Source organism: Luteibacter jiangsuensis (assembly GCF_011742555.1).
Classification (GTDB): Bacteria; Pseudomonadota; Gammaproteobacteria; order Xanthomonadales; family Rhodanobacteraceae; genus Luteibacter; species Luteibacter jiangsuensis.
In genome coordinates, this window is sequence record NZ_JAAQQR010000008.1 from 1 (window position 1) to 115,343 (window position 115,343).

94 protein-coding genes (1 of these 94 running past the window's edge) are annotated in these 115,343 nt (G+C 66.3%); 41 read left to right on the top strand and 53 right to left on the bottom strand.

Features of this window, described 5'->3' with window-relative positions:
- Positions 1-244 precede the first annotated feature (244 nt).
- The gene (gene tyrS, locus HBF26_RS15540) at positions 245-1,450 is read right to left on the bottom strand and encodes a tyrosine--tRNA ligase (protein ID WP_167128485.1); all 1,206 of its coding nucleotides are present in this window, start codon (positions 1,448-1,450) and stop codon (positions 245-247) included.
- Positions 1,451-1,630: 180 nt separating this feature from the next.
- Here tyrS and HBF26_RS15545 point away from each other — a divergent pair, with 180 nt between their 5' ends.
- Both HBF26_RS15545 and HBF26_RS15550 read left to right on the top strand, forming a co-directional pair.
- Positions 1,631-3,085 (top strand): OapA family protein, encoded by a 1,455-nt coding sequence (locus tag HBF26_RS15545; protein WP_167128488.1) that lies wholly within the window; start codon positions 1,631-1,633, stop codon positions 3,083-3,085.
- 4 nt (positions 3,086-3,089) lie between these two features.
- Positions 3,090-4,214 carry an anhydro-N-acetylmuramic acid kinase gene (locus HBF26_RS15550; protein WP_167128491.1) on the top strand — a complete coding sequence of 375 codons (1,125 nt, stop codon included), beginning with the start codon at positions 3,090-3,092 and terminating at the stop codon, positions 4,212-4,214.
- A gap of 98 nt (positions 4,215-4,312) precedes the next feature.
- On the opposite strand, the gene HBF26_RS15555 is transcribed toward HBF26_RS15550, so the two are convergent.
- The 3 genes from HBF26_RS15555 to HBF26_RS15565 form a co-directional block, all read right to left on the bottom strand.
- Positions 4,313-4,642, bottom strand: coding sequence for a ribbon-helix-helix protein, CopG family (locus HBF26_RS15555; protein ID WP_193569933.1), 330 nt, complete (start codon positions 4,640-4,642; stop codon positions 4,313-4,315).
- A 76-nt stretch (positions 4,643-4,718) separates the two neighbouring features.
- A complete protein-coding gene (locus HBF26_RS15560) occupies positions 4,719-6,014 on the bottom strand; it encodes an AmpG family muropeptide MFS transporter (RefSeq protein ID WP_167128494.1) in 1,296 nt (431 codons plus the stop codon).
- A gap of 3 nt (positions 6,015-6,017) precedes the next feature.
- A complete protein-coding gene (locus tag HBF26_RS15565) occupies positions 6,018-6,788 on the bottom strand; it encodes an exodeoxyribonuclease III (protein ID WP_167128497.1) in 771 nt (256 codons plus the stop codon).
- A gap of 80 nt (positions 6,789-6,868) precedes the next feature.
- Here HBF26_RS15565 and HBF26_RS15570 point away from each other — a divergent pair, with 80 nt between their 5' ends.
- The 3 genes from HBF26_RS15570 (at position 6,869) to HBF26_RS15580 (ending at position 8,775) form a co-directional block, all read left to right on the top strand.
- Positions 6,869-7,369: a GNAT family N-acetyltransferase gene (locus tag HBF26_RS15570; RefSeq protein ID WP_167128500.1), complete on the top strand. Its 501-nt coding sequence runs from the start codon at positions 6,869-6,871 to the stop codon at positions 7,367-7,369.
- 10 nt (positions 7,370-7,379) lie between these two features.
- Positions 7,380-8,027 carry an orotate phosphoribosyltransferase gene (gene pyrE, locus HBF26_RS15575; RefSeq protein ID WP_167030053.1) on the top strand — a complete coding sequence of 216 codons (648 nt, stop codon included), beginning with the start codon at positions 7,380-7,382 and terminating at the stop codon, positions 8,025-8,027.
- Between the two features lie 100 nt (positions 8,028-8,127).
- Positions 8,128-8,775: a DUF4124 domain-containing protein gene (locus HBF26_RS15580; RefSeq protein ID WP_167128503.1), complete on the top strand. Its 648-nt coding sequence runs from the start codon at positions 8,128-8,130 to the stop codon at positions 8,773-8,775.
- Positions 8,776-8,814: 39 nt separating this feature from the next.
- Here HBF26_RS15580 and HBF26_RS15585 read toward each other — a convergent pair whose 3' ends face one another.
- Genes HBF26_RS15585 through coaBC form a run of 3 tightly spaced genes read right to left on the bottom strand, consistent with a single transcriptional unit; the run spans position 8,815 to position 12,834 of the window.
- Positions 8,815-11,148, bottom strand: a complete 2,334-nt coding sequence (locus HBF26_RS15585; protein WP_167128506.1) for a phosphomannomutase/phosphoglucomutase — start codon at positions 11,146-11,148, stop codon at positions 8,815-8,817.
- 22 nt (positions 11,149-11,170) lie between these two features.
- A complete protein-coding gene (gene dut / locus HBF26_RS15590; protein ID WP_167030047.1) occupies positions 11,171-11,626 on the bottom strand; it encodes a dUTP diphosphatase in 456 nt (151 codons plus the stop codon).
- Positions 11,623-12,834 carry a bifunctional phosphopantothenoylcysteine decarboxylase/phosphopantothenate--cysteine ligase CoaBC gene (gene coaBC, locus HBF26_RS15595; protein ID WP_167128508.1) on the bottom strand — a complete coding sequence of 404 codons (1,212 nt, stop codon included), beginning with the start codon at positions 12,832-12,834 and terminating at the stop codon, positions 11,623-11,625. Before coaBC ends, dut begins: the two co-directional genes overlap by 4 nt.
- A 158-nt stretch (positions 12,835-12,992) precedes the next feature.
- On the opposite strand from coaBC, the gene radC reads away from it, so the two are divergent.
- The 3 genes from radC to HBF26_RS15610 all read left to right on the top strand — a co-directional run bounded on the left by radC (position 12,993) and on the right by HBF26_RS15610 (position 16,602).
- On the top strand, positions 12,993-13,751 hold the full coding sequence (radC, locus tag HBF26_RS15600; RefSeq protein ID WP_167128511.1) for a RadC family protein: 759 nt from the start codon (positions 12,993-12,995) through the stop codon (positions 13,749-13,751).
- Positions 13,752-14,181: 430 nt separating this feature from the next.
- A complete protein-coding gene (argS, locus tag HBF26_RS15605; protein WP_167128512.1) occupies positions 14,182-15,870 on the top strand; it encodes an arginine--tRNA ligase in 1,689 nt (562 codons plus the stop codon).
- Positions 15,871-16,602 carry an SPOR domain-containing protein gene (locus HBF26_RS15610; RefSeq protein WP_167128515.1) on the top strand — a complete coding sequence of 244 codons (732 nt, stop codon included), beginning with the start codon at positions 15,871-15,873 and terminating at the stop codon, positions 16,600-16,602.
- A 93-nt stretch (positions 16,603-16,695) separates the two neighbouring features.
- On the opposite strand, the gene HBF26_RS15615 is transcribed toward HBF26_RS15610, so the two are convergent.
- Both HBF26_RS15615 and speA read right to left on the bottom strand, forming a co-directional pair.
- Positions 16,696-17,556: an NAD(P)-dependent oxidoreductase gene (locus tag HBF26_RS15615; protein ID WP_167128518.1), complete on the bottom strand. Its 861-nt coding sequence runs from the start codon at positions 17,554-17,556 to the stop codon at positions 16,696-16,698.
- Between the two features lie 56 nt (positions 17,557-17,612).
- Entirely contained in the window at positions 17,613-19,502 is a 1,890-nt protein-coding gene (speA, locus tag HBF26_RS15620) for an arginine decarboxylase (protein ID WP_167128521.1), read from the bottom strand.
- A 318-nt stretch (positions 19,503-19,820) separates the two neighbouring features.
- On the opposite strand from speA, the gene speE reads away from it, so the two are divergent.
- Positions 19,821-20,678 carry a polyamine aminopropyltransferase gene (gene speE / locus HBF26_RS15625; RefSeq protein WP_167030033.1) on the top strand — a complete coding sequence of 286 codons (858 nt, stop codon included), beginning with the start codon at positions 19,821-19,823 and terminating at the stop codon, positions 20,676-20,678.
- A gap of 94 nt (positions 20,679-20,772) precedes the next feature.
- Here speE and HBF26_RS15630 read toward each other — a convergent pair whose 3' ends face one another.
- Positions 20,773-21,807: a hypothetical protein gene (locus HBF26_RS15630; protein WP_167128524.1), complete on the bottom strand. Its 1,035-nt coding sequence runs from the start codon at positions 21,805-21,807 to the stop codon at positions 20,773-20,775.
- A gap of 166 nt (positions 21,808-21,973) precedes the next feature.
- Here HBF26_RS15630 and HBF26_RS15635 point away from each other — a divergent pair, with 166 nt between their 5' ends.
- The 5 genes from HBF26_RS15635 (at position 21,974) to HBF26_RS15655 (ending at position 25,989) form a co-directional block, all read left to right on the top strand.
- Positions 21,974-22,171 (top strand): antitermination protein NusB, encoded by a 198-nt coding sequence (locus HBF26_RS15635; protein WP_193569940.1) that lies wholly within the window; start codon positions 21,974-21,976, stop codon positions 22,169-22,171.
- A gap of 67 nt (positions 22,172-22,238) precedes the next feature.
- Entirely contained in the window at positions 22,239-22,871 is a 633-nt protein-coding gene (locus HBF26_RS15640) for a nucleotide-binding protein (RefSeq protein ID WP_167128527.1), read from the top strand.
- Between the two features lie 63 nt (positions 22,872-22,934).
- Complete coding sequence (locus HBF26_RS15645; RefSeq protein ID WP_167128529.1) at positions 22,935-23,405, top strand: SixA phosphatase family protein; 471 nt, start codon at positions 22,935-22,937, stop codon at positions 23,403-23,405.
- 10 nt (positions 23,406-23,415) lie between these two features.
- Complete coding sequence (locus tag HBF26_RS15650; RefSeq protein WP_167128532.1) at positions 23,416-23,970, top strand: YceI family protein; 555 nt, start codon at positions 23,416-23,418, stop codon at positions 23,968-23,970.
- A gap of 60 nt (positions 23,971-24,030) precedes the next feature.
- Positions 24,031-25,989 carry a phospholipase D family protein gene (locus HBF26_RS15655; RefSeq protein ID WP_167128535.1) on the top strand — a complete coding sequence of 653 codons (1,959 nt, stop codon included), beginning with the start codon at positions 24,031-24,033 and terminating at the stop codon, positions 25,987-25,989.
- 15 nt (positions 25,990-26,004) lie between these two features.
- On the opposite strand, the gene HBF26_RS15660 is transcribed toward HBF26_RS15655, so the two are convergent.
- Both HBF26_RS15660 and HBF26_RS15665 read right to left on the bottom strand, forming a co-directional pair.
- The gene (locus tag HBF26_RS15660; protein WP_167128538.1) at positions 26,005-26,616 is read right to left on the bottom strand and encodes an energy transducer TonB; all 612 of its coding nucleotides are present in this window, start codon (positions 26,614-26,616) and stop codon (positions 26,005-26,007) included.
- A complete protein-coding gene (locus HBF26_RS15665) occupies positions 26,616-27,902 on the bottom strand; it encodes an acetyl-CoA C-acetyltransferase (RefSeq protein WP_167128540.1) in 1,287 nt (428 codons plus the stop codon). The genes HBF26_RS15660 and HBF26_RS15665 overlap by 1 nt, the downstream gene beginning before the upstream one ends.
- A gap of 184 nt (positions 27,903-28,086) precedes the next feature.
- On the opposite strand from HBF26_RS15665, the gene HBF26_RS15670 reads away from it, so the two are divergent.
- Together HBF26_RS15670 and HBF26_RS19795 are read left to right on the top strand one after the other, a co-directional pair.
- Positions 28,087-29,214 (top strand): hypothetical protein, encoded by a 1,128-nt coding sequence (locus tag HBF26_RS15670; RefSeq protein WP_167128543.1) that lies wholly within the window; start codon positions 28,087-28,089, stop codon positions 29,212-29,214.
- 79 nt (positions 29,215-29,293) lie between these two features.
- Positions 29,294-31,789, top strand: coding sequence for a GGDEF and EAL domain-containing protein (locus HBF26_RS19795; protein WP_167128545.1), 2,496 nt, complete (start codon positions 29,294-29,296; stop codon positions 31,787-31,789).
- 130 nt (positions 31,790-31,919) lie between these two features.
- On the opposite strand, the gene HBF26_RS15680 is transcribed toward HBF26_RS19795, so the two are convergent.
- From HBF26_RS15680 to HBF26_RS15700, 5 genes are all read right to left on the bottom strand, one after another.
- Complete coding sequence (locus tag HBF26_RS15680; RefSeq protein ID WP_167128548.1) at positions 31,920-32,372, bottom strand: GNAT family N-acetyltransferase; 453 nt, start codon at positions 32,370-32,372, stop codon at positions 31,920-31,922.
- Positions 32,373-32,375: 3 nt separating this feature from the next.
- A complete protein-coding gene (ntrC, locus tag HBF26_RS15685) occupies positions 32,376-33,761 on the bottom strand; it encodes a nitrogen regulation protein NR(I) (protein ID WP_167128551.1) in 1,386 nt (461 codons plus the stop codon).
- The gene (locus HBF26_RS15690) at positions 33,758-34,765 is read right to left on the bottom strand and encodes a two-component system sensor histidine kinase NtrB (RefSeq protein ID WP_167128553.1); all 1,008 of its coding nucleotides are present in this window, start codon (positions 34,763-34,765) and stop codon (positions 33,758-33,760) included. Before HBF26_RS15690 ends, ntrC begins: the two co-directional genes overlap by 4 nt.
- A gap of 197 nt (positions 34,766-34,962) precedes the next feature.
- Entirely contained in the window at positions 34,963-35,628 is a 666-nt protein-coding gene (locus HBF26_RS15695) for a hypothetical protein (RefSeq protein ID WP_167128556.1), read from the bottom strand.
- Positions 35,629-35,726: 98 nt separating this feature from the next.
- A complete protein-coding gene (locus tag HBF26_RS15700; RefSeq protein ID WP_167128559.1) occupies positions 35,727-36,386 on the bottom strand; it encodes a hypothetical protein in 660 nt (219 codons plus the stop codon).
- A gap of 249 nt (positions 36,387-36,635) precedes the next feature.
- Between HBF26_RS15700 and HBF26_RS15705 the strand changes: the two genes are divergently transcribed.
- Positions 36,636-38,183 (top strand): WD40/YVTN/BNR-like repeat-containing protein, encoded by a 1,548-nt coding sequence (locus HBF26_RS15705; protein ID WP_167128562.1) that lies wholly within the window; start codon positions 36,636-36,638, stop codon positions 38,181-38,183.
- Positions 38,184-38,302: 119 nt separating this feature from the next.
- Here the strand turns inward: HBF26_RS15705 and HBF26_RS15710 are convergent, their stop codons facing one another.
- The 10 genes from HBF26_RS15710 to HBF26_RS15755 all read right to left on the bottom strand — a co-directional run bounded on the left by HBF26_RS15710 (position 38,303) and on the right by HBF26_RS15755 (position 48,762).
- The gene (locus tag HBF26_RS15710) at positions 38,303-39,883 is read right to left on the bottom strand and encodes a M56 family metallopeptidase (protein ID WP_167128565.1); all 1,581 of its coding nucleotides are present in this window, start codon (positions 39,881-39,883) and stop codon (positions 38,303-38,305) included.
- Entirely contained in the window at positions 39,883-40,257 is a 375-nt protein-coding gene (locus HBF26_RS15715) for a BlaI/MecI/CopY family transcriptional regulator (protein ID WP_167128568.1), read from the bottom strand. Before HBF26_RS15715 ends, HBF26_RS15710 begins: the two co-directional genes overlap by 1 nt.
- 154 nt (positions 40,258-40,411) lie before the next feature.
- Positions 40,412-41,185 carry a 3-keto-disaccharide hydrolase gene (locus HBF26_RS15720; RefSeq protein WP_167128570.1) on the bottom strand — a complete coding sequence of 258 codons (774 nt, stop codon included), beginning with the start codon at positions 41,183-41,185 and terminating at the stop codon, positions 40,412-40,414.
- Positions 41,186-41,205: 20 nt separating this feature from the next.
- The gene (locus HBF26_RS15725) at positions 41,206-42,117 is read right to left on the bottom strand and encodes a hydroxypyruvate isomerase family protein (protein ID WP_167128573.1); all 912 of its coding nucleotides are present in this window, start codon (positions 42,115-42,117) and stop codon (positions 41,206-41,208) included.
- The gene (locus tag HBF26_RS15730; protein ID WP_167128576.1) at positions 42,114-43,169 is read right to left on the bottom strand and encodes a sugar phosphate isomerase/epimerase family protein; all 1,056 of its coding nucleotides are present in this window, start codon (positions 43,167-43,169) and stop codon (positions 42,114-42,116) included. The genes HBF26_RS15725 and HBF26_RS15730 overlap by 4 nt, the downstream gene beginning before the upstream one ends.
- Before the next feature lies 1 nt (position 43,170).
- Positions 43,171-43,761: a gluconate 2-dehydrogenase subunit 3 family protein gene (locus HBF26_RS15735; RefSeq protein ID WP_167128579.1), complete on the bottom strand. Its 591-nt coding sequence runs from the start codon at positions 43,759-43,761 to the stop codon at positions 43,171-43,173.
- Positions 43,762-43,773: 12 nt separating this feature from the next.
- The gene (locus tag HBF26_RS15740) at positions 43,774-45,465 is read right to left on the bottom strand and encodes a GMC oxidoreductase (RefSeq protein WP_167128582.1); all 1,692 of its coding nucleotides are present in this window, start codon (positions 45,463-45,465) and stop codon (positions 43,774-43,776) included.
- A 10-nt stretch (positions 45,466-45,475) separates the two neighbouring features.
- The gene (locus tag HBF26_RS15745) at positions 45,476-46,351 is read right to left on the bottom strand and encodes a sugar phosphate isomerase/epimerase family protein (RefSeq protein ID WP_167128584.1); all 876 of its coding nucleotides are present in this window, start codon (positions 46,349-46,351) and stop codon (positions 45,476-45,478) included.
- Positions 46,352-46,369: 18 nt separating this feature from the next.
- Entirely contained in the window at positions 46,370-47,575 is a 1,206-nt protein-coding gene (locus HBF26_RS15750; protein WP_167128587.1) for an MFS transporter, read from the bottom strand.
- Entirely contained in the window at positions 47,572-48,762 is a 1,191-nt protein-coding gene (locus tag HBF26_RS15755) for a Gfo/Idh/MocA family protein (protein ID WP_167128589.1), read from the bottom strand. The genes HBF26_RS15750 and HBF26_RS15755 overlap by 4 nt, the downstream gene beginning before the upstream one ends.
- Positions 48,763-49,148: 386 nt before the next feature.
- Here HBF26_RS15755 and HBF26_RS15760 point away from each other — a divergent pair, with 386 nt between their 5' ends.
- Positions 49,149-50,156 (top strand): substrate-binding domain-containing protein, encoded by a 1,008-nt coding sequence (locus HBF26_RS15760; protein WP_167128592.1) that lies wholly within the window; start codon positions 49,149-49,151, stop codon positions 50,154-50,156.
- Here the strand turns inward: HBF26_RS15760 and HBF26_RS15765 are convergent.
- Entirely contained in the window at positions 50,153-51,733 is a 1,581-nt protein-coding gene (locus HBF26_RS15765; protein ID WP_167128595.1) for a Gfo/Idh/MocA family protein, read from the bottom strand. The two genes, HBF26_RS15760 and HBF26_RS15765, sit on opposite strands and share 4 nt — an antisense overlap.
- 98 nt (positions 51,734-51,831) lie before the next feature.
- Positions 51,832-52,941, bottom strand: a complete 1,110-nt coding sequence (locus tag HBF26_RS15770; RefSeq protein WP_167128598.1) for a glycosyltransferase family 9 protein — start codon at positions 52,939-52,941, stop codon at positions 51,832-51,834.
- A gap of 194 nt (positions 52,942-53,135) precedes the next feature.
- On the opposite strand from HBF26_RS15770, the gene HBF26_RS15775 reads away from it, so the two are divergent.
- Entirely contained in the window at positions 53,136-55,304 is a 2,169-nt protein-coding gene (locus HBF26_RS15775; RefSeq protein WP_205287655.1) for an alpha-N-acetylglucosaminidase, read from the top strand.
- A 3-nt stretch (positions 55,305-55,307) separates the two neighbouring features.
- Here HBF26_RS15775 and HBF26_RS15780 read toward each other — a convergent pair whose 3' ends face one another.
- Both HBF26_RS15780 and HBF26_RS15785 read right to left on the bottom strand, forming a co-directional pair.
- Positions 55,308-56,546: a cation:proton antiporter gene (locus tag HBF26_RS15780; protein WP_167128601.1), complete on the bottom strand. Its 1,239-nt coding sequence runs from the start codon at positions 56,544-56,546 to the stop codon at positions 55,308-55,310.
- On the bottom strand, positions 56,539-57,846 hold the full coding sequence (locus tag HBF26_RS15785; protein ID WP_205287656.1) for a DUF2254 domain-containing protein: 1,308 nt from the start codon (positions 57,844-57,846) through the stop codon (positions 56,539-56,541). Before HBF26_RS15785 ends, HBF26_RS15780 begins: the two co-directional genes overlap by 8 nt.
- A gap of 186 nt (positions 57,847-58,032) precedes the next feature.
- Here HBF26_RS15785 and HBF26_RS19910 point away from each other — a divergent pair, with 186 nt between their 5' ends.
- The 3 genes from HBF26_RS19910 (at position 58,033) to HBF26_RS15800 (ending at position 60,772) form a co-directional block, all read left to right on the top strand.
- The gene (locus tag HBF26_RS19910) at positions 58,033-59,142 is read left to right on the top strand and encodes a mechanosensitive ion channel domain-containing protein (RefSeq protein WP_205287657.1); all 1,110 of its coding nucleotides are present in this window, start codon (positions 58,033-58,035) and stop codon (positions 59,140-59,142) included.
- A gap of 119 nt (positions 59,143-59,261) precedes the next feature.
- The gene (locus tag HBF26_RS15795) at positions 59,262-59,843 is read left to right on the top strand and encodes a DUF4396 domain-containing protein (RefSeq protein ID WP_205287658.1); all 582 of its coding nucleotides are present in this window, start codon (positions 59,262-59,264) and stop codon (positions 59,841-59,843) included.
- Positions 59,844-60,037: 194 nt separating this feature from the next.
- Positions 60,038-60,772, top strand: a complete 735-nt coding sequence (locus HBF26_RS15800; RefSeq protein WP_167128610.1) for an alpha/beta fold hydrolase — start codon at positions 60,038-60,040, stop codon at positions 60,770-60,772.
- Positions 60,773-60,779: 7 nt separating this feature from the next.
- Here the strand turns inward: HBF26_RS15800 and HBF26_RS15805 are convergent, their stop codons facing one another.
- On the bottom strand, positions 60,780-61,280 hold the full coding sequence (locus tag HBF26_RS15805) for an OsmC family protein (RefSeq protein WP_167128613.1): 501 nt from the start codon (positions 61,278-61,280) through the stop codon (positions 60,780-60,782).
- Positions 61,281-61,465: 185 nt separating this feature from the next.
- On the opposite strand from HBF26_RS15805, the gene HBF26_RS15810 reads away from it, so the two are divergent.
- The 3 genes from HBF26_RS15810 to HBF26_RS15820 are packed head-to-tail and all read left to right on the top strand — an operon-like array spanning position 61,466 to position 64,057.
- Positions 61,466-62,356, top strand: coding sequence for an ATP-binding protein (locus HBF26_RS15810; RefSeq protein ID WP_167128616.1), 891 nt, complete (start codon positions 61,466-61,468; stop codon positions 62,354-62,356).
- Positions 62,357-62,406: 50 nt separating this feature from the next.
- Positions 62,407-63,276 carry a hypothetical protein gene (locus HBF26_RS15815; protein WP_167128619.1) on the top strand — a complete coding sequence of 290 codons (870 nt, stop codon included), beginning with the start codon at positions 62,407-62,409 and terminating at the stop codon, positions 63,274-63,276.
- Positions 63,277-63,292: 16 nt separating this feature from the next.
- Entirely contained in the window at positions 63,293-64,057 is a 765-nt protein-coding gene (locus tag HBF26_RS15820) for an SDR family oxidoreductase (protein WP_167128622.1), read from the top strand.
- Positions 64,058-64,065: 8 nt separating this feature from the next.
- Here the strand turns inward: HBF26_RS15820 and HBF26_RS15825 are convergent, their stop codons facing one another.
- The 4 genes from HBF26_RS15825 to HBF26_RS15840 all read right to left on the bottom strand — a co-directional run bounded on the left by HBF26_RS15825 (position 64,066) and on the right by HBF26_RS15840 (position 70,589).
- Positions 64,066-65,763, bottom strand: a complete 1,698-nt coding sequence (locus HBF26_RS15825) for a hypothetical protein (protein WP_167128625.1) — start codon at positions 65,761-65,763, stop codon at positions 64,066-64,068.
- Between the two features lie 127 nt (positions 65,764-65,890).
- A complete protein-coding gene (locus tag HBF26_RS15830; protein WP_338039690.1) occupies positions 65,891-68,119 on the bottom strand; it encodes a TIR domain-containing protein in 2,229 nt (742 codons plus the stop codon).
- A gap of 127 nt (positions 68,120-68,246) precedes the next feature.
- Positions 68,247-69,284 carry a L,D-transpeptidase gene (locus tag HBF26_RS15835; RefSeq protein ID WP_167128628.1) on the bottom strand — a complete coding sequence of 346 codons (1,038 nt, stop codon included), beginning with the start codon at positions 69,282-69,284 and terminating at the stop codon, positions 68,247-68,249.
- Between the two features lie 87 nt (positions 69,285-69,371).
- A complete protein-coding gene (locus HBF26_RS15840; RefSeq protein WP_240151382.1) occupies positions 69,372-70,589 on the bottom strand; it encodes an FAD-dependent oxidoreductase in 1,218 nt (405 codons plus the stop codon).
- A 95-nt stretch (positions 70,590-70,684) separates the two neighbouring features.
- Here HBF26_RS15840 and HBF26_RS15845 point away from each other — a divergent pair, with 95 nt between their 5' ends.
- Together HBF26_RS15845 and HBF26_RS15850 are read left to right on the top strand one after the other, a co-directional pair.
- On the top strand, positions 70,685-71,344 hold the full coding sequence (locus tag HBF26_RS15845) for a glutathione S-transferase family protein (protein ID WP_167128634.1): 660 nt from the start codon (positions 70,685-70,687) through the stop codon (positions 71,342-71,344).
- Positions 71,345-71,360: 16 nt separating this feature from the next.
- Complete coding sequence (locus tag HBF26_RS15850; RefSeq protein WP_167128637.1) at positions 71,361-72,071, top strand: DUF899 family protein; 711 nt, start codon at positions 71,361-71,363, stop codon at positions 72,069-72,071.
- 14 nt (positions 72,072-72,085) lie between these two features.
- Here the strand turns inward: HBF26_RS15850 and HBF26_RS15855 are convergent, their stop codons facing one another.
- From HBF26_RS15855 to HBF26_RS15865, 3 genes are all read right to left on the bottom strand, one after another.
- Entirely contained in the window at positions 72,086-73,651 is a 1,566-nt protein-coding gene (locus tag HBF26_RS15855) for a methyl-accepting chemotaxis protein (protein WP_167128639.1), read from the bottom strand.
- A gap of 115 nt (positions 73,652-73,766) precedes the next feature.
- The gene (locus tag HBF26_RS15860; protein WP_167128642.1) at positions 73,767-74,033 is read right to left on the bottom strand and encodes a DksA/TraR family C4-type zinc finger protein; all 267 of its coding nucleotides are present in this window, start codon (positions 74,031-74,033) and stop codon (positions 73,767-73,769) included.
- Between the two features lie 76 nt (positions 74,034-74,109).
- Positions 74,110-75,570, bottom strand: coding sequence for an alpha-L-fucosidase (locus HBF26_RS15865; RefSeq protein ID WP_205287659.1), 1,461 nt, complete (start codon positions 75,568-75,570; stop codon positions 74,110-74,112).
- Positions 75,571-75,719: 149 nt separating this feature from the next.
- Between HBF26_RS15865 and HBF26_RS15870 the strand changes: the two genes are divergently transcribed.
- The gene (locus tag HBF26_RS15870; RefSeq protein WP_167128645.1) at positions 75,720-77,273 is read left to right on the top strand and encodes an MFS transporter; all 1,554 of its coding nucleotides are present in this window, start codon (positions 75,720-75,722) and stop codon (positions 77,271-77,273) included.
- Between the two features lie 3 nt (positions 77,274-77,276).
- Here HBF26_RS15870 and HBF26_RS15875 read toward each other — a convergent pair whose 3' ends face one another.
- The 4 genes from HBF26_RS15875 to HBF26_RS15890 form a co-directional block, all read right to left on the bottom strand.
- On the bottom strand, positions 77,277-78,059 hold the full coding sequence (locus tag HBF26_RS15875; protein ID WP_193569935.1) for a copper resistance protein B: 783 nt from the start codon (positions 78,057-78,059) through the stop codon (positions 77,277-77,279).
- A gap of 62 nt (positions 78,060-78,121) precedes the next feature.
- The gene (locus HBF26_RS15880) at positions 78,122-79,810 is read right to left on the bottom strand and encodes a copper resistance system multicopper oxidase (protein WP_167128648.1); all 1,689 of its coding nucleotides are present in this window, start codon (positions 79,808-79,810) and stop codon (positions 78,122-78,124) included.
- Positions 79,811-79,919: 109 nt separating this feature from the next.
- Positions 79,920-81,884 (bottom strand): S8 family serine peptidase, encoded by a 1,965-nt coding sequence (locus HBF26_RS15885; protein WP_167128651.1) that lies wholly within the window; start codon positions 81,882-81,884, stop codon positions 79,920-79,922.
- Between the two features lie 142 nt (positions 81,885-82,026).
- Positions 82,027-82,992: a fimbrial protein gene (locus HBF26_RS15890; RefSeq protein ID WP_167128654.1), complete on the bottom strand. Its 966-nt coding sequence runs from the start codon at positions 82,990-82,992 to the stop codon at positions 82,027-82,029.
- A 136-nt stretch (positions 82,993-83,128) separates the two neighbouring features.
- Between HBF26_RS15890 and ligD the strand changes: the two genes are divergently transcribed.
- From ligD to HBF26_RS15910, 4 genes are all read left to right on the top strand, one after another.
- Complete coding sequence (gene ligD, locus HBF26_RS15895) at positions 83,129-85,696, top strand: DNA ligase D (RefSeq protein ID WP_167128657.1); 2,568 nt, start codon at positions 83,129-83,131, stop codon at positions 85,694-85,696.
- A 71-nt stretch (positions 85,697-85,767) separates the two neighbouring features.
- Positions 85,768-86,697 (top strand): 1-acylglycerol-3-phosphate O-acyltransferase, YihG family, encoded by a 930-nt coding sequence (yihG, locus tag HBF26_RS15900; protein ID WP_167128660.1) that lies wholly within the window; start codon positions 85,768-85,770, stop codon positions 86,695-86,697.
- Positions 86,698-87,164: 467 nt separating this feature from the next.
- A complete protein-coding gene (locus HBF26_RS15905) occupies positions 87,165-90,623 on the top strand; it encodes an ESPR-type extended signal peptide-containing protein (RefSeq protein WP_167128663.1) in 3,459 nt (1,152 codons plus the stop codon).
- Between the two features lie 38 nt (positions 90,624-90,661).
- A complete protein-coding gene (locus tag HBF26_RS15910; protein WP_167128666.1) occupies positions 90,662-91,480 on the top strand; it encodes an OmpA family protein in 819 nt (272 codons plus the stop codon).
- Between the two features lie 134 nt (positions 91,481-91,614).
- Here HBF26_RS15910 and bla read toward each other — a convergent pair whose 3' ends face one another.
- The 4 genes from bla to HBF26_RS15930 form a co-directional block, all read right to left on the bottom strand.
- Positions 91,615-92,406 (bottom strand): subclass B3 metallo-beta-lactamase, encoded by a 792-nt coding sequence (gene bla, locus HBF26_RS15915; protein ID WP_167128669.1) that lies wholly within the window; start codon positions 92,404-92,406, stop codon positions 91,615-91,617.
- Positions 92,407-92,475: 69 nt separating this feature from the next.
- Positions 92,476-93,567: a PepSY-associated TM helix domain-containing protein gene (locus tag HBF26_RS15920; protein WP_167128672.1), complete on the bottom strand. Its 1,092-nt coding sequence runs from the start codon at positions 93,565-93,567 to the stop codon at positions 92,476-92,478.
- Between the two features lies 1 nt (position 93,568).
- On the bottom strand, positions 93,569-95,782 hold the full coding sequence (locus HBF26_RS15925) for a TonB-dependent receptor family protein (RefSeq protein ID WP_167128675.1): 2,214 nt from the start codon (positions 95,780-95,782) through the stop codon (positions 93,569-93,571).
- Positions 95,783-95,875: 93 nt separating this feature from the next.
- On the bottom strand, positions 95,876-96,523 hold the full coding sequence (locus tag HBF26_RS15930) for an HD domain-containing protein (RefSeq protein WP_167128677.1): 648 nt from the start codon (positions 96,521-96,523) through the stop codon (positions 95,876-95,878).
- A 100-nt stretch (positions 96,524-96,623) separates the two neighbouring features.
- Here HBF26_RS15930 and HBF26_RS15935 point away from each other — a divergent pair, with 100 nt between their 5' ends.
- Both HBF26_RS15935 and HBF26_RS15940 read left to right on the top strand, forming a co-directional pair.
- The gene (locus tag HBF26_RS15935; RefSeq protein WP_167128679.1) at positions 96,624-97,598 is read left to right on the top strand and encodes a GlxA family transcriptional regulator; all 975 of its coding nucleotides are present in this window, start codon (positions 96,624-96,626) and stop codon (positions 97,596-97,598) included.
- A 68-nt stretch (positions 97,599-97,666) separates the two neighbouring features.
- The gene (locus HBF26_RS15940) at positions 97,667-98,164 is read left to right on the top strand and encodes a DUF1269 domain-containing protein (RefSeq protein ID WP_167128682.1); all 498 of its coding nucleotides are present in this window, start codon (positions 97,667-97,669) and stop codon (positions 98,162-98,164) included.
- A 74-nt stretch (positions 98,165-98,238) separates the two neighbouring features.
- Here the strand turns inward: HBF26_RS15940 and HBF26_RS15945 are convergent, their stop codons facing one another.
- A complete protein-coding gene (locus HBF26_RS15945; RefSeq protein ID WP_167128685.1) occupies positions 98,239-98,859 on the bottom strand; it encodes a response regulator in 621 nt (206 codons plus the stop codon).
- Between the two features lie 98 nt (positions 98,860-98,957).
- Between HBF26_RS15945 and HBF26_RS15950 the strand changes: the two genes are divergently transcribed.
- Together HBF26_RS15950 and HBF26_RS15955 are read left to right on the top strand one after the other, a co-directional pair.
- Entirely contained in the window at positions 98,958-99,785 is an 828-nt protein-coding gene (locus HBF26_RS15950; protein ID WP_167128688.1) for a DUF72 domain-containing protein, read from the top strand.
- 28 nt (positions 99,786-99,813) lie between these two features.
- Positions 99,814-100,461 carry a DUF6348 family protein gene (locus HBF26_RS15955; protein ID WP_167128690.1) on the top strand — a complete coding sequence of 216 codons (648 nt, stop codon included), beginning with the start codon at positions 99,814-99,816 and terminating at the stop codon, positions 100,459-100,461.
- A gap of 103 nt (positions 100,462-100,564) precedes the next feature.
- Here HBF26_RS15955 and HBF26_RS15960 read toward each other — a convergent pair whose 3' ends face one another.
- Together HBF26_RS15960 and HBF26_RS15965 are read right to left on the bottom strand one after the other, a co-directional pair.
- Positions 100,565-100,978, bottom strand: a complete 414-nt coding sequence (locus HBF26_RS15960; RefSeq protein WP_167128693.1) for a putative toxin-antitoxin system toxin component, PIN family — start codon at positions 100,976-100,978, stop codon at positions 100,565-100,567.
- Positions 100,979-100,982: 4 nt separating this feature from the next.
- A complete protein-coding gene (locus HBF26_RS15965) occupies positions 100,983-101,978 on the bottom strand; it encodes an LLM class flavin-dependent oxidoreductase (protein WP_167128696.1) in 996 nt (331 codons plus the stop codon).
- Positions 101,979-102,144: 166 nt separating this feature from the next.
- On the opposite strand from HBF26_RS15965, the gene HBF26_RS15970 reads away from it, so the two are divergent.
- Positions 102,145-102,846 (top strand): pirin family protein, encoded by a 702-nt coding sequence (locus HBF26_RS15970; protein WP_167029852.1) that lies wholly within the window; start codon positions 102,145-102,147, stop codon positions 102,844-102,846.
- Positions 102,847-102,881: 35 nt separating this feature from the next.
- Positions 102,882-104,315, top strand: coding sequence for a nicotinate phosphoribosyltransferase (locus tag HBF26_RS15975; RefSeq protein WP_167128699.1), 1,434 nt, complete (start codon positions 102,882-102,884; stop codon positions 104,313-104,315).
- A 127-nt stretch (positions 104,316-104,442) separates the two neighbouring features.
- Here the strand turns inward: HBF26_RS15975 and HBF26_RS15980 are convergent, their stop codons facing one another.
- The gene (locus tag HBF26_RS15980) at positions 104,443-106,386 is read right to left on the bottom strand and encodes an LTA synthase family protein (protein ID WP_167128701.1); all 1,944 of its coding nucleotides are present in this window, start codon (positions 106,384-106,386) and stop codon (positions 104,443-104,445) included.
- A 202-nt stretch (positions 106,387-106,588) separates the two neighbouring features.
- Between HBF26_RS15980 and mprF the strand changes: the two genes are divergently transcribed.
- Complete coding sequence (gene mprF, locus HBF26_RS15985; protein WP_338039691.1) at positions 106,589-109,198, top strand: bifunctional lysylphosphatidylglycerol flippase/synthetase MprF; 2,610 nt, start codon at positions 106,589-106,591, stop codon at positions 109,196-109,198.
- Positions 109,199-109,206: 8 nt separating this feature from the next.
- Positions 109,207-110,001 (top strand): AcvB/VirJ family lysyl-phosphatidylglycerol hydrolase, encoded by a 795-nt coding sequence (locus tag HBF26_RS15990; protein ID WP_338039692.1) that lies wholly within the window; start codon positions 109,207-109,209, stop codon positions 109,999-110,001.
- 655 nt (positions 110,002-110,656) lie between these two features.
- On the opposite strand, the gene HBF26_RS15995 is transcribed toward HBF26_RS15990, so the two are convergent.
- Together HBF26_RS15995 and HBF26_RS16000 are read right to left on the bottom strand one after the other, a co-directional pair.
- Entirely contained in the window at positions 110,657-111,430 is a 774-nt protein-coding gene (locus HBF26_RS15995; protein WP_167128708.1) for a transporter, read from the bottom strand.
- 389 nt (positions 111,431-111,819) lie between these two features.
- Positions 111,820-114,030 carry a glycoside hydrolase family 3 C-terminal domain-containing protein gene (locus HBF26_RS16000; RefSeq protein WP_425483007.1) on the bottom strand — a complete coding sequence of 737 codons (2,211 nt, stop codon included), beginning with the start codon at positions 114,028-114,030 and terminating at the stop codon, positions 111,820-111,822.
- Positions 114,031-114,173: 143 nt separating this feature from the next.
- Here HBF26_RS16000 and HBF26_RS16005 point away from each other — a divergent pair, with 143 nt between their 5' ends.
- Positions 114,174-115,343 carry the start of a DEAD/DEAH box helicase gene (locus HBF26_RS16005; RefSeq protein WP_167128851.1) on the top strand. 3,114 nt of this gene lie beyond the right edge of the window, so the window shows 1,170 of its 4,284 coding nt (coding positions 1-1,170); its start codon is at positions 114,174-114,176; its stop codon lies off the right edge, out of view.

A 115,343-nucleotide genomic window follows, 5' to 3' on the forward strand; every position in this document is an offset into this window, starting at 1 on the left:
ATCAATCACTTGCGACCTCTTCCGAGATCACCCTCTGAACATTTCGTCCCGAGGTGAGCCGCCCATTCTATATCGTTTTTCCTGTCCGTCAACACCCTCGTGATGCTTTTTTTCGAGGTGGCTGACGATGCCGATATAGCTGCCGTAGCGTTCGTCTTTCGACGTGGGCCGCTGCGGGGAGGCGAATAATACGGATTCCTAAGAATGCCGCAAGACCTTTTGTGAACTTTTTTTGAAACCCGCGTTAAATCAGGCGGATGCGCGCGAAATTTCGCTTGCCCACCTGGAGCACGCCTTCGAATCCGGCGGTGAACACCCGCGAAGCGTCTTCCACCACGTCGCCGTCGATACGCACCGCGCGCTCCTTGAGCTTTCGATTCGCCTCGGAATTGCTGGGTGTGACGCCCGCAGCGGTCAGAAGCGCCGCCAGGCGAAAGCCTTCCGCGGGCGCCGGGATGTCGGTCAACGGAAGGAGCGACGTGTCCCCTTCCCCGCGCACCACCGCGTGCCAGCCGGCGATGGCCTGCTCGGCCGCCGCGGCGTCGTGGAAGCGAGTGGCGAGTTCGCGGGCCAGGCGCAGCTTCGCATCGCGGGGGTTGAGCGCACCCGACGCGATGTCGGCTTTCATGCGGGCCAGCTCGTCCAGCGACACCTCGAAGCTCAGCAGCTCGAACCAGCGCCACATGAGGTCGTCGCCGATCTTCATCGTCTTCGTCACGATGTCGATGGCCGGTTCGTTGATGCCGATGTAGTTGCCCAGCGACTTGGACATCTTGTTGACGCCGTCCAGGCCCTCGAGCAGCGGCATGGTCAGCACGATCTGCGGCGGCTGGCCGTGGTGCTCCTGCAGGGCCCGGCCCATCAGCAGGTTGAATTTCTGGTCGGTGCCGCCGAGTTCCACGTCGCACTTGAGCGCCACGGAGTCGTACCCCTGCACCAGCGGGTAGAGGAATTCATGGATGGCGATGGGCTGCTCGGCCTTGTACCGCTTGGCGAAATCGTCGCGCTCGAGCATGCGGGCCACCGTGTGCTGCGCGGCCAGGCGGATCATGTCGGCGGCACCCATCTTGCCGAACCACTCGGAATTGAAGCGCAGTTCCGTCTTTTCCCGGTCGAGCACCTTGTAGACCTGCTCGGCGTAGGTTTCCGCGTTCGCCAGCACATCCTCGCGGGTGAGCGGCTTGCGGGTGACGTTCTTGCCCGTGGGGTCGCCGATCATCCCGGTGAAGTCGCCGATCAGGAAGATGACCTGGTGGCCCAGGTCCTGGAACTGCCGCATCTTGTTGAGCAACACGGTGTGGCCCAGGTGGAGATCCGGCGCCGTGGGATCGAAGCCCGCCTTGATGCGCAGCGGCCGGCCGAGCTTGAGGCGCCCCTCGAGGTCTTCCTTCTTGATGATCTCGTCCGCCCCGCGGGCGATCGACGCGAGGGCGTGCTCCAGCTCGTTCATGTTCTCTCTCTATGGATAGGATCTTCCGACCTTCACGAATGTATGTGAAAAGGCCGTGGAGTTAATTGTGCGTTAACCGCAAGAACAGATGCAAAGCCTTGATGGGAAAGGCGTTGACGTCGTTTGCACAGGGCCGTTATGGTACGCGACAACACGGGGCGAGCGGGTACAAGAAAGACGATGAGTGTTCAGAACAGAGGCGCGCACAGCGCCCGCAAGCAGGCCATCCGGCGCAAGGCGCAGCGCCGTCATTCGCACTTCTACGACACCCGCGCCCACTGGTCCTTCAGTCGCAACGCCTCGGCCGAACCCCTGAGCTGGAGCCGTGAACGCTGGATCCTTGCCGGCACCGCCTTCCTCCTCGTCATTCTTTCCGCGCTCGTCATCCCCGCATGGGCCGGCGCCATGAAGAAGGAATCCGTGATCGCCGCCACCCCGACGATCCACGCCGTGGTTCCGCTCGCCGTTCCGAAGATCGACCCCAGCAGCGTGAAGCCCATCGTTCCCGTCGAGGAATGGCAGTCGGTGCAGGTGCAGCCCGGCCAGACGCTCGCCGACATCTTCCTCGCGCAAGGCCTCTCGATGACCGACCTCCAGCGCGTCATCGACGGCGCCGGCGGCAGCAAGGCTTTCCATCGCATCAATCCCGGTCAGGAATTCCAGTTCCTCATCGGCGGCGACCACACTCTCAAGGGCGTACGCTTCGACCAGGACGAAGCCAGCATCGCCACGCTGCGTCTCGACGGCGCCTCCCCGCAGCTCACGGTGCAGAAGCGCGACGTGCAGCGGCGCGAACACATCGCCCATGGCGAGATCGACAGCTCGCTGTTCGGCGCGGCATCGAAAGCCGGCATGAGCAACGCCATGGTGTTGAAGCTCGCCGACGTCTTCAAGTACGACATCGACTTCGTGCAGGACCTCCGTGTCGGCGACAGCTTCACCGTCGTCTATGACGACGTCTACAGCGACGGCGCGTTCCTGCGCGAGGGCGACATCGTTGCCGCCGAGTTCGTGAACCAGGGCAAGCGCTATACCGCGTACCGATTCAAGAACAGCGACGGCAAGGTCGGCTACTTCAGCGAAGAAGGCCGCCCGCTCGCCGGTTCGTTCCTGCGTATTCCGGTCGACTTCACGCGCATCTCCTCGCAGTTCAGCGCCGGCCGCATGCACCCGATCCTCGGCAAGATGCGCGCGCACAAGGGCGTGGACTATGCCGCACCGTCCGGCACGCCGATCCACGCGGCCGGCGACGGTGTCGTCAAGTTCCGCGGCTGGATGAACGGCTATGGCAACTTCGTGGTCATCCAGCACAATGCCACCATCAGCACCGCTTACGGCCACATGTCGCGCTTCGCCAATCTTCGCGTCGGCCAGCGCGTCAGCCAGGGTAGCACCATCGGTTATGTCGGCATGACGGGTCTCGCCACCGGCCCGCACCTGCATTACGAATTCCGCGTCAACAACGTGCAGCGCGATCCACAGACGGTCACCCTGCCCAAGCCGGAACCGCTGCCCGCCGCGCAGCTCGCGAAGTTCAAGAAGGAAGTGGTGGGTCCGCAGCTTGCCCGCCTGAAACAGGTGGACAGCAACGTCAAGCTCGCCCGGGTCGACACCGGCAAGACCGGCAACGACTGACCCCGTGGCGGCCAGCAAGGACGGCCTCTACCTCGGCCTCATCTCGGGAACCAGCGCGGACGGCATCGACGCCGCGCTGGTTCGTTTCGCGAACGGCCAGCCGGCCCTCGTCGCCGGCATCACTCATCCCTGGGACGAAGCATTGCGACGCCGGATACTGGCCGTCGCGCAGGACGAGGTTCGTCTCGACCTGGACGAATACGGTCGATTGGACGTGGCCGTCGCCAACGCTTTCGCCGACGCCGCCCAGGCCGTGCTCGCAACGGCGGGGGTCGCCGCGCGCGACGTCACCGCCATCGGTTCGCATGGGCAGACGATCCGCCATCGTCCCGTTGGCGATCTTCCCTTCACCTTGCAGATCGGCGATCCCTCGGTGATCGCCGAGCGCACCGGTATCGACACCGTCGCCGACTTCCGCCGTGCCGACGTCGCCGCGGGTGGTCAGGGCGCACCGCTGGTGCCGGCGTTCCACGCCACGGTACTGCGTCCCGAGCGTGGCGCGCGCGTGGTGCTCAACCTCGGCGGGATCGCCAACGTCACGAGGCTTTCGGCCGACGGCCACGTCACCGGATTCGACACCGGCCCGGCCAACGGTTTGATGGATGCATGGTGTCTGCGTCATCGCGGCGAAGCATTCGATCGCGACGGGCGCTTCGCCGCCTCGGGCCACGTCGACGACGAACTGCTCGCCCAGCTCCTGGACGATCCCTACTTCGCGCTGCCGCCCCCGAAAAGCACGGGGCGGGAACACTTCCATCTGGCGTGGCTCGACATGCACCCACGCGTGGCCGATCTTTCGCCGGAAGACGTGCAGTCCACGCTGCTGGTCCTCAGCGCGCATTCGGTGGCCGACGCGATCGCGCTCCATGCGGCCGACGCCATCGATGTCGTGGCTTGCGGCGGTGGCGTGCACAACACCGCGTTGATGCAGGCGATCGCCAGCCGTCTGGAAGGACGCCCGCTGCATGTCAGTTCGGCGTTCGGTATCGATCCCGACGGCATGGAGGCCATGGCCTTTGCATGGCTGGCCTACCGCCGGCTGCGTGGCGAGCCGGGAAACCTGCCCGCGGTCACCGGCGCCAACGGATTGCGGCTGCTCGGTGCGATGTACGCCGCGCCGTCATCTTGATCGGCGCTTCCTGTGGGAGCCGCTTCAGCGGCGATGAGTGCTGGCGGCAAGATTGCCCGCTGCCACGGGATCGCCGCTGAAGCGGCTCCCACAGGGGATCAGAAGGTTTCGGAAGTTTTTGCGGGACGCAGCGACGCGTCGGCGAGCGTCGAAGGCGACGCCTGGGCCAGTGCGGACAAGGCTTCCTGGAAGGCCGCCTGCTCCTCGGCGTCCCACGCACCCGTAAGGTGCGCGATGTCGCCGGGTTCGAGCAAAAGCTCGTTGAACACGTCGCCAGGACTCAGTCCGAGCCCATAGCGCAACGCGTGCAGGATCACCTCATTGATCGACCAGCGGCGTTCGCGCGCGAGCGACTTGATACGCTCGGCCATCTGCTCGTCGATGTGTCTCACCACGATATCCGGCACGTGCGTGACCTCCTCGCGCATGCCCCCTGTGGCGGCGATCTTACACAGTTTTGGCCCATTGCGAAGATCGTCCGTCCGGCCTACCCCACCGCGCCGCTCATTCCGTGAGGGAATCGACAGGCCGGGGCATGCGCCGCCAGAGCACGGCCAGCACCACCAGGGTGGGCACGATGGACACCGTGCTCAGCACGAACAGCGACGGGTACCCGGCTTCCTTCACGAGGAAGCCGGAGAAACCACCAAGCAACTTGCCGGGCAGGTTGGCCAGCGCACTCAACAAGGCGTACTGCGTGGCGGTGAAGCTGCGGTTGACCAGGCCCGACATGAAGGCCACCAGCACCGGCCCGGCGAACCCCTGGGCGAAGTTGTCGCCGGAGAGCGTGGCGACGAAGGCCCAGGTCTGCCCGGGGTTCATCGCCATGATCAGGTAGAGCATGTTCGACAACGCCACGCCGATGGCGGACACCGCCAAGAGCCGGCGCATCTCGAAACGGGTGACGGCCCAGCCGCCCAGCAATGCGCCGACGATGCCGACGATCACGCCATAGACCTTCGACACCTCGGCGATCTGCGTCTTGCTGAAACCCGTGTCGAGGTAGAAGGGATACGCCATCACCCCGAGCATCTGGTCGGGCAGCCGGAACAGGGCCACGAACAGGAGCAGGCCGAGCGAAAGCGCCAGCCCGTAGCGAGAGAGGAAATCCTGGAAAGGCCGAACGAAGCCTTCCTGCACCGCCTGCCGCCATGGCAGGCGCTCGCGAACCCTGTGCTCGGGTTCGCGCGCCACCAGCACGGTAACGATGGGGATGGCCAGAAGCGCGCAGATGGTGACGTAGCCGCCCTGCCAACCGAACACGTCGGCAACGATGAGGATGCCCGCGCCACCGGCGATGAGCCCGAAGCGATAGCCGAGGGTGTAAGTGGCAGCGAGCGCACCCTGCGCTTCCTGCGGCGCGATCTCGACGCGATAGGCGTCCACGACGATGTCGATCGTGGCGCCCGCCAGGGCGGCCACGAAGGTCACCGCCATGAACCGGGGAAGCGAGGCTTCCGGCGGCATCGCCGCCATGCCCAGCAGGCCGGCACCGAGCAGCAGCAGCGCGAACATGAGCCACCCCCGGCGCAGGCCCAGGCGGCCGAACAACGGCAGCCGGAACTTGTCGACGAGGGGCGCCCAGACGAACTTGAAGTTGTAGGCGAAGGTGACGTAGCTGGCGATGCCGATCGCCCCATAGTCGACGCCCGCTTCCTTCAGCCATGCGGAAAGCGTGTTGCCCACCAGCAGGAACGGCAGGCCGGAGGCCAGGCCGAAGAACAGCATGATCACCGCGCCCGGCTGCGCGAAGGCGGCGTATACGCCGCGCAAGCCCTTGTAACGAACGGCTTCGCTCATCGATCAGTCGGCGTAGTCGACGGTGAACGGCGCATGGTCGGAAAAGCGTTCGTCGCGATAGATGGAACAATCGCGAAGGCGATCACGCAGGCCCGGCGTGACGATCTGATAGTCGATGCGCCATCCCACGTTGTTCGCACGCGCCTGGCCGCGGTTCGACCACCAGGTGTACTCGACGGCATCGGGCTTGATGGCGCGGAAGCTGTCCACCCAGCCGATCTCCTTGAACAGCAGGTCCAGCCACGCCCGTTCCTCGGGCAGGCAGCCTGAATTCTTCTGGTTCGAGGTCCAGTTCTTGATGTCGTTCTTCGTGTGCACGATGTTCCAGTCGCCACACAACACGTAGTCGCGTCCGCTCGCGGCCCATTCGCGCAGGATCGGCGTCAACCACTCCATGATGCGGAACTTGTACTGCTGCCGTTCGTCGCCCGACGAGCCCGATGGGATATAGAACGAGACGACACTGAGGTTGCCGTAACGCGCTTCGATGTAGCGACCCTCGCAGTCGAAGTCCTCGCGACCCAGCGACACGCGCACTTCGTCCGGTTCGCGCTTGGAATAGATCGCCACGCCGCTGTAGCCTTTCTTGCTGCGGGCATCGTGATAGAAGCAATGATGGCCGTCGGGGCGAAACATGGGATCGACGAGTTGCGACTCCTGGGACTTCGTCTCCTGCAGGCAGACGATGTCGGCGTCCTGCTTGCGCAGCCATTCGAACACGCCCTTGTTGGCGGCCGAGCGGATGCCGTTGGCGTTCAGGGAAATGATGCGCATGGGGCCTTCGATGGCGTTCGACGATCCGCGCATCATAACCCGCTCGCGCCGGATGGCCGCGCTCCGACACAATAGCCCTCGTGAATCCGATCATCGAAGTCCAACCGGTCGACGACACGCTGCGCCCCGCGGTGCTGGCGTTGGCCGTGCATCCCGAGCAATTGCCCTTCGTCGGCCGCGTGGCGGATTCGCTGGCCGACGTGGCCGTCTGCCGCGACAGCGAGGCGCTGGCCCTTCTGCACGACGCCGAGGTCTTCGGTTATGTGCGCATCGACCGGCACGCCTCGGCCCTCGGCGACCACCCACTGGCCGAGGGGGCGGTGGCGCTGCGCAGTTTCCTGATCGACGCGTCGAAGCAGGGCCGCGGGCTGGGCCTGGCGGCGCTGGAAGCCATTCGCCGATACGTGGCGGAGCGACACCCGGACCGGGAACGGATCCTGTTGACCGTGAACGTCCGCAACGCGAACGCGGTGCGGGCCTATCGCCGTGCCGGCTATCGCGAGAGCGACGGGTTGTACCATGGCGGCAGCGCGGGTCCGCAGCATGTGCTCTGGCGCCCGCTTTCCCCTACGCCTTTCTGAAGAGACCGCCGTGCACGACTACCAGCGCGAATTCATCGAACTCACCCTAGCCCGCGACGTTCTCCGCTTCGGCGAATTCACCCTGAAATCGGGGCGGAGCAGTCCCTATTTCTTCAACATGGGACGCATCGACTCCGGCGCGGCACTCGCGCGGCTGGGACGTTCCTATGCTGCGGCGGCCGTGCGTTCGGGCGTGCCGTTCGACATGCTGTTCGGCCCCGCCTACAAGGGCATCGCCCTGGCCGCGGCCACGGCCATCGCGCTGGCCGACGTCGAAGGCCGTGACGTTCCCTGGGCCTACAACCGCAAGGAAGCCAAGGACCACGGCGAGGGCGGCACCCTGGTCGGCGCCCCGCTGCGCGGCCGGGTGCTGATCGTCGACGACGTGATGACCGCCGGCACCGCCGTGCGGGAGTCCCTGGAACTCATTCGCGCCCAGGGCGCCGAACCGGCCGGCGTGCTGATCGCGCTCGATCGGCAGGAGCGCGGCCAAGGCGAGCTTTCGGCGGCCCAGGAAGTGTCGGCGCAGTTCGGCATTCCGGTCATCGCCATCGCCAGCCTGGCCGACGTGCTGTCCTACGCAGGCGAGCGGCCCGAGCTCGCCGCGGAACACGGACGCCTGCTCGCCTACCGCGAGCAATACGGCGTGAAGGCCTGACGAAAACGGCGACTGCGTCACGTGCCCGGCGGTGCTTGCCGGCCGGGCACAATACATGCACGCACGCTGGCTATACTCCGCAACACAGGAGGGGGAAAGCATGCGAGCAGCGCGGTACATCCTGGTGGGGGCGGCCCTGTGCATCGGCACGGCGGCGTTCGCCGACCAGAAGAACAACAACGCCTACCGTTACCGCTGGAAGGATGCTTCAGGCCAGTCGTATTTCAGCGACAGCCTCACCGCGGAAGCGCTGAAGGCCGGCTACGACGTGGTCAATGCCCAGGGCATGGTGGTGCGTCATGTCGACAGGCAGCTGACCACCGAGGAACGCGCGGCCGCGAAGAAGATCGCCGACCAGAAGGCGGCCGAGGAGCAGGCCCGGCAACAGCAGGCGCGCGAGGATGCGCAGATGCTCAATGCCTACCCGACCGAAGCCGCGTTCGCGGCCGCCAAGAACGCCGAACTGGACAACTTCGAGCAGGCGGCAAGGACAACGCGGCTGAACCTCCAGGGGCAGGAGAAAGCCCTGGCCGACCTGCTCAGTCGCGCGGGCGACCTGGAGCGGGCCAAGCAGCCCGTCCCGCCCTTCCTCACCGAGCGCATCGCCGAACAGCGTGCCACGGTGTCCGCCCTGCGTGACACGCTGGCGCGACAGCAGGCGGCGAAGGAAACCGCCCGGCTCAACACCGACGCGCAACTGCGGCACTATCGTGCGCTGAAGGCAGCCTCCGCGAACTCCGGGCGTTAAGCGGCAGGCACCCCTGGAGAACCGCCATCGCGGCGCTGCCTAGAACGGCAGCGCCAGGTTCCTGTCCACCGCGAGCAGGCGTTGCCGGAACGCCTGCTTGATGCGCTCCAGCGAACGGCTGCTGTCCGCATCGAAGCGGAAGATCAGCGCCGGCGACGTATTGGATGCCCTGACCAGCCCCCAGCCGTCGCTCCAGTCGGCCCGAATGCCGTCGATGGTGGCGATGCGTGCGTCGTCGAACGACGCGGAGGCACGGAAGGCCTCCATGAACCGGAAGTGCGCCCCTTCGGCCATGGGCATCCGCAGTTCGGGCGTGGACACGCTCTTCGGCAGGCCGTCGAAGATCTCGCCGACGCTGCGCTCCTCCGGATCGCCGGCGACAATCTCCAGCAACCGGGCCGCGGCATAGATGCCGTCGTCGAAGCCGTACCAGCGATTGTTGTCGGCAAAGAAGAAATGCCCGCTCATCTCACCCGCCAGCGCCGCGCCCGTTTCGCGCATCTTCGCCTTGATCAGGGAGTGACCGGTCCGCCACATCAGCGGCACGCCGGCGGCCTCCTGGATCACCGGTCGAAGGTGGCCCGTGCATTTGACGTCGTAGATGACGGTGGCACCGGGATTGCGCGCAAGCACGTCCTGCGCGAAGAGCATCAACAGACGGTCCGGGTAGACGATCTCCCCGGCCTGCGTCACCACGCCCAGCCGGTCGCCGTCGCCGTCGAAGGCCACACCGAGGTCGGCGCCGATGGTGTTCACGGCCGCGATCAGGTCGGCCAGGTTGTGCGGGTCGGAAGGGTCGGGGTGGTGATTGGGAAAGCGGCCGTCCACGTCGCAGTAAAGGGGAATGACCTCGCAGCCGATCTCCTCCAGCACGCGCGGCGCCACCGCACCGGCCACGCCATTGCCGGCATCCACCACCACCTTGAGCCGGCGCTCCGCCGCCACGTCGCCGCCAATGCGCGACACGTAGGCGTCCAGCACCGGTTGTTCCCGCCAGGTGCCGCCACCATCGGTGGGCAAGCGTCCTTCCGCGATGCGACGGTGCAGGTCGGCAATGGCGTCTTCCGCCAGGGTCTCGCCGCCGATGACGATCTTGAAGCCGTTGTACTCGGGCGGATTGTGGCTACCCGTGACCGACACGCCACAGCCGGTGCCGAAATGGTAGGCCGCGAAGTACACCAGCGGCGTCGGCACCATGCCGAGGTCGATCACGTCGATGCCTGCCTCGCGCAGGCCGTCCGACAACGCGCCGGCGAGTTCCGCGCCGGAAAGCCTTCCGTCGCGGCCCACCACAATCTCGCGGAGGTCGGCCTCGCGCATGCGCGCGCCGATGGCCTGGCCGATGCGATGGGCAACCCCGGCGGTGAGCGCCGAGCCCGCCACGCCGCGGATGTCGTAAGCGCGGAAGATCGAGGGATCGACCGCTTCCGTGTCGCGCGCGGGAACGGCGCGCGCGGGCGGCGGCGGTGTGCTGGATGGCGCGGGCGGGAGGCGCGGCTTGCGTACCACGTCGGCCACGAGGATATCTTCCTCCGGCTCGGCCTCCGGCAGCGCGACGGGCCGGCGGCGCCGCGACCACAGCAGGAAGGCGCCGCCACCCAGGCCGACGAGGGTCAGCAGGATGGCCAGCGCTTCCGAATGCGGAATGACGATGAATGCGCGCGGCATCGCGGCGAAGACATAAAGGGCGGTACCGGCCACCTGCTGCCCTTCCGGCTCGAGTTCGGCCGAACGCGCGCCGCGGAAAAGCAGTGCCAGGCTGTCGCTGCCGGCGCCCTGGCGCAGTTCGAGGCGCCCGCCGCCGGGCGAAGCGGCCTCGAAACGCCGGGCCACGTCGTCGAAGGGAAACTCCAGCCAGATCCAGGCCCGCACGGTACCGTTGCCGCTCACCGGCTCGACGATCGTCAGGCGCCGCTCGCCATGGTCCACGGACGTGGAAGCGGGCGGCACCCCGTCGCTGCCGAGCACGGCCATGAGCTGGGCGGCCTTCGCGTAACCGAACTCGCGATAGTTGGCGCGAACCACTTCGTCGAGGCCGCCGCTGTATACCTCCACCGCACGGGCGGCAGGCAACGCGGCGCGCAGCTGCGCCGCGGCCGCGGCATGGTCGTCGATCGTCGCGGCGAGGCCGCCGTCCGCCACCGCGCGGTGCACCTGCTGGCGCTTGGCCGCCACCAGATCGCTCAGTTCCCTCACGACCTGTCGTTGCGCCGTGCGCGTACGTTCGGCCGCATCGCCTTCGTCGGCGATCAGCCAGGCCTGCCACGCGCAGAAGGCACCCGCGACGATCAGCAGCGTGGCTCCCGCCAGGGGAATCAACCGCCGCAGATCCGTCCCGGACAACCCCCTTGCCCCTCCCTCTTTCCGAGCCATGGTGCCCCTTGTGTCCCTGAGATCAGCCTACACCCGTGGAACCGAATCCCCCTTCGCCCCGCTGCGAAGGCGTGAACCCGTCGACCACGCGCAGACGCGCCCGGCCCACCGGTACCAGCAATAGTTGCGCAATCCGGTCGCCCGGCGCGATGGTCACGTTCGCGTTTCCGCGATTCCAGCAGGAAATCATCAGCGGCCCCTGGTAGTCGGCATCGATCACGCCCACCAGATTGCCCATCACGAGCCCCTGTTTATGGCCCAGTCCGGAGCGCGGCACGATCAGCGCGCACCAGGCCGGGTCGCCGATATGGATGGCCATCCCGCTCGGAACCAGCAGGCTCTCGCCGGGCGCCAGCGTGACCGGCGCCTCGACGGCGGCGCGCAGGTCCATGCCGGCGCTTCCCTCCGTGGCCGGTTCCGGCAGGGGAATGCTGTCGCCCAGACGCGGGTCGAGGATCTTCAGTTCGATGTCGATCAAGGGTGGGTTCCGGAGCCGGAGAGGAAGCGTTCGGCGATGCGCGCGACGAGCTGGCGGGCCAGGTCCGTCTTCGGCATCTCGGGCAGCGACTCGTCGCCACCCGGCCAGTAGAGGTGCAACGCGTTGTCCGCCACTTCGAACCCCTTGCCGCCACCGACCTCGTTCGCGGCGATCATGTCGATGCCCTTCCTGCGCAGCTTCTCGCCCGCGTAGCTGGCGAGCTCGCGCGTTTCCGCGGCGAAGCCCACCAGGAACGGGCGCCCGTCCGCTGCGGCCAGCGAGGCGATGATGTCGGGGTTCTCGGTGAGTTCGAGGTGAAGGGGAGCCCCCGATGCCTTCTTCAACTTGTGCTCGGAGGTTTCGCTGGGGCGGTAGTCGCCGACCGCCGCGGCGCCGATGTAGATGTCCGCACCGCGAGCCGCGGACAGCACGGCCTCGTGCATCTGCCGTGCGCTGCGCACATCCACGCGGCGCACGCCCGGTGGCGTCGGCAGCGCCACGGGGCCCGCGACCAGCGTCACGTCGGCGCCGGCGTCGCGCGCCGCGCCCGCCACGGCGAAACCCATGCGACCGGAGCTGCGATTGCCGATAAAGCGCACCGGATCGATGTCCTCGTAGGTGGGCCCGGCACTCACGACCACGCGGCGGCCGCGCAGCGGCTGGTCGCCGAACGAGGCGACCATGATGTCTCGCAGTTCGTGCGGTTCGAGCATCCGGCCCGAGCCGATGTCGCCGCAGGCCTGATCGCCGTCCGCGGGGCCGAGCACGCCGATGCCGCGGACACGCAGCGTGCCCACGTTGGCCTGCACCGCAAGGCTCGCCCACATTTGCTGGTTCATGGCCGGAGCGACGTACACCGGCGCCGCGGTGGCAAGAACCACCGTCGAAAGGAGGTCGTCGGCAAAGCCGTGGGCCAGACGTGCGATGGTGTCGGCGCTTGCCGGCGCGATGAGAACTCGCTCAGCCCAGCGGGCGAGTTCGATGTGTCCCATGGCGGCCTCGCCCTGCTCGTCCCAGAGGCTCACGCGGACCGGTTGTCCGGAGAGGGCCTGGAAGGTCGTGGGCGTGACGAAGTGGGTCGCGCCTTCGGTCATCACCACGCGCACCTCGGCCTCGAGGTCGCGCAGGCGGCGGACGAGCTCGCAGATCTTGTAAGCGGCGATACCTCCGGTAACGCCAATGAGGATGCGACGCTGGCGAAGACTCATGACGAAATCCGCGCTCTTCGGGAGGGCCGCTAGCTTAACGGATTCCGCCCGGCGACTCGGGGCGGTTTTTCAGAATCGTTCTATCGCCAGACGCCCTGCGCCAACCCTAACTTGTCTCTCGCGCCGTGCGATGCGCGGCACCTACATGAGGCATCACGATGAAACCCGGGCCCGACGACACGTCCGCCGTTCGCGAAGCACCGATCGCACCCCCGACGTACCGGTCACAGCCCATCCGCAGCTGGGCCACCCACGAGCGCCCGCGCGAACGCCTTTACGCGCATGGGGCGTCCGCGCTTTCCGACGCCGAATTGCTCGCGGTGCTCCTGGGCAGCGGCAGCGCCGGTAGCGACGCCGTCACCACGGCCCGCTCCATCCTCTCCCGCGCGGGGGGCCTGGGCCGCCTGCTGTCCGAAGCCGGCGAACTGCCACCCATCAGTGGCTTCGGCCCGGTGAAGCGGGCCCGCCTCATGGTCGCGCTGGAACTGGCACGCCGCGCACTCAGCGAGGGCCTGGTCGACCTGCCGCGCATCGACAACCCGCGCGACAGCGCCCAATACCTCAGGGCCCGCCTCGTGCACCTGCGCCACGAGGTCTTCGCCTGCCTCTTCCTCGACACCCGCCACCGCGTGCTGGCCTACGAGGAACTCTTCCGCGGCACGATCGACGGCGCCAGCGTCTATCCCCGCGAAGTGGTTCGCGCGTGCCTCCGCCATCACGCCAGCGCGGTCATCCTCGCGCACAACCACCCGTCGGGCGTGGCCGAGCCCAGCGCGGCCGACCTCGACATCACGCGCACCCTCATCGACGCGCTGGCACTCATGGACATCCGGGTGCTCGACCACCTGATCGTCGGTCACGGCGAGCCGGTATCCCTGGCCGAACGCGGCCTCATGCAGCGGAACGTCCCGCTCTGAAAAAAAAAGACGGCGCGAGTGCCGCTCGCGCCGTCTTGGGTCACCTTCGAGGGAGGGGGCAGGCGACCCGCCGTGCCGTTGGCCGGGGAGACACCGGGCACGGGGCGAATCATGACAAGCAGCCATGACAGCCGAATGACGCGTCGCCGCACAGCCCGTGATTGCGTCGGGCCCGAAGTTATGCACATCGCGCGCTTTTCCCACTTGGACGTCACAGTTCCTGTTTACACGAAGGTACAAATCCTAATTCATTGAATTTAAAGGCCATGAGTCGTTACGGCCCTGTGTCAACCCCGATGCCTCCGTTACGCCTGCAACCGGGCGCCTTATTGCCCACAGAGTTATCCACAGGCAGGAGGTATGCGCACCGGGATGCCCCGGGGGCCCCATCTGATAGGATTGCCGGTTCCATCGCCGCCTCGCGCATCCCGTGAAACAAGAGCTGAAACAACTGGTATTGCAGGCCATCGGCGCCCTGCGTGAATCCGGCAAGCTGCCGTCCGACTTCGTGGCGCCGGTCTTCGTCATCGAGCGAACCCGAAGCCGCGACCACGGCGATTTCGCCACCAATGCCGCCATGATGATGGCCAAGGCGGCCGGCCGTAAGCCGCGCGACATCGCCACCGACCTTGTCGAAGCCCTGCCGCCCTCCCCCATGGTGGGCAAGGTGGAGATTGCCGGGCCCGGCTTCATCAACTTCTTCCTGGCCCCGGCCGCCTTCCATGCGGAAATCGAGCAGGCACTGGGCCAGGGCGGCCGGTATGGCCGCAACAACGACGGCCAGGGCCGCACGGCGGGCGTCGAGTTCGTGTCGGCCAATCCCACGGGGCCGCTGCATGTCGGCCACGGCCGCGCTGCCGCCATCGGCGACAGCCTCAGCCGGTTGCTGGAGGCCGCAGGCTGGAAGGTATTCCGCGAGTTCTACTACAACGACGCCGGTGTCCAGATCGCCAACCTGGCGCTTTCCACGCAGGCCCGGGCGAAGGGCATCGCGCCCGACGAGGCCGGCTGGCCGGAGTCCGGCTACCGCGGCGACTACATCGCCGACGTGGCCCGTGCGTTTCTTGCCCGGGAGTCCGTGGAAGCGGACGGCGAGACGGTGGTTGCCAGCGGCGATGCCGACAATCTCGACGATGTTCGCCGCTTTGCCGTGGCGTATCTGCGCCACGAACAGGATCTCGACCTCAAGGCCTTCGGCGTCGGCTTCGACGTCTATTACCTCGAGTCGTCGCTCTATACGGAAGGCAAGGTGGACGAAACCGTGCGCGAGTTGGTTGCCCACGGCCACACCTACGAGGAAGGCGGGGCTCTGTGGCTGCGCTCCACCGATTTCGGTGACGACAAGGACCGCGTGATGCGCAAGTCCGACGGCACCTACACCTATTTCCTGCCCGACGTCGCTTACCACCGCACCAAGTGGCAGCGCGGCTACGAGCGTGCGATTACGGAACTCGGTTCCGACCACCACGGTTCGCTGGCACGCGTGAAGGCAGGCCTGCAGGCGCTCGATGCCGGCATTCCGGCGAACTGGCCCGAGTACGTGCTGCACCAGATGGTGACGGTCATGCGCGGCGGCGAGGAAGTGAAGATTTCCAAGCGCGCCGGCTCCTACGTCACCCTTCGCGACCTCATCGACGAGGCTGGCCGCGACGCCACGCGCTACTTCCTCATCGCGCGCAAGGCCGACTCGCAGCTGGTGTTCGACATCGACCTCGCCCGCTCGCAGAGCAACGACAACCCGGTCTATTACATTCAGTACGCGCATGCCCGCGCCTGCCGCGTGTTTCGCGAACTGGCCGATCGCGGGCTTTCCACCGATCGCGGCAACGGCATCGCCAGGCTCGATCGCCTGGACACCGAGCACGAGTCGGTACTGATGGTGGAGCTCTCGCGCTACCCGGAAATGGTCGAGTCCGCCGCCGCCAATCTGGAACCGCACCTGATCGCGCAATACCTTCGGGAGCTCGCGGGCGCGCTTCACAGCTACTATCACGAGCACAAGTGGATCGTCGACGACACCGACCTGCGCGATGCGCGGCTTGCCCTGGTGGCCGCCACGCAGCAGGTGTTGAAGAACGGTCTCGATCTGCTGGGCATATCCGCCCCGGAGAGCATGTAAATGGCAACTCGCAAGAAAGGCAAAGGCCGCCAGGCCGTCCGCAACGGTTCGAGCGGCATGCCGGGCTGGGGCTGGGCGCTGATCGGCATTCTCGCCGGCGCCATGCTCATGGCCTTCGCCATGCGCGGCACGTGGATGCCGATGATGCGCCAGCACGACGGTCCGGAGCCGAATCCGCAGGCCACCGCGCAAAAGGGCAGCGATCCGGGCGTGGTCGACCAGACCGAGGCCGAGAAACCGAAGAAGCCGTCGTACGACTTCTATTCGGTGCTTTCCGAGAAAGAGGTGCGCATCCCCGACGCGGAGATCCGTGCGCAGGCGAGCGCGGAAGCCCAGCAGAAACAGCAACAGCAGGCAGCGCAGCAACAGGCTGCGCAACAAGCCGCTGCCGCGCAGCAGCAGGCCCAGGCTAACGCCGCCGCGGCCAATCTGCCGAAGGCCGCCACCCAGACGGTCACCGCGGTACCGGCGCAGGCCGCTCCCGCCGCTGCCAGCGGCTCGGGTTACCTGCTCCAGGTGGGCGCGTTCCCGAGCGCCGCGGATGCCGAGGCACTGAAAGCCAAGCTCGCCTTGCAGGGCTTCGTGGCCAACGTGCAGTCGGTGAAGGTGGGCGCGCAGACCTATAACCGGGTGCGCCTCGGGCCGTTCAAGTCGGCCACGGACCTGGAAAGCACGAAGCAGCGCCTGCAGGCGGCGGGTATCAGCGCCATTGCCTTGAAGGAAGGCGGCTGACTTGCTCTCGTCATTCCCGCGAAAGCGGGAATCCAGGACCTTGTCGCTTGACCGGAGACCGGGGCCCTGGGTCCCTGCGTTCGCAGGGACGACTCACGAGCGGCGCTTCAACCTGATCAGCGCCGAGATGTCATCGTCGCCGTAGCCTCGCGACATCAGTTCGCCGAAGTCCGCCAGGGACCGTTCGATGATGGTGCGATCCGTGCCTGCCTCGGTGGCGATGCCGCGCACGATGCCGAGATCCTTGTGCAGCAGGGCCAGCTTGAAGCCCACCGAGAATTCGTTGCGCAGCATGGTGGCGCCGCGCTTGTCGAGGAACCAGTTGCCGGCCGCCCCGGCCGCGAGCGTCGGCAGCAGACGCTCCGCCTCGAGGCCCAGCGATTCGCCGAGCGCCAGCCCTTCCGTCACCGCCTGAGCGATGCCCGCGACCAGCACCTGGTTGACGGCCTTCGTCGCCTGGCCGCTGCCCACACCGCCCATGTGCGTGACGCGAGCGGCATACGCTTCGAGCACCGGACGCGCGCGCTCGAGCACCGCGGCGTCGCCGCCCACCATCACCGACAGCTTGCCGTTCTTCGCTCCTTCGACGCCGCCCGATACCGGCGCATCGAGGAAATCGACGCCCACCTCGGCAAGCATGAGTGCCGCTTTCTTCGCAGTGGCGGGCGCCACAGTGGAATGATCCACCACGATCGCGCCCTTCTTCAGGGATGGCAGCAGCGCCTCGACCACGCCGATCACGTCGGCGTCCGCGCTCACGCACAGTGCGATAACGTCGCAGGACGCGCCCATGCCGGCCATGTCCGGCGCGGCCACGCCCCATTCGGCGGCCAGGGCGTCGGCTTTCGCCTGCGTGCGATTGCCCACGGCCGCGAGAAGCCCCTTGGCATGAAGGTGGCCGGCCATGGGCGCACCCATCGCGCCCAATCCGATGAAAGCTGCTTTCAGACTCATGTTCGTTCCTGGCGTGGGGAAAGCTCGGCGCGGCCGGTGCCGCGCCGTGCGCGGATTCAGCTGCCTGCGGTTTCCGCGAGATAGGTGTAACCCGTCAAGCCCTTGTCCAGCGTCGCGGCGAGGGTTTCCGCCTCCGCACCGGTCACGCCCGCGGCGGCGAGGCGATCGGTGTAGGACTGGCGCAGGGCCTTGAGGTCGTAGCCGACGTAATCGAGCATCAGGTCGGTGGTGTCGCCCCGGCGGATGTGCGCGAACTCGTAGCCGTCCTTCGTGGCCCGCACGTTCACCGCGTCGGTGTCGCCGAACAGGTTGTGGATGTCGCCCAGCGTTTCCTGGTACGCCCCGACCATGAAGATGCCGAGCCGGTAAGACTCGCCGTCCTTAAGGCCGTGCAGCGGCAGGCTGACGTCGACGCCTTCGGCGTCCACGTAGTGGTCGATACGGCCATCCGAATCGCAGGTGAGATCCGCGATCACGCCTCGCCGCAGCGGCTCCTCGTCCAGGCGTGCAATGGGCACGATGGGGAAGATCTGGTCGATCGCCCAGATGTCCGGCACCGATTCGAAGACCGAGAAATTCACGAAGTACTTGTCGACCAGCTTCTCGTCCAGGTCGTCCAGGGCCTGGCGATGCGCGCGCTCGGCCGGCAGCAGGCGCGGCCGCACCGCATTCGCAATGGCGTAGAACAGTTCGTCGAGCTTCGCGCGGTCGCGCAGGTCGAGCTGGCCCAGCGCGTACAGTGCCTGGCCTTCCGCGAAGTGGTGCTGCGCCTCATGGAAGAGTTCCAGGGGCGGGCGGTGGCCCAGCTCGGCGTGGGTTTCGCGCAGATGCCTGAGCACGGCCGGTTCGCCGTCACGCTCGGGGGGAATGGCACCTTCCGGCACGGGTTCCACTTCGCTCACGTTCACGACCATCACCGCGTGGTGGGCCGTCATCGCGCGACCCGACTCGGTGAAGATCACCGGTGCCGCCATACCGTGCTCGGCCACCGCCTCGGCCAGCGGTTGCACGATGCTGGCCGCGTACTGCTCGAGGCTGTAGTTGATCGAGTTGTAGCTGCGCGAGCGCGTGCCCTCGTAATCCACACCGAGGCCGCCGCCCACATCCACCACGTCGATGGGCACGCCTAGGCGATGCAGTTCGACGAAATAGCGCACGGCTTCGCGCATGCCGGCCGCGATGTCGCGCACGTTCGATATCTGCGAACCCATGTGGAAGTGCTGCAGGCGAAGCGTGTGCTTGAGGCCCGCGGCATCGAGCCGCTCGATCAGTTCCAGCACCTGGCCGGGGCTCAGGCCGAACTTGCCCTTGTCGCCACCGGTGTTCTGCCACTTGCCGGCGCCGATGGAGGCGAGGCGCACGCGCACGCCCAGCAGCGGCTCGACGCCCAGTGCCTTCGCTTCGGCGAAGACGTGGTCGAGCTCCGAAAGTTTCTCGATGACGATGTGCACGCGCAGGCCGAGCTTCAGGCCGATGAGGGCCAGCCGCACGTATTCGCGGTCCTTGTAACCGTTGCACACGACCATGCTGCCCGGGCGCGCCTGGGCGAGCACGGCCATCAGTTCCGGCTTGGAACCGGCTTCGAGGCCGAAGCCTTTGTCGCCCGCCGCGACCAGCTCGCTGACGACGCCGCGCTGCTGGTTCACCTTGATGGGATAGATGGCGGTATACGTGCCGGCATAGTTCGCATCGGCGATGGCCTTGCCAAAGGCCCGCTGTAAGTGAGCGAGACGGTCGGCCAGGATGTCGGGAAAGCGCACGAGGAGCGGCAGGCGCAAGCCCTCGGCGGTGGCCTTGTCGACGATCGCCGGCAGGTCGAGGGCCGGGCCCTCATCGCCGCGGGGGCGGATCAGCAGGTGGCCGGTGCCGGCGACGTCGACGTAGCCGTTGCTCCAGTGCGGAATCGCGTAGGTCAGCTTCGCGCGATCGGTGGTCCAGTTCGTCATGGGGGTGACGATCTCCATTTGATTGTGTCGAGTCCCCCGGAAGAGGGGGGGCGCGGAACAGTCGCAGCGGCGAACCTTGACCTGAAGCGGGCCTGGCGGCCGGGAGCCTCGCACGCCGCGGGGCCGACCAGACAGTTCTGCGCGACCCGGCGGGCGGCGGCAGACCGGCTATTGTAGCGGCGCCTCATGACATCCGGGTATCGGCCGGTCCGGGTCGGCGCCGCCCTACTTTCCAACGGCCGCAAGGACTTGGCCGCTTTCCGGCCCGTGGCGGTACAATCCACCGTTTAGCCCCCTACCCGTCTTCAGGAAAGCGTCATGTCGCAGCAGCAGCTCAGCTGGTTCACCGAAGCCCACCAGGCATCGGGCTCCTCCATCGGTTTCCGCGTCGAGCGCCTGTTGCACGCCGAGAAGACCCCCTTCCAGACCATCGAGATCTACCAGACCACCGACTGGGGCAACCTCATGGTGATCGACGGCTGCGTCATGCTCACCAGCCGCGACAACTTCCTGTACCACGAGATGATGACCCACCCCGCGCTGTTCACCCACGCCCGGGCCAAGCGCGTCGTCATCATCGGCGGCGGCGACTGCGGCACCCTGCGCGAAGTGCTGAAGCACGAGGAAGTGGAGAAGGCCACCCAGGTGGAGATCGACGAGCGCGTCACCCGCCTGGCCGAGCAGTATTTCCCGGAGCTGTGCGACGCCAACGGCGACCCGCGCGCCGAGCTGCTCTTCATCGACGGCATCAAGTACATGGCGGAAGCCGAGCCGGAGTCGATCGACCTCATCATCGTCGATTCCACCGACCCCGTCGGCCCGGCCGAAGGCCTGTTCAATGCCGCGTTTTATGCCAGCTGCTACAAGGCGCTCCGCCACGGCGGCATCCTCGTGCAGCAGTCCGAATCGCCGCTGGCCCATATCGAACTGATCAAGGCCATGCGTGCGGCCATGCGCACCTCCGGCTTCAAGGCCGTGCGCACGCTTCCGTTCCCGCAGCCGTGCTATCCCACCGGCTGGTGGAGCTGCACCATGGCCCGCAAGGACGGCGATCTCTCCGGCTTCCGCGAGCGCGGTGCGATCAGCAAGGGCTTCGCCACGAAGTACTACAACGCCGACGTGCACAAGGGCGCGCTGGCGCAGCCGGAATTCATGCGCGAGCAGCTGGGCGAATAATGCAGTCCTGTGGGAGCCGCTTCAGCGGCGATCCCGCGGCAGCGGGCAAACCTGCCGCGAGCACCCATCGCCGCTGAAGCGGCTCCCACACAGTTTATTTCTCGACCTTCGCCGGCTCCCAGCCGGCAGGCGCTTCCGGCGGAATGCCGTAGGCGCGCAGCGCGGCCAGGATCACGCTCATTTCCGTGCCGCCACTGCGGGCAAGTGCCAGCAGCTTCTGCGCCGTGGCCTTGTCGCCCTGGGCCTGCATGTTGAGCTGCGCGAAGCGCTGCATCTGCCAGATCAGGTTGAGCCGGGCATGCCTGGCATCCTGCTGATCGGCTTCATTGGGGGAGAGCGTTTCGCGCAAGTGCAGGCCAAGCGAACGGCCGAGGGGACTGCTGCCCCATTCCAGCACCTTGGCCAGCTTCAGGCAGTCGCCGGCAACGCCCGCGTCGGCCTTGTTGTCTTCGCAGTACTTCGCCGTGGCCTGGAAACCGGGCACCGGCTGGGCGCTGGCCAGGCCGAACACGATCACCATCTGCACGCCGGCGGCGCCCGAGCCCTGCAAGGCGTTGAAGGTGTCCGCAGGGGGAGGCAGCTGGCTCACCGAATTGGCGAGTGCCTTCAGGCTCGCGCCCAGGTAATCGTCATAGAGCCTGGCGTTCGCGGCGCGCCCCAGGTCGGCGCGCACGGCATCTCCGGCGTTCTCATGGTCGTCCATGCCCAGCTTCAGCAGCCAGACCGCCGCGTTGTCGGGCGCCTGCTTTTCCAGCTGCGCCAGCGCTTCCGCATTGGGGCAGGTGCCGCCCTTGGCATCGCAGTCGGCGAGCCGCGCCCACGTCACTCGCGGGCCGGCGTCGGCATTCCTCGACGCGCGCTCCAGAAGCGAGTGGTAGCTCAGGACCTCGGGCGGGTTGGCCAACGGGCGAGCAAGCAACGCGGCGCCCAGCAGGGGCTCGGCCTCGGTGCGTAGGGCCAGCACGCTGGCAAGGTCCTTCTGGAACTGCAGCAGGGCCTTGGTCTGATCCTTCTGTACGACCGGACCCTTGGCCGGGCCCTTGGCGGCACCGGGCCACGGGCCGTCGGCCAGGGCGGGCAAGGACAGCAGACCCGCAAGGGCCATCACCGCGATGCGACGTCCGCGCATGGGCCATCTCCGTGAAATAAAACGACAAGGATACGGCCCGACCATGAATGGAAGCTGCGCAAAGCGGGGCGACGTTCGCCGCCGAAGTCGCTACCATCGACGTCTGCTTTCCCTGTTGCATCATGCGCCGGGGGCCACCAATCCTGCGACAGAACAGGAGTTTACCGTGGACCAATTCGCCATCTTCGCCAGCGAACGCGCCGGCTTCTTCGTCGGCTGGGGCACGCTCTCGTTGATCAACGCCGGCCTGGCCCAGGGCAAGAACCGCAGTGGCCTGGCCTGGTGGCTCCTTTCGCTGGTTCTCGGCCCCATCGCCACGCTCATCCTGGTGATCATGCCCAAGGTGCGCACCAAGCTCTTCTGAGCCGCAGGCTTGGCCGTAAGCATCGGGGGTGTGTAGGCTAGGGCTCTCCCAAGGCAGGTGCGCGCGAATGCTTACGACGCTCGTGGCAAGCAGCAAGGGCGGTTGCGGGAAGACCACGCTGGTCACGCAACTTGCCACCCATTGGGCCCAGGCGGGTAAGAAAACGGCCGTGATCGATGCGGACCGTCAGCACTCGAGCCTGCGCTGGGTCGGCCGCCGGCCGGAGAACGCGCCCTCCATCGTCGCCATCGAAGGCAGCCGCCGCGCCTTCGACCGCCTGCCGGAGGACGTCGAAAGGGTGATCGTCGACACGCCCGCGGGCGTGGACGAGAAAGACCTCGAACCCTACCTCGAACGTGCCGACGTCATCGTCGTGCCCGTGCTTCCCTCGCATTTCGACCTGGACGCCACGCTGGATTTCCTGAAGGTGCTCAAGGGCTTCAGCCGCGTGAAACGCGGCAAGCTGCCCGTCGGTCTCGTGGGCAACCGACTCAAACCGTGGACAAACGCAAGCCAGGCCGCCCTCGCCGAACTGGGCGAACGGGCGCCTTTTCCTGTGGTTGCGGAACTTCGCGACTCGCAAGCGTACGTCTTGCTCACGGCGCTCGGTAAGGGCATCTTCGATTACCACTCGGAAAACGTGCGCGGCCACCAGGACGATTGGGCGAAACTGCTGCGCTGGATCAAGCGCAGCACCTAGCAGCCAAGGGGCCGCGTCATCGATCACGCCACCGAAGGTGGCCTTGCGGAAGAGACGGTACCCATGCACGAACTCATCCTGTTACGCCACGCCGAGGCCACGCCGCACGGCAAGGACGGCAAGGACGACCGCGAGCGAAGCCTGACCGAACACGGACGCCGGGAAGCCCGCGCCGCCGGCGAATGGCTCTCGCAGCAAGGCATCTCGTACACGCGCATTCTCTGCTCCCCCTCCAAACGGACGACGGAAACCGCCGAACTCGCCCTCGGCGAGGTCGAATGGCAGTTGGAAGACGGTATCTACGACGCCACCGTGGGCGAGCTTTACGACATCCTCGACAAGAACTGGGACGCGGACGGCGTGGTCCTGGTCGGTCACAACCCCGGTATCGAACAACTGGTGGCGTTCCTCGTCGAAGGGCGCTCCGAGGACTACCGCGGCATGCCCCCAGCGGGCATCGCGCGTATCCAGTTCGACGGCAAGCTCGAACCCGGCATGGGCAAACTCAAGGTTTTCTGGTCCCCACCGAACTGAGCACGCCCGAATGCGTCACCTGCTGTCGGCGATCGTCGCGCTTCTCGCGGCGGCGCCCCTCTCTGCCGCCGACCTGCGCATCGACCCGGTTCACTCGCGCGCCGAATTCAGCGTGCGGCTGCTCTGGGTCAGCACGGTCACGGGCAGCTTCGAAGGCATCCGCGGGGAACTGGCCATCGATCCGGCCCGGCACAGCGCCATCGTCAGCGCCGACATCGACACCGAGAGTGTCCGCATGGAATCGGCGCGCCTGCGCCGCTGGCTGCTGGCGCCCGAGTTCTTCGACGCCAGCCGCTACCCGCAGATCCACTTCGAATCCTTCCCCGTGCCCTTGCAACTGCTGAGCGAAGGCGGCGACGTGCAGGGCCTGCTCACCCTGAGGGGGGTGACCCAGCCGGTGACGTTCCATCTGCAGGCCAACCATTGCCCCCCGGCCAGCCTGGCCGGATGCGTGCTGCAATTGAAGGGCATGATCGACCGGACTGACTTCGAGATGCGAGGACGCCGGGGCGCCCTCTCGGACCGGGTCAACCTGGGCATGGCCATCGTGCTGACCCACCCCTGACAAGGCGCGGCGGCGCGCGAACTCACGTCGCGTTGCTACTCCTCCCCTATCATCCGCGGGATGCGCCGCCTACTCACGCTCCTGCTCCTTGCCGCCACGCTTGCCGCGGGCGGATGTTCGTTATCCCCGGAGCGAATCCGCAAGGCCGACGCGGTGGTCACCCTCACCGTGGACCGGCAGGACACCTGCGACCCCGTCGATGCGAGCCATTGCGCGACACCCTCCCCCTTGATCGACGCCGCGCTGGAAGCCGATGCCGCCTCCACGGCGGCGAAGCCGGTGCACGTGGCCACGTTGCTGGAAGACGGTGAAACCGCGCTTGCCGCACGCATCAACCTGATCCGCGCGGCCCGCAAGAGCATCGACGTACAGACCTACATCTGGGAACAGGACGACGCCGGCAAACTGGTGCTGGATGAACTGGTACGCGCGGCCCGCCGCGGCGTCCACGTTCGCATCCTGGCCGACCAGCTGTTCTCCTTCCGCGATCCAGGCCTGCTCGCGGCGCTGGCCCGCGCCAGCGACCGCATGGAGATCCGGCTATACAACCCCACGTTCCACGCCGCACGCACGCCGCCGCTGGAATTCGCCGCCGGCATCCTCTGCTGTTTCTACAAATTCAACCAGCGCATGCACAACAAACTGCTGGTGGTGGACGACCTCGTGGGCATCACCGGTGGGCGGAACTACGAAGACCGGTATTTCGACTGGGACGACGCCTTCGACTATATCGACCGCGACGTGATGGTGGGCGGTCCGGCCGCCGCCGAGATGGGCGCCAGCTTCGAACAGTTCTGGACGCACAAGCGATCGGCACCGCTCACTCACCTGCGCGATGTGAACCGCGAACTGCTGGCCGACACCGACGACCCGCGCCACTGGAATCCACCCACTTACGACAAACCCGACCGTGTCGCCGCCCTGGTGTCCGACGCGCTCGACCCCGCATGGGTCGAACAGCACATCACGCGCAACACCCTGCGCATGAACCGCGTGGAATACCTCTCGGACCTGCCCGGCAAGACCGACGAACCGAAGCGCCGGGAAGCACGAGCGCTTACCCGCCACATCATGGGGCTGGTGCGCGACGCGAAAAGCGAGATCGTGCTGCAAACGCCCTACCTCGTCATGAGCAAACCGGCGAAGAAAATATTCAGCGCATTGGGGCGTCGCGCGGACCCGCCGCGCGTGGTGGTGTCGACGAACTCACTGGCATCCACCGACGCGTTCGCCGTGTATGCGCTGTCGTACAAGCATCGCAAGCGCTACCTCACCGATTACGGATTCGAGATCTACGAACTGAAGCCGCACCCGTTCAATGCGGACCCCGACGCCCTGGAAGGCCGCACGAACGCCGTCGATACGCCGCCGGTGGACGGAACCGTTGCCGGAGCGCCGGGAAGCGCTTCAAGCAGCGGCGGCCGGGCACGGCGCCATGGGCGCGGCGCCACCTCGGAACGGTTCGCGCCTTCGGAATCGTCCAGCCTCCTCGGTATCGGCAGTCGCGCCAGCCGCGGCCCGCGCAACCGCCCCGCACCGCTGCTGACGGCGGGCGTACGGTTCGGGCTGCATGCGAAATCCATCGTCGTCGACGACACCTTCGCCATGGTGGGCACGCACAATTTCGATCCACGTTCCGACCACTACAACACCGAGTCCGGCGTGATCATCTACGACAAGCGCTTCGCCGACAGGCTGCGCGATTCGATCCTGCAGGACACGGAACCCGGCAACGCGTGGACGATCGCGCCCCGGCAGAAGAAGATACCGGTGTTGTCGTCGATCAACGAGTTCATCGGGGACGTGTCGGAACGACTGCCCTTCTTCGACCTGTGGCCGTTCCGTTATGCCACCAGTTACGACCTCAAGCCGGGCTGCGTCCCGATGCGCTGGAAGGACCCTCGCTTCTTCGAATGCTACGAGCCCGTGGGCGACTTCCCCGAAGTGGATGTGTCCCTCAAGCTGATCTACACGCGGATGATCACGGCCTTCGGCAGCTCGGCGGCCGGCATCCTCTGAACGCGCCGCGCACGCTTACCGCGTCAGTTCGAAGGTAACGGGCAATTCGGCCGTGTAACGATCGGGGCGGTCGGCGGCGGCGAAGCGCCAGTCTCGCACCGCTTCCTGCGCGGCGCGATCAAGGGACTCGTCGCCACTGGAACGGCCAACGGCGACCCCGGTGACGTCGCCTTCGGGTGTGACCGTCACATGGAGTACCACCTTTCCCTCGCGATGCGCTCGCAGCGCGGACATCGGATAACGGGGCGACGGCATGTATACCGGCACCAGCGGTTCCGGCGCCGGAGCACGGGCCGCGCCGACCATGCGCGCCGAGGGCGGCACTACGGAGGCGGACCGCTGAGGGGCGGGCCGTACGGACGGCGGGGCAACCGCGGCCGGACGCGTCGCGGCAGGCGCCACCTGGGACACCGTTCTCGACACCATGGCAGGCGCCGCCGTGGGCAGCGTGACCTCGGCGAGACTGCGCGTCTTCGGCGCGCGCTCGTAGGTGAGTGCAGTGAGCCAGCTCGTGCCGGCAATGCCGACGAGCAATGCCAGAGCGCTGAGGGAGGTGCTGGTACGTAGGGCGAGCATCGGTAGACAGGGCGAAGGCGACGCGAGCGCGTCGCCGTTTCCTTCCTTCATCAGGGGCGTTCGAGGATGGCCGTGACGCCCATGCCGCCCGCCGTGCAGATGGAGATCAGGCCGCGGCCGGAACCCTTCTGCTCCAGCATCTTCGCCAGGGTGGCCACGATACGCGCACCGGTGGCCGCGAACGGGTGACCGGACGCGAGACTGGAACCGTTGACGTTGAGCCTGGCCGGGTCGATCGAACCCAGCGGAGCGTCCAGGCCCAGCCGCTGGCGGCAGTAGTCTTCGCTTTCCCAGGCCCGCAGCGTGCAGAGCACCTGCGCGGCGAAGGCTTCGTGGATCTCGTAGAAGTCGAAATCCTGCAGCGTGAGGCCCGCCTGTTTCAGCATGCGAGGCACCGCGACGGTCGGGGCCATGAGCAGGCCTTCGCCATGCACGAAGTCGACCGCGGCCACCTGCGCGTGCGTGAGGTAGGCCTGGATGGGCAGACCGCGCGCCGCGGCCCATTCCTCGCTGGCCAGCAGCACGGCGGCGGCGCCGTCCGAAAGGCCCGTGGAATTGCCGGCGGTGAGCGTGCCCTGACCGGAAGTCTTGTCGAAGGCGGGCTTCAGCGCCGCCAGTTTTTCCAGCGTGGTGTCCGGACGGAGGAAACCGTCGCGCTTCAAGCCGCGGAAAGGCACCACCAGGTCGGCGAAGAAACCGGCGTCGTACGCAGCGGCGAGCTTCCGGTGGCTGGCCAGGGCCAGTTCGTCCTGCTCCACGCGGCCGATCTTCCACTCCTTGGCCATGAGCTCGCAGTGGTCGCCCATGGACTTGCCCGTGCGCGGCTCGGCCACACCCGGGAACGACGGCTTCAGCTCCTTGAACGAGAAGCCCCGGGTGGCGGCCTGGAACTTCTCCTTCACCGTCTTCGCACGGTTCATGGCCAGCAGCCGCTTGCGCAGCTTCTGCCCGTAGACGATGGGTACGTCGCTGGTGGTGTCGGAACCGCCCGCGATACCGGCTTCCATCTGGCCGGTGGCGATCCTGCTGGCGATGAGGATGGCGTTGTCGAGGGAGGTGCCGCACGCCCGGGCCGTGGTGATGCCGGGCGTGGTAGGTGCCAGCCCCGAGGACAGCACCGCCTCGCGCGCCAGGTTCCAGTCCGAGGAATGGCGGATGACGGCGCCCATGGCGACCTCGCCCAGCTCGGCACCATGCAGTCCGAACTTTTCCACCAGTGCCCCGAGCACCTTCACCGACATGCCGAAGTTGCCGACATCGGCGTAGGCCGTGTTGTTGCGGCAGAAGGGGATGCGGACGCCGCCGATCACACCCACACGCTTTTGCGTCTTATCCATGCTTGAGAAACTGTCCAGACCGAGGGGATGCCCCAGGGGCAGCCGAGTGCGAAGAAGAGGTCGCGGATGCCGACGATCGCCGACGAACGCGTATCGGCAAGGCTAACCCGCATCCCTTCCCGGTGAAAGCCCGATCCGGCCGAATGATAGAATTGCGTTCCTTTGCCGTTCGGAAAAACCTGCCGTGAACGAGTCGCTGATCGCCTGCCCCGCCGTACTGGCGCTGGAACTGGCCGGGGACGGCGCGCCCGACCGGCTCGAGCTCACCCGGGACGAGGCCCGCGTGCTGGCCTCCCTGGTGGCCGACGACCTGCGCGCCCTGCTGCCCGGCATCGAGACCTCGCGCCTGGCCATCGCCGGTGCCCTGTTCGACGGCGTGGAGCTGCTCCGCCCCGGCTTTCCGGTGTTTGCCACGCTGGAAGAACTGGCGCGGCGGATCCCCCGCGTGACCGACGCCGGCGGCGTGGTCGCCTTCGGCACCCACGAGGGCCACATGCCCGCGCAGCCGCTGGTGCCCGATCCCGCCTATGCCGGGGGCCCGATGCGGCTCGTACCCTGGATGGTGCTGGCACCCGCCAGCCAGGCGGAGGACATCGCGGCCGCCATGGAAGTGGAACTGGTCGGACGGGGCGAGGCCGGCACGGCCACCGCGGATTACCTCATGCGCACCCTGGGCATGCGCCTGGAACATGCGAGGTATCTCAGCCGCAACGACCTGCTGGCGCTGACCTGCGTGCAATACGAGCACGTGAACCTGGCCCCCCTCTGGACCGTGCTGGAGGCCGCGCTGCTCACACCCTACAAGGAGGAGACGGCCCTGGGTTCGCGCGGGCTGCCCTTGCACTATGCGGAGGGGCGCGTCGGGGTGCCGGGGCCGTCCGCGTGGTTCGCGCGCGCCGGCAACAAGGGCGCCAACGCCGCTCACGAATTCGCCGGTACGCTGTTCGAACTCCGCCAGTACGCCGCCCTGCTCGCCGCACACCACGTCCCCCTTCACATCGAAGGCGAATCGGCGCAAACGGCGGGCTACCTCGTCGAGCCCATCGCGACGGCGGACCCGGCGCTGCCCCCGCCGGCCCTTTACGCCCATGAGGCCGCCGGGCTGGGCATGGCCGCCATCACTGTCGCCCAGCCCACGCCGGGCAAGGCCAGGGTGCTGGCCCACGGGTATCCGCTGGCACCCGACGCGCTCGCGCCCCTGCTCGACGCGCTGGCCAAGGGCTATGGCGCCGCCCACGAGGTTCACGCGCTGGGCCGGATGCTGCTGGACGCCGACGGTGCCCTGTCGGCCCCGGCGCCCGCGCTGCATTGAGGCTCTTTTTTGACGAATCGTCCGATATACGAGAGGAAACCAAGACCGTAGAGTGAACCGACGTTATCCCGGTTCCTCCATGCGCTCATCGATTCCACCCGTCAGCGACTCATCCTCGGACTGGTCCGCGTACCTCCTGGAGCGCACGCCGGCCATGATCGCGTACGTCGACACGGCGATGCGCTATCGCTATGCCAGCCCCGCGTACCTCGCGTGGATGAATGTCGGCCACATCGACGTAGTCGGGCGGCCCGTCGCCGAGGTGATCGATCCCGCTCTGTGCGCGCTCATCGAACCCGACATCCGCGCCGCCCTCGGCGGCACGGCGATGGTGGCCGATCGCGCCATCCGCAACGGCGCCGGCGACCACTATGCGCAGGCCACCTTCTCGCCCGACGTGGACCGTGACGGCAACGTGCGCGGCGTGGCCATCCTCCTTGCCGACATTTCCAGCCGGCAGGTGCTCGAGGCACGCCTGCGGGAGAGCGAGCGGCGCTTCGCGCAGGCGTTCCGTTACGCCGCGATCGGCATGGCGCTGGTGCTGCCCGACGGTCGCTGGTTGCAGGTGAACCAGGCCCTGTGCGCCATGCTGGGTTACGACGAGCAGGCGCTCATGCGCACGTCGTTCCAGGACGTCACCCATCCCGACGACCTCGCCGCCGACCTGGGGCACGTGGAAAAACTGCTCTCCGGCGACCGCCTCTCCTACCAGATGGAAAAACGCTACCTGCACCGCGACGGCCACGTGGTGCACGTGCAGCTCAGCGTCTCCCTGGTGCGCGACGAAATCGGCGGGCCGCTGTATTTCATTTCGCAGGTGCAGGACATCAGTGAACGCAAGGCGTTCGAAGACGCCCTCTTCCGCGAGCGGGAACTCGCCGAGGTCACGCTGAAATCCATCGGCGACGCCGTCATCACCACCGACACCCAGCTCATCGTCACCTCGCTCAATCCCATCGCCGAGGCCATGACGGGATGGTCCAGCCACGAGGCCGTGGGCCGGCCCATGGACGATATCTTCCAGCTGCGCGATCCGCTCACGCGCCGGCCGATTCCGAATCCGCTGATCATGGCCGTCAGCAAGAACAGCATCGTAGGGCTCACCACCGATGCCATCCTCGTGCATCGCAATGGCTTCGACAGCCCGATCGAGGACTCGGCGGCCCCCATCCACGACCATGCGGGCAATGTGGTGGGCGGCGTGGTGGTGTTCCACGACGTGAGCGAAACCCGTGCGCTGGCCTTGAAAATGGCCCATCTCGCGCACCACGACACGCTCACCGGCCTGCCGAACCGCGCCCTGCTCACCTCGCGCATGGAATTCGCGGTGACCGCGGCGGCGCGCCGCAACCAGCGCGTGGCGCTGCTGTTCGTCGACGTCGACCACTTCAAGCAGATCAACGACTCGCTCGGCCACGCCGCGGGCGACAGCCTTCTCCAGGAAGTGGCCCGGCGTATCCGTGGGGCCGTGCGCACCGACGACACCGTGAGCCGCCTCGGCGGCGACGAGTTCGTGGTGCTGCTGCCGCAGATCGAGAGCCCCGGCGATGCCAGCGTGGTGGCGGAGAAAGTGCTGTCCGCCTGCGGGCAGGCGTTCGGCCTGGGCCTGGACACCTCGGCGCTCGCCATCAGCTTCAGCATCGGCATCAGCGTGTATCCCGACGATGCGGAGGACGCCGAGTCGCTGTTGCGCAACGCCGACACCGCCATGTACGAAGCGAAGATGCAGGGGCGCAACGGCTATCGCTTCTTCAATCCCACGATGAACGAGCGCAACACCGCGCGCGTGCGCATCGAGGTGGAACTGCGCAAGGCCCTCGCCCGCAACGAACTCAGCCTGCACTACCAGCCCAAGGTGGACGTGGAACTCGGCACCATCATCGGCGCGGAGGCCCTGCTGCGCTGGCAGATGGACGGCGAAGACGTCTACTCGCCCGAGCAGTTCATTCCCGTGGCCGAAGACTGCGGCCTCATCGTGCCGATCGGCGAGTGGGCCTTGCGCGAGGCATGCCGCCAGGCGGAGGCCTGGACGCGACTATACCGGCCACTGTCCGTGTCGGTGAACGTCTCGGCGCTGCAATTCCAGCACACGCGCTTCTTCGAGTCGCTGCGCGCCGTACTCGCGGACACCGGCCTGCATCCCACCCTGCTCGAACTGGAAGTCACGGAACGCACGGTGATGGAAGGCGGCGACCACATCGCCGAACTGCTGCGCAAGATCAAGTCGCTCGGCGTGGCGCTCAGCCTGGACGACTTCGGCACCGGATATTGCAGCCTCGCGTACCTCAAGCACTTCCCGGTCGACATCCTCAAGATCGACCGCGCCTTCATACGCGACGTGGCGTGGGACAACGACAGCGCCGCCATCGTCGGCGCCATCGTCGGCCTGGGCAAGGGCATGAACAAGCAGGTGCTTGCCGAAGGGGTGGAAAGCATGGAGCAAGCCACCTTCCTCGGCTCTGCCGGCTGCTCGCAGATGCAGGGATTCCTGTTCGGCAAGCCGATGACCGCGCGCGAGTTCGAGGAACGCATCGCCGTAGTGGACACGGGCGATCCGACGGTGACGCCGGATTGAATCGCCGCGGCGCAACCACGTCGCACCGTAGGAGCGCGCCCTGCGCGCGACATGTTTTGAGGCCATGCCTCGGAGCTGGCGCGCCAGCTCCACGCGTGCCGCAAAAGGCCGTCGCGCGCAGGGCGCGCTCCTACAACAGCGGCGCTTCGTACATGTAATAGTGGCAGCGCTCCATGCCCAGTCCGGCGTACGTGGCCTGCGCCCGCTCGTTCTCCAATTCCACGTAGAGCCGCAAGCCGACGGCGCCCGCGCCTTCGGCCATCGCTTTCACGTGCGCGTACATGGCCCGGAACACGCCCGACCGGCGCGCCTCGGGCGCGACATAGACGCTCTGCACCCACCAGAAATCGCCGCAGCGCCAGTCGCTCCACTCGTACGTGACCAACAGGCAGCCCACCGCGATGCCGTCCAGTTCCGCCACGAGATAGAACCCGCGGCGCGGCTCCTCGAACACGGCCCGCACGCCGCGCCCGATGGTTTCGGCATCCAGCTGCTTCTGTTCCGTTTCCCAGGCCATGGCGATATTCCAGCGGGCTATCGCATCGGCGTCTTCCGGCGCGGCACGGCGAATCTGTAGTGACATGAGTCAGTCCTTCGCGGGGCGCCGCTTACGCGACGCCCCCAGTTTGCGGGTCAAGGTATTCCGGCCGACACCGAGCGCCGCGGCGGCGTGCTGCCGGTGGCCGTCGTTGGCGATCAGCGCGACGTGCAGCAAGGTCTTGTCCAGCGCCTCGCGGGCACGCGTGTGAATGTCCGGCTCGTTTCGCGCCAGCGCGTCCTGCGCCCACGCGCGGAGGGCTTCCGTCCACTCGGTGCCGCGCGGCTGCCCGACCGCGACGCCGCCGAGATCGCTCGCCTGGATCTCCACCCCGGGGGCGATCACGGCAAGCCGGCGGCACAGGTTCTCCAGTTCGCGAACGTTGCCGGGGTATTCGCGCTGCTCGATCAGCTTCATTGCGCCACGCGAGAAGCGCTTCGGCGGCAGGTTCAGTTCGGCCGCCGCCTGGGCGAGGAAGTGCTTCGCCAGCAGGGGAATGTCGGCGCGACGGTCGCGCAGCGACGGCAAGGCGATGCGCACCACGTCGAGGCGATGCTTGAGGTCCGCGCGGAACAATCCCGCCGCCACGCGCGCTTCCAGATCCTGGTGGGTGGCGGCGACGATGCGCACGTTGCCGTGCATGAGTTCGCGTCCGCCCACCCGGTAGAACTCGCCACCGGCGAGCACGCGCAGGAGCCGCGTCTGCAAGGCGAGAGGCATGTCGCCGATCTCGTCGAGGAACAGCGTGCCGCCGTCGGCCTGTTCGAAGCGCCCGGCGTGGCGGCGCGTGGCACCCGTGAAGGCACCCGCTTCGTGGCCGAAGAGTTCGCTTTCCAGCAACTCGGAGGGAATGGCCGCGGTGTTGAGCGCCACGTAGGGCTTGCCCCGCCGCGCGCTCTCGTCGTGCAGCGCCCGCGCCACCAGTTCCTTGCCGGTGCCCGTCTCGCCCGTGATCAGCACGTTGAGATCGCTGGCGGCGACACGGCCGATAAGCCGGAACACCTCGCGCATCGCCGGGCTTTCGCCGAGCAGTGCATGCGTTTCCGCCCGCGTGGCAGGCACCACCACCGCTTCGCGCGCGGCGGCAAGCGCACGCTCCACCGCCTCCACGGCGAGGTCGAGGTCGAACGGCTTCGCGATGTAGTCCGCGGCGCCCGCGCGGTATGCCGCCGCCGTGGTCGCGACATCGGTGTAGGCGCTCATCACGATCACGGGACCGATGTTGCGCCGGGTAAGTTCCTCGAGCAGGCGCAACCCGTCCTCGCCCGGCATGCGGACGTCGGTGACGAGCAGGTCCGGGTGCCCTTCCGTCAGGGCCGCGCGCACCGCGTCGCCGGTACTGAATTCGCGCACGGCGTGGCCGGCATCGCGCAGGGCCTCGGCGAGCACGAAGCGCACACCGCGATCGTCGTCGGCGATCCATATGTCGGTCATGCGCGCTCCATGGGCAGATAAAGCGAGAAGGTGGTTTCGCCCGGATGACTGGTGTAGCGAAGGTCGCCACCGTGTTCGAGGGCGATCTCGCGGGAGAGGGCCAGCCCCAGGCCCGTGCCTTCGGGATGCCCGGAAACGAGGGGCTGGAACAGCGTGTCGCGAAGCTCCGCCGGCACACCCGAACCGTCGTCCACGATGTCGACGCGCAAGGCGGCGCGCACGACGCGCTCACCGAGGCGCACCCCGTGGTCCACGCGCGTGCGCAGGGTGATCGTGCGGGCGCTCGCCTGGGTCGCGTTCCGGGTGAGGTTCAGCAGCACCTGGAGCAGGCGATCGGCATCGCCCTGGATGTCCGGCAAGCTCGGGTCGTAGTCGTGCCGCGTGGCAGGCGCGCCCGGCTCCGCCGCGACCAGGGCTTCCAGACGCTCGAGCAATTCGTGCACGTTCACCGGCGCGATCCGGGCCGAGCCCCCATGGCGCAGGAGCCCGTCGGCAAGCGCCGCCAGACGGTCCGCTTCGGCAATGACCATCGACGCCAGCTGGCGCAGGTCGTCGTCGCCAAGCCGGCGTTCGAGCAGCTGCGCCGCGCCGCGAAGGCCCGCAAGCGGATTCTTCACCTCATGCGCCAACCCGCGCAGCGTGGCCGACAAGGGCGTGGCGGCGGGCGTCAGATCGGGCGCCAGGGGATGCACCTCGACCAGGATCCGCTCCTCCGCGACCGGCTGCATCGTGACGTCCGCCACCAGTTCCCGACCCCGCCCCACGTGGAAGGCGGTTCCACGCAGGTTGAAAGCGCGGCCTTCGCCCAGGGTACGAGCGAGGTGCGGAAGAAGCGCGGGGTTGCGCAGCAAGGCCGAGAGGTTCTGACCGACGGCGGTCCGGGGGCCCACGTCGAGCATCTCGCCCAGGGCGGGGTTGAGCCATTGCACCCGGCCGTCGGGCTCGAGCAGAGCCAGGCCTGTACTGAGGAGCGTTAGAAGTTCGGTGTCTTCGGGTGCAGGCATTGCACCAATTTAGGGAAGTCTTGGGTGCGGTGCAACATGAAGTGGCTTCGCCATCTTTCCAACGAACCTCGGTTCACGGGAATGGCCCTGGAGTCGGAGGTGCCGTTGCTGTGCAGTGAACGCCACGGTGCCGCATCCACTGCGGATCATCTAAACGGAGGAAGGCAAGGTCACCTGTGCCTACGCTTTTGACAGCCTTATCGGGACGTCGATACGGCACCTTCTGCGACGTTCCAGACGCTTCGTGGTTTACCCGTGGGATCGAAAAGGGAAAAGCGCCCCCCTCGGCCCCTGGCCGACATTTCGAACAGGCTCACATCGCCGACGGCCGCATCTGCATATTCCAGGACAAAGGTGGCTGACCGGTTCTTCTCGTCAACATACATGCCGATGGCATCCCTGTCAGGGTAGTCAAATGAAATTGCCCCGCGGCCATTGCTCAGCCAGGAGATCCCACCCCGCTCGTCTCCTGCAGTGTTGTGGATAAAGAGGCCCACGGAATCTCCGATTCGGTGGAAGTTGGCCGGAACCTTGCCCTGAATCTGCGGTGGAAAGGATTGCCCGACCGTCAGCCGGTCGTGCCCCTGTTCGTCAAGGAACAGCAAGGCGACGGACCCTGCATCGTGGCGGATACGGTTCGGGACGTCTGGAAAGGGTGCGCCTATGACAATGCGCGCCCGCCGTTGCGCGTCCTCAACAACCAGTCCCCGGACGTGAACGATGCCGGATTGCCTGCCTGGACCGGCGAAAGCGAATGCCCCGCTTAGCGCCATCGACACCACAAAGAGGCCAATGCAAAGGAAAGTCAGACGGCGGCTCTTCCGCTCTAGTTGTAGCATCCTGGCTTCGATATCCAATTTCATGCCGTCCCCTCGCCAATTGAAACTCTTCGGACGCACGGCAGCGCGAGAAGGTTTAGCGATGGCGTCGACCTGCCAAGGACGGAAGACAAATTGCAGGGTCAGATAGCGCGAGCCAGAGCACCTTCAACGCTCGAAAACAGGTGCACGAAGCACTTCGAATCGACCGCGTCCTGCAAGTGTTTCCTCGCCGCCTCTGTATCGCCGAGTGCCAGCGCGGCATAACCGGCGCTGTACGAGCGCACCGGCGAAGGGTTACTGCCGAAGCCCCAAAACCTATCGAAGCTCTCATTATCATGTTGAAGGATTCGGAGTACTTCTGAGCGATTGCCAAGGATGCCGTACCACTGGAGGGCCTTCGACAATTGATTCACGACGTCCTGGATGGCCCAGGAGAGATTCTTGCCCTCTGCATCGATCGCCCACACATGAGCGATTGAAGAAGGGGACGACATTGTCGGCAAGAGCATCCCTCGAATCAGGCATCCGGCCTCGTCAGGGAGCAGCTTTCCGTCCTTGACCTTCGGTGGCCATCGCGGCGGGATGTAGGTGGGAAACCATCCCAGATTCACCCGGAATGAGTGCGGCGTGATGCCGAGAACGTCCGCGTTGTATTTACTGAAGGACTGGACGTTAAAGACATCCACCCCATCCGCGCCGTGCCGCCACGCTGTCCTGGTAGTGAATGTATCGAAGCCGACTTCCTCAAGAAGGGTCCAGATCCGTCGCTTTACCTCGCGGCTGATCGTCTTGCTATCCAAGGTCCGGAACTCCTGAATTCGGGTTGGCTTCCCGTCTACTCATCGCTTCCATCCTAGCTGTCTCACCAACAGGCGGTCATCTCGGGACGCTCGGGCTCGTTGGCCTCAAGTAGAAGATCCGATTGCTGTTATCAGTCCGATGCATCCCCGAATGACGTTGGCGGATCCGGCAGCCACCGAGCGCGAGCCGCCCCAACCACGGCATAATAGCCTCTGCCCAAAGCGGGCCATTACAGGGGAATCGAACGTATGGAGTTGCACTGCCGGTCAGTGTTGCGTGCGTGTGCGCGCATCGTTCTTGCCGTCGCGTTCTGCGGCGTCGCCGTCCTCGGCGGATGTACCTCGGTTCCTTCGCGCAGTCCTATCGCGCCGAGAGATGCCGACGGTGCCGTCTTCTTCAAGGTGACGGACAACTACGCGCTGGAGGCGTGGGAGCTGCCGAGCGCATTCCTCGCTGTCAGGCGGGTCGCCGATGCGGCTAGCCCGGCGACTCCCTGTTACTGGTTGCGACCCGGGCGGCGGGGACTCGCCGGATCCACCTTCCTTGCCGGCGCATTGCCGCCCGGCACATACGAGTTTCCCAACTTGGGCCTTCCCGGGGAGAAACTGGGCTCGGGATGTGACCACCATGGCCCGGCTACCGCTCGCTTCTCCGTTGCGCGCGGCCGGCTGACCTACCTTGGAGTCTGGACACAGGAGAAGGCGAGCGGAAATCAACAGGCTATCGCGGTCGTTGACGACGGAGAGCGGGCACACCTCGAGCAATCGGTGCCGGGCGAGTTTCCGGAGCTTGCGCGTCTCGTCGGACAGCCACCTCTCGGCTTCCTGACACCCAAGAGCGCGGACCAGAACGAGAAGATCACGCAGCAAGTCGTCCGCCGAGGATTCGACACCGATGCCCGCGCGGAAGGCGCATCGGGAACCTGGTTCTACGGCACCCGGACGGGCGCCGTGCGGCGCTGGCGTGAAGGCGAGAGCGCCGCTCCGGCCGTGGATACCGGCTACAGGGTTTCTATCGAAGCCATTGCGGTGCTGAGCGACAATAGCGTGCTCGCCGGTGGCGAACAGTCCACGCTGCTCCTGTCGCAGGACCAGGGCGCCACGTGGACAACGCTTGATGTACCCCTTCCGTACGGCGTGATTTTCGGCTTGGCCGTCTACAGGAACGATGTTGTCCTTGCGCTGCTGGACAAAGATGACATCCACATCTATCGCAGCGGCGCATCCCTTGCGTCCTGGAAAGAGGTCGCCGGCTTCCACACCGAATTCGCATTCTTCTCTGGCGTGCCCAATATCAGGCCGGCTGCATTCGTCAGCGGCAGCAGCTTGGTGATATCCCTGCCTTCGCGTCACATGGCAATCTACGACATGGCGACGGGCGCGAGTGATACGCGCGATCTCCCCGGCGCTATCCAGCTGTTCGGCATGAGCGGCGACGGGGCGCTGCATTGCAAATGCGCACCGGTGATCATTACGAACCCGTACGAGAGCCACGACCTGGGCAAGACCTGGGCCGCCTCGACTCACGACCGTTATTCGTTGATCCCTGCGATGCGTGACCAGACCACGGGCATGGTATGGACCAAGGACGGCATCGATCGCACGCGCGACGGTGGGCACACGTGGGCACGCGTATCGCGGCCTAGCGGAGCGTTAGTCAACCTGTTCTATTCGCGGGACGGAAAACAGGCCTTCGCCACCGACGGCTTCAGCATGTGGCAAAGCACTGATGACGGCGGAACATGGACGCGGGCCTTCAGGCCCAGCGCATCCGGCACCGGACTTCTCACGCGGTGACTTCGGTGCCCGGATGCAGGTGCCGCCGAGTCAAGGCGGCGCCTCACATCTCCTAAGGTTCATCGTCCCCTAGCCATCAATCAGCCCTCGGCCCTGTGTTGCATAAGCGTGCGACCGGCTTACTGGCGACGCATGACGGAATTCGAGATAAGGCCGTGCCTGTCGAGCTGGATGAACACCTGCTGCGCGCCGTGTTCGTGTTGAACGTCGTAGATATCCCAGCCGTAATCCGTCACACCTTCGAACTTATAGGACTGCACCGGGCCGAGGTGCGCGAGGTAGTTCCCTACCTGCGCGTGGTTGCGTGCGAAGATCCGTGCGGCTGCGGGGTCCAGTCCCTCGTTGCCTTCCGGATTGGTCAGAATGCGGCGCAGCGCTTTCTCGCTGTCGGGGAAGGGTTTCTGTACCTTGACCCTCTCCGCGAGATCGGCGCGAATCCTTTCCGCCGTTGCCCTATCGACACGAGGCGCGTCGATGGCGACATTGCCGTGCTCGCGCACCACCACGGATGCGACCCGGCCATCGGCCCCTTTCACGAAATCGAGCGTGACATCGATCGCCGGCACGGCGAATTCATGCTCGCCAACGGCGGAAACGGCGATCGTACCCTGTGCCAGAAACTGGCCGATCGGCGTCACGGTCAGCCCATTCTCCTTGCGCTCCACCGTCAGCAGCGAATAGTCGCTGAGCGCATAGAAGCCGGCGTAGGTATCAAGGATGGCTGGATCCACTGCAGGCGCATGGGTGGCGGGCTGTCCGGGCGATTCCGGCGGCGTCACCTGCGCGGCAAACACCGCCATGCCTAGCGCGAGGCTGATCATGGCGAAAGCCGAAGCTCGTGCCCATTTGCGCGGTGTGGAAAGCATGATCCTTATCCTCCGCTCGAGAAACGATTTCGATTCGGACATCGCCGTCACCGCGGCCACGTACTCGGACTGGTTCTGGCCAACCTGGATCAGGGTTTCGCAGTAGTCGCGGACGTCGCCGCCTTCGCGCAGCACTCGCGCATCGCAATCGACTTCGATGGCGCAACGCAGGCGGTGGAACTGCCACCAGAGCAAAGGGCTCCATGGCATCGAGACGAGGAGAGCCATCGCCACCGCGACAAGCAGGGGATCGCGTGCAGCCAGGTGCGATTGCTCATGGGCCATGATGTAGCGCTGCTGTGCGGGCGATTCTTCGAGCACCCACGCCGGTATCACCACGCGCGATCGCACCAGACCGACGACGGCGGGGCCGACGTCATCAGAAACGAGCACCGGCACGCCATACGCGGTGCCCGGCGTCCAGCGACGCTTGCGCCGGTGGAACACCATCGTGGTCACGCCCAGGAACAGCAGCAGCGTGCACGAACTCGCCAGCCAGATGTCCGTCAGCATCGTGTCGATGCGTGGCGAGGACGCGTAGGACGTCGCCCCGCTCCAATCGATCGCCTTGGCGGCAAGCGGAATCGACGTGGTGGCGCCCAGCAACAGGGGTTCCGCGGCCCCCTTGGCCGTCGCGGATGCTTCGGACGACACCCACGACCGCGGTATGGAAACCGTTGCCATGGCAACCGGCAAGGCGATCGATGTCGCTATCGCCGCGATCCAGACGCCACGGGTGGGCAGGCGGCGATGCTTCGCGGCCTGTTCGGCCAACAGCGCGGCGCCGCCGAACACCGCGGCGACGAGGACGGCGTAGACCATCCAGGCAAGCATCAGGGCTTGTCCTTGTCGGTCCCTTCCGCCAGCAACTTGCGCATGCGCGCGATCTGTTCGGGGGTGAGCTTCTGGTCCGAGACGAGGTGCGTGAACAGCAACTCCGCGGAGCCCTTGAACAGCTTGTCCGTCAGGTGCTGCAGCGCGTTCTTGCGCGCCGCCTGCTGTTTCACGCTGGCGAAATAGCGGTGCCCTCGCCCTTCCTCTTCGTAGCCGACATAACCCTTCGCCTGCAACGTGCGCAGCACGGTAAGCACCGTGGTGTAGGCAAGCTTGTCGGTCAGGCGCTCGCGTACCTCCGACACCAGCGAGGGGCCGTGGTCCCACAGCACCTGCATGATGTCCGCCTCGCGGTCGGTGAGCGAGATCTTCATGGCCGCATTCCTCGAACGCTATCTACTAGATATGTAGTAGGGATAGTCCAGCGGGGAACACATGTCAACTATGCTTTTAGTGGAGGACCCGCAGCGCCATGCGGGCGGCCATGACTGGCGTGGGTGTTCCCGCGCCAGTAATGGTCTCAGCGCCTCACAGCGGCCTCACCCAAATGTTCCGGAAGCTGATCGGCTGCGAGTGATCGCCATGCGCCTGCAGCTTGATGGGCGCATCGGTATAGGCCTTGTACTTGGGCTTACCGATGTAGAAGGTTTCGCCGGTGAGCTCGGTGTGGTTCTGCACGAGCACGCCGTTATGGAACAGCGTGACGTATGCCGGCGACTTGACCGAGCCGTCGGCGGCGAAGACCGGAGCCGTCCACACGATGTCGTAGGTCTGCCATTCGCCGGGGCGGCGTGCGGCGTTCACGAGGGGAGCGGCCTGCTTATAGATGCTCGCGGCCTGTCCGTTGACGTAGGTCTTGTTCTCGAACGAATCCATGATCTGGACTTCGTAGCCTTCGTCGCCGGGGCCGGTCGAGGCAAGGAACACGCCGCTATTGCCGCGGCCCTGCCCTTCGCCGGTGATGTCCTTCGGAATCTGCCACTCCAGGTGCAGCTGGTAGCTGCGGAAGCGCTGCTTCGTCTGGATGTTGCCGGTGGTCTTGTCCACCGTGACCACGCCCTCGTGCACCTTCCAGCGTGCCGGCGAATGATCTTTCGAAGCTTCCCAGCGGGAAAGATCGCGACCGTCGAAAAGCACCACGGCATCGGAGGGCGGCGCGTTTTCCTTCGCGCCCGGCGTGACGACCTTGGGTACCGGTTCCCACTGCTCCGTGGCTTTCGGATCGTCCTGCGCGGATGCGCCCGCGGAACCGGCCATCGAGATGGCAAAAACGGCGAGGGCTGTCGAGGTGAGGTGCTTCATCGGCGCTCCTGGAGTGAATGTCATACCGCGCAAATCTTGAATGCCTCGGCGAACGAGGCAAAGGGGTCCGGGCCGGCGGGCATGAATTCATGCGCGATGAAGCCCTGGAAATTCAGGTCCGCGATGGCGGTGGCGATGGCGCGGTAGTTGAGTTCCTGCGTGCCGTCGATCTCGTGGCGACCCGGAACGCCGCCGGTGTGGAAGTGACCGAGCCACTGGAAGTTATCGCGGATGGTGCGGATCACGTCGCCTTCCGAGATCTGCATATGGTAGATGTCGTAGAGCAGCTTCACGCTGGGCGAGTTCACGCCCTTGCACACCGCCACGCCGAACGCCGTGTGGTCGCCCTGGTAGCCGTGGTGGTCCACCTTGCTATTCAGCAGCTCCACATGGAGCGTGATCCCGTTCTCTTCCGCGTACGGCGCGATCTTCGACAACCCGGCGACGCAGTTATCGATGGCCTGCTTGTCGTCGATGCCTGCCGTGCGGTTGCCGAACATGGTGATCAGGTTCTTCACGCCGGCACGCTTCGCGAGGGGAATCGTGGTTTCGATTTCCTTGATGAGCGTGGCGTGGTTCTTCGGATCGTTGAACCCCATCGTGATGAAGTTTTCGCGCTTGGCGGGATACCCCATGGACACGGCCAGGCCGTGGTCCGTCACCACCGACCACTCGTCCGTATAGAGCAGGTCCACGCCGGCGAAACCCATGGCCTTCAGGCGCTTGCACAGTTCGGGTAGCGGCGCCTTGGACGTCCAGCGGCTGAGCGACTGCTTCAGGCGACCTGGGCCGGCCTTGCCCGACGCGGCCTTGCCGGCGGTCGTATCGGCCGAGGCGATCAGCGGTGCCGCGCCGAGCGCGGCGGCGGCCGTGGCGAGATGCCCCAGCATGGCGCGACGGCGGTTGTCGGGAAGGTTGTCCGATGTGGTCATTCGAGCCCCAGGATGGTGCGGTTGAAGGCACGGTCACTGCCGCTCGAAGCGAAATCGTCGAAAGCGCGCTCGGTGACCTTGATGATGTGCTTGCGAATGAACGGCGCACCTTCCATCGCGCCCTGCTGTGAATCCTTGATGCAGCACTCCCACTCGAGCACCGCCCAGCCGGGATAGTCGTACTGCGCCAGCTTGCTGAAGATCGCGCCGAAATCGATCTGCCCGTCGCCCAGCGAACGGAAGCGTCCCGGCCGGTCGATCCAGCCCTGGTAGCCGCCATACACGCCCGAGCGGCCGTTGGGCCGGAACTCGGCGTCCTTCACGTGGAAGGCGCGGATGCGCTCGTGGTAATTGTCGATGAACTGCAGGTAATCCATCTGCTGCAGCACCATGTGGCTCGGGTCGAAAAGGATGTTGGCGCGGGGATGGTGATCCACCGCATCGAGGAACCGCTCGAAGGTAGCGCCGTCGTGCAGGTCTTCCCCGGGATGCAGTTCGTAGCAGACGTCCACGCCCACTTCGTCGAACGCATCGAGAATCGGCTTCCAGCGCCGGCCCAGTTCCGCGAACGCTTCCTCGACCAGCCCGGCCGGACGCTGCGGCCACGGATAGAACAGGTGCCAGGCCAGCGCTCCGGAGAACGTGGCGTGGGCCGTCAGGCCCAGGTTGCTGCTTGCCTTGGCCGCCAGCTTCAGCTGCTGCACTGCCCATGCCTGGCGCTCGCGTGCATTGCCGCGCAGCGCAGGGGGAGCGAAGCCGTCGAACAGGCGGTCGTACGCCGGATGTGATGCGACCAGCTGCCCTTGCAGATGGGTGGACAACTCGGTGACCACCAGCCCGTGCTCGGCGAGCGTGCCGGCAATGTCGTCGCAATACGTCTTGCTCTGCGCCGCCTGCTCCAGGTCGAACAGGCGGGTATCGTTGGACGGAATCTGCACGCCCACGAAACCGAGCGACGATGCCCAGCGCGCGATCGACGGCAGCGTGTCGAACGGTGCCTCGTCCGATGCGTACTGGGCAAGGAAGATGCCTGGGCCCTTGAGTGTCTTCATGTCAGATCTTCAGTGACGTCTCGACAGCCCAGGCCTTGCCGTTGCCTGCCTGCTTCAACGGGATGTCGCCCTTCCAGGCGCCCGGCACCGGATCGTACTGGAGCACCTGCGTGCAGCCCGGCTGCGAGAGGAAGAAACCGAGCATCGCGAGCTTCTTGCTCATCAGCACGAAGTCGGCTTCGGGCGCGAGCTTGCTGTCCTTGGGCGCCGTGACGGCTTCATTGTGCAACCGGGTTACCAGCGCGGTGCGCTGGGTGGGGTCGAGTTGCATGAACGGCTTGCCGCCCGCCTTGTCGAAGGCCGCCATGGCGGTGAGGTAGCGCGTCTGCTCCTCCTTCGTGTACACCGCTTCGAACATCTGGTCGATGAAGAGCGGCACACCCGCGTCCACCGCGCCCGGCGTGTCGGTGCGCGGAATCACGATGTCCGATACGGCACCGATCAGACCGTACTGCGCAGGCTTGAAGAACTGCGGTGTCTTACCCGACGCCTGTGAAGCCGCGTGCGCCTCCAACACGGCCAGCAACGAGGGCGCCGCGAGGGCTCCCACGGCCAGCGCGGACATGCTTTTCAACCATTCGCGACGATTCATGGGTTCGATTCCTCAGATGTTGCCGCGCTTCAGTTCTTCCACGGCGTGGCTGGCCGCACGTGCGGTCAACGCCATGTAGGTCAGGGACGGGTTCTGGCAACCGGAAGAAGCCATGGCCGAACCGTCGGTGATGTACACATTCTTGCAGGCGTGCATCTGATTCCAGCCGTTGAGCACCGAGGTCTTCGGATCGCGGCCCATGCGCGCGGTGCCCATCTCGTGGATGCCGGCGCCGACATTGGCCGGGATGCTGAACGAATTCACGTCGCGATAGCCCGCGGCGGTCATCATCTCCATGGCATCTTCGATGATCGCCTTGGTGATCATGCGCTCGTTTTCCTGATGCGCCGCGTCGAAGTTCAGAACGGGCAGGCCATATTTGTCTTTGTGATTCCTGTCCAGCGTCACGTAGTTCTTGTGCGAGGGAAGCATCTCGCCGAAGCCCATCATCGAGACGTACCACGGGCCCGGCTCCTGCGCGGCCTGCTTGAGCTCCGCGCCCAGCGCCTTGTCGTCGACCAGTCGGGTCCAGTCCTGACGGCCGGCGCCACCCTGGTAGCCGAACCCGCGCAGATACTTCTGCTTGTCGCTGCCGATGTTGCGGTAACGCGGAATGTAGAAGCCGTTGGGGCGGCGACCGGAGTAGTAGCGGTCCTCATGGCCTTCGACCATGGCGCGCGCGCCGTTGCCGAAGATGTGATCCATGATGTTGTGGCCCAACTCGCCGCTGTCGTTGCCGAAACCGTTAGGGAAGCGGCTGGAGGTGGAGTTCATCAGGATGTGCGTGGTGCCGAAGGTCGAGGCGCACATGAAGATCACACGCGCGAAGTACTCGGTCTGGTGGCCCGTCTCGGCGTCCAGCACACGCACGCCGGTGGCCTTGCCCTTGTCGTTGTCGTAGATCAGTTCGTAGACGATGGCATTGGTCACCATGGTCATGTTGCCCGTGCGCTCGGCGGACGGCAGCGTGGAGGAATTGCTGCTGAAATACCCGCCAAACGGACAACCGCGCATGCACAGGTTGCGGTACTGGCAGGTGCCGCGCTGCGGGCTCTGGTCGTGCTTCAGCGGCGCCGAAAGATTGGCGGTGCGGCCGATGATGAGCTTGCGGTTGAACTTCGTGTCCAGCTTGCCCTGGAAGTCCTTCTCCACGCAGTTGAGTTCCATCGGCGGCAGGAAGTCGCCGTCCGGAAGCTGCGCGAGGTGGTCGTTGTTGCCGCTGACGCCGATGAAGTGTTCAACGTAGTCGTACCAGGGCGCGAGATCCTTGTAGCGGATCGGCCAATCCACGCCCACGCCTTCCTTGCCGTTGGCCTCCAGGTCCATCTCGCTCAGGCGGTAGCTCTGCCGTCCCCACATGAGCGAGCGGCCGCCGACGTGGTAGCCGCGGAACCAGTCGAAGGGTTTCGTCTCCTCATACGGATTGTCGATGTCGTCGACGAACCAGTGCTTGGTGGACTGCGTGATGCCGTAGAACGACGGACGCGTGTGCTTGGGCCAGCGGGCAATGTCTGCCTGGGTCGGCTCGTCGCCATAAGGCAGTTCCCAGGGCGCCTTCATGGCCGTGGGGTAGTCCAGGTGCTTCACCATGGGGCCGCGGTCGAGCACGAGTGTCTTGAGGCCTTTCTCGGTCAGTTCCTTGGCGGCCCAGCCGCCACTGACACCGGTACCGACGACGATGGCGTCGAATGTGTTCTTTTCCATGCCTTTCCCTTCAGCGCAGCGGGCGCAGGTAGTCGAAGTCGACGCGCGCGGCGTCAAGAGAGCTCATGCGGGCGAACGGCCCCTCCTGTTCGACGAAGCAGTGCTTCAGTCCGGAGGCGTCGGCAGCCGCCATGATCGGTTTGTAGTCGAGTTCGCCGCGGCCGAGTTCGGCCCCGGGATAGTCCGTGCGATGGCCCGGCAGAAAATCCTTCGCGTGCATCAGCGGAATGCGCCCGGGGTTGGCCTTGAAGTAATCGGCCGGATTCTTGCCGCCGGCAGCGACCCAGCCGCAGTCGAGCTCGAACTGCACGAGCGACTTGTCGGTTTCCTTCAGCAGCACGTCGTAGAACACCTGGCCACCGCCGACGTCGGTAAACTCGAGATGATGGTTGTGGTACGCATAGCGGAGGCCAGCCTTGCGGGCCTTCTCGCCCAGGCGGTTGGCGTATTCGGCGGTGCGCTTGGCTTCGTCGAGCGAATACTTGGGCTCGCCCGACGTCTTCCCTTCCTTCTGCATGATCGACGGCAGCATGCTGCTCACGATGTACGTGGCGCCCAGCGTATGCGCCGCTTCCACGCCTTTGTCGAAGCCGAGGCTGTCGAAGTGCATGCTCGGGCAAGCCAGCCCGGCTTCCTTCAGCTGGTCGCGCAGGACCTCGGCCGTGCTGGTGATGATGGCCTCGATCTCGGCGTAGCCGATCGACTTCAGGGTCTTGAGCGTGCCGGCCGGATCTTTCTGGTAGGCGTCGAGCACCATGTAGAGCTGGATGCCCATCGTCTTACCCTTCGTCGCGGCGGCGAGGAGCCGGCCCGGGGCGGCAAGACCGACCCCCAGCGCCGCGCCACACAGGGCGGAGCGCGCAAGGAACTGCCTGCGATTCATCATGAAAGGGTCTCCGGAAGATCAGGGGGTGCCGACGACGGCGGCCGTTGCGGTGGCTTTGCGGTCCTTGAACAACAGGACGAAAAGGGCGAAGACGAAGGCGGCGAATGCGCCGGCGATGATCCAGATGGCGTGCCAGTCGTGCGTCGCATCGGCACGCGTATAGGTCTGCACCACGATGCCGGATAGCCACGAGCCGACGAACATGCCGAGGCCATAGGTCAGGAACGTGATGAGCCCCTGTGTGGCCGCGCGCAACGCCGGAGGCGCTTCGCGGTCGATGTAGATCTGGCCCACCACGAAGAAAAAGTCGAAGCAGACGCCGTGCAGGACAATACCGAGCCACAGCATCCACATGAGTTCGCCGGTGCCGCCGAAGGCGAAGAGGCCATAGCGCACCACCCAGGCCAGCATGCCCACGGCCAGCATCCACTTCACGCCCAGGCGGCGGAAGAACCAGGGAATGAGGAGCATGAAGAACAGCTCCGACATCTGGCCGCCGGTCATCTTGCCCGCGGCATTCACCACGCCGGCTTCGTTGAGGAAGAGGTTGGTGAAGGCGTAGTAGAACTGCAGCGGGATACAGATGAGGAAAGAGGCCAGCGCGAACACCGCCATGGAGCGCTCGCGGAGCAGGTGCAGGGACTCCAGCGGCAGCACGTGTCGCCATTCGAAACGGGTGTTGCGTGCCAGCGGCGGCGTCGGCGGCAGGGTGAAGCAGTAGCCCGCCAGCACCACCGAGAGGGCGGCGGCGAGAAGGAGCGGCGATGCGGTCGCTTCCACGCCCCATGCGCCGACGGCCAGGCCCACGACGATCCAGCCGATGCTGCCGAACACGCGGATGGCACCGAACTCTTCCTGGGGATCCTTGATGTGCCGCATGGCCAGCGAGGCGGTGAGCGCCAGGGTGGGCATGTAGCAGAGGCTGTAGGCCAACAGGGGAATGTAAACGGCCACGAAGGTGGTCTGTTGCGCCGCGACCGCGAGCAATACCGCGCCGAGGAGGTGCAGCAGGGTGAGCACGCGGCGCGTGTCGAACAGGCGGTCGGCAAGCAGTCCCACGAACAGCGGCGAGATGATCGCGCCCACGGCGGTGGTGCCCGCGACGGCGCCGATCTCGGTACCGGTGAAGTGCAGCGTCTTGCCGAGCCAGGTGCCGACCGTGACGTACCACGCGCCCCAGATCCCGAACTCGAACAGCATCATCGTTCTAAGGCGCCACTTCATCCGCGTTTCCTCGTTGTGCGTTTGGTTTCGAGCGGGTTCTCGACCGGTTGCCACAGGCCGCCGGCGGCGTGGCTCTTCAGCATCGCGTCCACCAGCAGGCTGTTGCGGTAGCCGTCGGCGAAGGTGGGCAGCGCGACCGGCTTCGCTTCCGGGCGGGCGCCGCCGCGGATCCAGGCATACGCATCGGCGATCACGTTTCGGAACGCATCCGCCCATGCCTCCGGGTGCCCGGCCGGCAGGTGGGCATAGCCTCGGGCGGAAGGATCCAGCAGCGAGGGATCGCGCGTGAGCACGGTGTTCGCCTTCGCGTGATGCCCGATCCAGAGCTCGTTGGGCTGTTCCTGGCGCCACGCCAGCGAACCTTCGCGGCCGTTCACTTCCAGCCGGAGATCGTTCTTGTGGCCGGGGAGCACCTGGCCCACGGTGACGCAGCCGCGCGCGCCGTTGTCGAACCGCAGCAGCACGCTGGCCAGGTCTTCGCTGGTGATCTTGCGGCGCTTGCCGGCGGTCTTCGCCGCCCCGGCAAAGGCTTTCGCCGAAGCCGCCGGCGCTTCGCGCTCGGGCACCACCGTGTGCAGGTCGGCCAGCACGGCGACGATGCGGGCACCGGTCACGTGTTCGGCCAGGTCGCACCAGTGCGAGCCGATGTCCCCCAGCGCGGAACTGGCGCCCCCCAGCTTGGGATCGAGGCGCCACGTATACGCGCGCTCGTCGGTGAGCCAGTCCTGCAGGTAGCAACCGTGCACGAACACGCTCTGGCCGATCTTGCCCTTGGCGATCATCGCCCGCGCCTGTTGCACGAGCGGGTAGCCGCGGTAGTTGAACGTGACGACATGCGCGACGTTCGCGGTCTGCGCGGCTTCATGAAGTTCGCGCGCCTCCGGCATCGTGGCCGCGAGGGGCTTGTCGGAAATCACGTGCTTCCCGGCGCGCAACGCCGCCAGCGAGACTTCCCGGTGCAGGTGGTTCGGCGTGGTGTTGTGCACGACGTGCACGGCGGGATCGGCGAGCAGCTCGCGATAGCCCGCATACGCCTGCCCGGCGTTCAGTTCGCGGGCCCGCTTTTTCGCGGATTCGAGGCTGGAACCGGCGATGCCGACGACCTCGACGTTGCCCAGACGCCGCACGGCGTCGAGATGGTGCGCGGCGATGAAGCCCGGACCGACGAGTCCCATGCCGAGCTTCATCGATCGGTGGTCCTGGCGCTTGTCGAAACCGACTGGCTTGCCATGTCTTCCCCCGACGGCCCTGCGCCGTCGAAATGTATTCGATTACATCCGCGTTCCTTCGAAGATCGAAAGTCCTTCCCCGGCGCGGATTCGTAAGTTCCCCCGGGTACCTGCTCGCAGGCTCCCCGAACATGCCAAGATGTAGCAGATGGGTGAAGAAGCCTGCAACGGTTTTATGTAATCCATTACATTGCAGCGCAGCATATTCACACGCAACGCCAGGACGTTGTCCGGCGCGTGCTCGGTCAGGCAAAGGATGGAAACGGGTGAGCGCAAGGGGATCAAGGCGAAAAGGACAGGGAGGCGATGGCCCGCGCAGCGATGTTGCGCCGCAGCCCGTACGCGTGCGCACGGTCAAGGAAATTGCCGCCATCGCAAATGTTTCGGTGGCAACTGTTTCGCGGGCACTGCAACGCCCCGAGGTTGTCAGCGAGGAAACGCGCCGGCGCATCCATGAGGTTGTGAAGCGTCTGGGCTACACGCCGAACGCCATGGCGCGCAATCTGCGTACGGCACGAACGCGCCTCGTGGTCGCCCTGCTCCCCGACATTGCCAATCCGTTCTTTTCGGAGGTCATCCGCGGCATCGAGCAGGTCGCTTACGAGAACGGGTATTCCGTGCTGCTGGGCGAAACGCAGAGCAGCCTCGTGCGCGAACAGTCGTATGCCGACATGGTCGCAGCCCGCCAGGCGGACGGCATCATCACCATGTTCCATCGCGTGCCGCCGATTCCCGTGGAAGGCCGGCTACCGGTCGTCAACGCGTGCGAATACGTGAAGGACAGCAGCATTTCGAGCGTCTACGTGGACAACGTCGCGGCCGCCAGCGCCGCCGTCGATTACCTTGTGACCCTTGGGCATCGCGACATCGCCTTCGTGGCCGGCCCCGCCACGAGCCCGATCTGCGTCGACCGCGAGCAGGGCTATCGGCTCGCATTGCAGCGGGCGGACATCCCCGCCAATCCCGCGCTCGTCGCCGTGGGCGACTTTTCCATCGAAGCCGGCGAGCGCGCGGTCGAGCTGCTGCTCTCGCAAGGCCAGTCGTTCAGCGCGGTGTTCTGCTCCAACGACGAAATGGCCATCGGCGCGATGCGCGCCCTGCTCTCCCGCGGGCTGCGCATCCCCGAAGACGTGTCGGTCGTCGGTTTCGACGACATCCGCTTTTCCCGCTACACCTCGCCCGCATTGACCACCGTCTCGCAGCCGAAGACCGCGCTGGGACGCGAAGCCATGACGATGCTGATCGAGATACTCAACGATCCGGAGGTACCGCCGCGCAAGCGGGTGCTGTCCGCCGAACTGGTGGTACGCGGGTCGACCGGGCCCCGCGGACGGGGCCCGGGCGCGCGCTAGAGCGTCCACCCCGCGCGATAGTCGCGGCGCAGGAACTGGTTGGCGTCCGCCAGGTTGGTGATGCGCATGTTCTGAGCGTCGTACTCGATCCTGTGGCCCGCGCGCAGCGCCACCACGCCCAGCAGCATGATCTCGGTCAGCTGCGCGGCATAGGAGAACGGAGAGGATGCCTCTGCTTTCCCCTTGCAGGCATCCACCCAGTTCATCTCGTGCGAGGTCTTGATACGCGCGTACTTCTGCGGAGGCGTGCCCACGGAATCGTGCAGCGATTGCGGCAGCAGTCGGGGGTTGTCGCCGTACGTCTCGTGGATCAGCTTGCCCTTCGTGCCGACGTAGAGGACACCGCCGTCCTTCATCTGGCCGGCGCCCATCGCCTCCAACCCGGGCGGCAGCAACGCGCCGTCGTACCAGGTGAGCCGCACCGGCGGCATGCTGCCACGCGCGGGGAAGTCGAAATAGGTCATCGTCGCCATGGGGTACGACTCGTTGTTGAACGGTGTCGAGACCGTCTCCACGGACGTCGGAAGACCCAGGTTGAGCGACCAGAACGGCGAATCGATGAGGTGAGCACCCATGTCGCCGATGGCGCCCACGCCCCAATCCACCCACCCGCGCCAGTTGAACGGGTGATACAGCGGGTGGTATTCGATCACCGGACCGGGGCCGAGGAAGAGATCCCACTCCAGACCCTGCGGTTTCGGATAGTTGCCGGCCATCGCGTTGGCGAGGCGGGCCATCACCGCGTCCATGTCCCAGCTCGTGGCAGCCGGCTGCTGCACGGGCCGGGGACGCGGAATGCCCTGCGGCCAGTAAGCCAGCGGACGGTTGGTCCAGGCGTGCACTTCGCGCACTTCGCCGATGGCACCGGCCGCGATGTATTCGTTGATCAGCCGCGCGTCGTCCGTGGAGTGCCCCTGGTTGCCCATCTGCGTGACGACACGGGGATTTTCCTTGGCCTTCCTGGCGAGTTCGCGGGCTTCGTGGATCGACCACGTGAGCGGCTTCTGCACGTACACGTGCTTGCCGAGGCTCATCGCCGTGCTGGCGATGGTCGCGTGCAGGTGATCGGGCGTGGCGATCACCACCGCGTCGATGTCCTTCTGCTGCTCGAGCATCCGGCGAAAGTCGGTGTGGCGCTTGATCGAGCCGTACTTGCGGGAAAGCAGCTTCGTCAGCTCGATCTTTTCCTGCAGCTTCTTCCGCTCCGCCGGCGTCTGCGCACGTGCGAGACGGGCCTGTGTCTCGCCCAGGCCGGCGAACATCTTCTGGAAGGATCGATCCGTGTAGCCCCAGTCCACGTCGCAAAGGGCAACGATGTTCTCGCCGGCCAGCGCGAGCATGTTCTGCCCGCCCATGCCGCCGACACCGATGCCCGCGATGTTCAAGCGGTCGCTGGGGGCGGTAAAGCCCGTGCCGCCGAGCACGTGACGGGGCACGATCATCAGCCCCGTGGCGGCGAGCGCCGTGCCTGCGATGAAGTTCCGGCGGGAGAGCTTGACGCCCGCCTCCCCGTCTGCGGCGGTCGCCCCGGAAGCGGGACCCAGGTTCTGATTCTCGATCTTCGATTTGTCCGACATATGCGCTGCGATCTCCGTCTGGCTATCAGGAAGCGGTCGGGACGAAGCCCCGGATCCCCTAAGGAAGCCCGAGTTCTTAGCGCAGATTGCAGACAGATTCAAATGCGAGCGTGCTTGCTCATGCGTGCGAGATGCGTGGCAACCCGGCGTGCAGCGAGTCGCGGGCACCCTTCTTCGCAGACGATAGCTGCGTTATCGCCGCCATACGGACCATAACGCACAGGGTCGGTGGGGCCGAACAGGCCGACGGTCGTTGCCCGCGTTCCCGCGGCCAGATGCATGACGCCGCAATCCGCGCTGATGTAGGTACCCGCGGCTTCGATGAAGGCCGCCAGCTTGCGTGGATCGCTGGTGTAGTAGGTAGGATAACCGCCGCCGAGTCGCGACATGCCGTCGGCGGACACGAGTTCGATCACGCATGCCTCGCCGTGGAGGGCCACGAGCTCCGTCGTGAAGTCGTGCCACCAGTTCGTGTCCAGCAGCTTCGATCCCGTGGCATTGGGAAAGATGGCGACGACGGGCAGGTGTCGCTCATTCACCCCCCGCAACACACGCGCCAGCGCGTCCTGTCCCGCGCGTCGCTCCTGCTCCGTCAGGCGAATATCCAGCGACGGGACATCGATTTCCGCCGCAACGCCGAGCGCCCAGCGCAAGGCCTGAACCGGCCGGGCCGCCAGGTGCCTCACCTGCCCGTGGGTCGGCATGTCGTCGGTGCGAAGCTGGAGCCGCGCATTCGCCAGCGCACCGGCCACACGTCCGGAGGAAGACCCGGCAGCGGCGTCGATCACCAGATCGTATCGGCGGGCCCGCAACTTGCGCAGCGCACGAAACGTCGCCAGGGGACGGCGCACCGCGCGGCGATCGAGCGTCGTGCAATCGCCGACGATGTCGAAGCCGCGGAACAGAGTCGCCGCGGCCGGTCCGGCCGAGAGCAGATCCACTTCCGCACCGGGGAAGCGCCGCTCGATCTCGACCAGCAGCGCCGTGAGCAGCACGGTGTTGCCCAGCCGGTGATTGGGACGGCACACCAGGATGCGCTGGATCCGCTCCGACGCGAGGCCACCGGCGCCGACGATATTTGCCGGTGCCGGAAGCAAATGGCCCGCCATCCACGCCGCGATGCGCCGGCGCCACGTTGCGAGGCCGCCGTGCAACGGCTTGCGGGCCGGTTCGGCGGCCGACGGGGAAGGCAAAGACGCACTACGCATGACGTGCACCGGCAGGAAAGTGAGAGCACGGTGCCAGAGCAAGCTTACGTACACCTGTGGGAATTGTGACGCCGGGATTTCCGTTCAGCGGCCGATGCGGTTACGTTTGGCGGTTTAGACGCACGTTCGTCCACGCGCCACCATAGGGGTCAAGCCAGATGCATCGAGATACGCCATCCGCACGCATGCACGGCATGCGTCGCGTTCTCATTCAGGCCATGCTGGGCCTCTCGCTCGCCTGCGGCGGCGTACAGCCGCCCGCGCTTGCCAGCACGCCGCCGCAAGGCGCCGTGGATGCGGTCTTTGACGTGGCGCCCGCGCGTGCCGCGCTCGAAAGGTTGGTAGGCAAGGCCCATGCCGACCAGGTTCGTCTGCGCGCGGTGGCCAGGGGGCAGGCCGATCGCTTCCGCATCCTGGGAGAAGACGGCCATCTGGTCATCGAGGGCACCAGCCCCGCCACGCTCCTCGCCGGTTTCGGCTGGTACCTGGAGTACGTGGTGCACGCGAACATCTCGCTGGCCGGCGATCAACTGGATATTCCCCGAACGTTCCCGCTGCCCGCATCGCCCATCGCGCACGAAGCGAACGGTGCCAACCGGTTCGCGCTGAACGATGTCGACGAGGGCTACACCGAGCCTTATGCCGACTGGGACTACTGGCAGCACAAGATCGACGTGCTGGCGCTGCGCGGTATCAATCAGGTGCTCGTCTACCAGGGCCAGGAGAAGGTTTACGAGGCCACCTTCCAACGCTTCGGTTACACCCGCGACGACATGCTCGCGTGGATCCCCCAAGCGGCGCACCAGCCTTGGTGGTTGCTGCAGAACCTGTGCTGCTCGCCGACACCCATCTCGCAAGGCATCGTCGACCGGCGAGCGGACCTCGCGCGGAAGATGGCGGACCGCCTGCGACAGCTGGGCATGGTTCCCGTCTTTCCCGGGTTCTACGGCACGGTGCCGCCGGACTTCGCGAAGCGCAACGCGGGAGCGCACGTCGTTCCCACCGGCGAATGGGACGGCTACAAGCGGCCTGACTGGCTCGATCCGACCGATCCCGTGTTCGCCAGGGTCGCCGCCGAGTTCTACCGCACCCAGACGGCCATGTTCGGCGACAGCCACATGTACAAGATGGATCCGCTGCACGAGGGCATCGAGGGTGCCGACCACGGCAGCATCGACCTCGTCGCGGCCACCCGCGGCATCCAGTCGGCGCTCGATCGCGCCCACCCCGGCGCCATCTGGGTGCTTCTGGGATGGGAAACCAATCCGCTGCCGCCGATCGTGAAGGGCCTGGACAAAGCGCATGCGCTGGTCGTGGACGGTGAATCCGAAGCCGTGCCGGCCGACACGGACAGGGAAACCGAGTGGGCGGGCACACCCTATACGTTCGGCACCATCTGGAACTTTGGCGGGCATACGAACATCGGCGCCAACCTCTCCGTATGGAACGAGCGGTTCTGGCAATGGAAGAAGAAGGCCGGCAGCCGGATGAATGGCGTGGCCCTGATGCCGGAAGCCAGCGACAACAACCCGGCGGCGACTGCGTTCTTCACCGAGCTTGCATGGCGAACGGAACCTGTGGATATCGACGAGTGGTTCCGGCAATGGGCCTGGCGCCGATACGGCGGTGCCGCGCCGGATCCGCACGCCGTCGCGGCGTGGCACATCCTGCAGCGATCGGCCTATAACCTCCCGGCCACATGGGACAGCAAGTACCAGACAGGCTACTTCGAGCTTACCCCTAGCCTTTATGCGCACACGCTGCCCCTGGACTACGATCCGGTGGAAATCGAACGTGCCCTCGCCGAACTGGTGCAGGTTGCGCCGGCACTTCGGCAGAGCACCGCGTACCGTCATGACCTCACCGACCTCACGCGACAGGCGCTGGCGGTACGTAGCCGCGTCATGCTGCCGGAGATCAACGCGGCCTTCGAAGCGCGCGATGTGGCCCGCTTCGATCGGCTCACCGGCGATTGGCTCCGCTCGATGAAGCAGCTGGACGCCGTGCTCGGCACGAACCGGCATTTCATGCTGGGACCGTGGCTCGCCCGTGCGAAGGCCTATGCGACCAGCCCCGCCGAATGGTCCGCGATCAATTACGACGCACGCTCGCTCATCACCATCTGGGGCCGTCCGGACGTCGCCGATTACGCCCGCCGCGAATGGCAGGGCCTCGTGGGCGATTATTACTACGCGCGCTGGCAGCGTTACTTCGACTCGCTGAGGACGGCACTGCGCACCGGCAACAAGGTGGAGAAGATCGACTGGTACGCGTTCGGGGAGACGTGGGCGCACGAGGAGAAGGCCTACCCCACGGAGCCGAGCGGCGACATCCATGCGCTGGCCGAGCAGGTGCTGCGATGAAACCTATTCCTTCGCGCATACCTTGCGAGCGACTCGACCGACCGTCAGGCCCTGGATGAGCACGGAGAACACGACCACGCCGTAGGTCAGCCCCAGCACGATGTCCCTTCCTTCGCCGGGGGTGAGGGAGAAGGCGAGCGCGACGGAAATGCCGCCGCGCAGTCCTCCCCACGTCAGAACGCGCCACGACCCCTTCGGCAGGCGGAACAGCTTCGACAGTGCGGCGACCGGGAGGCCCACGGTCGCGACGCGCGCAAGCAAGGTGACCGCCACAGCGCATACCATCGCCGCCAACAGGGATGCGGAGAACGCGATGGCGAGCACCTCCATCCCGATCAGGACGAAAAGCACGGCATTGAGGATTTCGTCGACCAGCTCCCAGAACATGTCGATGTAGCGGCGGGTTGTATCGGACATGGCCTCCGCGCGGCCGCCGTTTCCCACCATCAGCCCGACCACGACCATGGCCAGCGGACCGGACACATGCAGGTGGGTGGCAAGGGCATAGCCGCCCATGACGGCGGCAAGGGTCAGCAGCACCTCGACCTGGTATTGATCGATGCTCTTGAGCAACCAGAAGGTGGCCCATCCCAGCACGAGACCGAACGCCAGCCCGCCACCCGCCTCCTGCAGAAGCAGCAAGCCGGCCTGGCCCGTGCTCGGCACAACGCCACTGGCCGCCACGCCGGCCAGCAGCGAGAACAGCACCACACCCACGCCGTCGTTGAACAGGGACTCGCCGGCAATGACGAGTTCGAGCGACTTGGGCGCGCCGATCGACTTCAGGATACCCATGACCGAGATCGGATCCGTCGGGGAAATGAGGGCCCCGAATAGCAGGCAGTGGATCAGCGGAAGCGACAGCCCGGCAAACGGAAGCACCCACCAGAGAACGACGCCCACCACGATGGTCGAAAGGCATGTACCGACGATGGCCAAAGCGGCGATCTGCCATCGATACGCCCTGAGCGTGCTGAGGTCGACATGCAACGCGCCCGCGAACAGGAGGAGCGACAGCATGCCCTGCATCAACACGTCGGAGAAGTCGATCGATTTCAGCAGGGATTCTTCGCGAGCTTTTATCCCATGATCGATGCCGAGCGCGTGCAGCCCCACGACGGCCAGCGAAATGAGAAGCGCGATGGCCATCACGCCGATCGTGGACGGCAACCGGAGAAAGCGATGGTTCACGTACGCCAGGAGCGCCGTCACCACGAGGAAAAGGGCCGCGATATCAAACATCCCTGTCGAGCCCGAGCAGTGCGGACGACAACGGCGACCGTGCCGCCATGGCGTTGCGAATCGTTCCGAAGCGGTGGATGCGACCCCGCACTTCGGCCGCGTCGAAGGTGTTCCCTATCGTTCTCTCCACATCCAGAGCCACCTGCTCGATGTGCCGGCCGAGCACCGCATGCCGCGTTCTATCCGGCTCCGTTGCCAGCACGACGGTCAATACGTCCACGAGCTTGATGAGCACCGCCGCGTTGCCGGCGGCATTCTGGCGAATCATGTGGAACATAACGTCGCACAGGCTTTCGTAGGACACATTCGGCACCCAGAGCGACACCTTGCCGGCGGGAGCATGCACACCGTTCGGAAGGGTTTTCCCAGCCAGGGTGCACAACGCGGCACCGAGCCTGTCGAGGACACTCATGGCGGTGTGCGGGTCGTTGATGCCTGGGGACAGCGCACGCACCGCCACCTCGACCAGCTGGCGCACGGTCTGCTCGGCATCGCCCCGGCTGCCACGGGATGCACCCAGCGCGGTGGCCCTCCGAATCGCGCCGTCGGCATCCTCGACAGGCACTGTGAGTACCGCCACAGGCATACCGGGTGAAATGTAGTCTCCCCGACGCACGAGCAGGCGTATCGACGTTCCCTGCTCGGCGGCCCAGTGCGCCAGATCGTCCTCTTCCAGCTGCTGGACGTAACCACGCCTGTCATCGACGACGATGGCTCCCTCCCGCCACGCGCCAAGGTCCGGCGGATCGAGGTTGTCGCCTTCGACGACAAGTGCGTCGAAAGCCTCGGCAACGTCGTCACTCACCAGATCGATGACAGTGTCCACATTGATGCGGCTTGCCATGTGTCCGACGAAATAGACGAGCGTCGCCACGCATCCAAAGGCGAGCAACATGCCGAACGACAGTGCCAGGTGCGGCGTGAAGGCCCCCTCCTGTTGTGTGCGAACACTGCGGAGCACGGTGAGGGCATAGGAGAACGTGCCGAGGAACGCGCCTAGCGAGAACTGGTTGCCGCGGTCGCGGGTGAAATTGCGGAGCAGCCGTGGGCCCATCTGCCCGGCGGCCAGCGACAGCGCCGCGATGGTGATCGAAAACACCGTGCCCGCCACACCGATGGTGGACGACGCGATGGCTCCGAGCAGCGTGCGGGCCCCGGTTCCCCCACCGTTATAGAGCCACGATGAGCCCATGACGGACACGGGCAGCCATCCGCCGCGGTCGATGGCAAGAAGCGCGAACGCAGTGGCCACGCCGGTGACGACCATAATCGCCGGCAACAGCCAGAACGATTCGGTCATTCTGCCCACCCATTGCTTTACGAGTGCCTTCATGTCATCCCCAATGCATGCGGGAACTGTAGGGCGGCGCCGAACGATATGCCACTGCCGGCGAGTTTTCCTCGAAGACCACATGACGTCGACAGGCAATGTGTCATCGTCGGTCGCTCCTTTGCCATCGTGCATCCCGCGCAGACAGGAGCCGTCGTGTTCGAATCCTTCCATAGCTGGGCACTCCACTACACCTTTCTCGGCGTTCCGGCGTGGCGCTGGCTGGTCGGCTCGGCCATTGCCGTGGTTGGCACGCTGCTCGTCCTGACCGCGTTGCGCCTGCTGGCCAGAATCTTTTCGCAGCCTCATACGCCCGCGATCCAGGCCCTGGGCGTCGCCGCCGCCCGCACGCGGTGGTGGCTTGTTTTCGGTGCCTTCCTGGCCCTTGGCGCGCAGGCCCTGGGTCTGTCGGACCGCACCAATCGCTACATCGGCCTCGTCGGCACGGTGGCCATTGCCGTGCAGATAGGGCTTTGGGCGAACAGTCTGGTTCGGTCATGGGCCACGACCTCCCTCGCGTCGGACCATGTTCGCGGACACAATCCCGTCGTACTTTCGATGATGAGCTGGTTCGCGCGCATCATGGTGTGGACTACCCTTCTCCTTGCGGCATTGAGCATCGCCGGTGTCAACATCACGGCCTTCGTCGCAAGTCTCGGCGTCGGCGGCGTGGCGGTGGCCCTTGCCTTGCAGAACATCCTCGGCGATCTCTTCGCATCGATGTCCATCGGACTCGACAAACCCTTCGAGATCGGGCAATTCGTCACGTTCGGCGACGTCGCGGGAACGATAGTGCACGTCGGCGTGAAAACGACCCGCATCCGCTCGATCACGGGCGAGGAAATCGTCATCGGCAACGCCGAGCTGCTCGGCAACACGCTCCACAACTACGCTCGCATGGAACAGCGGCGCATCGTGTTCACGTTCGGGGTCACTTATGACACCGATGCGTCGGCGCTGGCGGCCATCCCGGGCATGGTCAGAGACATATGCGACGGGACGGCCGACGTGAAAATCGACCGCGCGCACTTCAAGGGGTTCGGTGAGAGCTCGCTGGACTTCGAGGTGGTGTACTTCGTCACGACGCCCGATTACAACCGTTATATGGATGCCCAGCAGGCGATCAATCTAGCCATGGTGGAACGGTTCGCCGATCGGAATATCGCATTCGCCTTCCCGACGCGCACATTGGCCATGGCCTCGCCGCTCACCATTGCCAGGCCCCCGCGGGACCGCGCGGTCGCCGAACGCACGGCGCACGCCTGAGACTGGCGATACCTCACATGCCCGATTCGGCCTTCCAGTGGATCTGCGTCCTGAGCCTGGCACTGGGTGTCCTGTGTGCGGCGGGCCTGCTAATGCACTTAGTGAGGCATCCGCCTCACATGCGAATCATGATGGCGGTATGGCCCTTGTGCGCGCTCTTCGGGTCACTGGGCATCGTGTGGCTGTACGCGCGCTGGGGCCACCGCGGGGCCGACGAGGCGCCGCACTGGGTCACGGTGAGCAAGGGCACTCTCCATTGCGGCAGTGGCTGTACTCTCGGCGATCTGCTTGCCGAGTGCCTCGTGTTTTTGGCGCCGTCCGTGGCAATCGCATTCGGCTGGCACTGGTTATTCGCCGACCGCACCTTCGCCACTTGGGTGCTCGACTGCATCCTCGCGTTCGCCTTCGGCATTCTTTTCCAGTACTTCGCCATTGCGCCCATGCGCGGCCTTTCGGTGCGCGAGGGAATCAAGGCGGCTGTCAAGGCCGATACCGCGTCGCTCGCCGCATGGCAGGTCGGCATGTTCGCCGTCATGGCCATATTCCAGTTCGTGCTCTACCCCGCATGGCTGCACGAGCGGCCGGATGCTGCGAGTCCGGCGTTCTGGTTTGCCATGCAATGGGCCATGGTTGGCGGTTTCATCACGGCGTTCCCGGTGAACCACCTCCTCATCGTCAAGGGATTGAAGGAAGCGATGTAGCGCCGGCCAGAACTGGGACAAGGCTTGCGCTCCACCTACGGACGGTCTCGCGTCTCGTAAGGGGCGCGGCCAGCCATGCGATTGGTGCGCCACGCTCACGTCCATGGTTCCCATGGGGCGTCTAGTCCATAACGTCGATCTGACGGATCGTGTTCGGCCAAAGACCGTCTTCGACGAAGACGTTGGCCAGTGGCATGAACGGTATCCCAGTAAGCTCCCCACCCAAGCACAAGAGCACCATCGTCCTCGTGCACGGCGCCTGGACGAACGGCAGCGGTTGGCGGTCCGTCCATGATCGTCTGATCGAAAAAGGCTATTCCGTATCGGTGGTGCAGCAGCCTCTGACATCGTTCGAGGCTGACGTGGCGGCGGTGGCACGTGTCCTCGCCATGCAGGCAGGGCCTGTGGTGCTCGTCGGCCACTGCTATGGTGGAGCCGTCATCACGCGGGTCGGCAACGATCCGAAAGTGCGCGCGCTCGTCTACATCGCCGCGCATGCCCTCGAGGAGGGCGAGACGCCCCTCGGCAACGACAGGAAATTCGTGGACCCGGCGAGCCATGCAGGCATGGACGTGCGGACGACGCCCGATGGATTCCTGTATTTCGAGCCGTCGGCGTATATCGAGGATTACGCCGCGGACCTCGATTCCGCCACCGCGCATTTCCAGGCCCATGCGCAGGCACTTACGGCGCTCGGCGCATTCGCCGTACCGGCCACGCATCCGGCGTGGAAAGACAAGCCGAGCTGGTACATGGTCGCGGGCGCGGACCGGATCCTGAGCCCCGACCTCGAGCGCATGTACGGTCGTCGTGCGCGCAGCACCATGGTGGAGATTGCGGGGGCAAGCCACGCGGTACACCAGTCGCACCCGCAGGAAGTGGTGGCGTTGATCGAACAGGCCGCGGCGACCGCGGCCATAGCACCCTAGGAAACGCTCACGCGACCGCGGTTGGATCCACCTCTCGGCACGACTCGTCCATGGCCCTCGGGTGGGTGCGGTCGCATGGCCGGTCGTCGACGACCGGCACGGGCTGTGGCGCCACTCGCGTGACGATCTCCGCGCCGGCGTGCAGCGTCTTGCTGATCGGGCACGCTTCCGCAATGGCCAGCAGGCGGTCGCGCTGCGCCGGCGTGAGATCCCCCTCGACAAATACGTTGCGTTCGAAGATGTCACGAGCAGTGGCTTCGTCGCGCCGGTGCGTCACCGACGCCTGCACGCGGTCGACCGGAAGACCTTTTCGCCTGGCATACATGCGGATCGTCATGACCGTGCACGCGCCGAGGGCCGAGCTGAGCAGGTCGTAAGGCGTCGGTCCCGATGCCATACCACCCAGGTCGAGTGGCTCGTCGATCACGAACGACGGGCCCTGCCCGTGCGCCCTGACCTGGAAGAGACCTTCGCCCGTTTCTTCGACGATCACCGGATTGGACGTCATGACAGCGCTCCTTGGATACCTGCGCAGATTAACGCGTCCACGCACCGCGACACAGGGCTTCGCTTCACGGCGTGCCGTAGCGATTGTTGTCCCGAGGGCAACATGGCGGGCCTCCGCGGCGGCTTCCGGCCGGGCGCGCTCATGCCTAACCTTCGGGCATTGCATGCACGACGAGGAATGAGCCCGTGGGTCCCGGCCAGGCCAGCACCATCCGAAGACTTCGCGCCGCGCGCGAGGCGGCCCTGGACGCCTGCGCAGCCAGGGACCGATTCAACGCGATCGCAGCCCACGAGCTTCGGCAGCCCCTTGCTGCACTGACGATGCAGGCCGATCTGCTGCGTCGGCTCGGCACACAGCGTGGCGACGCACAGCTTCAGGAGCTCGGCGAAGACATGCGCTCGTCGCTGCACCGGCAGGCACGACTCGTCGAGGATCTGCTTGACGTCCATCGTGTGCGCACGGGAACACTACCTCTGAAGACCGCACGGGTGGACCTTGGGCCCCTCGTGTCGCGCGTGGCGGCAGCCATGGCGGCCACCGTGCCGACCGTGCGCTTGTGCCTGGATGTTCCCGCCGCCGGCGTGCTCTGCTGCCAGGCGGACCCTGTCCGGGTCGAGCAGATTGTCAGCAATCTCGTCGAAAACGCGCTGAAGTTTGCCGGTTCATGTGGAACGGTGGACGTTCGGGTCACCGAAAGCGATGGCCATGCGCACATCGTCGTTTCCGATACAGGCAGGGGCATTGCTCCTGGCCGCGGTGAAAGGTTGTTCGAGCTGTTCGCCCGCCAGCACGATGCAGACTTCGAAGACGGCTCGGGCATGGGCATCGGCCTGGCCGTGGTCCATGAGATTGCAAGGGCACACGGCGGACGGGCGCGGGTGCATTCGGCAGGCATAGGTCTGGGCGCCGAATTCGGCGTATGGCTGCCCCTGACGAGCCCGCAGCGCACCGATGGGCCTTCCCTGACGCACGGACTGGCGGCGGCAGCGAACCTGCTCGCGCCGACCGGCGCTGCGGCAAATGGGTGCTACCGGCCGAAGCAGCGCGGGATCGCCACGGTTCGTACAAGCTTGTGAGCCCAGGATCTGCTTACATGGCGGATAGCAGACAGCCGAGGGCGATACCGATGCAGAATATCCTTTTGCAGACCACGATCGAAGGCGACAGCGACGATTGGCACATCGGTCGCTTTCATCTTCTCAAGGCATTCCTGGAAAGCATCCGCGACGAGCATGGCGAGCCCGCATTTCGCGTCACTGCGCGCAACCGCGGACCGGTCGAACACGACGACGCTGTGTTGTCACGGCTCGACGAGTCGGACTACGGGCAGCTGTGGCTGTTCGCCGTCGACACGGGTAACGGCCTCACCAGCGAAGATTGCGCGGGCATCAGCCGCTTTCGCCGGAACGGCGGCGGCCTGCTCGTCACCCGCGACCACATGGATCTGGGCAGTTCCATCTGTAGCCTCGCCGGCGTGGGCGCCGCACACCATTTCCATTCCCGCAACCTCGACCCGGACACGAGCCGGCATTGCGTCGACGACACGATCACCACCGACATTTCCTGGCCCAATTACCACTCGGGCGCCAACGGCGATTATCAGAAGGTGGAAGCCGTCGGCGAGGTACATGCGGTCCTTCACGACCCGGAGTCGGCCGGTGGGGTCGTCGCCTTCCTTCCATCGCATCCGCACGAGGGCGCCGTCGGAGCACCACCCGACGATCCGACTGCACGAGTCATCCTGAAAGGACGCAGCCTTAGCACGCAAAGGGATTTCAACATCGCGGTGGCGTTCGAGCAGTCCGAAAGCGGCGGCCGTGCCATCGCGCAGTCCACCTTCCACCACTTCGCCGATTACAACTGGGACCCGTCCACGGGCTGTCCTTCGTTCGTCTCGGAAGCACCCGGAGACGGACTGCGGCAGTTCCCCGAGGCGCTCCGCGCCACGAAGCGCTACGTGCGGAATGTCGCCCAGTGGCTCACCGGCGGGACATGAGCACGAGGTACGAATCATGAACATCGTCGTCGTCGGCGGCAGGGGCCTCGTCGGGCGGAACATCGTCGAGCGGCTCCGCAATGAAGGCCATCACGTATCGGCCGTTTCCCGCGCAACGGGCGTGGATGTGATCACCGGCCAGGGGCTCGCCGAATGCATGGTGGGCGCGGAAGTGGTGATCGACGTGACCAATGCGCCGACCTTCGACGACGAGGCGGCGTTCGACTTCTTCCGTACCGCCATCGGCAACCTGCTGGAAGCCGAGCTCGCGGCGGGCGTACGGCACCATGTGACGCTGTCGATCGTGGGCACGCAGCGGCTGGAAGACAGCCATTACCTGCGCGGCAAGGCGTTGCAGGACCGCCTGATCCGGGCGTCCGGCATTCCGTTCACCATTGTCCATGCGACGCAGTTCTACGAGTTCCTCGTTGCCATCATCGAGAATGCCGTGCGCGACCAGGTCGCGCGGCTATCGCCTGCGTACATCCAGCCCGTCGCATCGGACGACGTTGCCGCGTTGATGGCGGTGCTCGCGGTGGGTGAACCGCTGAACGGGTCCATCGAGATCGCTGGCCCGGAAAGGGAAAGGATGTCCGAACTGATCCAGCGTTTCGTCATCGACCTGGAAGCGCCTTGTGACGTGCAGACCGACGGTCGCGCTCCCTATTTCGGCGCCGTCCTCGATGAGGACAGCCTGGTTCCGGGTGACGGCTCGCTCCAGGGTAGCGTCGGCTTTCAGAAGTGGCTGGAAAGATCGGAGTTCTCGCGCGTCGGCTGGTGAGGTCCATGTCACAGCTTGCTGTGCTCGACTTGTCGCTCGCGCTGCAGCAGCGTCCATTCCGCATGCTCGGTCAACGCTGCGTCGCCCAAGGCGTGAAGGATCGCGCGCTGTCTGGCGGGATCTGCCGTGCGGTCGAGCGCGGCGCGAGCGCTGGCGAAGATGCGCTGCATGAAGCGGTATTGGCGGATTAGTTCTCGATCCGCCTTCCGATAGGCATAAGCTTCGCGCACCGCTGCCACGATGGAGAGCACGGCCATGGTGGTAACCAGGATCACCTTGGTCTCCACGTCGAGCCGTGTCGCGAACGCCGCCAGGAACACGCTGATCGCCACGCCACCCCACAGGCTGATGAGCCCTGTGGTGGCGGTGATGTGATGCAGCCTTGCACGTTCGGAGGCCTTGCGTTCGTAGTACTCGAGCTGACCCGACTTGCCCGAATGTCCTACCCACTCCTCGATGACCTCGTGAAGAGCGTTGTCGCCGGGCTCACCGGGTGTCGACGATGGATAGAGGCTGGCCGCACGCATCACGTTGCGGATCCATCCCAGCTCGATGTTCTGCTTCTGCAGGAAATTGTCGTGGGCGAATTCGTGGTCGGCATCCGGTGCGACCCCGGCACGGCGCCAGCACGACTGGACCCGCAAGCCCTCGGCAAGCGCGCGATAGTCCAGGTATTTGCGATGCCAACCGCGATGACGCGCAAGGAGCGCCACTGCTCCGCCCGTCGCGAACAGAAGAAGGAAAAGGTAGATCAGCGAATCGTGTGTGGGAACGTGGGCATAGAAGGTGAATGCGATTCCCATCAGTGCCGCCGCGGCGTACGTGACGCGTAAGGCGAGGAGCACGCGCTGGCGGAAGTGCACTGCGAGCCAGTCCGCGGCATGGAAGTACTGTTCGGTCTGTAAGGTGGCCGCGCACGGCGAGCCGTGCAACGATGGCGGTGCGGCCGCGATGCGCGCGGCATGGCGGGCGCACTCCCGGTTGAATTCGGTCATGCGCGAGAACATCAGGTCGAAGTCGCCGGGCATGTCCGCGTGCATCGCCGGATCCGCGCCTGTCCGCCACCCCGCCTCGAGCGGTTTCAACCCGGGGGCCGCCTCCCCGCGACCGCGCGAACACACGATGTGGTACAGCAGGCTTTCCGTGCCGTCTCCGAGCACGTGGCGATGATGCCGGTGACGCGCGATCAGGCCAGGCAGGCTGCCGGTAAGGTGATAAGCCACGATCTGCGCGGTTCCTCCGAACCCTCCGGCATCATTGCCGTCCCACAGCGCCAGGAGTACATGGCAATGGCTGGCGATATAGACGCCCGCGGTGGCGTACTGCCTGTCGCGCTCGATTCCCGGCATGGCGATGGCATGGCGTGGCTTGTCCATGAGGCGCGGCAGCAGTACCACCTCGGCTTGATCGCGGAGGGTTTCGAACGACTGCCGAACGCCAACGTCGTCGAAGTCGTCCATGTACAGGTCCGGCGGCAACGGCAGCGGCGCCATCAGACGCACCCCGCAGGCCAGGGCCTCCCGAGCCACAAGCTGGTCGCCACCCTCCGCCAGCGACGACAGGAGGACGATCGGCAGTCCGGGAAACCGGTGGCCCAGGTTTTCGAAGAATTCGCGGACGCGAAGGCTTATGCCCTCGCGCTGCGAGGGAGAGATGTCCCTATGACTCGTGACGCCGACGACGAGAGGAACGACCGACGAGGCCATGAGTGTCAGCTCGGCTTTATGGCACCTGTCCTGGTATCCCTCGTCGGCAGGGTCTTGCCCTGATCGGATGGCTTGGCGGGGGGCGGTTCGGCCGGCTTCTCGGGTTTCTTGTCGCTGGGCGCGTTCGTCACGGCGGTTCTCCTGCTTGGTGAAGGGGTCCTGGCTGTCCTGTCGCCACCTCTCCGTCGGTGGCCGCGGATGGAGGGTGGACGGCATCGGTGGGCGGGTAATCGATGCCCTGTCGTTTCAGCGCGCTCAGGAGGCCGGCGTCTCGGTAACCGTCCGCCCACAGGCGTGCGATGGAAGGTGCGGCGTCCGTTTTCCGGTGAAGATCCAACTGCGCCCGGACCTTCAGGGCGAGCAGTCGTGGATCGGTGTCTGCGCCGACGGCTTCCGCCACCGTGCGCAACACCTGTTCCCGCAGGCGGCGCGCGCTACCACTGTCTACAGCCGCGTCGGCCTGCACGAGCAGTCCCGTGGCCTCGGCAAGCAATAGGGAACGATCGCCCGGGGTCTTTTCCAGGAGGGGGGCAAGCATGCGTGAGCCAGCCTCCGCCTGACGGCGCGCTCCCGCCTTGTCGTCCATCGCGTGCAACTGCGCGGCATGCTCGATCAGCGTTTCGGCGTATTCGCGGCGCCACGTCGCGTTTTCCGCGTCCTGCGCGGTGAGGCGGGCGAAGATCGCTTCCGCCTTCGCGATCAGGCGGCCCGCCGCGAGCAGATCGCCGTGCAGCCGCCTCAGACGCGCGAGCTGCGTGCCATACAGCGCGACCTGTTCCCGGGCCTCCGCGTTACTTGCATCCATCGCCGCCAGCGACGACGCGATGTCCACGGCGCGCTGCAGGCGTTCCATGCCCGACTCCGGGTCTCCCGCCAGGGCCTGGGTCCGTCCAAGGATCGCGTGTGCCGTCAGCAGCCGGCCCTGGCGACTCGCGTCGTTCGGAGCTTCGGCGGCAAGGCGCATCTGGATGCGTTCGTCTTCCGTGTACTTCCGCAACGCCTCCGCGAGGTCGCCGCGCAACAGCGCGAGCTTGCCGAGATTGTTCTGCGCGGAGCCAAGGTATTCGCTCCACTCCGCGTTCCCGGGTTGCGCCGCGACGAGACGCTGCATCGCGACAAGCATGCGCCTGTACTGGGCGGCCGCTTCGTCCAGTTGTCCGCGCGCCTCGAGCACGTAGCCGATGTTGTTGTCGACGAGGGCCAGCTGGAAAGCGATATCCAGATCGCCCGGCGCGCCTGCGGACGCTCGCTGGAGAATATTTTTCGCCGACGCGAAGCTGTCTTGGGCGGCGTCCAGCTTTCCCTGTCGCCAGTACACCAGCCCCACGAAGGTCAGGGCTTCGGCATGCGCCAGCTGGTACGCCGGGTCGGCGCCGGCGACATCCAGCTTCGATGCGATCGCGAGCGCCGCCCGATAAGAGGTCATCGCCGCGGCCAGCTCTCCCTGGTCCAGGCGAACGCTGCCGATCTTCTGCAGTGCGGTCGCCCTCTGGCTCAACGCGCGCGTGTCGAGATCCTCCCCGGATTGCGCCTGGAAGTAAGCCATGGCCTTGTCGTCCACCGCTTCCAGGATGTCCAGTCGAGACACCTCGGACAGTTTGTCGTTGAGGTCTCCGAGCATGAAGGCCACCAGGTCCTCGGCTTCCTTCTGCCTCTGCTCCGCGGTGTTGCGCGCCAGGATAGCCGCCACCGCCAGCGCCCCGGTGACGACGGCAATGCCGATCGACGCGGATGTCAGGAGCATGGCCCTATACGCGCGGCGCTGGTAATCGCGTCGTTTCAATGCATCCAGGTCCAGCCCGAGCAAGCCGGCGACGAGCCGGCACTTCGCCTCGGCCCGTGTGTCCTTTCCCGGCCGTACGTCGGCAGCAACGGGCTCCAGCATGTCGTCGCGCAAGGAGCCGTCCGCACGCCAGCGCCGGCGCAAGGCGGGCGCAAAGCACTCATCCACTTCATGCGCTGGAACGAGGCTCGCATTCGGCTCGCCCGACACGATCAGGCAAAAGATGCGGTCTTCGCGCCCCAGTCGTTTGAACGCCGCCACCTCTTCGTTCACCCAGCGCGATGTCGCGGCGCTGGGCGAACAGACGACGAGCAGGCTCTCGGAGCTGGAAAGCGCTTCGTTCACCTTCGCGCCGAGGTCGGCCGCGCTGGCGAGTTCGTCGGTGTCTCGGAAGATGGGAGAAAGCCGTCTCGGTACCGGTCCGAAGGCCGTCACCTGCCCGACAAGCCGCCGCGGCACCACGTAGCGCTCCAGTGCCCGGTGCAACCACCGCGCCCAGGACTCGTCCCGGTGGCTATAGCTGAGGAAAGCGCGGTACCGAAATGCCGGTGCCGCGGACATCTGGGCGGCCACGTGGGGACCCCCTATGCACGCCGTTTTCCTGCCGGGACCAACGCTAGCACCGAAAGCGTGATCCGTGTCTCGTTTTCACGCATCCGTCACGCGAAAATTCCTGGCCACTCGTGGTGCGCGGGTGCCGTTACACCCCGGGTGGATTCGAGTCGATCACCTTTACCTTCGGCCCCGTCGTCGAAGGCTGGATACTCTCGTCCGTGGCCAGCAGCACGGAGCCGGGCGACAGCAACGGCAGCACCTTCTCCATGAACTCGCGCGGCACGGCCACGCGATCCACCAGCGCTTCATCCACGACTTTGCCCGCTTCGTCGCCGTGACCCGGAATGCCGATGGTGATCCAGTTGGGCATGCGCAGGCCCGCGCGATTCGGCGAATCCGGCATGTAGCCCGCCGCGACGATGAAGGCATGCGTGCCGGTAAGGGGATCGGTCACCTGGACCTTGCTGCGGCCGATCTCGATTCCGTTGCGGAAAACGAAGACCGTGCCGTCGGCGACACTCAGCACCATGGAAATGGGGCCGGCCGGCGACGCCTCGGGCGTCCATCGATACAGCTCGCCCGACGCAAGGGGCGCCAGGTCGAGGTCCGACCCGTTGCGCGGGTCGATGGGGATCACCGCACTCGGATGCACGACGGTGACCGGCGCGGTGCCCTGCTCCGCCACGACCACGGTCATGCCCATGTTGGTGGCGTCGAACAGCAGGCGCGCGAACTCGGTGGGCATGTGCACACAACCGTGCGATTCCGGATAACCGGGCAGGCCGCCTGCATGCAAGGCCACGCCATCCCAGGTCAGCCGCTGCTGGTAGGGCATCGGCGCGTTGTCGTACTTCTTCGAGTGGTGGTCCTTGTCCTTCTGCAGGATCGTGAAGACGCCCGTGGGCGTTTCGTACCCCTTCCGACCGGTACTCACCGTGGTGACGCCGATGAGGACGCCGTTGCGATAGGCATAGGCGCGCTGCTCGGTGAGGCTGACGATCACCGCCATCGGGCCCGCGCCGACCGGACGTCCGCCCCAGATCCATTCGCCCGGCTTGAGGTCCGCGGGTGGGGTATCCGCCGGGCTGGAAGCCTTCGCGCCCCAGACGGGCACGCTCGCGGTGGCCGGCACGGCCAGCGCCATGGACACGGATAGTGCGATGCCGATGAACAGGCGTTTCATGAGCGCTCCTTTTCGCCGATGCGGGAAGGTTAGAGGCGCGATGTTCGCTCGCGCCAGGACACAATGGGCGTGGTTTGGCCGATATTCCTATGGCGTGGCGACGTCCGCATCGGCCGGCTCCCGTCCGGCACCCGGGCGGGAAGGCAGAAACAATTCTCCGGTGAGGATGCTGGACATGGGACGACGGGCACCGGGAAGACGCGCCATGGGATCGAACAGCAGGTCGCGGCACCAGCCGAGCGCCGAGTGATCGGACTGGAACAGCGGCGTCAGCCATCGGCTCATGCGCTGATACATGCGTACATGGCGATGGCGGGCACGAACGTAGGTGTCCAGGGCTTCGTCCAGGTTCTGCTGCGCTGCCAGCGCATCCGCGAGCGCGGCGGCATCCAGCAGGGCCATGTTCACGCCCTGGCCGAGCTGGGGGCTCATGGCGTGCGCCGCGTCCCCGACCACCACCATGCGTCCATGCCGCGGTCGCGCAAGCACGACGTCGCGATATCGCGCCTTGTGCAGCGCGTCCGCCTGGTCCAGGTGCGCCACGTGCTCCTCGAGTTCCGGCCAGATTTCCGCGACCCGCAACTTCATCGCCGCCAACCCCGCCTCGTCGAAGCGGCTCACTGTCTCGCCCGGAAGGCTGTAGTAGAAGGTCATCCAGCGCCCGTCATGACCGGGACGCGTGCCGACCGGGAGCATGCCGATCATCGAGCGCGTACCGGCATAGCGTTGCAGCAGGTGCGTGGGCGACGGCCAGTCGTCGATGCGCAGGAGGCACCAGACCGCGCCCCACGCATAGAGGCGTTCGCGCCGGACGTGTGTGCCGCAGGCGGCGCGCAATGCCGAATGGGCACCGTCCGCCGCGACCACGAGATCGAAGGGCCCATGGATCTCCCCCTGGGCGTCGGTGAGCGTATGCGTGCGATCGTCGTAACCGACGACCGTCGTGGCCGTCCGCACCTGCGCGGCGCCGACGTGGGCCGCGCGGAGCAGCTCGAACAACGCGCCGCGCGTCATGCCGACGCCATGGCATCCCGGGCGCCGGTCGGCATAGCGCATCGCCATCACTCGCCGGCCGCGCCACGTGCTGCCGTGCAGCTCGTCGATGCGCTGGCCGATCGCCTCCGCGCGGTCGGCGAGTCCCATGCGAGCGAGCACGCCGAGCCCCGTCGGCTGGAGCAGAAAGCCCGCGCCGACCGGTCCCAGGATGGAACTCCGTTCGAACACGGTAACGTCGTGACCCTGCGCCGACAGAAGGATGGCCGTGGCCTGTCCGGCTGTTCCGTAGCCCACGAGCGCGACCTTCATTCGCCTTTCTCCCGGATGACGCCCGATCATAGCCTGTCGATTTCCGGGGCACTCGTTCGACGCATGGTCAGGCCCTCCACGAACCGGTGGTAACGATGTCCCTGAAACTCTATGCCCATCCCTTCTCGTCCTACTGCCAGAAGGCGCTGGTCGCGTTCTACGAAAACGGCACGCCGTTCGAGTGGAAAATGCTTTCGCCGGAGCACCCCGAGATTTACGCGGAGTTCGCCGAACTTTGGCCGCTGAAGCGGTTCCCGGTGCTGGTCGACGGAAAGCGGACCATTACCGAGGCCACCTGTATCGTGGAATACCTGGATCTCTACCACCCAGGCCCCACGCCGATGCTTCCGCGGGACCCGAAGGAGGCCCTGGACGTCCGCGGCATGGATCGCTTCTTCGACAACTACATCTCCACGCCCCAGCAGAAGATCGTGTTCAATGCGATACGTCCCGAAGGCTTGCGCGATCCGCATGGCGTGGGCGAAGCGCGCGAGATGCTGGAGCTCGCCTATGCCTGGCTCGACAGGCACATGGAAGGCCGTGAATGGGCTGTCCTGGACCGCTTCACGCTGGCCGACTGCGGCGCCGCGCCTTTTCTGTTCTATGCCGACTGGACGCACGCGATAGATGCGCGCTTCCGCCACCTGCACGCGTACCGCCGGCGACTGCTTGCCCGGCCTTCGTTCGCACGCGCCGTCGACGAAGCCCGCCCCTACCGTTCGTTCTTCCCCCTCGGCGCCCCCGATCGCGACTGACCGCAGGAGACATGCCATGACGAACCGTTCGCTTGTACCGGCTGCCGAACTCGCGGCCCGCAGCGCGCTTCGCGTACCGAATGAGAGCGCCGCCTACCGCAAGGCCCGCACCGCCTTATTGGCGGAAGAGATCGAGCTTCGTCGCCACATCGAGCGCGTGGCCGAGATGCGCCGCGCCCTTCCGCCCGGCGGCGAAGTGCGCGGCGACTATCGCTTCGTCGGGGTCGATGGCCCCGTGGATTTTGCCGGACTGTTCGGCGACCAGCCCAGCCTGGTCACCTACAGTTGGATGTTCGGACCGCAGCGTGATCGTCCCTGCCCCATGTGCACCTCGTTGCTGAGCGCCTGGGATGGCGAAGCCCGCGACATCGAGCAGAACACGGCACTGGGGGTGATCTCGCGCTCGCCCATCGAACGCATGGTCGCGTTCGCGAAAGAGCGTGGTTGGCGGCACCTCAAGCTGTACTCGGATGCGAACGGCAACTTCAGCCGCGACTACTTCGCCATCGGCGAGAACGGCGGCGACGAACCCGCCTTCAACGTGTTTACACGCCGCGACGGCACGATCCGGCACTTCTGGTCGGGCGAGATGGACGGCAAGACCATGGACCCGGGGCAGGATCCCCGCGGTGCGCCCGACCTGATGCCCTTGTGGACGGTCATCGATTGCCTTCCGCAGGGACGCTCGCCCGACTGGTATCCCAGCCTCGACTATGCGAAGGGCTGAGCCTCCCGCCCGGCTCATTCATCGGCGAGGGTGAAGTAGGCGACCTCCCGGCGCAGGATGCCGGCGCTCTCGCGCATGGCGCGGCTGGCGGCCGCGGCATGTTCGACGAGGGCGGCATTTTCGCGAGCGGCGTCGTCGATGCCACGGATGGCGTCATCGACGCGCGCGATGCCGTCGGTCTGACTGCGCGTGGCGTCCGCGAGCGACGCCACCGTCGTCGCGAGCACGCCCACGCGTTCGCCGATGCCGGTGAGCACTTCGCCCGCACGGTTGACCGAGGCGACGCCCGCCTGCACGGCCTCGTCGCTCGCGCCGATCAGCCCACGGATGTCGCGCGCGGCTGTGCCGCAACGCTGTGCCAGTTCGCGCACCTCATACGCCACCACGGCGAAGCCGCGACCGTGCTCCCCGGCACGCGCCGCCTCCACGGCAGCATTGAGCGCCAGCAGGTTGGTCTGGAACGCCACCTGATCGACGAGGTCGAGCATCTCGGTCGTGCGCTGGCTTGTTTCCTGGATCGCGCGCATGTTTCCGATCGCATCGGCGGCCACGCGTCGACCTTCGTCCGTCATCGCGCGCGCTTCGCGCACGGCACCGATCGCGGCGATCGCCCGGTCGAGGCCGCCGGCCACGGCGTCGGCCATCTCGCGCATGGACAGCGTGGTGCGCTCCACGTGACCGGCCTGCAAGCGCGTGCGTTCGTTCAGCGCATCGTTTCCGCGCGCCAGGCCTGCGGCGGCTTCCGCCACGCGGTCGGCGCGGTCGCGTACCTGGACCACGACGTTGCCAAGCTGCGCATCCATCGCCGCGAGCGACGCGAGCAGCCGGCCGATCTCGTCCTCGCGGCCCACATCGATACGGGAGCCGATGCGGCCGCCGGCGATGGCTGCCGCGACGTCAACGGCCTGGCGCAGGCGGCGGCCCAGCGACCGGATGATCGCGATATCGATGGCGCTCGCGAGCAGCAGCGCGATACCGAGAAGGACGGACGAATAGACTTCTCCGCGCGCGATGTCCGCGCGCTGTGCCTCCGCCACGGCGTTGCCGCCGTCCACGGCGAGACCGAACAGGTTCGAGAAATCGCTCTTCAGCGGCACGACCGCCGATTGCACGTCGTTGGATAACTGGAGTTGCGCGAGATCGTACTGCTCGGCCTTCAGGAGCTCGATGACGGCATCGACGGCCTTGTCCGCTTCCTTCCGGTGCGCCGACGCGAGCGCCACCAGCTTGCCCTGCTCCTTGCCAAGGCCGCTGGCCTCCAGGGCCTTCCACTGGCGCTCGATGGATTTGCGATCAGCCTGGATCGACGTCACGGCATCGTCGGCTGCGGACGGCAACCGGGTCAGGGTGGCGTGGACCAATGCGTCGAGCAGGTCGTTGTAGTCGTTCTGGATGTGGCCGAGCGCGGCCACGGGCGAGAGCGTGTCGCCGACGACCGATTGCAGGCGCGCATCGGCCGCGCGTAGCTGGAGACCACCCACGATCCAAAGGGCGAGCAACAGGAGGACCGTACCGGCAAGGCGAAGCGTCAGCCGGGCGCGGAGCGTCAGCGTGCGGAGCTGTATTCGGGGGAAACGCATGGCGGACTCGAGGGACGGGGATGCCCCCGTGTCGGCCGCAAATTCGGCAACTTTAGGCCCGAGCCGAATAATTAATCTTTTATTTTCATATGGTTACATATAGATGACAGCCCCGTCAGCGCAGCTGGCTGTCCTTGCTGCCCCGGCGGTTGTAGCCGCTGAAGCTGGCTTCCTCACGGTCGGCCAGCTCCTGGCAGGCCACGCACAGACGCACGCCGGGCACGGCCTTGCGCCGTGCTTCGGGGATCGGCTTGTCGCACTCCTCGCAGCGCTCCAGGCTGGGCCCTTTCGCCATGCGGCTGCGCGCACGCTTCACCGCGTCGTCCACGGTAGCGTCGATCTGGTCCTGTACGGCGGTGTCGCCCGCCCATCCGGTTGCCATGGCCTTTACCTCCCGGCGCTCGGCGTCTGAATGGCATAGATGGTGGCAAGCCCCTGGTTTTAAAGGTGTGAACGGATCAGCGGGGCTCGTCGTAGATGCCGAATTCCGTGATGCCGGGCTGCCTGCCTTTCACGCTGAGGCGGACGCGCCTGGCCGTGGTGCGCTCGATTTCATGGAACTGGTACGGCGCCGGCGTCGTGCCGGCGACGAGTTCGGTCCAGGCACCGTCCCGCTCCACTTCCACCTTGTAGGCGGTGATGCGGCTCGCGTCACCGTAGCCTTCCGCGTGCAACGGCTCCACGATGGAGAGCGTGTTGAACGACACGGGCCCGTCGAAGCGCACCTCGATCCATGCGTCGTCCTTGCCTCGGTCGGCAAGCCAGTAGCTGCGGAAATTGTCGTCGAACGCCTGGTCCGGACCCACCGCCTCGTCGCTCGCGCTCGCCCAGGCGGGCTTGCCCGCGGCGAGGTCGGGTGTGGTGATCGTGACGGATCGACCGATCTTCGGTGCCGGCCCCGTGTTCTTCCAGAGCCTGCCGATCTCGGCGAGGCGCGCCACCGCGTTGTCGTCGAAGCGGCCGTCACGATTCGGGGCCACGTTGAGGATGAGGTTGCAATGGTTCTCGTTGAACGGCACGAGCCATTCCTCGACGATCGTCTTCGCCGACGCGAGTTCCGATGTCGGATAAGCCTTCTTCCAGAACCAGTCGCTTTGCAGCGTGGTGCCCGATTGCGAGGGCACCGGGCTGCCCGGCGGGATCTTCTGGCCGGCATGCTGTTCGTACTGCTTGATGTCGGTGTAGTAGAGCGCGGTGCCCGGATAGCTGCCCGCGTTGTGGTCGGTGAGCAGGCAGTCCGGCTGCAACGATTTCACGAGGTCGTAGATCTCCCGGTACGGCAACTCCGCATAGGAGATACGCGACCACGAGGCATTCCAACCGTCCAGGATCAGGGCCGTGAGCGGCCCGTAGTTCGTGAGCAGCTCGGTCAGCTGCGCCTTGATGAGCGCGATCTTCTCCGGCGTGACGGTGCGCGCGCGGATGTCCTGGCGCAGGTCGAGAATGGAAAAGTACAGGCAGACCTTCAGCCCCGCCTTGCGGAACGAATCCACGTAACGCCGCACCACGTCGTGAGGAAACGACGATTGCATGACATTCGCGCTGCCGGTCTTCGTGGGCCAGAGGCAGAAGCCGTCGTGATGCTTGGTGGTCAGGCAGGCGTAACCCATGTTCGCGGACTTCGCGGCCTGCGCCCACTGGTCGGTATCGAGGTGTTTCGGATCGAAGAGCTTCGGCGACAAGGTCGGATCGCCCCATTCGCGCTCCTCGAAGGTGGCCATGTTCAAGTGGATGAACATGCCGAAGCGAAGGTCGAGGAACGCTTGCTGCAAGGATTGCAGCCGGGCCGGATCCACGGCCACATGCTGTCTGGCCTTCACGGCTGCCGGTACCGCGGCCGAAGCGCGCAGAGCGCCGCCCATACCGCCGGCGAATGCACCCGCCACTGCCAGCGTCTTGGCGAAATCACGTCGATTCAATGCCCCACCCTCCCGAGTCGTCAACCTTCGACTGTCCCCGCGATGGCTCGCGCTGTCAATCCGCAGGATCGGATGTCACGTTCGTGCGCCGTCATGCCGTGCCCGACAGGTGCAAGGCATGCCGGCCCGCGACGCGCTAGGCTCCCACCATGGAAACGACCACTCCCTCCTTGCCCGATGCGATCGCCGACGACGAGTCCGTCGCGTGCAGCGAGGCCGCGCGCCGCTGGACGCTGATCGCAGCCATCGTGGGCTCGGGCATGGCGTTCGTGGACGGCACCATCGTCAACGTGGCGCTACCGGCCATCCAGCAGGCGCTGGACGCGACGACCGCGGACGCGCAGTGGGTCATGGAGGCCTATGCGCTGCTGCTCTCGGCGTTGATCCTTGTGGGTGGCGTTCTCGGCGACCGCTTCGGTCGTCGACGCGTGTTCGTCGTCGGCACGGTAGTGTTCACGCTGGCGTCGCTCGCCTGCGCGGCATCGCCCACCATCGGCGCGCTCATTGGTGCGCGCGCGATCCAGGGTTTCGGCGCCGCGCTGCTCGTGCCCGGCAGCCTTGCGCTCATCAGCAGCGCCTATCCGAAAGAGCGGCGTGGCGCCGCGATCGGCACCTGGTCGGCCTTCAGCGGGATCACGGCGGCGGCCGGGCCGGTCATCGGCGGGTACCTTGTCGAACACGTGTCCTGGCACTGGGCATTCCTCATCAACCTGCCCCTGGGTGTCGCCCTGGTCGCGCTATGCCTCTGGCGTGTACCCGAAAGTCACGGCGCGCATGCCGGAAAGCTGGACATCGCCGGTGCATCGCTGGCAACGACAGGACTGGCGGGCATCGTCTTCGCACTTATCGAGGCACCGTCGAAGGGATGGACAGCCGCACCGGTGCTCGCCGCTGCCGCGGCCGGTGTCGCCTCGCTCATCGCGTTCGTGGTTGTGGAGCGCAGCGCATCCGCGCCTATGCTGGCCCTCTCGTTGTTTCGCAACCGAGCGTTCGCCGCGGCGAATGCGCTGACGCTGCTGCTCTACGCGGCCCTCGGCGGCAGCCTCTTCTTCATTCCTCTGAACCTCATCCAGGTGCAGGGTTATGGCGCGACCGGCGCCGGCGCCTCGCTGCTTCCGTTCATCGTGATCATGTTTTCGCTGTCGCGCTGGACAGGGCAGCTCGTCGACCGCGTGGGCGCCAGGCTGCCGCTGGTCGTGGGGCCGCTGATCGCTGCCGCCGGCTTCGTGCTTTATGCGGTGCCCGGCGTCGGCGACAGCTACTGGACCACGTTCTTTCCGGCGAGCTGTGTGCTCGGGTTCGGCATGAGCATCGTCGTGGCGCCGCTCACCACCACCGTCATGAACGCGTTGTCGCCCTCGCTGGCCGGCACGGCTTCCGGCGTGAACAACGCCGTGGCCCGCACTGCCGGTCTGCTTGCCATCGCCATCTTCGGCGCCGTCCTTGCGCACGTGTTCGACGGCACCCTCGATGCCCGGCTCGCCGCCCTCGACCTGCCCGGCAACCTGACGGCGCAGATTGTCGGGCAGAAGGCGAAGATGGCCGGCATCCAGGTGGCCGACGCGATGGCCCGCCGGGCGATCGACGACGCCTTCGTGGCGGGCTTCCGCGCCGTCATGCTCGTCTCGGCGGGTCTTGCCGCATTGTCGGCCATCGTCACCGCGTTCGCCCTGCGCGGCGGTGACGGCAGCGCGACGCGATGACGCTCAGAGCCAGATGCGAATGCCGGCGACCCAGCGCCGATCGGTGACGCGGCGCCCATCGGCCCGGGCCAGATCGGCCGTGCCGCCGGTGAGATGCTCCCAGGCGATGCCGACGTAGGGCGCCACGCTGCGTCGGATCTCGTAGCGCAGACGCAGGCCGCCCTCGATGCGCGAAACACCGGCCCGGATACCCCTTCCGGGATCGTCCTTGCCGTATGCCTGGGCCTCCAGCTCCGGTTGCAGTACCAGACGCTGCGTAAGCAGCAGTTCGTATTCCAGGCGTACGCGCGCCGCCGTGCGGCCCTGCGAGCCGGCGTAGGCGGTGGCTTCCACCTCGAACCAGTAGGGCGCCAGCCCTTGCACGCCGACGGCGGCCCAGGTGCGCTTCGGCCCCTGGCCGATATCGCGCCGCACACCGATCTGCGTATCCCAGAACGGCGCCACCGCATGGCTCCAGAAAAGCTCCGCGTCGCCGTCGTGCGGACGTCCGCCCTCCCGCTCGCCTTCGCTGCGCAGCCACACCTTGTCCGTGTCGTTGCCGTACCATCCCTCGGCTTCCCACGACTGGCCATGGCCGCCCTTGCCCGCGAAGGACTCCAGGCGGTCGAGCAACAACATGGCCGAAGGCGCCGTATCGTCCATGTCCATCATGTGCATGTCGTGCATCGAAGATGGCGGCACGCCGTCGGACCAATCGCCGCTGCGGGCCTGTTCCGGCGCGTCGCCGCCCTGCATCGGCCCCATCGTCATGTCGCCGCCGTGGTGGCCGCCCATGTCGTGCTGCATGTGCGCGTCCTGTGCGGCGGCAAGGCCCGGGAGCAGCGCTAACAGAAGGAGTGCGGGCGCTCTCACGACACCACCACTTCGCGGAACATGCCCGCTTCCATGTGGTACAGCATGTGGCAATGGAAAGCCCACCGCCCGGGATTGTCGGCGGTTACCGCGTAACTCACCTGCTGCGCGGGCTGCACGTTCACGGTGTGCTTGCGCACCTGGAAGCCACCGTCGGGCGCTTCCATCTCGCTCCACATGCCATGCAGATGGATGGGGTGGTTCATCATGGTGTCGTTGACGAGGCGGATGCGCAGGCGCTCGCCGCGGCGGAAGTGCACGGGTTTCGCCTGCGAGAATTTCAGGCCGTCGAACGACCACACGAAACGCTCCATGTTGCCCGTCAGGTGCAGCTCGATGGTTCGGCCGGGCTCCCTTGGATCGAGCGGACCGCCTTCGGTGCGGAGGTCGGCATAGGTGAGCACACGATGCGTGCGTTCGCGCAGGCCAGCGCCCGGGTCGTCCAGCGACGTGCGCGGCATGTCCACGCGCATGTCCACGCCCGGGCCGTATTCCGTGCGCGCGTGGCTGGCCATCGTCATGCCGCCGCCGGAAGTGGCGTCGTCGCCCATGGCCCCCATCATGTCGCGCATCGCGAGGCGCGGCGGCGGGTCGAGCGGCGGCACGGCTGCCGACATGCCGGGGCGCGGCGCCAGCGTGGCGCGCGCATAGCCGGAGCGATCGATGGACTGCGCGAAAACCGTATAGGCGCGATCGTCGCGCGGTTCGACCAGCACGTCGTAAGTCTCGGCGGCGGACATGCGCAGCTCGTCGACGTCCACCGGCACCACGTCCTGCCCGTCGGCGGCGATCACGCGCATGCGCAATCCGGGAATGCGCAGGTCGAAGATGGAATTCGACGAGCCGTTGATGAGGCGAAGGCGAATGCGTTCACCGGGACGAAACAAACCGGTCCAGTTGCCGGCTGGCGTGACCCCGTTGACGAGATAGGTATACGTCGCCGCCGAGACGTCGGCGATGTCGCTGCGATCCATGCGCATGTCGTTCCACATGCGCCGCATCGCCATCGCGTCGCCGAATCCCTTGGCACGTGCGTCGCGCAGGAACTCGGCTAAGGTGGGGCGACCCCTGTTGTACAGGCCGCTTCGCGTGCGAAGGTTCGCATAGATGCGTTCCGGATCCTCGTCGCTCCAGTCGCTGAAGAGGATGACGTGCTCACGGTCGGCGGCATGGCGTTCGCCGTCCTTCGGCTCGATGACAATCGCACCGTAGAGCCCGCTTTGTTCCTGGAAGCGGCTGTGCGCGTGGTACCAGTAGGTTCCCGCCTGGCGCACCGGGAACCGGTAGGTGAACGACCCGCCGGCGGGTATGCCGTCGAAGCTGAGGCCGGGTACACCGTCCTGGTTCGCGGGAACGATAAGGCCGTGCCAATGGATCGACGATGCCACGTCCAGCTCGTTACGCACCGTCACAGTGGCGAACTGGCCTTCCTTGAGGCGAAGGACCGGGCCCGGGACACCGCCATCGACCGTCACCGCGCTGCGCGCGCGGCCGGTGAAGTCCACCGCCGCGCGACGAATGCCGAGACGGATATCCGGACCCGGCACCTCGTGCATCGAATGCATGGCCTCGGTGGCGATGGACGGCCGTACGACACCGAAGCCGACGCCCACGCCGGCGATAGCCAGGCCCTGAACGAAGCGTCGGCGAGGAAGATTGACGGAAAGCGGGTCGAAGCGGTGCATCGTGCGTGTATCCGGGTATCCAGACACGAGCGTAGGAGCCTGCGCGGCGCACGACAACTCTGGACAAGGCTCCGCAAAGGCGGGTGGCATCCCACCCGCCTTGCCGCACTCAGCGGGCGATGCTTCCCGCGCAGTCGTCGATGTCCACGAAGGCCTTCTTCAGGTCCGGCTGGGTACCGGTCGTACTCGAGTCGCCCCCGGCCAGCGGCGTGCCGCTCGTATTGAGCAGGGAACGAACGCCAGTGGAGGAAAGCGCGAGATTCCTGGCGCGCGCATAACCCAGCAGGCTCGCCGCGGCCCCCGCGACGATGGCACCTGCCGCCGGAGTGCCCGCGTGAGTGGCGGTATAACCCGCGATGTCGGGCCCTTCGGTATCCTGCGATTTTACCGCCGTGGTGAATACGTCGCCGCAACTCCAACTGGCGCTGTCGATGCGTGCACCGAAGTTGCTGGAAGGCGAACGCCTCGCGTCCATCGCGCAGAGGCCCGCGACCAGAATGGCGCCGGAATCCCGAAGGCTCCTGTCGAAGCGGCCACCAAACGCAGGATGGTCGAGGTCGATGCCACTGTCTCCCGCGCTTTCGACGACGACGATGCCATGATCCGTGAGGTCCTTGATGGCATCGAACCAGGCGGGCATGAACTCGACCGGCAGCATGCATTTCGTGGCGCAGCCGGCGATCGGCCCCGAAGCAGCCGCGAACGCCGTTACGAGTACGTCGCCGGGCTTCAGGTATTCGCGGAGTTCGACGAAGTTGCCCACATCGGACGAAGCGTGGGCAAGCGCGGCGCGGTTGGCGATGCCCCTGATGCCGAAGCCGTTGTCGACCGCGGCGAGAATGCCGGCGGTGGCCGTGTTGTTGTGATCGATGCGGTAATCGCCAAAGTTGCGCACCGAGCGCGGAAGGTCGGGATGGGTCGGGTCCCACGCACCGGGCTCCATGGTGACCACGGTGACGCCATCGCCGCTGCCCCCGGGCAGGCGCGCGGCGTAATGGGCGTCGATGCCACCGAGCATGTAGATGCCGTTACCGGCATCCGCAGGATAGAGATAGAACTGCCGAAACGTGTGATCGTGCAGGACGGCGGCCGCCTGCGGCTGGAGCGGCCTCTCCGAACGACCGGCAGCGGTATCGTGCACGCCCGACACCACCGGCGAGAGATCCGGATACGCGAGTTCGACATCGTTCCGCTGCGCGAGGCTGGCCACGACACGGTTCACGTATTCCCAGTCGGTGTGCCGATCATCCGGAATGGCGACACGGAAGTAGCGCCGGAGGCCATGCGGATCGAGCCCGCCGGCCGCCGATGCCGGGCGGAACAGCGGGTCGATGTCCAGGTGCCGCAGCATGGGATCGGACGCGGCCTCTTCCTCGAAGCGAAGCTGCCACCCCAGCCGGTCCTCCGCGCTCTCGCGAACCTTGAACACCACGCTCGGGTACGACCCGCCCGCCACGGCAAGGAATGCCGGACCACCGGCATGCGCCGGAGCGCGCACCGTTTCCGCTGCTTGCGAAGCCAGGAACGGGCACATCATTTCCTGTGGCTTGACGCGAGCATCGGCCAGTTCGACCACGGCCTGCACGTGTCCGTCGTAACCAGCACCGGCCAGCGTGCCGGTGCGGAGTTCGCCCCGGTTCGTGACCGGGCCGGTGACGACCAGTTCCACCTTCGCGCCCCCGAGGTGGGAGTGGTAAAGGCCCTCGATGTATGTGGATTCCGGCGCCAGGACATAGGAACCCCCGCCGTAGTCGAACGAAACGCGAATACCTACGCCGGGCACGTTGGTGTCGTAAATGCCGCCGCCGATGTCGCTGGGCGTCTTGAAGAGGTTGAGGATCGAGGTGCGGGTGGGGAACGGACAACGGATGGCGTACGACAGACGGGGCGTGGACCGACGCTCTGCCAGCACCGTGCCGGGTTTGGCGTCGGCGGGCACCGTGACCAGTCCGAACGACACCTTTTGCGGTGCGTGCTGCGACGGATGGAACAGGCATCCCTTGGCATACGCGGGGCCGGTGAGCAGGAAGAGCGGAAGCAACAGGGAAGAGCGTCTTGCGCGGCGGATTCGCATCGGCGTGGCCTCGTTCAGTGGGGCCGCTCACTGTGCCGCCAGGCAATCGGCTGCCCTGTCGGCCTTTGCCCGAATGCGCGACGGAGCATCGCACGAAGGCCCTTCGACACCCGATGACCCGAACCGTCGGCGCAACGCGCCCTCAGCGGTAGGCAACATTCACCGTGATGTGCGCATTGGCGGAGCCTGGCGTCAGCGAGCGGCCCGTGGCGCGGTAGCGCGCACGAAACCCGCACACGTCGCAGTGAGGCCACACGCGTAGTTCCAACGGGCGCGGATCGTTGGGAACGAGGTGGGTGTCGAGATGGGCCGCGCGAAGTTCGACGGCCACCCCGTGCGCGGCGCCCGTACCGGCACCGTCGAGTTTGAAGAGGCCCGGGTCCACGTCGTCCGGGGTGCCGGCGAATGTCATGAGGAGGTGCGTGGCGCCGGTGCATCCGGTGACGACGAGTTCCTGCGTGGCCCATCGGCTGTGCCCCTCTTTGGCCAGCGCGCCGCCGTCGACCTGGCCAAGGTCGAACACCAGTCTACGGGCAAGGAATGTGCAGGTGGGGCGTTGGGGTTCGATGTGGGTATCGCCCAGGTCCAACGTGACCAGGGGACGGTTGTCGTAGCCCGCGCCGGCGATCCTGCCGGGGGTGACGGTCCCTCCGGCCTTGATGGGCCCCGTCTTGACCAGTTCCACCGAGAACGAGGCGTTGAGCATGGCAAGGTCGGGCTTCGGCCCCAGCGGCGGGGCCTGATAGCTGTCGGTGAACGGGAGCAGGTATTCGCCCAGGTGATAGCGGAAGCGAATGCGCACGCCCACGCCGGGAATGTTGGTGGCATACACGCCGTTGCCCAGGGCCGGTCCGGCGAAGGTGCCCAGGGTGAACGTGCGCGTGTATTTCTCGCAGAACTGGTACTGCGAAGACGACCAGGGTGCGCTGTGCCGCGTGGCCAATACCTGGCCCACCGGCGCATCGGTGGGCGCCTGGACGATGCCGAACGCGATGCGCTGTGGTGCGCCCTGCGCGGCCGGCAGCTTGCAGAGCGCGAGGGCGGAAGAGGGCGCGAACGCCGCGAGAAGAACGAGGGCCAGGGCCAGTGGACGAGGGTATGGGAGCATGGGGGCGCTTCCTGCGCGCGGGATTCCAGTTTGCCCGACGGGCTGGCGGCACCCCATACGATCCGTCTTAAAGTGCGATGACAGCCGACGCCAGCAGTCCACGGCGCGTTCACTCCGCGTCGCCAACCATCCCCGCATGAGCCTTCAGGACTATCGTCGCAAGCGGAATTTCGCCAGGACGCGGGAACCGGCGCCCGACGACTCCGTGCGCGAAGGTGGCCGCGCCATCTTCGTCGTGCAGTTGCACCACGCGTCGCGGCGCCATTTCGATTTCCGCCTGCAGGTCGGCGACGTGCTGCGCAGTTGGGCGGTTCCGAAGGGTCCCAGCTACGATCCGAAGGTGAAGCGGCTGGCGGTGGAGGTCGAGGACCATCCCGTGTCCTACGCCGATTTCGAAGGCGATATCGAAGAAGGCTATGGAAAGGGCCACGTGGATCTGTTCGACCGCGGCGTGTGGGCCACGCGTGGCGACCCCGAGGCGCAGATCCGCAAGGGCCACCTGGAATTCGAACTGTTTGGAAAGCGCCTGAAAGGGCGCTGGCACCTCGTCAGGGGTGGACGCAAGGAACGCCAGCCCACGTGGTTCCTGATCAAGGCCGAGGACGCGTATGCCGGTGACGTGGAAGCCGACGATCTGCTCGACGCGAAGATGCGCGAGAGCACGCGCCGCGCCGCGACCACGCCGAACCTCCGGGCGGCCGCAAAGAAGTCGACCTCGCGCAAGAAGGCGCCCCCGAAAACGCGGCGGGTGCCTCTGGCCACGTTGACCAAGGCCGCCGCCGCATTGAAAGGCGCGCGCAAGGCGAAGCCGGACAACGGGTTCTTTCCGCCCCAGTTGGCACGCCTGCGCGACACGCCGCCGCAAGGCGACGGCTGGGTGCACGAGGTGAAATGGGACGGCTATCGCATCCTTACCGGCATCGCCGGCGGCGAGGTGCTGCTGTGGTCGCGCAATGCCCTGCCATGGAACGAGCGTGCTCCGGAGATCGCGCAGGCGGTGGAGGCGCTGGGCCTTGATAGCGCGCGCCTCGACGGCGAACTGATCGCCCTCGATGCGGAGGGTCGAAGCGACTTCAATGCCCTGCAACGCACGCTCTCCGGCGAGGCGCAGGCGCCCCTGGTGTACATGCTGTTCGACATTCCCTATCTGCAAGGGTACGACCTCTCCCGCACCTCGCTGGTGGAGCGAAAGGCGCTGCTCGAACGCCTGCTGGCGCATGCGCCGCCGCACCTCTCCTACAGCTCGCACCAGGTAGGCCATGGAGACGAGGTATTCGCCATGGCGATGGAACAGAAACTCGAAGGCATCATCTCCAAGCGTGCAGAAGGCGCTTACCACAGCGGCCGGGGCGACGACTGGCAGAAGATCAAGCGGCTCGAGAGCGACGAGTTCGCGGTGGTCGGCTACACGCCGGCGAAGGGCTCGCGCCTCTCCTTCGGCTCTCTCTTGCTGGCCAAACCCGGCAAGGGCGGCAGCTGGACGTATGTGGGCCGCGTCGGTACCGGCTTCACCGACGAGATGCTGCGCGAGCTGGCGAAGACGCTGGCCAAGGGCGGCACAAAGAAGCCCCCGGTGCATATCGATGCGGTGGACCCGATGCTGCGCGGCGCGCTGTGGGTGCCTCCGACCGTCGTGGCCGAGGTGTATTACCGGGGCATCGGGAACAAGGATCTGCTGCGACAGCCCAGCCTGAAGACGCTGCGCATGGACAAGTCGCCCGACGACCTGCGCGATTCCGACCGCGCACCCGCCGCGCCCGCCGCGAAGAAACCGCGGGGTACGCGAAAAGCCTCGCCGAAAGCCAGCGCCAAGGCGGCCACGTCCGATGCGATCGTCATCACGCATCCCGACCGCGTGGTCTTTCCGGAAGACGGCATTACCAAGCAGCAGATCGTGGATTACTACCGGGCCGTGATGCCGTGGATGCTTCCGGCCATCGCCGACCGGCCCACCTCGACCATCCGCTGTCCCGGAGGCATCGGCGCGCAGTGCTTCTTCCAGAAGCACGTCATGGCCGGCCTCGAACACGTGGGCACCGCGAAACTGAAGGAAGAAACCGGCGCCCAGGCCGTTTACCTTTACCCGCGCGACGAGGCGGGCCTGATCGAGCTCGTGCAGTTCGGCGCCGTGGAATTCCATCCCTGGGGCTCACACGTGGAGGCACCGGATATCGCGGATCGCGTGGTGTTCGACCTCGATCCGGGCGACGACGTGGCATGGCCGCGCGTGGTGGCTGCCGCGCGCATGGTCCGTGGCTTCCTCGACCAGTTGGGCCTCGTGTGCTTCGTGCGCACGACGGGCGGCAAGGGACTGCACGTGGTCGTGCCGTTGAACCCCGGCGCCGACTGGGACACCGTGAAGACGTTCGCCCGCGGCTTCGCCGAGGCGATGGCCGCGCTGCATCCGCTGGAATTCGTCGCCACCGCCACGAAGCGCTTCCGCCGCGGCAAGATCTACGTGGATTACCTGCGCAACGGGCGCGGAGCCACGGCCGTGGCGTCCTATTCGCTACGCTCACGCCCCGGCGCGCCGGTGGCCGTCCCGCTGCGGTGGGAAGAGCTGGGCAAGGTGAAGTCGGGGAACGCCTTCGACCTGCACAGCGTGCCGAAACGTCTCGCCCGTTTGAAGAAGGACCCGTGGGAGGGTATCGACAAGGTGAAACAGAGCCTTGCATCGGTGAACGCGAAACTAGGAAAACTCTGAAACGCGACCGCCTGGCGAAGCCACTCCGCCATCGCCTGTACACTGGGCGCTTCGCCGACCGGCCTGAACTCATGCTCGCTTCCCTGCCCACCTTCCTGCGCGTTCCCCTCGTCTGCGTCCTGCTCCTCGTCAGCACCTTGCTGCACGTGCTGCCGCTGTTCGCGTTGACCCTGCTGCGGCTGATCCTCCCGATCGCCCCGGTGCAGCGAGCGATCGGGGCAATGCTGGTGCGGATCGCGGAAAGCTGGCTCGGCGTCAACGGCCGGATGTTCGACCTCTTCACCCGCACGCGCTGGGTGGTCGAGGGCGTCGAAGGTCTGGGGCTGCGCGAGAACTTCCTCGTCGTCTGCAACCACCAGAGCTGGGTCGACATCCCCGCCCTGCAGAAGGTGTTCAACCGGCGCATTCCATTCATGCGCTTCTTCCTGAAGAGCGAACTGATCTGGGTACCCTTGCTGGGACCGGCCTGGTGGGCGCTGGACTTCCCCTTCATGAAACGGCACTCGCGCCAGGAACTGGAAGCGCGGCCGGAATTGCGCGGCAAGGACCGCGAGGCCACGCGCCGCGCCTGCGAGAAGTTCCGGCACCTCCCGGTGTCGATCATGAATTTCACCGAGGGCACGCGCTTCACCCAGGCGAAGCACGACGCGCAGAAGTCGCCTTACACGCACCTGCTGCGGCCGAAGGCCGGCGGCGTGGCGTTCGTGATCGATGCCATGGGCGACGCGATCCGCGACATCCTCGACGTGACCATCGTGTACCCCGACGGCCCGGGCACCACGATGGACATGCTTGCCGGCCGGATCCGCGAGGTGCGCATCCATGCGCGCCGGCTTCCCATTACGCCGTCGCTGCGCGGCGACTACGAGAACGATCCGGTGTTCCGCGAACGGTTCCAGACCTGGGTGAACGAGCTCTGGGCCGAGAAGGACGCGCGCATCGCGGCATGCTCGCGTCGGAAACGCGAATCTAGACCGAGTGTCGTTGTCACATTGCAGTGACATTCGTGAAGACAATCACATTTTGTGCATATGCACATTCACGTTGCGATTCTTCCCTTGCTATAACCCATGAGCGCCATCGCGGCGCGGGCACGTCAACGAACGCACTCACCGACATGCTTTGACAGGGGAAGCCGTACGCATGGACACGTCTCCATCGGACCCACCCGGACAATCGGGCACATTCGCGGTGACACCACCATGTGCTCTGCCAATGCACCGCATATCGTTCCTCGATCCACCGCCCTGCATCGGCGCCAGCCCCTGATCGCAACCTCCCACGCCTCATCCAGCTCACGCGGCTGATGCCTCGCTGCGCTTGACGATCGCGTAAGCGCCATCCCGTAACGACATTCCACGGCCTTCATCCGCCGCGTGGCTTCGCCGCGCGCGTGCGGTGGCGCGCCCGTCTGCCGCTTCGGTTGAACCATCCCCGTGCATCTCCCTCTCAGCAACAGGAAGAAGGTATGAACAAGATCTACAGCAAGATCTGGAGCCGCGCACTGAACCAGCTTGTGGTGGCCTCGGAACTCGCCGGCCGCCCACGCGGTGGCGCCACCAGTCAGACGGGACGCCGTCATCGCCAGCGCACGTTCGTGTTGGGAGCGCTGGCTGCCATGGGCGGCTTCTCGTGGACAATCGCAGCGCATGCGCAATCTGCCGATTGCCTTCCGCCGCCTTACAACGCTTACAGCGGCACGGTGTCGTGCGTGGGCTACAACGCGCAAGCTTCCGGCGGCAACGGCGCCATGGCGCTCGGCGCGTCGTCGACCGCCAGCGCCGGCGGAACCGTCGCCGTCGGCTACTTCGCGAAAGCCAGCAACGTCAATGCCATTGCCACCGGTTTCAACTCCCGCGCCACCGGGGTCAACGCCATCAACATCGGTGCGACCACCGGGAGCACCACCGGCGCGCTGGCCGACAGCGCCATCGCCATTGGAACGGACGTGACGGCGAGCACCCAAGGTTCGATAGCCATGGGCGTCCAATCGCGAGCCGACACGGGTACCGCGATCGCCATCGGCGCTAGCGCTATCGGGTCCGGCCAGGGTGCGACCGGCATCGGCCTGGGCACCCAAAGCATCGGCACGCACGCCACTGCCGTGGGCTGGCAGGCCTACGCGACCGGCCTCAACGCGCTTTACCTCGGCGCACGCACGACAGGCGGCGCCACGTCGGAATCGGCCGTCGCTGTCGGCACGGACGTGACCGCATCGGGCCTCTACTCGATCGGCATGGGATTGCGAGCATTCGCGAGAGGCCCCAACACGGTGTCGATCGGCCGCGACTCGGCCGCCTACGGAAACAATTCGCTGGCGCAAGGTACACAAGCTGTCGCCGGTTCCAGTACCGACGGCACGATCAACAACGATATCGCCATCGGTAATACCGCCACATCGACGGCCGGTAACGGCATTGCCATCGGCACGAGCGCCAGCTCGACCGGCGGACGCAACACGGCCGTGGGTTATGGCGCCGCCGCCAGCGGTGCCAGCGGCGCAACCGCACTCGGCATGAATGCGCAGGCGACATCCACCAACGGCACGGCGCTCGGTTCCGCCTCGCAGGCACTGGCGGCCTCGACGGTGGCGATCGGCGACACCAATACCGTCGCAGCCGCGGCAGGTGCCGGCTCGATGGCCGGGGGTCACAATTCGCGAGTACTCGGCGGCCTCGGCGCAGTCGCCCTGGGCGAGCAGCAGACCGCCAGCGGCAACGGCGCGGTGGCGATCGGCGATCCGAACACCGCCAACGGCGACGGCGCCGTGGCGATGGGTTCCAACAACGTCGCGGCCGGCGACGCCGCGGGAACGACCGCAGCGAACGGCGCGGTCGCCATCGGCAACACCAACCGGGCGATCGGCCAGGGTTCGGTGGCACTGGGCAATGCCAGCAGGGCGCTGGCTGCGGGCTCGCTGGCTTTTGGCGATGGCGCCACGGCAAACAATGCGAGCGACGTGGCATTGGGCTCCGGCTCGACCACCGAAGCGGCGGTAGGCACCACGGGCGTCACCATCAACGGCACCGCCTACACATTCGCGGGAACGGCACCGGGAAGCACGGTAAGCGTCGGTACCAGCGGTGCGGAGCGCACCATCACCCACCTCGCCGCAGGCCGCATCGACGGCGGCAGCACGGATGCCATCAATGGATCGCAGCTGTTCGCGACCAACCAGGCACTGGGGACGTTGAGCACGGGTGTGACCAACCTGGGCGATACGGTGACGAACCTCGGAAACACCATCGCCACGACAATCGGTGGCGGCACGACCTACGATCCGGGCACCGGCAACATCACCGCCAGCGTCACCTATGGCGGTAACACCTACAGTTCACTGCAGCAGATCTTCAACCAGATCGGCGGCGACGTGGCAGCGAGCGCCGTGCATTACTACAGCGTCAACGACAACGGCACACCGGGGGCCAACTACGCCAACGATGGTGCGACCGGCCTCAACGCCCTGGCGGCGGGAATCGGCGCCACGGCGTCCGCCGACAATGGCACAGCGTTGGGTCAGGGAACCGGCGTGTCCGTGCTGGGTGGGGTGGCGCTGGGCTCCGGTGCGGTGTCGGATCGCGCGATCGCTCCCGCCTCCGGCTCCATCCTGGTAGGCACCAACGTCATCCCGTACAACACGACCGACCGTAACCTGCTCGGCTCGGTATCCGTGGGCAACACAACAGACTTCCGTCAGATCACCAACGTCGCGGACGGCACGGAGGACCAGGATGCGGTGACCTTGCGCCAGCTGAAGGGTGCGATGAGCTCGTTCTCGGTCACGCCGATCCAGTACTTCCATGCCAATTCCACCGCCACCGACTCGGCGGCCATCGGTGCGGAATCGGTGGCGATCGGCCCGCAGACCACCGTGAACGGCGACAACGGCATCGGCATGGGCAACGGTGCCATCGTGCAACAGACCGCGCCGGGCGGCACGGCCATCGGCCAGAACGCCACGGTGAATCTGGCCGACGGCATCGCCCTCGGCACTAACGCCACCTCCAATGGCATCCAGGCCATCGCGCTGGGTACCGGCGCGGAAGCGGCGTTCGCGGGCAGCGTGGCGCTGGGTTCGGGTTCGAGCACGGATGCGGCCATCGGCACCGCCAGCGCCATGCTGGCCGGTGTGACCTACACCTTCGCCGGCGCAGCGCCGGGTTCCACCGTGAGCGTGGGCGCCCTGGGCGCGGAACGCACCATCACCAATGTGGCGGCTGGACGCATCAGCCAGACCAGCACCGATGCCATCAACGGGTCGCAGTTGTATGCCACGAACACCGCGATAGACGCGCTGTACACCGCGTATACCAACCTCAGCAACACAGTGAACAACATGCCGGCGGGTAATGGCGGCACCACCGTCAACAACACGTACCAGAACAGCGGCGACAACAACACGGCCTCGACCGCCACGGGCGGCAACAGTACTGCGATCGGCGCGGGCTCGTCCGCCACGGGCGATAACAGCGTGGCGATCGGCGCGGGGTCGGTCGCCGCGGGAAACAACACGGTATCCGTGGGTTCGTCGGGCCATGAGCGTACGGTCACCAACGTGGCAGCCGGTGTGAACGCCACCGACGCAGTGAACGTGGGCCAGCTCGACCAGGCCATCGAGAGCGCCAAGAACTGGTCGAAGAGCTACGTAGACCAGCGCTTCCAGTCCGTGGACCGCGATCTCAACCGCATTGGTAACCGTGCCAACGCGGGCGTCGCCTCGGCCATGGCGATGGCCACTCTGCCGCAGGCCTACCAGCCGAACCAGAACGCGGCGGCCGTGGCGGTCGGAAGCTTCCACGGCGAAACCGGCATTGCGGTGGGCATGTCCACCGTCACCGAGAGCGGACACTACGTGTTCAAGCTCAACGCCACCACGAATTCGCGCGGCGATGCCGGCGCGGGCGTTGGCGCGGCGGTGGTGTGGTGAGGGGCGCGACGATGAACAACATTCTAGGAGTCAGGAACATGCGTGCAACGTTCAAGGGAGTCGCCGCGCTGTCGCTTGCGCTGGCTTTGGCGGGCTGCGGCAACTACAGCCACGAGGTGGCGAAGGACGGCCGCTCCGCGGGGCAGCTCGCGTGGCCTTCGCCGACGAACATGCCGTCGATGCACAAGGGCGGCACCTTCCCGAACCTGGACAATCTGCGCCAGGTGCGCTCCGGCCTCGACAAGCACCAGATCGCCGAACTGATCGGTTACCCGCACTTCGAGGAAGGCGTGTGGGGCGTGCGCGAGTGGAACTACGTGTTCAACTTCCGCAAGCCGGGCAACGATGAGGTCACGGTGTGCCAGTACAAGATCCTCTTCGACAAGGACAAGCTGGCGCGCAGCTTCTACTGGATGCCGGAAGCGTGTTCGGCCCTCGCGGAAGAACCGAGACCGGAACCGGCACCCATTGCGGCTGCGCCAGCCCCATCGCCGCAAAACATCACCCTGTCGGCGGATGCCTTGTTCGCCTTCGACAGCGCCGGGCTGACCGACGGTGGCAAGGAAGCGGTGACGAATCTGGGAGCGAAGTTGCGCGAGCATATCGCCCAGACCCAAAGCATTCGTGTCACCGGCTACACCGATCGCCTCGGTAGCGACGCGTACAACCAGCAGCTTTCCGAACGCCGCGCCCGCGCGGTCATGGAAGCGCTGGTAAGCGATGGCGTCCCCCGCACGAAGATCGTCGCGGAAGGCCTAGGCGAGAAGGACCCGATAAAAGACTGCCCCGACGGCCCTCGCAAGGAGCTGGTGACCTGTCTGGCCCCCAACCGCCGGGTGGAAATCCGCGTGGACTGACACCGCTAGCCGGTAGGAGCGCGCCTTGCGCGCGACATGTTTTGAGGCCGAGAGCAACAGAACCTGTTGCTCTTCGCGACAAACTGTCGCGCGCGAGGCGCGCTCCTACCTGGCATCACGCGCAGGGCGCGTTCCTACCGCTTTTCTTCCGCAAGCTTCTCGTCGAGGCGCTTGCGCCCCGCTTCCGCATACGTTTTGCAAGTCTTCCCTTCGGCCTGCTCGGGATGGGGGGCGACGAGGATGTCGCAGGGTAGGGCCGCCACGCGATCGAAGGTCTTGCGGAAGGCCGCCACGAACTCGGGGTGGTCGCTGTAGCGATAGGTGCCGGCGGAATACGCGGTGAGGCTGTCCACGTAGGCGATCGACTTGCAGCTATTGTCCACGCACGATTCCCACGTCCATGCGGTGCCGCCCGCGGTATGTCCGGGCGTGATGTGGGCCGTCAGCCGAAGCGGCCCAACCTTCACAACGGTGCCGTCGGCGATGTCGCCTACGGCGTCCACCTTGGGAAACAGGTGCACGCCACCGTGCTGCGGATCGCTCGGATCGTCGCCACCCAGGCGGAGTTCCCTGGCACCGGCAGCCGTGGCGCGCACTGTGGCGCCGCTGTCTTTCGCGAGCCCCGCGATGCCACCGGCGTGATCGAAATGGGCATGCGAATTGAGAATGACCTTAATGTCTTCGACGCGGAAGCCGAGCTTTCGGATATTGGCTTCGATCTGGGGCACGTTCTCTTCTAGCGGTGCGTCGATCAGCACATGGCCTTGCGGCGAGGTCACGAGAACCGACGAAACACCTTTCATGCCCACGTAATACGTGTTGCCGTAGATGACGTGTGGTTCGGTCGGTTGCGTCCAGCTTGCCGTGTCGACAGCGAAGGCGGGCAGTGCGAAGCAAGCGGCGAGAGCGAGCAGGGTCCGACGCATACGGTTTCTCCTTGAGAGGGCGGTCGAGGGTAACCGTCACGCCGAGCCTGTCAAAGGACGCATTTGTGGCTATTGCATGGCAGTCGACGACCGCCGACGTGTACGCGCTCGCCAGAACAGAAAGCCGGTGACCAACAGGAAGGCGGGCAGCACACCGGTGAGGCAGGCCGCGATGCGCCATGCCAGGCCACCCACCGCCGCGGAATGGATGGGAAAGAGCGCGTTGGCGAGGCGGCCGCCCGGGCCGAGCTTCGTCGCGTCGTCGCCGCCGATGACGGTGGCCGTCGCGGAATCGATCCACAACGAGCTGCGGCCGGCGAGGTTCCATTCGCCGGGGCGGCGGATGCGCAGCACGAGCGTGCCGCTGCCCTTCGCAGGCAAGGTCAGGCGTGTCAGTTCGGCGTCGGGTACGGCGGCATGGGCGGCGAGGAGCACCGCGGGCCAGTCGATCGCCGCTTGCGTCGCCGGGGTCTTGGGCGGGCGAGCCGGCGGCGCTTCGCCGAACGCGGCGGCGAGGCCGCTGCGTACCGCGCCGCGATACGCCATGGTGGTGCCGGTGCCGATCATCACGACGAGGAGGGGCAGGGCGACGACACCGATGAAACGGTGCAGGCTTGCCCAGCGCAGTACGGGCGGATTCGTGTGCGGCCTCAAGTGCTTCAAGGCGCGCTGGCGTCCCGGCCAGTACAACCACACGCCGGAAAGCAGCATGAAGAGTCCTGCGCATGCCACCACGCCGAGCACGGTTTCGCCCACGGCGCCCGAGAGGAGGTGCGTATGCCAGTCGAGCAGGGTAAGGAGGACGTCGCCGGACTTGCTCCTATGCGCGAGCAGGCGACCGGTCTGCGCATCGAAGTAGCTGCGATCGCCGCCGCGTTCCAGGGCTTCCCAGACCGGCAGGTCGGCGTCGGGGAACGAGAAGCCGCGCGCCTTCCCACCTTCGGCCGAGGCAAGAATCTCGTGCAAGGCACGGCCCTGCGTGGCCAGATCGGGTAGCGGGCGATCTGCCAATTCAGGGTGCGCCGCGCGAAACAGCGGCGCCTCCCAGAGCAGCACGCTGCCGGTGAGCGCCACCAGCGCCAGCAGGATCCCGAGGCTGAGGCCGAGCCAGAGATGCAGCGTCTTGAGCGCGGTGCGTACGCGGCGCGGCCGTGGACTCATGTCAGAAGTCCACCGAGGCCTGGACAAACCATGTGCGCGGCATGCCGACGTAGATGCCGTCGTTGTTGTCGGTCGAACGGGTGAAATACCGCTTGTCGGCCAGGTTCTTCACGCCCGCGCCAAGACGCAGGTTCGACAGGGAGGGGCCGAAGGCGTATTCGGCACGGGCATTCCATGTGGTCCACCCCGGAATGTCGCCGAGATCGCCTTCGGGCGATGGCTCGGTCACGTATTCCGTGGGGCGCGCGGGATCGAAACTGGGCGAGCCCGGCGAATGCTGGCGCGACTGGGAGAACGCATCGAGGTTGAAGGTCCATGCCGCCACGCCGTAACGCAGGCCGAGATTGGCCGTGCGCCGGGAATAGAACGGCAGGTCGCGGCCTTCGAACGACCCGTGGCGGTAGAACGCGTGGGTGTAGGTAGCCGTTCCCCACAGCGTGAAACCCTGCAGCGCGTCGCTGAACGCACCGAGGTCCACATGCGCCGCCGATTCCACGCCCTTGTGCGTCGTGGCCCCGAGCGTGGTCCAGCCGTCGTACGAGTCGGGCACGCCCGGCAATTTGCCCACCAGCTGCAATTCGTGGTCGAAGTTGATGCGGAACAGCGTGACTTCGCCGCCCCAGGCTTTCGTTTCGTAGCGCGTGCCGATCTCATAGGTGCGCGCCGTCTCCGGCTTCAGCCCGGCCGCAAACTGGTTGGTCGAGTCCTTCTGCCCGATCTGAAAATATTGCAGCGACCCGAACGAGGTTTCCGCGTTCGCATAGAGCCTCAGCGCATCCGTGACGTGGTAGATCACATTGAGCGCCGGTAGCGGTTTCGAATACGACTTCTGCCGTTCCGTCGGCCCCTTCACCACCACCGTCTTGCCGGGATGCGCCTGCCATTCGCTGTCGATGCGCTCGTAACGGATGCCGGGCGTGATGGTCCAGTTGCCCGCATTGATGGTGTCGTCCACGTAGACCGCATGCGCCTCGTTGCTTCCGGTATTGTTGCCCGAAAGGACATACGGCCCGTCGTACGGAAAGCTGTCGTAAGGCGTGTAGGGCAGGTTGGACACGAACTTGTTGTTGCGCAGCGTGCGCTCGTGCATCGCCTCGCGGGTATAGCGATAGCCCACGCCGATCTCGTGGGTCACCTGCCCCCAGTCGAACAGCTGCGAATAGCGCGGTTCGATGGCGAAGACGTGGTAGTTGCGCGGATAGGCATTCAACTGGTGCGTGTAGCTGCCGTTCGCGCCTTGCGTGATCGTTTCGATGTGGCTGCCGCGGAAGCTGTCCGAGTAGTACGACTGCACCTCGAAGCTGCGGCGATCGTCCACATGGCTGTACTTCAGCACGTAGTCGGTGCGACGGCCGTGGAAGTCGTCGAACGGGCGCCGCGACTGGAACGGGTCGGCGTCGTAGTCGGCCTGGGTCAGGCCGCCGGGCATGCCGGCTTGCCCATCGTAGTGATGAATGCTGCCGGTGAGCGTGTCTTCGGCGGTGATGGCGTACTTCGCCTTGAGCATCACGTCGTCGATGCTCTCGTTGTCTTCGTGCTCGCGGAAGCCCGGGCCGTGCAGGCCGTTGTAGAGCAGCGCCACGCCGAGGCCATTGCTCGCGGTGCCCCCGAGGAACGCGTTCGTGTTCGTGCGAATGCCGCCATGCTCGGCCCCCTGGAACTGCACGCCGGCGCTGCCGCCAAAGGTTTCCGGAATCTCGCGCGTCACGAAGTTGATGATGCCGCCCACGTTCTGCGGCCCGTAGCGCACCGAGCCGCCGCCGCGCACCACGTCCACGGCCTCGATGTTGCCGAGGCCCACCGGCGCCATGGAAACCTGCGGCTGCCCGTACGGCGCCACGGCGATGGGCACGCCGTCGAGCAGGATGGTGGAGCGCGGCGAGAGGCGCGACGTGAGCCCACGCACGCCGACGTTCAGGGAGACGTCGCTGCCGCCCGTACCGTTGCTCTCCTGCACCTGCACGCCTGGAATGCGGCGCAGGGCATCGCGGAGATTGATGGCGCCGGCCTCGCGCAATTCCTCGCGGCGCACCACCGTGCGCGCGCCCGGATGGTCCACCACCGTGTTCCTGGCGGCGTCGCCGAGCCAGTCGCCGACCACTTTCACCCCTTCGAGCTCCGCGGCGGGTGGCGGCGGTACGTCCTGTCCGAAGGCCGGCCCCATGGAAACGATGCCGGCGATGGCCAGGGCGAGAGCGGTGGGACGGGAACACATTGGATAGCGGCCTTGAACCTGGGCAAAGACCGCTATCGTAAGTGCGAATGATTATCAGATCAAATACATCATGCCTTCACGGAAAGGCCAAGGTCAGGTCGGCCAGCGGCTGTGCAGGATGCACTGCACGAAGTCGGTGCGCCTGAATTGCGGATCCTTGTACGCCATCACGTCCGCCTTGACGTTGCCGAAGGTGGTCTCCGGCTTGTTGCGAATGCCGTCGTAGAAGGCTCCGACGATGTCCTGCTTGAACGAGGGGCCGCGCGGGTGCGCCCGTACGACGTCCTCGCGATCGGCGTCCCGGACGTTCGCGAAGCCCAGGCCGAGCACGTCCATCTCCACGCCTGCCGTCAGTAGCGCGATTTCCGGCTTCATGTACTGGGGAATGTTCGGCGTAGTGTGCAGGGCGATGGCCGTCCATACCGTGTCCACCTCCGCCTCGGATATCCCCTTGCGGCGCAGGAATTCGCGTGCCGTGTCGGCGCCGTCCACTTCGAAGCGCCTGTCCTTGCTCGAATGCGCCGGAGTGAGGCCCATGTCGTGGAACATGGCCGCCGCATAGAGGAGTTCGGGGTCGTACCCGAGCCCTCTGGACTGGCCGGTCAAGGCCGCGAAAAAGTAGACGCGCCGGGAGTGGTGGTACAGGAGGTCGCTTTCGGTATCCCTGACGAGTTCGGTGATTTCTCGGGCAAGGGCGCTGTCGGGAATGGCGATGCCGGCGACTTGTTCGATGGTGTTCATGGTGGTAACCGCGCAGGTGACGTTGGGTGCCGCCATTGAATCCCGCCAGCCTCATGGCACGATTTGACGTGACGTATCAATTACTGCCATTTTGCGCAGCATGCGGACGCCTCCGTCCACCGTCGCCATCCTTGCCCCGCCTGGCGTCCAGATGCTGGACGTATCCGGCCCTGCGGACGTCTTCGCCGAAGCCAACCGGCAGAGCGGCCGCGAGGTCTACAGCGTCGTGACCGTCGGCACGGCGCCGCTGGCGATCATGGCGTCCTCCGGCATGCGCTTCCTTCCCGACACCACGGTCCACCAGGAATTCGAGCGGCTGGATACCCTGCTGGTGGCCGGCTCTCCCGCCCTGGCCGACGCGGCGGTGGACCTCGGCGTCGTCGCCTGGCTGCAACGGCAGGCCGCCCGGTCGCGTCGTTACGGATCCATATGCAGCGGTGCGCTGCTCTTCGCGCGCACCGGGCTCCTGGACGGGCGCCGCGTCACCACGCATTGGAAAGTGGCCGAACTGCTCGCGGAGCGGCATCCGTCCCTGCACGTGGAAGCCGATGCCTTCGTGATGCGGGATGGCCCCGTCTGCACTGCCGCCGGCGTCACCGCGGGCATGGACCTGGCCATCGCCCTCGTGGAGGAGGACCTCGGACGCGACATCGCGAAAGCGGTGGCGGCGGAGCTGGTGGTGTTCTACCGGCGTCCCGGCGGGCAGATGCAGTTCAGCCGACATGGCGAATCCGCGCCCGCGGGACGCGGTGCGCTGCAGGAGCTGCAGCGCTACGTGGCCTCGCATCCGGGGGAAGACCATTCGGTGGCATCGATGGCCGCGCGGGTCGGCCTGAGCCCCCGTCATTTCGCCCGGATCTTCCGCCAGGACGTGGGCATGACACCCGCCGCATTCGTCGAGGCCATGCGTGTAGAGGCCGCCCGCCGGCTGTTGGAAGATGAGCACGAAACGCCGAAGCGGGTAGCCGACCGTCTTGGCTATGCGAACGCCAACGGGCTGCGCCGCGCCTTCCTGCGCCGCTTCGGCGTCACACCCGCGGATTACCGCAAGCGGCATGCGCACGCGCGCCTGTGACCAGGCATTCACTCCGGTTCGACCGCGCGCGGGAAACCATGGGGTTCGAACCTGTCGAAGGAGCCGCGATGAAAACCCGCCGCGTCTACAGCACGGCCGACATGGCCCAGGCCCGCCGCGCCCTTGCCGCTGCCCGCGAGGCGGGCGTGCCCGACGAAGACCTGTCGCTGGTCGCCCGGCACGACATCGAGCTGGAGGCCATTCCCGAGGACCGCAAGGACGAGCACAGCGATTTCATGCCCGCCGCCGTCCGGGGCGTGGCCCAGGGCGGCGCCACTGGCTTGCTGGCGGGCCTCGTCGCCATGGCCATTCCGCCACTTGGCATCACCATCGCCGGCGCCCTTGGCGTCGCGGCCGCCGGTGCCGCCGTAGGTGCCTGGTCGAGTGCCCTCATGGGCGCTGCCGTGCCCGACCCGGTGCGGCGCAAATTCGAAGGTGAGATCGAGGCCGGCCGGATCCTGGTGGTGGTGGACGTGGAAGATGACGATGCGGATCGTGCCGGGGCAGCCATTGCGGACGTGGGCGCTGTGCCTTTGCCGTTCGATGAGCCTAGTGCGTTGTCCTGAGGCCTGCGCGGAGTGGCCTCACGGCGACTCCGCTTCGTGGGCTTTTCGCCGCTGAAGCGGCTCCCACAGGATGGCTAGAGTTCGATGATGCCGCGGCGCAGGGCGATGGCCACCGCGTGGGTCCGGTCGTTGGCCTGAAGCTTCGCCAAGATGCTTTTCATGTGCGCCTTCACCGTTTCCTCGGCGATGCCCAGGGCGCCTGCCACGTCGCGATTGGCCTCGCCACGCGCGACATGGGTCAGCACCTGCGTCTCGCGCGGCGTGAGTTCGTCGTCGTCGGCGTGGCCGGCCATCTCCTGGGCGATCTCTTCCGGTATGCGCTTCTTGCCGTCCATGATCTGCTGGATGGTGGCCAGCATGTCCTTGCGCAGCTCGCTTTTCAGCAGATAACCCTGCGCCCCCGCGCGAAAGGCACGCAGGGCCTGAACGTCGCCCCGGTAGGTGGTGAGTACCAGGATCCTCGCCTCGGGAAACTCGGAGCGTATGGCCTCGATCGCCGCAATGCCCCCCATGCCCGGCATTTGCAGGTCCATGAGAGTAAGGTCGGGCAGGTGCTCGCGATAGCGTTCGATGGCTTCCTCGCCGGTGCTCGCTTCGCCGACCAGCTCAAGACCTTCGTATCCCTCGATCACCGCGGCAATGCCTTCTCTCAGCAAGGGATGGTCGTCGACGGTCAGGATTCGGATGGGCGGCATGGTCGCTGCACGTGAAACTCGGAACGCGAAGTATCGCGCAAACTTTCGGTGGCCGCCTTGTACACACTATCCACCTGACCCCTGCGAGCATCGCGACCATGGCGACGAAACGCGTTCGACACCACGAGGCGGCCGGGCATATCCGCACCGGCATGGGCGGCTGGGTGTTTCCGCCGTGGCGCGGCGTCTTCTATCCGGACGGCCTGGTGCAGAAGCGCGAGCTGGAATACGCGAGCCGGAAGGTCGGTGCCATCGAAATCAACGGCACGTACTACCGCGCGCCCGACGCCTCCACGTACGAGAAATGGGCGGCGCAGACCCCGGAAGGCTTCATCTTCTCGGTCAAGGCGCCCCGCCTCATCGTGCAGGCGCGATCGCTGGCCGGCACCGGACCGCGCATGCGCAGCTTCCTCGACGGCGCGGTGGCGCTGGGTGATCGCCTGGGCCCGCTGCTGTGGCAGTTCATGCCCGCGCGCAAGTTCGATCCGGACGACGTGGCAGCCTTCCTCGACCTGCTGCCCGAGAAACATGGCGGCATGGCCCTGCGCCATGCGGTGGAAGTGCGGCATGAGAGCTTCATGGACGGACGGTGGCTGGAACTTGCCAGGGCGCGCGGCGTGGCGACGGTGTTCACCGATTCGCCGAAGTATCCCTCCCTCGCCGACCTCACCGGACCTTTCGTATACACCCGCCTGATGCGCAGCGAGTCCGACCAGACCACCGGCTATCCGGCCGCCCAGCTGAAGAAATGGGCGGCGCGCGCCCGTGCCTGGGCGGAAGGCGGCGATCCCGCCGACCTGCCGCACACCGGCGCTGTGTCCCGGAACGGCGAAGCAAAGGACGTCTTCATCTATTTCATCTCCGCGGCGAAGGAACGAAACCCCGCCGCCGCGGTCGCACTCGCCAGGCTGGTTGGCAGCGCATAATCCCACGTTCCCCACGACCGGAAGCTCCATGGACCGTCTCATCGAGAACTACCTCATCGACCTTTTCGCCGACAACAACGTGGCCCTCGAACCCGACGAGGGCTGGCTGCTGACTGAGGGCGAAGACTTCCCGGCCATCCGTGGCATCTGGCACGAGGGCAAGGACGGCGGCATGGGCCGCCTGGACATCGATGTGGTGCTCGACGAGGAACGCACCATCGAGGAAAGCTTCGGTGGCATCGGCGCGGGCAAGGAAGGTTGTCGCGATGCCCTGGACAGTTTCGCGCGTAACGACTTCCACGTGGTGCTCGCCGCGTGCTGGCATGTCGTGAACGGTCGCAAGCTCGTGGTGCGCGAACTCACGGCCGGCGGGCGCCCGTTCACCGCATACATCGGCGACTTCACGCTACGAGGCGAGAAGGATGCCCCGATGGAGATCCCCGAAGACGGGCTTTCCGCGCTCGAGGCCGCCATCGCCACGGCACCGCTCACCGCCGACGTGCACTGGATTCGCGTGTTCTACGGCAACGTGGGCAACGGCAGCACGCAGGTCGAGGTGCTTCTGGACAACGAGCCGTGGGCCGCTGGGCACAAGGCCATTGCGTCGGTCGAGTGGCCGCAGCACGAGCGCTACTACAGCCTGCGCAATTTCATTGCGCTGGTGCCGGCGGATTGAACTGTGGGAGCCGCTTCAGCGGCGATCCCGCGGCAGCGGGCACGCCGTGGCGAGCACCCAATCGCCGCTGAAGCGGCTCCCACAAAAAGCAAGCGCTGCGCCCCTACCTTGTCCACTCCTCGGGCTTCATGATCGCGAACAAACCTTCGCGGCGTGTACGGCGGCCGAGCTTCAGCACTTCCGCGTCGCGGGAAAACAGCACCGCCGCGCCCGACGCGGCCGCGAGTTCCAGGAACTTCTGATCGTCGCGATCGCGGCAGCGCGGCGGTTTTGCCGCCGGCTCCGTAGCCGGCAACACGGTCACCAGCGCATCGAACCGCGCGCTCGCCTCCGCGCGCCGCACATCGTCCAGCTTCAACAGCGGATAGCCCAGCACCTTCAGCCATTCGTCGCGGCAGTCCGCGCGCGTCACCGCCTGCACCGCGCCCGAAGCCATCGCCGCGACCAGCGCCGCGGTGCGCGGGTCGGAGAAGACGAAGGCGTCGAGGCAGACGTTGGTGTCGAGAACCACCCGCATCGTGTCAGGCAGCCAGCTTCGCGTGCTGTTCGGCCACGAGGGTATAGGAGCGCTTGCGTGCTTCGTGATCAAAGATCTGCGCGGTAATGATGAGTTCGTCGGCAGCCGTGCGGTCGATGAAGGCAGCCAGGCCTTCGCGTACGGTATCTGCCGAGCCCACCACGGCGCACGAGAGCGCATGGTCCACCTGCGCTTTCTCCATCGGAGTCCATACACCGTCCATCGAATTCACGGGCGGGGGCAACTGGCCGGGAGCGCCGCGCCGCAGGTTCCAGAAGGCCTGCTGCTGCGAGGTGAAGAGGCGACGCGCCTCTTCGTCGGTATCGGCGGCGACCACATTGATGCCGAGCATCGCATACGGCTTCGCCAGCACGTCCGACGGCCGGAACATCGTGCGGTAGACCTCGAGCGCCTTCATCATGAGGTCGGGCGCGAAGTGGGACGCGAACGCGAACGGCAGGCCCAGTTCCGCGGCGAGCCGCGCGCTGAAAAGGCTGGAACCGAGCAGCCAGAGGGGCACGTTGGTGTCCATGCCCGGCACCGCGCGCACGGTCTGGCCAGGCTGCTGGGGCCCGAGGAAAAACTGAAGCTCCTGCACATCGTCGGGGAAACGATCGTCGCTGGGTCCGAGATCGCGCCGGAGCGCGCGTGCGGTGGCGTAATCGGTGCCCGGTGCGCGCCCCAGCCCCAGATCGATGCGGCCCGGGTACAGCGAGGCCAGCGTGCCGAACTGCTCGGCGATCACCAGCGGCGCGTGGTTGGGCAGCATGATGCCGCCGGAGCCCACGCGGATCGTCTTCGTGGCTTCCGCGATGTAACCGATCACGACGGCCGTGGCCGCGCTGGCGATACCCGTCATGTTGTGGTGCTCGGCCAGCCAGTAGCGGTGGAAGCCCAGTGTCTCGGCATGCATGGCCAGATCGCGCGAATTGCGCAGGGCGTCGCCGGGCGTGGCACCGCGAACGACGGGGGACAGGTCGAGCACCGAGAACGGAATCATCCGGAAGCACCTCAATGGGGGTGGCGGAAAACCGCCGATCCGTCCCACATGGGATCGGTGCATGTAGGAAACAATGCGTTCCGGTGAGCGATGCTCCACGGACGATGGAGAGGAGGAAAATACACCCATCCACTCATCCAGTCCGGTAACTCCGGGGGAGCAACACATGATCGACGTCCGCCGTTTCGAAAGCCTGGGCGGTGCCAACCACGGTTGGCTCGATGCCAAGCACCACTTTTCGTTTGCTTCCTACCACGATCCGAAGCGTATGGGCTGGGGCGCGCTGCGCGTCTGGAACGACGACACCATCGCCGCCGGCACCGGCTTTCCGCCGCATCCGCACTCGGACATGGAAATCATCACCTACGTTCGCGAAGGCGCGATCACCCACGAGGACAGCCTGGGCAACAAGGGCCGCACCGAGGCGGGCGACGTGCAGGTGATGAGCGCCGGTACCGGCATCCGTCACGCCGAGTACAACGCCGAGCCGGAAGCGACGCGGATCTTCCAGATCTGGATCATTCCGGACGGCGAACGCAAGGCGCCGTCGTGGGGCACCCGCCCGTTTCCGAAGGGCGAGCGTTCCGGCCGTTTCGTGACCCTCGCCAGCGGTATCGCCGGCGACGACGACGCCCTGCCGATCCGTACCGATGCACGCGTGCTCGGCGCCAGCGTGAAGGCCGGCGAGACAGTGGAATACACGCTCGCCCCGGGTCGCTACGCGTACATGGTGCCGGCCGCCGGTTCGGTCGAAGTGAACGGCATCGCGCTCGGCAAGGGCGACGGTGCGGCGATCCGCGACGAAACGACGCTGCGCGTCACCGCCGCGACCGACGCCGAACTGGTGCTGGTCGACACCGCCGCCTGATGGCGCGGCGGTAAGCCAGGGGTATGCTGTGGGTCATGACGACCCACGGCACTCCCCTCGACAACCCCATCCTCGACACCGACAGCTACAAGGCCAGTCATTGGCTGCAATACCCGCCCGGCACCGACGCCACGTTCTTTTACGTGGAGTCGCGCGGCGGCACCTACGAAAGCACGGTGTTCTTCGGCCTGCAGGCCATCCTGAAGTCGCGTCTCGGCCGCCCCGTTACCCATGCGCATGTGGACGAGGCGCGCGACTTCTTCGCCGCCCATGGCGAGCCGTTCAACGAAGACGGCTGGCGGCACATCGTCGAAGCCCATGGCGGCCGCCTGCCCGTGCGCATCCGAGCCGTTCCCGAGGGAAGCGTGGTGCCGACGCACCAGGCGCTGGTGACGATCGAATCGACCGATCCCGCGGCTTACTGGCTTCCTTCCTATCTGGAAACGCTCCTGCTCCGGCTCTGGTACCCGGTGACGGTGTCCAGCATCAGCTGGCAGGCACGACGCACGATACTCCACTACCTCGAGCGCTCGTCCGACGACCCCGCCGGACAGATCCCGTTCAAGCTGCACGACTTCGGTGCGCGTGGTGTGTCCAGCGCGGAGTCGGCCGGACTCGGCGGCATGGCGCACCTGGTGAACTTCCTGGGCACCGATACGGTGTCGGGCGTGCTTGCCGCCCGCGCCTATTACGGCGAACCGATGGCAGGTTTTTCCATACCCGCCGCCGAGCACAGCACCATCACCAGCTGGGGCAGGGAGCACGAGGTAGACGCGTACCGAAACATGCTGAAGCGGTTCGCCCGGCCGGGTTCGCTGGTCGCGGTGGTGTCGGACAGTTACGACATCTTCCACGCCATTTCCGAGCACTGGGGCAAGACGCTCCGCGACGAAGTCATCGCGTCGGGTGCCACGGTGGTGGTTCGCCCGGATTCCGGCGATCCGGTGGAGGTGGTACACCGTTGCGTGAGCCTGCTCAACGATGCCTTCGGCAGTACGGTGAACGGCAAGGGCTACCGCGTGCTCAACCATGTGCGGGTGATCCAGGGCGACGGGGTCAACCCGGAAAGCATCCGCGCCATCCTCGAGCGCATCACCTGCGCCGGCTACTCGGCCGACAACCTCGCCTTCGGCATGGGCGGCGCGTTACTGCAGAAGCTCACGCGCGACACGCAGAAGTTCGCGCTGAAATGCTCCGCGGCACGCATCGACGGGCATTGGCGCGACGTATGGAAGGATCCGGTGACGGATCAGGGCAAGCTTTCCAAGCGGGGCCGCATGACCTTGCTGCGCCATCGCGAGTACGGCAGCTACCGCACCGTGCCTCTCCCCGACGACGCCGTGTCGCTGCCGGTCGAGGCGATCGACCCGGGCTGGGAAGAAGCGATGGTCACCGTGTGGGAAAACGGCGAACTGATACGCGACTGGTCGTTCGCGGAAATCCGCGAGCGGGCCGCCGCCGGCCGTTGAAGCAACTTTGTGGGAGCCGGCTATGCCGGCGATCCCGCGGCAGCGGGCAGGCCTGCCGCTAGCACCCATCGCGGCTGAAGCGGCTCCCACAAAGTTTCGCCGCTTGCAGCGACATGCATCCCCGGTTTCAACCAGCCGGTTTGCGCTTCATCAACCCATGCGTGAACAGGTACGCCGCGGTCTGGTAATACGTGATGGCGGCCTTCGCATCCACCGGGTCCGGATGGTCCACCGGGGTGGCATCGCCGGTGCTGCGTTCGGGCAGCATCTGCTTCACCGGCATGCGCGGCACCAGCGACGTGAGGCGGTCGCCGTGGAGGTAACCCAGCTCCTGGTATGTGCTCAGGAACGCGCGCTCGCGGCCCGGCTCGAGACGGAACAGGTCGTAACCGTAGAAGCGCGAGGTATAGCTGAATCCGAGCATGCCCAGCAGCGTCGGCGGGATATCGATCTGGCTCATCAGGCGATCCACGCGCCCGGGCTGCACGTGCTTCGGCGAATAGATGAAGAGCGGGATGTGATAGCGGTCTACAGGAAGGCTGGTCTTGCCCGCGCTGGTGGCGCAGTGATCGGCAGTGATCACGAAGATCGTGTCGTCGAACCAGGGCTTCGTGGACGCGCGCTTCAGAAAGTCCGCGATCGCCCAGTCGGTGTATTGCACGGCGGCACGGCGCGAGCCCTGGGGCAGCTTCACGCGTCCCTCCGGGAACGTGAACGGCCGGTGGTTCGAGGTGGTCATCACGTGGCCGAAGTACGGCTTGCCCTTCGCGTAGGCATCGTCCATGCGCTTCATGACCAGCGTGAAGAGATCTTCGTCGGCCACACCCCATACGTTCTCCGCATGGATGTCCTTGTCGGCAATGGCGTTGCGATCGACCGCCGTGTAGCCATTGCTCGCGAAGAAGTGGTTCATGTTGTCGAAGTAACCGTAGCCCCCGTAGAGGAACTCGGACTCGTAACCCTTCGCGTTGAACACGTCGGCGAGCGACCAGAGGTTCTCGTTGTTCGGACGCTTCACGATCGATTCGCCGGGTGTCGGCGGTACCGACAGGGCCAACGCTTCCAGGCCGCGAACGGTGCGCGTGCCGTTCGCGTAAAGCTGGGTGAAGAACAGGCTCTTCGCCGCCAATGCGTCGAGGTTCGGCATCAGGTGCTTGTGCTTGCTGACGTCGAGCCCTTCCACGTAGTCGCCGGACAGACTCTCGACGCTGATCAGCACCACATTGAGTTTTTTCTCGGGACGGTCCGCCACGATGTTGCGCGTGATGTCCTGCGGGTCGTCGCTGGTAAAGGTGGCGTCGGGCGTCTTCAGCAGGCCGCGCAGGTTCGCGAACGCCTGGTCGTCGGGCAGGGTGGGATAGTACTTCGCGTAATCGAGTTCGTTCTCGCGGAAGGCGGCGAAGAACTGGTAGATGCCGTTACCGGCCAGTTCGTTCACGTAGTTGTTGCTGGAGCGGTCTTTCATCGCACCGGTCACGGCGAAGCTCACCGCCACGGTAAGCACGAGCCAGACCCCCACCACGGCGGTGCGTCCCAGGAAGCGGGAGCCCTCGTCGCGCGGCGCCAGCACGCGGCGGCTCAGCACCATGACGACGAAGGCGGCGACCAGCAGCAGCGCCGTCCACGTGGCGATCGGGTAGGACTCGCGGATGTTGCCCACCACCTCATGCGTATAGACCAGGTAGTCCACGGCGATGAAGTTGAAGCGCGCGCTGAACTCGCCCCAGAACACCAGTTCCGCCGCGCCGAGGTAGAGCACCGCGAACGCCAGCACGGCGCACAGCGCAAAGACGCCACGGTGGCCCCACTGCGAAAGGTACGCCCGGCGGGGCAGCAGCCACAGCACCAGCACCAGCGGCCAGGCGAAATAGATATACGTGACCAGGTCGTAGCCGAATCCGACCGCGAACAGGTACAGGTACGAGCCGATGTCGGCGGGCACCTCGTGGCGCGTCTTGATCAGCAGGATCAGACGGACGAGGGAGGCAACACCGACGAAGACGGCACCGAACCAGAGCAGGGGCCTGAAGCGCTGACGGAGGGTGCGCAGGGCCGGATGGGCAAGAGACATGGAACCTCGCTGGCAGGCCGGCGCGGAATAAGCGCGGCAGTTCGCAGGGTATTAAGGACCGCTTACACTGGGCTTTCCTTTTGCTTAGCTCAACCTTTCGTCCGGCGGGCCGCGCTGTGGCGGGGGCAAAATGCCGCCTGCCGCATGCGTGCGCGCTGTGGCAACCTACACGACCTTACGATTGATCGGAGCCACGGCGCACGTGGAGCACGAAAACCTGACGGAGCTCCCGTCGACCGACCCTGCCGATCCGCGGCATGCCCTGTACGCGACCCTGCTACGGCGGGTCGGCGGGCCCCTACTTTCCGTGCTGCTGCTCGGCCTCGCCCTGTGGGCCCTGCATGCCATGGCCAGCGAGGTCACGTATCGACAAATTGCCGGATATGTTCACTCGCTGCCTCGCGCCGACATCGTCCTGGCCGTGGTGCTCACGGCGGCCGGCTTCGCGGTGATGACGCTTTACGACTGGTTCGGGCTGGCCAGCGTCGGCAAACGCCTGCCCGCACCGCGCGTCGCCTTCATCTCCTTCATCAGCTACGCGTTCTCCAACGCCCTCGGCATGTCGCTGCTGGTCTCGGGTTCCATCCGCTACCGCTTCTACGTCCAGGCCGGACTGACCACGGGCGAGGTGGCGCGCGTGGTTCTCTACACCACCCTGAGCTTCTGGCTCGGGTTGGCCGCACTGACCGGGGCCACGCTGCTGCTGGTGCCCATCCCGCCCGACGTGCCCTTGTCCGGGTTGCGCATTCCGCTGGCGATCCTCCTGCTCGTCGTTCCCCTGGCCTGGTTCGCGATCGCCGTGGCGGTACGGCGTCCGGTGCGGATCTGGCGCTGGTCGGTGAACGCGCCGACACCCGCCGTGGCGGCACGGCAGATCCTGATCGGCGCGTTCGACTGGGGTCTGGCCGCGAGCGTGCTCTACGTGCTCATGCCGGAAGCGATAGCGGGCGGGTTTGGCCATTTCCTGGCGATCTTCGTGCTGGCCCAGATGGCGGGCCTGATCAGCCATGTACCCGGCGGCCTGGGCGTCTTCGAAGCCGTGATGCTCGCGGGCTTCGGGGCCACCGGCAACCAGGGGCTGGAGGCACCGATTCTCGGTTCGCTGGCCGCGTTCCGCCTCGTCTACTACCTGCTGCCGCTGGGCGTGGCCACGGTGCTGGTGATCTGGCGCGAGGTGCGCGCCCTGCGCCATGCCGCGCTCATCACCCCGTGGTTCAGCAGCCTGCTGCCGCCCTTCTTCGCCGGGCTGACCCTGGTCAGCGGCGCGGTGCTGCTCTTCTCCGGCGCCACCCTGGCGATCCCCGGCCGCATGGAGATCCTGCGCGGATTCGTGCCCCTGCCGCTGGTGGAGGTGTCGCACTTCCTTTCCAGCGTGGTCGGCATGCTGCTGCTCATCCTCGCCCGCGGCTTGCAGCGCCGGCTCGACGCCGCCTACGTGCTCACGCTGGTGCTCCTGATCCTCGGCGCAATCTTCTCGCTGCTCAAAGGCATCGATTACGAAGAAGCGACGCTGCTCTCCCTGCTGGCCCTGGCCCTGGCGCCCGCCCACCGTCATTTCTACCGGCGGGCCTCGCTGTTCCGGGCCACGTTCTCGCCCGGCTGGGTGCTGGCCATTGCCTCCGTGCTGGCCTGCGCCACCTGGCTGGTGTTTTTCAGCTTCAAGCACGTCGAATACAGCAACAACCTCTGGTGGGAGTTCAGCTTCCACCATGGCGGCGCGCCGCGCGCGCTTCGTGCGCTGGTCGGCGCCACGGCCGTCGTGATGCTGTTCGCACTGGCCAACCTCATCCGGCCGGCACGACCGCGCCGAGCGCTTCCCGGCGAGGCGGAACTGGCACGCGCCATGCCGCTGGTGAAGGGTTTCGATTCCGCCCAGGCCCACCTCGCCCTCGTGGGCGACAAGATGCTGATGTTCGCGCCGGACGACCGGGCCTTCATCATGTATGACGTCGAAGGCCGGAGCTGGGTGGCCATGGGCGATCCGGTGGGCACCGACGAAGACGCGCGCCGGGAACTGGTGTGGGCCTTCCGCGAGCACTGCGAGCGCGCCGGTGGCTGGCCGCTGTTCTACCAGGTGCGCCCGCGCGATCTGGATCTCTACCTGGAAGTGGGCATGAACCTGCTCAAGATCGGCGAGGAGGCCCGCGTTCGGCTTGCCGACTTCAACCTCGACGGCAAGTCGAAGAAGACCCTGCGCGGCACGGTCAACAAACTCTCCCGCGAGGGCCTGCGCATGGAGATCGTGCCGATCGAAGGCGTGCCTGCCCTGCTTCCGAAACTGAAGACGATTTCCGACGCATGGCTGCGCGACAAGAAGGTGCGCGAAAAGCGCTTCTCGCTTGGCCTGTTCGACGAGCGCTACCTGCTCCGCACGCCCATGGCGGTGGTGTGGCAAGGCGACGAGCCTGTAGCCTTCGCGAATGTCTTCGTCACCGCGACGAAGGAAGAAGCGTCCGTCGACCTCATGCGCCACCTTCCCGAAGGCCCGTCCGGCATCATGGATTTCCTTTTCATCGAGTTGATGGTCTGGGCGAAAGCCGAAGGCTATCGTTGGTTCAACCTGGGCATGGCCCCGTTGTCGGGCCTGCAGAACCGGCGTACCGCGCCGCTGTGGAGCCGGTTCGGCGCCATCGTGTTCGGCCGTGGCGAACGCTTCTACAACTTCCGCGGCCTGCATCGGTACAAGGAAAAGTTCGACCCGGAATGGGAACCGCGTTATATCGCCGTGCCTGGAGGCATCGCGCTGCCCCTGGCGCTGGCGAACGTCGCCAGCCTCATCTCCGGCGGCCTCGGCGGCGTGGTGCGTCGATGAAGCCACTTGTGAGAAAAATCTTCCGTTGGGTGCTGTTCTCGATCCTGGGACTGCTCGTGCTGGGGTTGCTCGCATGGCATCCGTGGACGCACGCGTCGATGGAAAAGTCCACGGTCGAACTGCCGGCCCTCCGGCCGGCGCCGGCGGGTGAGGAAGATCTGCTCGTCGTCATCTATTCCGGCGACGGAGGCTGGTGGGATCTCGACCAGCGTCTCGGGGCCGTGTTCACCGAACGGGGCATCCCCGTCGCCGGCGTCAGCACGTTCAAGTATTTCTGGCGGTACCGTTCGCCCGAAGAATCCGCGCACGACCTCGACGGCCTGCTCGACCGCTACACCAGGCAGTGGAACAAGTCGCGGGTGTTGTTGATCGGTTATTCGTTCGGCGCCGATGTGCTTCCGACGATCGTGGGCAAGCTGCGGCCGGACAACCGGGCGCGGCTCAGCCAGCTGGTGCTTCTGTCGGCAAGCCGCGACGTGAACTTCGAGATCGAACTCGAGGGCTACATGCAGCAGGGCTGGTGGACCACGCACACGCACAACCTCCTGCAATGGCTGAATCCGGTGGTGCACAGCGATGCCATGCCCCCGATCGCCGCGCTGGGCGGCAAGCCGCCCATGGCTTGTTATTACGGCGCGGAAGATGCCGACGACAGCGGCTGCACCGATCCGAAGCTTCCGTCCTTTGTTGAGGTATTCCGCAAGCCCGGTTCTCATCACTTCGATGAGAACTACGAAGGCCTCGCCACCGAACTGATCCAGCGCATGCCTGGAAAGGCGCCACCAGCCTCCACACCGAACTGATCCAGCGCATGCCTGGAAAGGCGCCACCAGCCTCCACACCGCCTTAACTGTTTTATCGCCCTGACAGATGTGAAGAACTGTCACGGAACGTTCACCCCCGTGCCACCGAAAATTTCCCTTCCCGCGCCCACTCTGTCGGTTCGCGGAGGGACAGGCGCGGCAGGAGAACACGATGCAACGAGAACCAGGCAAACGGGATTACGGCTCTTCCGACTGCGCCCAGTTGCGCAGCCTCGCAAGCAGGGGTGTGTTCGTGCCCCAACCCAGCAAGCCGCCGCGGCAGGAGCATGTCGACCATTCCCGCTCCGGCGCCCGCCGTGAGCCGCGGTCGACGCGCGCCCCCGCCTGATTCGCGCCTTCATCGTCGATGAAGGTAAATCCGAACCAAATTTAAGATTTCTCCTATATCCGTCAGCGGCCGACCTACGGAAGATGAGGTCCATGCCCGCCCGTCACCTGGGCGTGGCTAAAAAATCGCCGATGACCGATCCGACGGCAGGAAGCCGTCCGTCCCTAGTTACAGGATCGATCCCCCCTTCATCGGCGGTGACGCCGCGCCGGCATTGCCGGGCCGCGTTGGTGGCCCAGGCCACTGGACCCAGGGACGGTCGCCATGGCCCTCCGCGTGAGCGAGAGGGCCATGTTTTTTTGGGCTTTAGCCTTTCCTGCCGAAGAACATCGAGATGCCCAGGCCTGCCAGCATCGACGGGCCGTGGCGCCCGATGCGGTGAAGGGCGTAGGCGTCCAGTTGAACGTGGTCGCCGATATCATAAGCGATGCCGCCACCTGCCTGGAGCTCGTTACCGTCCTCGGCATCGTGGATCACGTCCGTCTCGACGTAGGCAAGCAAGTTCTCTCCGAATTTCCGGCCGAAGGTCGGTGCCAGCGTCCACGTGTTCCGGCCTTTGAGGCGGTCGAGGTTGGCGAAGAGCGTGATCTGCTTCGCGTCGTCGGGTTTCCATTGCATGGTGCTTCCCAGGCTCACCTCACGGGCGCCGTTCCCGAAGTCCTTGTCGCCGTTGGCGAAGGTGACGGTACCCAGCGCGGCCCAACTGAAAGTGCCCGCATCGGCGGAGCCTTCGGGCGCCCACTTCATGCCGACGCTGGTGTCGCCATGTCCCACCGCGTGGCGGCGGGAACCCGCGCCACGCTCCTCGAGCCGGTTCCATGCGGAACCGCCCACCTGCAATTCGATCGGACCGCCAAGGCCGAGACGAATGAGGCTGTCGGCAGTGTACGTACGGTCGAGGTACCCGTCCTGCCGTTGCCGTTCGTAGGTGGGAAGGCCCTGCTCCAGCGCCAGCGTGCCGGCGGGCAATACGGTGGTCGCGAACCCCGCGCCGGGGCGATCGAAGTCGGGCGGATCGGCAAACGCCGGGGCGGCGAAAAGCAAGACGGCAGCGGTGGCGAGGGAGGTTCGTAAGGTCATGAGCGCATTGTGCGTGCGCCGCGTAGCGGCCGCGTGCACGCCCGCGATCCCGCGACGGCGGGCCGTCGTGTCGCGAGCACCCATCGCCGCTGAAGCGGCTCCCACAAAAAAGCCGGTCTGCTTTGTGTGGGAGCCGGCTATGCCGGCGATCCCGCGACGGCGGGCCGTCGTGTCGCGAGCACCCATCGCCGCTGAAGCGGCTCCCACAAAAAGCCGGTCTGCTTTGTGTGGGAGCCGGCTATGCCGGCGATCCCGCGACAGCGGGCCGTCGTGTAGCGAGCACCCATCGCCGCTGAAGCGGCTCCCACAAAAAGCCGGTCTGCTTTGTGTGGGAGCCGGCTATGCCGGCGATCCCGCGACAGCGGGCATGTAGGCGAGGGTATCGCGGGCTACGGGGCCTTTACGACGGGGAAGCTCTCGCCCAACGTCACCGTTTTTTCCCCGGCCACGTCCGTGGCCGAGCGCGCCAGCTTCACCGAATAGCTTCCTGCCGCGACGTGCCAGCGGCCGGCCTTGTCGTCGTAGCGTGCGAGTGCCAGCGGTTCGAGCGGAATGTCGACACGACGGCTGGCGCCCGGTTTCAGGGCGACCTTCGCCCAGCCCGCAAGGCGGCGCGTCGCCGCGCCAGATGCGGTGACGTAGATCTGCGGGACGTCGGCACCGGCCACCTTTCCGGTGTTCTTCACCGTGACATGGGCCACCGGGTTGCCCTTCGCATCCTTGTCCACGGCAAAGTCGCTGTACGCGAAGCTCGTGTAGCCCAGGCCGTAGCCGAAGGCGAACAACGGTTCGCGCTTCGTCTTCTCGAACCAGCGATAACCGACGTCCGCGCCTTCGATGTTGTAGTCCACGTTGTCGGCCGGCTTCGCCTTCGAATTCAGGCCCGCACCCTGGATGGCCGGACGCGGCAGCTGCGCCTCATCTTTCGGCCAGCTCAGGGGCAGGCGACCGGACGGCGCCGTGACACCGTACAGAAGACGCGCGATGGCCTCGCCGCCGCCCGAGCCCGGATACCAGGCTTCCATCACCGCGCCCACGCGATCCAGCCAGGGCATCTTCACCGGGCCGTTGGTTTCCAGCACCACTACGGTTTTCGGATTGGCCTTCGCCACCGCTTCCACGAGCGCGTCCTGGTTGTCGGGCAGAGCAAGGTCGGGCGTGTCGAACGACTCCGCCGCCCACTTCGTGACGAATACCACGGCGACATCGGCACCGGCCGCGGCCTTCGCAGCAGCGGCGGGATCCGTACCCGGATCGAAGCTCACCTTGCCGCCGAGCTTGCGCATGAACTCGAGCGGCGCGGAAGCGTGGTACCGCACCGGACCCGGCCAGCCCGTCGGCTCGAGGCCCGGCACCGGATCGCCGGCCACATCCGCGACGGCCGACGAGCCGCCGCCGGCGAGGACACCCTTGTCCGCGTGGCCCCCGATGATCGCCACCGATTGGCCCTTGCGCGCCAGCGGCAGCAGGCCGCCCTCGTTGCGCAGCAATACCGCGCCCGCCTCGAGCGCGTTGCGCGCCACGATGCGATCCGCTTCGTACGCGACGGGATCGCGCTTCGCGTCATCCAGAATGCCGTGGGCGAACAAGGTACGCATGATGCGTTTCACCATGTCGTCCAGCCGCGCCTTGGGGAACTCGCCGGAGGCGAGGGCCGCGCGCAACGGCTTGTCGAAGTACACCTCCTTGTCGAAGGTTTCGCCGGCGGATTCCTGATCGAGTCCCGCGAGGGCGGCCTTTGCTCCGCTGTGCACGCCACCCCAGTCGGACATGACGTAGCCCTTGAAGCCCCACTCCTGCTTCAGCACCTTGTTGAGCAGCCAGTCGTGCTCGCCGGCATAGGTGCCGTTGATCCGGTTGTACGAGGACATCACCGAGCCGGGATCGCCCTTGGCGATAGCGAGCTGGAAGGCCAGGAGGTCGGACTCGCGCAGCGCCACGGGATCGATGTCGGAACTCAACGTGTTGCGGCCGGTTTCGAGGTCGTTGATAGCGAAGTGCTTCACCGTCGCCACGATATGGCGCTCCTGGATACCCTTCACGGCCGCACCGACGATCGTGCCGGCCAGCACGGGGTCTTCGCCCGCATATTCGAAGTTGCGGCCGTTGCGCGGATCGCGCGTGAGATTGACGCCGCCGGACAGCAGAATGTCGTAGCCCTTGCCACGCGCCTCGCCACCGATCATGCGGCCACCCGCATGCGCGACGGCCGGATCGAAACTGGCCGCCGTGGCCAGGCCCGCAGGCAGCGAGATGGCGCCCTTGTGATCGGAGCCGTCGCGAGTGACGCCGAGGCCGGCATCCGTTTCGTTGAGGAAAGGCAGGCCGAGACGCGGAATGGCCGGAATGAAGCCCGCGCCGTTCAACGCACCGGGCGGGTTCGGCCCCTTCTCCTTCACCTGCCCGAAGTCGGCGCGGATCATGCGGAATTTTTCGTCGTCGGTCATGGCCGCGACGATCAGATCCGCGCGCCGGTCCGGCGACAGCGAGCGGTCCATCCAGGGACGCTCCACTGGCTCTGCTGCATGGGCGGAGCCGGCAATGCCGGCGGCAAGGGCAAGGGCGAGGGCGCTGCGACGGGCAATATCGGACATGGTCATGGTTCGGCGCGGGTGGAGAGGTGCCCACCATCGCCAAGTCATGCGGTTATCGCAACCCGCGAGACGGAGAGGGAGTACGCTCGCCGCTTGCCTCCAGCGCTGCCAGCCCCCACTTAAGTGGTTCAATGAATTCACAAAAGTCGATGCCGCTCGCCGCCTTCCATCCTGCCGTGGCCGCCTGGTTCGCGGCTGCTTTTCCCGGGCCTACCGAAGCCCAAGTGGCCGCGTGGCCGGCGATCCGCTCGGGCCGGCACACGCTGGTGGCGGCGCCGACCGGCTCGGGCAAGACGCTGACCGCGTTCCTTTCCGCGATCGACGTGCTCGTGCGCGAGGGCGTGGAGCAGGGCGGTCTGCGCGATCGCACCACGATCCTCTACGTGTCGCCGCTGAAGGCCCTGTCGAACGACATCCGGATCAACCTCGAGGCACCGCTGGCCGGCATCCGCGAGGAACTGCGCCAGCGGGGCCTGCCGGATCTCGAGATCCGCACCGCCGTTCGTACCGGCGACACGCCGGCCGCCGACCGCGAACGCATGAAGCGGCGGCCACCGCATATCCTGGTGACCACGCCCGAATCGCTCTACGTGCTGCTGGGCTCGGAATCGGGCCGGGCCATCCTGCGCGACATCCGCGAAGTGATCGTCGACGAAATCCACGCCGTCGCCGCAAGCAAGCGCGGCAGCCACCTTGCGGTATCGCTGGAACGGCTGGAATCGATCGCCCAGCGGCGCATCACCCGCATCGGCCTTTCCGCCACGCAGAAGCCCATCGAGAAGGTGGCCGCCTTCCTCACCGGCAGCGAGCGCGACGACTGCGCCATCGTGGACATCGGCCACACGCGTCGGCGCGACCTCGCGCTCGAAGTGCCGCCGGTACCGCTCGAACCGGTGATGTCGAACGACATGTGGGAGCTGGTCTACAACCGGCTCGGCAACCTCGTGGAACAACACCGCACCACGCTGGTGTTCGTGAACACGCGACGCATGGCCGAGCGCGTGGCACGACACCTCTCGGAGCGGCTGGGCAACGATGCGGTTGCCGCCCATCACGGCAGCCTGTCGCGCGAGCAGCGTCTCGACGCCGAGCAACGCCTGAAGCGCGGGGAATTGCGCGTGCTGGTCGCGACCGCATCGCTGGAACTGGGTATCGACATCGGCGATGTCGACCTCGTGTGCCAGATCGCCTCGCCGCGTTCGATCTCCGCGTTCCTGCAACGCGCCGGTCGTGCGGGACACTCGGTGGGCGGCACGCCCAAGGCACGGCTCTTCCCGATCTCGCGCGACGACCTCGTGGAATGCGCCGCCCTGCTCGAC

Coding starts and splice junctions, on each gene's coding strand:
- HBF26_RS15785 (WP_205287656.1), bottom strand. CDS start 57,846: ATGACCGAATCGTTCTGGCTGTTGCCGGCGATTATGGTCGTCACCGGC.
- HBF26_RS15560 (WP_167128494.1), bottom strand. CDS start 6,014: ATGAGCGAAGCCGTTCGTTACAAGGGCTTGCGCGGCGTATACGCCGCC.
- HBF26_RS15650 (WP_167128532.1), top strand. CDS start 23,416: ATGCGTCACCTGCTGTCGGCGATCGTCGCGCTTCTCGCGGCGGCGCCC.
- HBF26_RS15640 (WP_167128527.1), top strand. CDS start 22,239: ATGCTTACGACGCTCGTGGCAAGCAGCAAGGGCGGTTGCGGGAAGACC.
- HBF26_RS15805 (WP_167128613.1), bottom strand. CDS start 61,280: ATGACGTCCAATCCGGTGATCGTCGAAGAAACGGGCGAAGGTCTCTTC.
- HBF26_RS15890 (WP_167128654.1), bottom strand. CDS start 82,992: ATGCTCCCATACCCTCGTCCACTGGCCCTGGCCCTCGTTCTTCTCGCG.
- HBF26_RS15835 (WP_167128628.1), bottom strand. CDS start 69,284: ATGAAACGCCTGTTCATCGGCATCGCACTATCCGTGTCCATGGCGCTG.
- HBF26_RS15920 (WP_167128672.1), bottom strand. CDS start 93,567: ATGAGTCCACGGCCGCGCCGCGTACGCACCGCGCTCAAGACGCTGCAT.
- HBF26_RS15825 (WP_167128625.1), bottom strand. CDS start 65,763: ATGGCCTCGTCGGTCGTTCCTCTCGTCGTCGGCGTCACGAGTCATAGG.
- HBF26_RS15680 (WP_167128548.1), bottom strand. CDS start 32,372: ATGTCACTACAGATTCGCCGTGCCGCGCCGGAAGACGCCGATGCGATA.
- HBF26_RS15880 (WP_167128648.1), bottom strand. CDS start 79,810: ATGCACCGCTTCGACCCGCTTTCCGTCAATCTTCCTCGCCGACGCTTC.
- HBF26_RS15660 (WP_167128538.1), bottom strand. CDS start 26,616: ATGAAGGAAGGAAACGGCGACGCGCTCGCGTCGCCTTCGCCCTGTCTA.
- HBF26_RS15950 (WP_167128688.1), top strand. CDS start 98,958: ATGGCGACGAAACGCGTTCGACACCACGAGGCGGCCGGGCATATCCGC.
- HBF26_RS15845 (WP_167128634.1), top strand. CDS start 70,685: ATGTCCCTGAAACTCTATGCCCATCCCTTCTCGTCCTACTGCCAGAAG.
- HBF26_RS15815 (WP_167128619.1), top strand. CDS start 62,407: ATGCAGAATATCCTTTTGCAGACCACGATCGAAGGCGACAGCGACGAT.
- HBF26_RS15755 (WP_167128589.1), bottom strand. CDS start 48,762: ATGAAGCTCGGCATGGGACTCGTCGGTCCGGGCTTCATCGCCGCGCAC.
- HBF26_RS15955 (WP_167128690.1), top strand. CDS start 99,814: ATGGACCGTCTCATCGAGAACTACCTCATCGACCTTTTCGCCGACAAC.
- HBF26_RS15910 (WP_167128666.1), top strand. CDS start 90,662: ATGCGTGCAACGTTCAAGGGAGTCGCCGCGCTGTCGCTTGCGCTGGCT.
- HBF26_RS15585 (WP_167128506.1), bottom strand. CDS start 11,148: ATGGCTCGGAAAGAGGGAGGGGCAAGGGGGTTGTCCGGGACGGATCTG.
- HBF26_RS15545 (WP_167128488.1), top strand. CDS start 1,631: ATGAGTGTTCAGAACAGAGGCGCGCACAGCGCCCGCAAGCAGGCCATC.
- HBF26_RS15715 (WP_167128568.1), bottom strand. CDS start 40,257: ATGAAGATCTCGCTCACCGACCGCGAGGCGGACATCATGCAGGTGCTG.
- HBF26_RS15645 (WP_167128529.1), top strand. CDS start 22,935: ATGCACGAACTCATCCTGTTACGCCACGCCGAGGCCACGCCGCACGGC.
- HBF26_RS15820 (WP_167128622.1), top strand. CDS start 63,293: ATGAACATCGTCGTCGTCGGCGGCAGGGGCCTCGTCGGGCGGAACATC.
- ligD (WP_167128657.1), top strand. CDS start 83,129: ATGAGCCTTCAGGACTATCGTCGCAAGCGGAATTTCGCCAGGACGCGG.
- HBF26_RS15735 (WP_167128579.1), bottom strand. CDS start 43,761: ATGAATCGTCGCGAATGGTTGAAAAGCATGTCCGCGCTGGCCGTGGGA.
- HBF26_RS15780 (WP_167128601.1), bottom strand. CDS start 56,546: ATGTTTGATATCGCGGCCCTTTTCCTCGTGGTGACGGCGCTCCTGGCG.
- HBF26_RS15885 (WP_167128651.1), bottom strand. CDS start 81,884: ATGCGAATCCGCCGCGCAAGACGCTCTTCCCTGTTGCTTCCGCTCTTC.
- HBF26_RS15875 (WP_193569935.1), bottom strand. CDS start 78,059: ATGCAGCACGACATGGGCGGCCACCACGGCGGCGACATGACGATGGGG.
- HBF26_RS15615 (WP_167128518.1), bottom strand. CDS start 17,556: ATGAGTCTGAAAGCAGCTTTCATCGGATTGGGCGCGATGGGTGCGCCC.
- HBF26_RS15730 (WP_167128576.1), bottom strand. CDS start 43,169: ATGAAGACACTCAAGGGCCCAGGCATCTTCCTTGCCCAGTACGCATCG.
- HBF26_RS15555 (WP_193569933.1), bottom strand. CDS start 4,642: ATGCGCGAGGAGGTCACGCACGTGCCGGATATCGTGGTGAGACACATC.
- HBF26_RS15970 (WP_167029852.1), top strand. CDS start 102,145: ATGATCGACGTCCGCCGTTTCGAAAGCCTGGGCGGTGCCAACCACGGT.
- coaBC (WP_167128508.1), bottom strand. CDS start 12,834: ATGAGTCTTCGCCAGCGTCGCATCCTCATTGGCGTTACCGGAGGTATC.
- HBF26_RS15925 (WP_167128675.1), bottom strand. CDS start 95,782: ATGTGTTCCCGTCCCACCGCTCTCGCCCTGGCCATCGCCGGCATCGTT.
- HBF26_RS15940 (WP_167128682.1), top strand. CDS start 97,667: ATGAAAACCCGCCGCGTCTACAGCACGGCCGACATGGCCCAGGCCCGC.
- HBF26_RS15975 (WP_167128699.1), top strand. CDS start 102,882: ATGACGACCCACGGCACTCCCCTCGACAACCCCATCCTCGACACCGAC.
- HBF26_RS15720 (WP_167128570.1), bottom strand. CDS start 41,185: ATGAAGCACCTCACCTCGACAGCCCTCGCCGTTTTTGCCATCTCGATG.
- HBF26_RS15945 (WP_167128685.1), bottom strand. CDS start 98,859: ATGCCGCCCATCCGAATCCTGACCGTCGACGACCATCCCTTGCTGAGA.
- HBF26_RS15710 (WP_167128565.1), bottom strand. CDS start 39,883: ATGCTTGCCTGGATGGTCTACGCCGTCCTCGTCGCCGCGGTGTTCGGC.
- HBF26_RS15930 (WP_167128677.1), bottom strand. CDS start 96,523: ATGAACACCATCGAACAAGTCGCCGGCATCGCCATTCCCGACAGCGCC.
- HBF26_RS15565 (WP_167128497.1), bottom strand. CDS start 6,788: ATGCGCATCATTTCCCTGAACGCCAACGGCATCCGCTCGGCCGCCAAC.
- ntrC (WP_167128551.1), bottom strand. CDS start 33,761: ATGACCGACATATGGATCGCCGACGACGATCGCGGTGTGCGCTTCGTG.
- HBF26_RS15850 (WP_167128637.1), top strand. CDS start 71,361: ATGACGAACCGTTCGCTTGTACCGGCTGCCGAACTCGCGGCCCGCAGC.
- HBF26_RS15630 (WP_167128524.1), bottom strand. CDS start 21,807: ATGCGCGGACGTCGCATCGCGGTGATGGCCCTTGCGGGTCTGCTGTCC.
- HBF26_RS15580 (WP_167128503.1), top strand. CDS start 8,128: ATGCGAGCAGCGCGGTACATCCTGGTGGGGGCGGCCCTGTGCATCGGC.
- HBF26_RS15655 (WP_167128535.1), top strand. CDS start 24,031: ATGCGCCGCCTACTCACGCTCCTGCTCCTTGCCGCCACGCTTGCCGCG.
- HBF26_RS15800 (WP_167128610.1), top strand. CDS start 60,038: ATGAACGGTATCCCAGTAAGCTCCCCACCCAAGCACAAGAGCACCATC.
- HBF26_RS15995 (WP_167128708.1), bottom strand. CDS start 111,430: ATGACCTTACGAACCTCCCTCGCCACCGCTGCCGTCTTGCTTTTCGCC.
- HBF26_RS15980 (WP_167128701.1), bottom strand. CDS start 106,386: ATGTCTCTTGCCCATCCGGCCCTGCGCACCCTCCGTCAGCGCTTCAGG.
- HBF26_RS15610 (WP_167128515.1), top strand. CDS start 15,871: ATGGCAACTCGCAAGAAAGGCAAAGGCCGCCAGGCCGTCCGCAACGGT.
- speE (WP_167030033.1), top strand. CDS start 19,821: ATGTCGCAGCAGCAGCTCAGCTGGTTCACCGAAGCCCACCAGGCATCG.
- HBF26_RS15965 (WP_167128696.1), bottom strand. CDS start 101,978: ATGATTCCGTTCTCGGTGCTCGACCTGTCCCCCGTCGTTCGCGGTGCC.
- HBF26_RS15740 (WP_167128582.1), bottom strand. CDS start 45,465: ATGGAAAAGAACACATTCGACGCCATCGTCGTCGGTACCGGTGTCAGT.
- HBF26_RS15960 (WP_167128693.1), bottom strand. CDS start 100,978: ATGCGGGTGGTTCTCGACACCAACGTCTGCCTCGACGCCTTCGTCTTC.
- HBF26_RS15695 (WP_167128556.1), bottom strand. CDS start 35,628: ATGAAATTGGATATCGAAGCCAGGATGCTACAACTAGAGCGGAAGAGC.
- HBF26_RS19795 (WP_167128545.1), top strand. CDS start 29,294: ATGCGCTCATCGATTCCACCCGTCAGCGACTCATCCTCGGACTGGTCC.
- HBF26_RS15795 (WP_205287658.1), top strand. CDS start 59,262: ATGCGAATCATGATGGCGGTATGGCCCTTGTGCGCGCTCTTCGGGTCA.
- HBF26_RS15770 (WP_167128598.1), bottom strand. CDS start 52,941: ATGCGTAGTGCGTCTTTGCCTTCCCCGTCGGCCGCCGAACCGGCCCGC.
- speA (WP_167128521.1), bottom strand. CDS start 19,502: ATGACGAACTGGACCACCGATCGCGCGAAGCTGACCTACGCGATTCCG.
- HBF26_RS15860 (WP_167128642.1), bottom strand. CDS start 74,033: ATGGCAACCGGATGGGCGGGCGACACCGCCGTACAGGACCAGATCGAC.
- tyrS (WP_167128485.1), bottom strand. CDS start 1,450: ATGAACGAGCTGGAGCACGCCCTCGCGTCGATCGCCCGCGGGGCGGAC.
- radC (WP_167128511.1), top strand. CDS start 12,993: ATGAAACCCGGGCCCGACGACACGTCCGCCGTTCGCGAAGCACCGATC.
- HBF26_RS15765 (WP_167128595.1), bottom strand. CDS start 51,733: ATGTCGGACAAATCGAAGATCGAGAATCAGAACCTGGGTCCCGCTTCC.
- HBF26_RS15855 (WP_167128639.1), bottom strand. CDS start 73,651: ATGCGTTTCCCCCGAATACAGCTCCGCACGCTGACGCTCCGCGCCCGG.
- HBF26_RS15745 (WP_167128584.1), bottom strand. CDS start 46,351: ATGATGAATCGCAGGCAGTTCCTTGCGCGCTCCGCCCTGTGTGGCGCG.
- HBF26_RS15705 (WP_167128562.1), top strand. CDS start 36,636: ATGGAGTTGCACTGCCGGTCAGTGTTGCGTGCGTGTGCGCGCATCGTT.
- HBF26_RS15750 (WP_167128587.1), bottom strand. CDS start 47,575: ATGAAGTGGCGCCTTAGAACGATGATGCTGTTCGAGTTCGGGATCTGG.
- bla (WP_167128669.1), bottom strand. CDS start 92,406: ATGCGTCGGACCCTGCTCGCTCTCGCCGCTTGCTTCGCACTGCCCGCC.
- HBF26_RS15725 (WP_167128573.1), bottom strand. CDS start 42,117: ATGACCACATCGGACAACCTTCCCGACAACCGCCGTCGCGCCATGCTG.
- HBF26_RS15665 (WP_167128540.1), bottom strand. CDS start 27,902: ATGGATAAGACGCAAAAGCGTGTGGGTGTGATCGGCGGCGTCCGCATC.
- yihG (WP_167128660.1), top strand. CDS start 85,768: ATGCTCGCTTCCCTGCCCACCTTCCTGCGCGTTCCCCTCGTCTGCGTC.
- HBF26_RS15870 (WP_167128645.1), top strand. CDS start 75,720: ATGGAAACGACCACTCCCTCCTTGCCCGATGCGATCGCCGACGACGAG.
- HBF26_RS15935 (WP_167128679.1), top strand. CDS start 96,624: ATGCGGACGCCTCCGTCCACCGTCGCCATCCTTGCCCCGCCTGGCGTC.
- HBF26_RS15905 (WP_167128663.1), top strand. CDS start 87,165: ATGAACAAGATCTACAGCAAGATCTGGAGCCGCGCACTGAACCAGCTT.
- HBF26_RS15840 (WP_240151382.1), bottom strand. CDS start 70,589: ATGAAGGTCGCGCTCGTGGGCTACGGAACAGCCGGACAGGCCACGGCC.
- HBF26_RS15775 (WP_205287655.1), top strand. CDS start 53,136: ATGCGTCGCGTTCTCATTCAGGCCATGCTGGGCCTCTCGCTCGCCTGC.
- HBF26_RS15690 (WP_167128553.1), bottom strand. CDS start 34,765: ATGCCTGCACCCGAAGACACCGAACTTCTAACGCTCCTCAGTACAGGC.
- HBF26_RS16000 (WP_425483007.1), bottom strand. CDS start 114,030: ATGACCATGTCCGATATTGCCCGTCGCAGCGCCCTCGCCCTTGCCCTT.